Below are 115,343 nucleotides of genomic sequence, written 5' to 3'. Positions count from 1 at the left end.
GGATTTTACTACTAAAAGGACTGTCGTTATTCCATGTTAACCGTCAGTGAACTCATCGGTTCAGATAAAATATGACTGACGGTTAAATGCATAAGTTTGTTAGTATAACTCGAATTTTTATCCTATAAAAAGTGACCCTTCATGATGCGCCGAATACTCGCCTCCATCTTTTTATGCTTGTTATTTACCCCTTTAGTGGCTGCTGAACGGCCTAAAATTGGGGTGGTACTCAGTGGTGGTGGAGCGAAAGGCGCGGCCCATGTCGGTGTGCTTAAAATATTAGAGGAACATAATATCCCAGTGGATTACATTGCGGGCACAAGCATAGGTGCTTATGTCGCAGGAATGTACTCCCTTGGGTACAGCGCCAGTGACGTTGAAAGTATTATGATGGGCGTTGATTGGGATAGTGGCTATTCGGATACGATCCCCCGTAATATTTTGAGTTTTAGGGATAAACAGTTACGCGATCGCTACAATATTCCCCTCAATATCGGTTACAACGAAGGTGAAGTTAGGGCGCCAAGCGGCGTGTTGCGCGGGCAGACAATGTCGCAGCTACTCAGGCAATCAACCGATTTAGTTCAACAATTTGGTAATTTTGATGATTTAGCGATTCCCTACCGCGCGGTAGCAACCGATTTGGAAACTAGCCAACCCGTTATCATCAGCCACGGTAGCCTAGTGAATGCGATGCAAGCGTCCGCGACTGTGCCTGGTGCACTTCAGCCCACACAATTTGAGGGCAAGTTGCTGGTTGACGGGGGGATAGCGAATAACATGCCCATCGATGTGGTTAAAGCCATGGGTGCCGACATTATTATTGCCGTCGATATTGGTTCACCTCTAGTCAAAAAAGATAAATTATACAGCACTATAGCCGTACTCGATCAGTTATCAAACTTCCTGACTAACGCTAGCACCGAGAAGCAAAAACAGCTACTGACAGATAAAGATGTGTTAATTCGCCCAGCTATCGATGCTTTAAGTACAACTGATTTTACTATCATGCCACTGGCATTAACCCTCGGAAAAGAAGCGGCGAATAATCAACTCGATAAGCTGAGCAGGATGAGTGTGAGCCCTGAGGAATATGCCATCTACGTTGACGCTAAAAGAGCTAAAGGCAAACTCTTGATGGCGGATGTGTCGCATCCCATTGGTGAAATTGTGTTTGATAACCAATCTAAGGTGAGCCTGAACCTCTTAAAGGAAACCTTAAATCTGCACAAGGGACAAGCCGTATCTAAAGATGAGCTAAATGAGGCATTAAAACGTATTTATTCCCTCAATAAATTTGAACGTGTTGATGCTGAGTTTGTTGAAGGAGAAGAGGGGCGGACACTGACTGTTATCACTAAGGCTAAGTCTTGGGGACCGAATTATTTTCAGCTCGGCTTTAACTGGGAGGATGACTTTAATGCCGACTCGGCCATCAGTTTTGATATGGCTTACACTATGACTGATTTAACTTTCAATGGTGGCGAGTGGCGTAATGAAGTCAAACTTGGGTTTGAAAAGTTATTTGCCACCGAATTCTATCAACCCCTCGATAGGGATCAGGAGTTCTTTAGTCGGGCCAGATATCAATACGATATCCGTAACTGGGATCTATTTGATAATAACAGCCGTGTCTTAGTTTTCGATAAGAAAACCCACACCGTTGAGTTTGGTATTGGTTACAACTATACCCTTCAGGGAAGTATTGAATTAGGTATCCTTGGTGAAAAAGGTGCGATAGAAAATGATGCGTGGTTAATTGAGAGTTTAGATTTCAAGTCCTACGGCGCCTATTTGAGATTTGGCTACGATAGTTTAGATAGCATTAGTTTCCCCACATCTGGCAATCGCATCACGCTTAATATCTATCTTCGTAACGAAGATTTTGACGATGTTATCGATAACAATGAAAACAATTACAGTGTACAGATAGAGGCGGATTGGAAAGGTGCCCTGAGTGTGGGCAACCATGCTTTTGTGGGTAAGACCTCAATCGCAACTAATGATAACGATGGCGTCAATACGCTGCATCTTTCTGATCTAGGCGGATTTTTAAATCTTTCTGGTTATCATAAAAACTCTCTTACCGGGGCGCACAAAGTGTTTGGTGCCTTTATTTATCAATACGATCTCGGACGTGATGCCCTTGGTATGAGGGATTATCCTCTTTATCTTGGCTGGAGTTTAGAGGCGGGGAATGTTTGGTATGAACGTACTGAAGTCACACTGACGGATCTGATTTATGCTTCGAGTCTTTATGTAGGTACAGATACCGCGTTAGGGCCAGCAGCATTAGGATTTGGGATCACAGACTTTGGCGATAGGTCTTTCTATTTGTTTGTAGGTAAAAATTTTTAGAAAAGCGATTTAGCGGTGCTATAGGTGCAAAATTGTCGAATTTTTGTAAAGTGTCATAACCTTTTACAAAATCTTGCTACTGCGATGCTTGGCAAGATGTTAAGGTTTTGCGGAAAAATAATAACACTTTCAACCTCAACTGGGGGAAATAATGAAGAAGATAAGCACATTGGCACTGGGTATCGCCTTGAGTTTAGGCTTAGCCGCTTGCAGCAGCGAGCCTAAAACTGAAGTCGCTGCGGTGTCTGGCATTGAATTGCAAAACTTTGATGCCTCAGTTCGCCATCAAGACGATTTCTACTACAGCGTTAACGGTAAATGGCTTGCCAATACGCCTATTCCGGCCGACAAATCTAACTATGGCGCCTTTTCTGTCCTGTACGATCAAAGCCAAGATGGGTTGAAAAAAATCATCGATGAAGTCGCCGCGAAAAAGAACGCAGCACCTGGCTCAAATGAGCAAAAAATTGGTGATTTTAACGCCAGTTTTATGAACACCGATTTGCTTGAAACCTTAGGTGTTACCCCACTTAATCCGTTGCTTGCCGATATCGCTGGCGCCAAAACCCACGCCGATCTACCCGCAGTAATGGGCAAGTTGTTAACGAGCGGTGCGGGGATGCCTTTTGGTTTTTATGTTAATAATGACGCTAAAAACTCGACTCAATATGCGGTGTATTTAAGTCAATCTGGCTTAACGCTGCCGGACCGCGATTATTACCTGAAAGACGATCCTAAGTTTGCCGCTAATCGCCAAGCGATGGCCAAGTATGTGACTGACATACTGACAGAAGCGGGTTACAAAGACGCCAAGCGGGCGGCTAAAAACGTGGCTGATATCGAGATGATGCTCGCACAAAGCCAGTGGAGCCGTGTCGAATCCCGCGATGCGAATAAGGTTTACAACAAGCTAGATCGTGCTGAATTGCAAAAGTTAACCGGTCAATTTGATTTCAATGCCTTCGCGGCCAGTGCGGGTTTAGGCGATAAAGTCACCGACATTATCGTGCGTCAGCCTTCTTACTTCGAAAAACTCGGTGCAAACTTCGATGCATTCCCTGTCTCGGCTTGGCAGGACTATTTAACTTTCCACTTAGTGGACAGTTATGCCGAGTTACTGAGCAAAAACTTTGTTGATTTGAACTTCGCCTTTAAGAGCAAAACCTTAATGGGTATTGAAGAGCAACAACCTCGCTGGAAAAAAGCCGTCGATGGTGCCGACCAAGTGATTGGTGAGTTAGTGGGCGAAGAGTACGTTAAGCAATACTTCAAGCCAGAAGCCAAAGCGCGCATGGAAACCATGATCAAAAATCTGATCAAAGGCTTTGAAGTCAGCATTAACGAACTTGAGTGGATGACGCCAGAAACGAAAGTCGCCGCTCAGGAAAAACTGGCTAAATTTACCTATAAAATCGGCTATCCAGACAAGTGGAAAGACTATTCAGGTTTAGAGATCAAAGCTGACGAGTTGGTAGGTAACTATCTGCGTTACGCTAGGTTTGAATATCAAGACATGATCAACAAGTTAGGTAAGCCAATCGATCGCACTGAATGGGGCATGACACCGCAAACCGTTAACGCTTACTACAGTCCAGTGAAAAACGAAATCGTATTCCCTGCCGCCATTTTGCAACCGCCATTCTTTAATATGGATGCCGATGATGCCGTGAACTACGGTGGTATTGGTGCGGTGATCGGCCATGAAATCAGCCATGGTTTCGATGACCAAGGCGCAAAATACGATGGTGACGGTAATCTGCGCGATTGGTGGTCGGATAAAGACCGCGAAGAGTTCCAAAAACGCGGCAAGCAACTGTCGGCGCAATACTCAGGTTATGAGGCTCTGCCTGGCAAGTTTGTTAATGGTGATTTGACCTTAGGGGAAAACATCGGCGACTTAGGTGGCTTAACTGTGGCCGCGCGCTCGTACATTATGAGCTTAAATGGTCAGCCTTCCCCTGTGATTGACGGTTTAACGGGTGAGCAACGCTTCTTTATTGGCTGGTCTCAAGTATGGCGTCGTAATTACCGTGATGAAGAGCTGGGTCGTCGCTTACTGACGGATCCCCATTCACCGAGCCATTACCGTGCCATGGGTACGCCACGTAATATCGAAGCCTTCTACAAAGCCTTCGAGATGAAAGAAGGCGATAAGATGTATTTGGAACCCAATGAAAGGGTGAAAATCTGGTAACAGATTGAATCGGTAAAATAAAAGCCAGACATTGTCTGGCTTTTTTACTATTCGGATATAGGAAAAGGTTATCTCAAAAGATTAACGTCCGAGTATGCTAGGTAAGGCCAATAAATTCTCTGCTCGATGGTGGGCGATAACCCATTTTGCTTCTCCGCGGTGCTCTACTGCTGGAATAGCCACCGTTTGCATATTTGCTGCGCGCGCCGCAATTAAACCATTGAAGGAATCTTCAATGGCGAGACAATAACGGGGATCGACACCTAAGGCTTTGGCACAATTTAAATAAACTTCTGGATGAGGTTTGCCATAGCGCAGGTTTTCGGCCGATTCTATCGCCATAAACTGCTCTCTTAAGCCCAACTTGGTAAGCACGGCATTAATGATTGTTGTTGGGGATGAAGTGGCTAAGCCGATTTTTAGCCCCTGTGCTTGGCAGTGTGCAATGGCTTCACTGACGCCTAGCATGGCTTCGCCGCTAATCAGGATCGCATCTGCGACTTTATCAATTATCGCTTGGCTGACTTTTGCATTGTCGTATTCTGCCCAAGGTGCCTTTTGATACCAATAATCGACACATTGGTCGATACGCAGCCCTGTGGTTTGCTGAATGGTTTCTATGGTGACAGGGACTCCGAGTGCGGATAATACTTCGTATTCAATGCGTTGCCATAGGGGTTCTGAGTCGATTAAAACACCATCCATATCAAAAATAACGGCTTGAATACTAAGGGATGTCATGGGTACTCCGATGGACTGGGATGATCATTGTCAGATGCAACAAATTGAACCTGAGTGTAAGGTTTGGTGCTACATCTTAAAAGCCAAAAAACAAAAAGATAAGAAAAATTTATATCGATTTACAGGTTAATCACGGAAAAGAGTTGTTCGATTTTAAATTTATAAACGTATGTTAACTATTTGTAGCTTATGGTTTTTTGTCAGTTTTCAAACTATTGTCTAATTTCGTTTGTTTTATTATTCCCGTAAGTTTGTTTATACCGTCGGATTTAGCCCTTATTTCGCCTTTCGCCGAGTGTGACCTGATTCATACTTTTGCAAAGCTGTAGTATACTGCTGGCCGGAAATACGGGTCGATCATGTCGGACTGTCTACTTCAATTGAGAAGACGTGCAGTTTCGTTGTTAGAGCGCCAAACAAAGAGGAATGTTGCCGTGCTAGAAGCATATCGTAAACACGTCGCAGAACGTGCTGCAGAGGGCGTAGTCCCTAAGCCATTAGATGCACATCAAGTGGCTGAACTGGTTAAATTGGTTCAAACCCCACCCGCAGGTGAAGAGGCTTTCGTTCTCGACCTGCTTGAAAATCGAATTCCCCCAGGTGTTGATGAAGCCGCTTATGTTAAAGCCGCTTTCTTAGATGCAGTGGCTAAAGGCACTGTAACTTCACCTATTCTGTCTGCTGAGCGTGCTACTGAGTTGTTAGGCACTATGCAAGGCGGCTACAACATCGAACCTCTGATCGCGCAGCTGGACAACCCAGCCCTCGCACCATTGGCCGTTAAAGCCCTAGCCCATACCCTACTGATGTTTGACTCTTTCCACGATGTGGTTGAGAAGATGCAAGCGGGTAATAAGTTTGCTAAACAAGTAGTTGAAGCTTGGGCAAATGCAGATTGGTATTTAAGCCGTCCAAAACTGGCCGACAAAGTCACTCTGACAGTATTTAAAGTCTCTGGTGAAACCAACACCGATGATTTGTCTCCAGCACCTGATGCTTGGTCACGTCCTGATATCCCATTGCACGCGTTAGCTATGCTGAAAAACGCCCGTGATGGTATCGAGCCTGATGTTGCTGGTGCCGTCGGCCCAGTGAAAAAAATCGAAGTACTAAAAACGCAAGGTCATCCATTAGTGTATGTGGGCGACGTTGTGGGTACAGGTTCATCACGTAAATCAGCGACTAACTCAGTGCTGTGGTTTATGGGTGATGATATTCCCTTTGTACCAAACAAGCGCGCTGGTGGTTTCTGCCTCGGCGGCAAAATTGCACCGATTTTCTTCAATACCATGGAAGATGCGGGCGCACTGCCAATCGAGCTTGATGTCGGCAAGATGGAAATGGGCGATGTCATTGACATCTATCCCTATGCCGGCGTTGTTAAACGTCACGGTAGCGATGAAGTCATTTCTGAATTCAGCTTAAAAACTGAAGTGTTATTAGATGAAGTCCGTGCTGGTGGTCGTATTCCACTGATTATTGGTCGTGGTTTAACTGACAAGGCCCGTGAAGTGTTAGGCTTACCTGTGTCCGACGTGTTTGTGCGTTCGCAAGATATCGCTGATACCGGTAAAGGTTACACTCTGGCGCAGAAGATGGTCGGTAAAGCTTGCGGCGTTGTCGGGGTGCGTCCTGGTCAATACTGCGAACCTAAGATGACCTCTGTCGGTTCACAAGACACGACAGGTCCTATGACCCGTGACGAGCTAAAAGACTTAGCTTGTTTAGGTTTTAGCGCCGATTTAACTATGCAGTCATTCTGTCACACTGCGGCTTATCCAAAGCCAGTTGATGTGAACACGCATCACACGCTGCCTGACTTCATTATGAACCGCGGTGGTGTATCGCTGCGTCCAGGCGACGGTGTTATCCACTCATGGTTAAACCGTATGTTGCTGCCAGATACTGTTGGTACAGGTGGTGACTCACATACGCGTTTCCCAATCGGTATTTCATTCCCAGCGGGTTCTGGCCTAGTAGCGTTTGCTGCGGCCACGGGCGTTATGCCGCTCGATATGCCTGAATCGGTATTAGTGCGCTTCAAGGGCCAAATGCAACCGGGTATCACGCTACGTGATCTGGTGCATGCTATCCCGCTTAAAGCCATTGAGCTCGGTATGTTGACCGTTGAGAAGAAAGGTAAAGTGAACATCTTCTCTGGTCGTGTACTGGAAATCGAAGGTCTTGAGTCACTCAAAGTTGAGCAAGCATTCGAATTGTCTGATGCCTCGGCCGAGCGCTCTGCCGCGGGTTGTACTATCAAGTTAGACAAAGAACCTATTATCGAATACCTGAACTCGAACATCACTATGCTTAAGTGGATGATTGCCGAAGGTTACGGTGACCGTCGCACTATCGAACGTCGTATCAAAGGCATGGAAGAGTGGTTAGCCAATCCTGAGTTGATGAGCGCCGATAAAGATGCTGAGTACGCTGCGATTATCGAAATCGACTTAAACGACATCAAAGAGCCAATCCTGTGTGCGCCTAACGATCCCGATGATGCCGTTCTGCTGTCATCTGTTGCGCAAACTAAGATTGATGAAGTGTTCGTCGGTTCTTGTATGACTAACATTGGTCACTTCCGTGCCACTGGTAAGATGTTAGACAAGTTTGCTAAAACCCTGCCAACGCGTCTGTGGATCGCACCACCGACTAAGATGGACAGAGATCAGCTGACCGAAGAAGGCTACTATGCGATTTTCGGTCGTGTAGGTGCGCGTATCGAGATCCCAGGTTGTTCACTGTGTATGGGTAACCAAGCACGTGTGGCTGAAGGCTCGACAGTGGTATCGACTTCGACTCGTAACTTCCCTAACCGTTTAGGTACAGGCGCTAACGTTTACTTAGCCTCTGCTGAACTGGCTGCGGTGGCTGCATTGTTAGGTCGTTTACCAACGGTAGCAGAGTACCAAGAATACGCTAAAGAGTTAGATGCGACCGCAGCTGACACTTATCGTTACTTGAACTTCGATCAAATCGATTCCTACACTAAGAAAGCATCGCAAGTGATCTTTCAATCTGCGGTGTAATTGATTGGCGTTAAACTGAAATTAAAGAGCCAGCGCAAGCTGGCTTTTTATTGTCTAAAGCAAAGAGCGTACTTTGTGGGATGAATTACGCCTGTTGGGCTTGCTCTGAATGCTTGTTATGCAGTACTTCGAGGAGTTCATCCTCAAGTTCAAAACGGGTTTCCATTGTATTGGCAAGGTCGGATAAGTCCTTATCTAGCTGATACAAAACTTGATCATCCTGTGCTTCTGCATATTTATCATTGAAATCCAATGCCGCACTTGTGGTGGGAGTGATCTTTGGTAGAACTTGTTGAGCTAAGGTTTTACTCGATGCACCAAATTTTTCACAGGCGTTGACGACTTGATCGTACACTTCGAAGTGGCCTTCGGAAACATAATCCACTAATAGATCGCAGAAGGATTTAACATGCTCTAAGGAGGGTAAGGATTTTTCCGATTTACCGTAGGGGGGGAGGCCCGCAATCTGACAATAATGCACTAGTAGTTTGCGACGATTTTCCAGCCATTGATCTATAAGCTTATTTGAACCGCCCCACTTTCGTTCTGCCTTTTCAAGTTTTCTCAGCATGATGCATTCCATTTAGCCGCCAGCACATGATCCTAATGTAGGGACAAGTCAGGATTCGATCAACCCTTTTTGTTCGCTTTTGCGACAAAGAGTCAAATGGACAAACCAGCTGTTTTGTATGAAAAAACAGAAATAAAAAGCCCAACGATAGAAAGCTATCGTTGGGCGAGTAAAGTATATAGCAGGCTCGATGCGACGAGCTTCTTGATTGTTCTTGCTAGCGCAGACTTTTTATACCAAAGGCAGGGAACCGGCGCAACTTTTTTCTGTCTGACTGTGACTTCTAGTTTGATTATTAAACAGTATGTTATCTGGCTAACATTTTGGATTGAACTGGCTAAATGGACGCTAATGATGGGGATTAGCTCACATAAATTAGCTCATATTGGTTACATTATTCACGTAAATGCTAAACTACCGCCCCAGCGGATCTCAATAAGTCTAGGAATCAAGCCAAATGGCAGAATTAAAGAATGATCGTTATTTACGCGCCCTACTAAAACAGCCTGTCGATATGACCCCCGTTTGGATGATGCGTCAAGCTGGCCGTTATCTCCCTGAATATAAAGCGACTCGCGCACAAGCGGGTGACTTTATGTCTCTATGTAAAAACCATGAATTAGCCTGTGAAGTAACTTTACAGCCGTTGCGTCGTTATGAGCTTGATGCTGCTATTCTATTTTCCGATATTCTGACAGTGCCTGATGCTATGGGCTTAGGTCTGTATTTTGAGGCGGGCGAAGGCCCACGTTTCGAGCGTCCTACAGACACTATCGATGCAATTAAAAAGCTTTCAATCCCTGATCCGGAGGATGAACTCGGTTATGTGATGAAGGCTGTTAGCACTATTCGCCGTGAGTTAAATGGTGCTGTGCCATTAATTGGTTTCTCTGGCTCACCTTGGACCTTAGCGACTTACATGGTAGAAGGTGGTTCGAGCAAAACCTTCGAAAAAATTAAGAAGATGGCTTATGCCGAGCCTGCTGCACTGCACATGCTGCTCGATAAATTAGCCGATTCTGTCACTTTATATTTGAATGCCCAAGTGGCCAACGGTGCCCAGTCATTAATGATTTTTGACTCATGGGGCGGCGCGTTATCGCATACGGCTTATCGTGAATTCTCACTGCGCTATATGCAGAAGATTATTGATGGGCTGACACGTTTTGCCGACGGTCGCCAAGTGCCAGTAACGCTATTCACTAAAGGCGGTGGTTTATGGTTAGAAGCCATGGCAGAAACTGGTTGTGATGCTTTAGGTTTAGATTGGACGGTAGACATTGCCGATGCCCGTCGCCGTGTCGGTCATAAAGTGGCACTGCAAGGTAACATGGACCCTTCAATGTTATATGCGCCAATTCCACGCATCGAAGAAGAAGTCGGCCAAATCCTTGCGGGTTATGGTGAAGGAACTGGTCATGTGTTCAACTTAGGGCATGGTATCCATCAGCATGTTGATCCTGACCATGCTGGCGCCTTTATTAAAGCTGTACACGCACAATCAAAACAGTACCATAAGTAATAAATTGCGATGTGAAACAGGCCCATAAATGGGCCTGTTTTGTTTTCCGTTTTAATTCCTCCTATTTTCCATTGTTGATTTGTTGGGTTTAATGGAGTAGATATTGAGTTAAAGAATTGTAAATCATAGTGTTGCACCAACCTTATGATGGATGATTTTGAGAAAAATAAAGTTTTTATGCTGTTTATTTAATGAATTAATGCGTTAAATCAAAAGGGTAAAATAGAATTAATTGCATGCTATTGCTTACTTTAGCAACGGATAAAGCTAAGTGATGTTTAATCCTATTCGTAAATGGGATATGTTGCATGGCGCAGTGAAGGATAATGCGAAGCCCTTAGTCTTAATAAGCCGTGGTAAAAGATGCACATAGGCAAGAAAATACTGATATTTATTGTGGGCTTTTGTCTTCCAGCGGTGGTTTTAGTCTCCTATTGTTTAGGTTCTTGGTATGACCATCGTGTTGAGTTATTACGCCAGGACGGTGTTAACCGCGAACTTGCCAATATTCAGCAGCAATTCCAAATCGATGTTGATCGCTTAGGATTTCTCACCAATATTTATGCCTTGCCTTTATCATTGCTACAGGATACCCAGCTTAAAAATCTCGAATCCTCGTGGCACGATAGTTCAGTATCCGCCCATCTGAGTTGGTATATCCTACGACAGGGTGAGTTGCAGACTTTCTTTCCTAATGAGCAAGCGTTTCCAAATGATAACCTACGGGAAATTGCCAATGCGGTTACTGAAGCCGATGAACAACGGGTCGAAGGCGCGTATTTGGTTGATAATCAAGCTTATGTTGTTACGGCTGTAAGATCTGCCCCAAATCAATATGTGCTGCTTGTACGTCAATTGGTGGATAGTGATCTGCTTGAATACGCTCAGGCATTGTTAGTGGCGAAAGTGTCTATGAGCCACTCTGCCTCGGTGACTCCTTCGATAGAAGGGATCCATAGTGAGGTTATTGAAGTTCCCAGTTTATTAAAAAACACTCCCGTTTATCTGCAAGTTCAATTTTCCGATGGGCCCTTCCAAGAGGTTAGATTTAAACTCGATTGGGTTTCCATGGGCTTTATTCTGCTTGGCGCCTTTATTGTTGGTTTAGGTTATATTTGGCTGCGAAGAGGTCTACTCAAACCCTTTAAAAAGCTTATGCAACAATTGGCTTTAGTTGACCCTATGGCAAGTGTTTATCAGCCTGTAACGGCTGAAGGTAATGAAGAGTTAGAAGTGCTCGCCAGCCGAGTAAATAGTTTACTAGCTAGGATTTATCAGCAAAAAGAGCGGGCTAAAATCACCCTAGAGTCCATTGCCGAAGCGGTCATTTTAACCGATGTGGATGCCAGAGTTATTTATATGAATCCTCGGGCAGAGTCACTTTTGGATATGGCGAGTTGTTATGCGATAAATCAGAGTCTTGCTAGCCTATTAAAGGCTGGGGATCAGTTAAATCAGGCTGTATTCACCTGCATCCACCTCGGGGGAAGCGCGCCACAAGTTGCGAAAATCAAGTTACTAACGGCAAACCCTAGGATCATGGAGCGTAGCATCAGTAATCTGCGTAATCACGATAAAGAAATCATCGGCACCGTAGTGGTATTGCGGGATATTACCCAAGAAGAACTACTGAAACGTCAACTACAAAAAAGAGCCGATTTTGACAGTATAACCTCACTGCTTAATCGTCAGGCCTTTGATGAGCGTCTGCCGCGTTTTGCCAATGACGCAAAAACTATTGCCGTATGTTATCTCGATTTAGAGCAATTTAAGCTTATCAATGATAGTTGTGGTCATGCGGCAGGGGATCGCATGTTGGCAATGGTGGCAAAAGTGATGCAAGCCTGTCTTGGGCCGCAGGAGTTATTGGCGCGTCTTGGTGGGGATGAGTTTGGTTTAGTGATGTGTAATCGCAGTGCTTTATCTGTGGTACAACTGTTAAAGCAGATAAGTGCTCAAGTCTCGTTACAAGTGCTGAACGATAAAAACTGCAACTACAAAGTGGGCTTAAGCATAGGTATCGCCTTTGGTCGTGCGCCCTATATCAATGCTCAAGAGTTGTTGAAAGACGCCGATATTGCCTGCCTTGCCGCCAAAGCGAAGGGCGCTAATCAAATTCATATTTACGATGATAAAGATAAAGAGCTTACCTACCAAAGGAACGCGCCTAAGTGGGCAGTAAGGATTGCTCAAGCGATTGAAGAAAATGAACTGATTTTGTATTACCAACCCATCCGGGGTTTAGGAAGTGGCCCACAGCGCCAGCGGATGGAGATTCTGCTGCGAATACAGGAACCTTGCGGTCGCATCTTAGCTCCGGCGCAGTTTATTGCAGCCGCTGAGCGATTTAAGCTGATGCCAGAAATAGATAAAGAAGTGATCCGCAAAGCTTTTTTATGGCTATCTTTGCATCCAGTCCTGTGGCCGGATCATTGTATTTCAATCAACCTTTCGGGCAATAGTCTCGGCGCTGAAGGTATGGTGGAATATATTGCCCAACAGCAACGAATATTTGATATTCCAAGTCAATGTATTTGTTTTGAAATTACTGAAACCACGGCGATTCAAAATCGAAATCGCGGTATGGAAATGCTCAAACAGCTACGTAAACTCGGTTTTTCATTCGCGTTGGATGACTTTGGAAGTGGCTTTGCCTCCTACGGCTACCTGCGTGAGCTCCCCGTGGATTATGTCAAAATCGATGGCTGTTTTGTCAAGAACTTAGCCGTAAACGCTAAAGACTACGCCATCGTTAAATCGATTCAGGATGTTTGCCGCGTAATGGGTATCGAAACCGTTGCCGAGTTCGTTGAGAATCAAGATATTATTGATAGATTGCAAACTATAGGGATTAATTATGCTCAGGGATATGCGATAGGACGACCGCAGCCCCTAAGCCTGTATCGTGAACAATATGAGATGGGTTTAGCACAACGTGCATGAAGGATTGCGCTTTTAGTATGAATATGGCAGTTTATTAGATTGCTAAGTTAACATATTCGCAACAATGGGAAGTGCTATGGATGGACTCACTGGCAAGGTCGTGATTATCACAGGGGCCTCCGAAGGTATTGGTCGAGCACTCGCTGTTGCATTGGCTCGTATTGGTTGTCATCTTGTACTCAGTGCGCGCAACGAAATACGTCTTGCCTCGCTTGCCTTAGAAATTGCCAATTATGGTCCTCCTCCCTTTGTCTTTGCTGCCGATGTAGCTAATCAAGAGCAATGCAAAGCCTTAATCAATGCCGCCATTGCCCATTATGGGTACCTTGATATCTTGATCAACAATGCGGGTATGACCATGTGGTCGCGCTTCGATGAGTTAACACAGCTCTCTGTCCTCGAAGATATTATGCGAGTGAACTACCTTGGCCCTGCTTACTTAACTCACGCCGCATTACCCTATTTAAAATCACGTCATGGTCAAGTCGTTGTGGTAGCGTCTCTGGCCGGATTAACGGGCGTTCCAACTCGCAGTGGTTATGCAGCCTCTAAACATGCTGTGATTGGTTTTTTTGATTCTTTACGGATTGAATTAGCGGATGATAATGTCGCTGTGACGGTGATTTGTCCTGATTTTGTCGTGTCAGAAATTCACAAACGTGCGCTCGATGGTAAAGGCCAGCCATTGGGTAAATCACCAATGCAGGAATCGAAAATTTTATCGGCGCAGCAATGTGCCGAAATGATGTTACCTGTGATTGCGACGCGAGGCCGTCAGTTGATCACTTCATTACGTGGCCGTGTTGGTCGCTGGCTTAAGCTGATAGCCCCAGGATTAATCGATAAAATTGCCCGCAGGGCGATTGCCTCCGGGCACTAGTACCTATTTATCACTTTTATTAAGGTGCTGGATTATGGCCTTTTCAGCTTCATGTTGCGTTGCCTTTTCCCCATCGATATCGATAGTTGCAGTCGCCTTATGTCCCGTTATATCTTCTGCAATATGTAACCAATCCGGATGCCAGTAGTAACTCATCCCTTCGAGGGTTTGCCAGTTATGCACACCTGATTTTTCACCTTGATAAATAAGATCTTTTATCGAATGGCCCATATATAACCCCATCTTTTTGATTCTAAGAGAAACAAGAGTTTAGATACTGCGCGCCATCAGTTTCTGTGAGTGTGCGTTTGATCACGTTATCGGTGAAAATTAAACTGCGAACAGTCATCATTTAGGCATAAAAAAGCCGACATTTAGTCGGCTCTAACGTGGGTTAACTTTTAGCTTTGTCGTTCACGGGCGATCGCGCGGTAACCGATATCGGTACGGAAATACACTTCATCCCAGTGGATTTCATCGACCAATTTATAGGCGGCCTTTTGCGCTTCGGTCACTGTGTTACCCAATGCCGTCGCACACAATACGCGACCGCCGTTGGTGACCACATGGCCGTCTTTCATTTCAGTGCCCGCATGGAAGACTTTGCCGTCGTTATTACCAAGGCTTAGACCCTCGATCACATCAAACTTGCGATACTCATCTGGGTAACCGCCAGCGGCTAACACGACACCAACAGCTGCGCGATCGTCGTATTCTGCGGTCACTTTATCGAGTTCGCCACGGGTGGCGGCTAAACAGAGTTCCACTAAGTCTGACTTTAAACGCATCATAATCGGCTGAGTTTCTGGATCGCCGAAGCGGCAGTTGTACTCGAGTACTTTAGCGCTGCCATCTGGCGATATCATCAAACCCGCATACAGGAAGCCTGTATAGACATTGCCTTCTGCCGCCATACCATCAACCGTTGGGCGAATAACGTTCGCCACAGTCCAGTCGTGTACCGCTTGGGTCACTACAGGCGCTGGCGAGTAAGCACCCATGCCGCCGGTATTTGGACCGTAATCACCGTTATCACGGGCTTTATGATCTTGGCTGGTAGCCATAGGCAGAATATTCTTGCCATCGACCATGACGATAAAGCTGGCTTCTTCGCCCTTGAGAAACTCTTCGATCACTACGCGCGAACCCGCTTCGCCAAACTTATTACCGGCGAGCATGTCATCAATGGCGGCATCGGCTTCGGTTTGGTCTTGGGCGATGATCACGCCTTTGCCCGCGGCTAAGCCGTCGGCTTTGATGACCACTGGATAGCCTGTGGTCGCCGTTAGTTCACGCACGAAAGCTTTGGCATCGCTGATTTCAGTGCAGTTTTTGTAACCCGCCGTTGGAATATTGTGGCGGGCTAAAAAGTCCTTAGTGAAGGCTTTTGAACCTTCGAGTTGGGCTGCGGCCTTAGTTGGGCCAAAAATCGCTAAACCTGCGGCGTTGAAAGCATCGACGACACCGATCACTAGCGGCGCTTCAGGGCCGACTATGGTCAGTTCAATCTTATGGGTTTTGGCAAAATCCAGCAGGGCAGGAATGTCGGTGGCGCTGATCGCCAGATTCTCAACATTAGGTTCTAGGGCTGTACCCGCATTGCCCGGTGCTACATAAACGGTATCAACTTGAGCCGATTGAGCGGCTTTCCAAGCAAGGGCATGTTCGCGGCCGCCGCCACCAATGATTAACACTTTCATGGTTAAAACTCCCACACATCGCAAAGGAAAAGGCCCTAATCCCTAGGGCCAAGTTTGATTTAAGTTGTTATCAATGACGGAAGTGGCGCATGCCTGTCATCACCATGGCCATGCCGTGCTCGTCTGCAGCAGCGATGATTTCAGCATCGCGCATTGAGCCGCCCGGTTGGATGATGCAGCTAATGCCCGCAGCCGCTGCGGCATCGATACCGTCACGGAAGGGGAAGAAAGCATCGGACGCCATCACAGAGTTCACCACTTCTAAACCTTCATCGGCGGCCTTGATGCCAGCGATTTTAGCGCTGTAGACGCGGCTCATTTGGCCTGCGCCGACACCGATAGTCATGCCGTCTTTGGCATAAACAATGGCATTAGATTTAACGAACTTAGCCACTTTCCAGCAGAACATTAAGTCTTTCAGTTCACTTGCAGTAGGTTGACGTTTAGAGACCACTTTAATGTCGTCTAAACCGACCATACCTTGGTCGCGATCTTGAACCAGTAAGCCGCCGTTAACGCGTTTGTAGTCTAAGGTTTGGGTCTTAGTGTTCCACTGACCACATTCCAATAAGCGCACGTTGGTCTTTTTCGCAACCACATCGCGCGCCGCTTGGCTGACGCTTGGGGCGATAATCACTTCAACGAATTGACGCTCAACGATAGCACTCGCCGTCGCGGCATCTAACTCGCCGTTGAAGGCGATAATTCCACCGAAGGCTGAGGTTGGGTCAGTTTGATAGGCGCGGTTATAGGCATCGAGCAAGTCTTTACCTAACGCCACACCACAGGGGTTAGCGTGCTTAACGATAACGCAGGCTGGCTCGTTGAATTCTTTTACGCACTCAAGGGCGGCATCGGTATCGGCAATGTTGTTGTAAGACAAGGCTTTGCCTTGCAACTGAATCGCGGTAGCCACAGAAGCTTCATCAATTTTAGTGTCGACATAGAAAGCCGCGGCTTGATGGCTGTTTTCGCCATAGCGCAGGTCTTGTTTCTTCACTAATTGAGTGTTGAAGGTGCGTGGGAATTTTGAACCCTCAGCGGATAAAGAGCCCTCAGCGCATTCGTCCGTGCTGTGGGCTGGAACCCTATGCATTGGAACCATAGTGCCGAAGTAGTTGGCGATCATGCCATCGTAACCCGCAGTGTGCTCAAAGGCGGCAATTGCTAAGTCGAAACGCGTTGCATGGGTCGTGCTGCCATTGTTGGCCGTCATTTCTGCCAGTACGCGTGAGTAATCGGCCGCATTCACCACTATAGTAACGTCTTTGTGGTTTTTTGCCGCCGCGCGCACCATAGTTGGGCCGCCAATATCGATATTTTCGATAGCGTCTTCTAAGGTACAACCGGCTTTAGCCACAGTTTCTGCGAAGGGATAAAGGTTAACCGCAACCAGATCGATAGCATTGATATTGTTGTCGGCCATCACGCTTTCATCAAGACCGCGGCGCGCCAAAATGCCGCCATGCACTTTAGGGTGCAGCGTCTTAACGCGACCGTCCATGATTTCAGGGTGTCCTGTGTAATCAGATACTTCGATAACAGGCACGCCGTTATCCGCTAACAGGCGAGCGGTGCCGCCAGTCGATAACAGTTCCACACCTTGGGCGTGAAGTGCTTTGGCGAACTCGAGAATTCCGGTTTTATCTGAAACGCTTAACAGCGCGCGACGAATGGGTCTGGCATTATTTGCAGCAGTCATTTGGGTACAGGGTCCAGTTATTTTAGTTTCAAGGATCTTTCGGAAAACAGAACAGCCTTAGTGCTGCACCGCTTTCCAAAAGTCCCTTGGTCCTATTTTTACTTTAATTAGCTAACTTTTATCCCTTCATCACGGCGCGCGTATTCTACCGTAAAACTGCATTTACGGGTGTTTTTTCTGCGTGATTTCACAATATTCATATCAGAACAAAGTGGCTTTAAATCGATGCGGTATGTAAATTTAAAATTATCGCTTGACCTTGGAGTGGGCTCCAAGGTTTATACTCCGCCTATTGAGTTGAGATTGTTAACTTAAGGTCAACTTTGCAAAGGATAAAGCTATGTATCGAATTGGTGAGCTGGCCGATTTATGTGAGGTTAAGGCCGATACGCTGAGGTTTTACGAAAAACACGGTTTGCTTACACCTTCGAGCCGAACTGACTCAGGTTATCGGGTATATACCGAAACCGATGCCGCGCGTTTACGCTTTATTCTGCGGGCCAAGGCTGTCGGTTTTACCTTAAACGAAATTAGCGAATTGCTTTCTATCGATCTTGATAAGTCAAACTGGGTGTGTGCCGATGTTAAAGGCATGGTGGATGTGAAATTGGCTCAAGTACAAGCCAAAATCGCCGAACTGAACCATTTTCAGGCCAGTTTACAAAGTCTATCCGATGCCTGTTGTGGCGGGCCGCGTAGCGCCGAACATTGTTCTATTTTAGAGGCATTGGAATCGAGTACAGATAGTGTGCGGACAGAGCATGACCACGAGTTGCATCTGCACCCATTTCAAGAGCCGACAGATCACTTTAATGATCTTGGTAAAGCTGCCCATGAAAAATCAGGGAATTAATTATGTTATTGAAGAATTTTATCGATTTATTTTTAGATTCTGCACCTTGGTTGTTACTGGGCCTGATTTTGGCTGGGCTGCTAAAAGTATTTGTGCCAATGGCGTGGATGCAAAAACAGCTCGGCGGTCATGGGTTTAAAACCGTAGTGAAGGCGGCACTGCTGGGCGCGCCTCTGCCTTTATGTTCCTGCGGCGTTATTCCCGCCGCCGTAGGTCTGCGTCGCTCAGGAGCCTCTAAAGCGGCAACAACCTCCTTTTTGGTTTCAACTCCTGAAACGGGCGTCGATTCAATAGCGGTTTCTTATGTGTTACTCGGCCCGTTTATGGCGATCGTCAGACCGATTGCAGCCATTACCAGCGCGATAGTGGCGGGCTTACTCGTTGGTCGCGATGATGACGATGGTAAACCTGCTGCGGCAAAATTAGATAATGAAGCGTCTGTTGGTTCTTGCTGCGCCCCGAAACCTGTAAATGAGCCAACGGCGGTTAAAGCCGAAGCCGTAAAGAGCTGTTGTTCTGGCGCTAAAAAACAAATCGTCGAGCCCGTTAAAGCGGTTTCATCCTGTTGCTCTGGCGAGCTAAAGCAGCAAAATGAGTCAAAAAGTACGATAAAAATGACGCCTATGACCACGGCTCCTAACTTGATGGTTGCTCATACACAGACTATGGGCACAGTGCAGAGTATGGGGACTATGGGTTCCATGGTGGGTGTTGCCGCAGTAAAAGTGGAGAAAACCACTTCATGCTGCTCAAGTAATGCATCCATTCCCGTATCAGATGCGCCAGCGAAAATCGTGGTCGTTAAAAAGGGGGCATGTTGCGGTAGCGCTAATATGGATTCAGACCATGCTACCACTCAAGCCGAAGGGGAAAGTTGTTGTGCATCAACCCAAGATATGGTGACCGAGTTAAAGTCGCAATCCGTATTAAGCCGTGTCGGTATTGGTCTTAAATATGCGGCAACGGATTTAGTGCGTGATACTACATTGTGGCTGTTAGTGGGCTTGTTTTTTGCGGCTCTGGTACAAACCTATGTGCCCGCCGACTTTTTAGCGAAATGGGGCGATGGCATTCTGGCTATGCTGGTGATGGTGCTCGTTTCTGTGCCTATGTATATTTGCGCTACAGCTTCAACACCGATTGCCGCTGGATTATTACTTGCTGGTGTGTCACCGGGTGCAGTGTTGGTGTTTATGATGGCAGGCCCAGCGACCAATATTGCCACCTTAGGGGTCGTGACTAAAGAACTCGGTAAACGTGCATTGTTTGGTTACCTTGGCGGCGTACTTGGCGTGGCATTAGTGGCGGGAATTCTAGTGAACTATTTGGTGGATACCTTTGGCTTTGTGGTAATGCCACAAATTGGTGAAGAACATCAGATGCTACCTGGGTGGTTGGTCGCCATCTCTGGGATTGTCCTTGCTCTATTAATGGCTAAAGTCGTGTTCGATAAAATCCCCCGCAGTTGGCTACGTCGCAGCGATTGCTGTTCTTAATCTGAATCATATTATCCTTTAACATCAGCGCTTAATTTCCGCTGATAATAAAAAAATCCCCAGTGTTATTGCTAACATTGGGGATTTTTTATGGGTTTGATTTGCAAATTTACAGGTATTAGTTGGCTTTCTTGGCGTCGATAAACGGCAGTGTACCGGTCGGCAGCATAGTGGTTGGCAGCTTACCGTCCCACTTTTCCGCCTTGGTCAGTTCAACTAAGTTTTGATTCTGTGCCAGTGCTTCGGCGCGGCTCTTAATGGCTGAGGCTTCGGCATCACCTTTAATGCGGATACTTTCCGCTTCGGCCTTAGCGCGGGCTAATTGGGAATCGGCTTCTGCCTGTGCTTGAGTCACAGCAATTTGCGCACTCACGCGCTCTTTTTCAAGGTTTTGTAGCTGAGTTTGTACTTCTACTTCAGCGCGCATCCTGTCTTCAACGGATTTTTCATAGGCATTTGAAAAGTCGATATTCTCAATCTGCACTGAGTTGATTTCCACCGGACCTTTGATCGAATTGGTGATGGCGTTAGTGACATCAATACCAAACTTTATCCGTTCTTGCACCACTGAAATCGCCGTGTATTTACCAAAAATGTTTTCCACTTGGGTGGGCACTTGGCGATCAAGCAAGCGCGTGACCATGGCATCGATACTTTTGAAGTTAGCATACACTTCCTCTACTTTGTCTGGCGGTACGCTAAAGGTTACTGAGGCGTTGAGTGTCGCGGGTTGCTGATCGCGGCTATAGGCCTGCAGTGAGGTATAGCTCGTGGTGTGGGTTTGAGTCGATATTTTGACCACAGTATCAATAAGTGGAATTTTAAATCCAAGTCCAGGTTCTGCTGTGCCGATAATTTTACCGTTGCGAAGTACTACGCCACGTTCACCCTGATCGACTGTGTACCAACTACCGAATAAAGAGATAAATAGGGTTAACAGAATAAGGATAGGAATTATTTTTGTGAGGCTTATCGTCCGGGGTAAGTTGAGTTCATTTTTAATCATTTAGCTTCCTTTGCTTGTAAGTGATGTATTTGGCGAAATATTTCAACTAGAAAGTTCCAACGGGTATTAATTGGTACAAAATCAGGTTTTTTTGATTTGTTCGAGTGATTATTCTTTGCGCCAAAATGTAACTTAAAGATGCATTTGTAGCAACAATTCCATAATGGAGCGATTTAATGTGATGGCGGTTCCAGTGTAGCGTTTTAGAATGTAAATGGTATTGCGAATTATTATCAACAAAGCTAATATCGCGCGAATTCAACTAGATTTAGCCATGCCTTTCATCATGTTAGTACTTACTTATCTAAGCCGTTGGTTGTCCATCTAGAGGCAAGCCATCACCTTGGTTTATTTGAGGGTGGTCTAATGTGGATTTTTGTCAGTAGCAAGTTTTTTAAAGGAATTAATCGCGTGTTGCAGCTTATTTTAGTGTTGGGTAGCGTGCTTGCCTGTTTACTGTTTTATCTTAGTAATAAGCAACAAGCTGTTTTAAATCAAGCCCTCCCGAAGCGCCCATGGCGTTTCTTTGCCTATGGTTTATCGCTTAGCTGTCTTATTGGATGGTTGAGCTTGTTTACCTTAAGTTCAGCTATTTTCACTTGGTTGGCCCTGTTTATGTTACTGATTGGTTTAGTGCCATTTTTATCATTGATTTTGAGTAGGAAATAGAAAATGGCTCGCTTAAGTGATTCGGAAAAATTACAACCCGATTGGTGGACGAAAACTCTGGCGGGGTTGATCTTAGGATTTACCTTAGCGTTAGGCTTAGTCGGTCTGTTTGCATGGTTTGGCCCTGGTGGCATCGATGCTGCTGTTAAAGTGCAATTCAATATGTGGCTGATCTGTCCCATATGGTTACTTATTGTTAGTTTTAGTTTTTTATTTAGAACCGGTTGGCGGGCTGTTGGGTATTTAAGCCTATTTAACATTCTGGTTTATGTAACTTTGTATAGTTTTAGGTGATCAGGATGAAAGTACGTAGTGATGTGTTACGGATTTATCAATCAATCCATACTTGGACAGGGATTATCGCGGGAATAGTGCTGTTTATCGGTTTTTACGCTGGTGCACTCACTATGTTTAAGGGCGCGATTGAGGCTTGGTCTATGCCTCCATCATTGACTTTACCTCAGGTTCCCGCTGAAAAACTGGATGATTTAGTCACTCAGGTGCTAGCCCAAGATGATAAGGCTAAGACAGGGTTTAGCCTGAGTTTACATGATGAACATCAATCGCCTATGACTTGGTATCAGCAAGGCTCCGAACGTGAGCTAAGTATGAGTAACCAGATTTGGCATGCTAGTTTAGATGAACAAGGGCAGTTATTGACCCAATTGAGTACCCCAAGCGAGTTGGCTGAGCTTGTTGACCAATTACATCGTACCGCGGGAATTGCGGGCGAAGTGGGTCATGATCAAGCGGGTGTGTATGTGCTGGGTATTGCAGCGTTTTTGTATTTCTTGGCTTTAGTCTCTGGGGTGATCTTCCTATTGCCTAGCCTGACTAAAACATTCTTTGCGCTGCGTAAGAATAAGGGAGAAAACCGCTTTTGGCTCGATGCGCATAATCTGATAGGTATTACTAGCTTACCTTTTCATCTGGTGATCAGCTTAACTGTTATTGTGTTTGCTTTTCACGATCAGCTTTATGATGGTTTAAAACACCTTGTCTATGGGGATAAACCGTTATTTGCGATACCTGCGCCTGATCGTACACTCTATTCTTTGACCGAGTTACCGCGTGTTGAAACTGTGTTAGCTAAGGTCAAAGAACTTGCTCCCGATTACCAAGTTAATGAAATGACCTATATGAACTTGGATAATCCCCGTGCCACCTTGCGCTTAGGTTTATACAACCCCGATGGTTTTATGCGCGGACCTGTGACCGATTATCTATACATGCATCCTTATACCCTGACGGTTTCGAATAGTACTTTTGATCCGAGCGAAGGGGGAATTTGGTCGCGGACTGTGGCAGTATTTTTTGGATTACATTTTGGTAGCTTTGGTGGCGATCTTGGCCGTTGGGTGTATTTCTTTTTAGGCTTAAGTGGGGCATTTCTGTTTTATAGCGGCAATTTACTCTGGCTTGAAAAGCGCCGCAAAAAGCAAGCCGCTGAGCAGTCCCGTGCGAGTCGGTTGATGGCAAGTGCAACCGTTGGGGTCTGTCTGGGTTCAGTCGCTGCGCTCGCGGTCAGCATGTTGCTGGGTAAATGGGTTTATTCCTATTTCAGCAATATCAATTATGTTTATTTATCCGCCTATTATTCGATATTTGTGCTTTTAGTGGCCTACGCTTTTTGGCGGGGAGCCGCTCGGGCTGCGCTACTTATTTTACCGCTTTGTGCTGTGGCAACATTGGCTATGCCATTAACCTCGTTGTTGGCATTGGTGTTTCCACAACTTGGCCTGTGGGCTCCTTATTCAACGGCAACCCTAGGGGTTGATTTAATCGCTTTAGCCTTTAGTGCCGTGTTCTTTTATGGTTATCGATTAACTCGTCAACGTGCGTTGTATGGCCCTCACGATAGTGTGTGGGCATTGCCCATTCGGTCACAGACATCGAATGTTAATGCTGCAGTGCCAGCTGCGGATCCAAAAGTACCGGTTTAAGCAAAAGGCTCAGGCAAACTTCAACCTAAAGTTAACCGATAAAACTGTCGATTTCGGCGCGGCTTAAGTCGCGCCATTTCCCAACACTCACATCTAATGTGACCGCACCAATCTGTGCCCGGTGCAGGGCAATCACTCTATTGCCCACGGCGGCAAACATCCTTTTAACTTGATGGAATTTTCCTTCTATGAGTGTGAGTAACACTTCTTTTTCATTCACTTGCAGCAGCTTTGCCGGCAGGGTGAGGGCGGTCTCTCCCTGCAATTGGATGCCAGCGGCAAACTTTGCGGCTATGGCTTTAGTCGCTTCGCTGCTGAGCGGATCTCGCAGTTGTACGCGGTAGACTTTTTCGCACTGATATTGGGGTGAGATGATATTAAACGACCAGCGGCCATCGTCAGTGAGCAGCACTAAGCCTGTGGTATCCGCATCTAAGCGGCCAACGATATGCAGATCACATGCGCGCTCAATATCGAACAGATGAAATAACGAAGGGTAGGCACCATCCACATTTGAGCACAAGGTATCGGTGGGTTTGTGTAACATAATATAGCGAGATGGGCGAGGACATAGACGCTGACCATTAAGGCAGATGGCATTATTTTCATGAACTTGCATCGCGCTGTCTGTCGCGGTGGCACCATTGACTGTGACTGAGTGGCTAAGGATGGCGGCATTGGCGGCTTCACGATCCAGATCTGTGCTTTTACAGAGGAATTTATCGAGGCGCATAGTGAAAGATCTCGGGCGAGCTGTGAGCACAGGCGTTTAAGTAAGCTGCATTATCGCGACTTAGGGAGGATAAGCAACTGCTCAGAATAGTGATTAACGCCGAGAATCTGGGTTTAATGACGCTGTGTGCCTTTGGCTGCTTTGGTATTTATGGTTTGACATAGGCAGAACCGCTGGCACATAGGGTCCACATCAACCTTAGGATTGCCACAACTTGGTGTATCACTTTGCTAAATAACGAAGTTGGATCGAGATCACAGTTTTAAACATTAATTCAATTACAGACTAGGTAAGGTTTTGTGCGATCTTTATTCGTTTGAAAATTAAAAACAGGTTTGCCGATCAAGACTTGGTGATTTTTATCGCTAATCGGCTGTTTTTGTGGGCTGCATCGACAATATTTGTTGTGGATAGGTAGTAAAAGTACAAAATAAAGCGCTTTGCCATGTGTGATCTATGCCCTAAATTTGCTTCAAAATGTAATGGTATTAAGGTTGTAACCATGTCTTTAGAGCAATCAACAACAGTTCCACCCAATAACGCACCTGCAACAGCTGGGCTAGATAAACAGAAAATGCTGATTTTAGCGATTGATATTATCCTATTATTCGCACTGTACTATGGTTTACCCTTCGAGCAAGGAGTAAATACTGGGCTGGCCATTCTGGTATTTGCGGCCATTCTTTGGCTAACAGAAGCCATTCATATCAGTATTACAGCGATTTTAGTGCCTATTCTTGCCGTGTTTTTTGGAGTATTTGAAACTAATGAGGCGATGAGTAACTTTGCTAATCCCATCATTTACTTATTCTTTGGTGGCTTTGTTCTCGCCGCCGCGCTGCACCACCAAAAGATTGATACCCTGATAGCACAAAAGTTATTACTGGCCTCAAAGGGTAAACTCAGTATTGCTTGTTTAATGCTATTTGGCGTGACAGCGTTATTGTCTATGTGGATAAGTAATACTGCGACTGCGGCGATGATGTTGCCACTAGCCTTAGGCATTTTGCAGCAGTTAGATCGGGAAAAGTACCACAATACCTACGTATTCTTACTGCTTGGTATTGCCTACTCGGCCAACATCGGCGGGATTGGTACTCTGGTTGGCAGCCCACCTAATGCGATTGCAGCAGCTCAGGTTGGTTTGAGTTTTAGCGATTGGCTAAAATTTGGTATCCCAACGGTGATCCTGATGCTGCCTATGATGTTGATTGCTTTGTACTGGTACTTTAAGCCAGATCTATCGGTAAAATGCGATCTAAATGTTGAAGATCAAAAGCTCACTTTCCAAGGCAAATTCACTCTTCTTATCTTCCTTGCGACCGTATGTTGCTGGATTTTTAGTGTACCTTTAGCAAAGGCACTTGGAGGGATTACCCAGTTCGATACGATTGTTGCCCTAGGTGCTGTAGTGCTGCTCTCAGGTTTAGGCCTTGTGGGCTGGAAGAAGATTGAATCGACAACAGATTGGGGGGTGTTAATTCTCTTTGGTGGTGGTTTAACCTTGAGTGCGGTGCTTAAAACTACTGGAACGAGTATCTTTTTAGCCCACTGGATGACGGATATTTTTGGCAGTACCCATATGTCGCTATTTGTCTTTGCGGTAATCGCCTTTGTGGTGATGTTGACTGAGTTTGCCAGTAATACTGCCAGTGCCGCATTGTTAGTGCCTGTATTTGCTGCGATTGCCGAGGCATTAGGTGTATCGCCAGTGATGTTATCTGTGCTGATCGGTATTGCTGCCTCCTGTGCCTTTATGTTGCCGGTGGCGACGCCGCCTAATGCTATCGTTTATGGTTCTGGCTATATTAAGCAATCGGAAATGGTACGTGTTGGTATGATTATTAACTTTATTAGCATGATTGTATTAGGGATTATCGCTCATACCTTCTGGGACGTATAACTTCGTTCTTGAGTCTTCAGTGTAAATAAAATACCCAGCGTTTAGCTGGGTATTTTTATGGATGCGATATTCTATTGATATTAGCGATAGTTTGTTAACCATTGATCGAAAGCCGATTTTGGCAAAGCCCCTGCTTGTTGGGCGAGTATATGCCCCTGCTTGAAAATCATTAACGTTGGGATAGAGCGAATACTAAACTGGGCTGCGAGGGATTGTTGCTCTTCAGTATTAATTTTTCCGAAGCGAAATTGAGGTTCCCACGTTTTAGCGGCCTCAGAAAATATGGGGGCAAAACTTTTACAGGGTCCACACCAACTGGCCCAAAAATCGACCACAAGGGGTAACTCAGATTTATTGGCATGGTTGGCAAAGTTTGCGCTAGTGAGTTCAATTGGCGTTGCCGCAAAGACACTGAGCTTACATTTACCGCAAGTGGGATGCTGGCTTAAACGCTCATTGGGAACGCGGTTTAACGTATCGCAATGGGGGCAAGCAATGATCATGGCAAGGCTCCAAAATAAAACGTCTATATGTTTTATATATTGGGCTAATGGGCGGGTATTTAAAGGGGAGCGTTGATTTTATCGCCCATAGCGCACTTATGATGCAGGATGATATAGAAGTGAGTAGAGCAGCAGAAATGCTTCAATAGCGCCGACAAGCTCGGTCGTCGGTGATAAAATTCCGTACTGAGTTAACTATCGTGCAATCTGTTAAGTGCGAAAAGAAAAGAGAGCGAAAAATGACTGAATTAGAAGTAATCGATCTGCAAGTTGGCGAAGGTAAAGAGGCAGTAAAAGGTGCACTGATCACCACCCAATACCGTGGTTTCTTAGAAGATGGCACCCAATTCGACTCATCCTATGATCGCGGGCAAGCATTTCAATGTGTGATAGGCACTGGCCGCGTTATTAAAGGTTGGGATCAAGGCATTATGGGGATGAAGATTGGGGGAAAACGTAAGTTGTTAGTACCAGCCCACCTTGCCTATGGTGAGCGTCAAGTGGGGGCGCATATCAAGCCACACTCGAATCTCATTTTTGAAATTGAATTGCTAGAGGTTCTAACGCGCGACTAAAGATATCACATTCGCTAAGCGCGCAAATGTTACTGTGATTTGTTGAACTCGCTTTAGATGTGACTTCTACCAAGAGTGTTTTAAACTGAATAGAATTGCCCTAATTAAGGAAAATATTCTCGTGGCTTCGGATACTGCAACACAGTTAATCAGGCAGCTTGAGGCTGAAATTGCGCAGCTTAAAGAAGAAAATACTAAATTAACGGCATTGAATCGCCGTGCCGAAGAAAAGCTGTTTGCAGCGCTTGATGGTAATGGCTTGTGTCTATGGGAACAGCATATTCCAAGCGGAAATTTAACCATATTTAACATGCGCTGGGGCGAAATGCTCGGGTTTAGTCCTGAAGAGTTGGCAGCCCATGTTGATATCTGGAAAAGTAAATTACACCCAGAAGACAAAGAATGGGTGATAAAAGCCTTTGAAGATCATGTGAGTGGTAAAGCCGATTACTATCAAGCGGTACACAGAATGCTACACAAAGATGGCAGCATAACTTGGGTGTCCGATCGTGGGCGTATTGTTGAGCGCTTGGCTGATGGAACACCGCTGCGGATGATGGGGAGTCATATCGATATCACCCAAGAGAAACGTTATCAAATTGGTTTGGCGCAACTGGCCCATCGCGATCCATTAACCAACTTATGGAATCGCCAAGCTATTACTAAAGCCTTTGATGAATTGTTACTGTCTGGTGCCCGTGGTGCATTAATGTTTATCGATCTTGATGGGTTTAAAGCATTGAATGATCGGCATGGGCATAAGTTTGGCGACTGCTTACTGATACACGTAGCCAATACCCTGGTATCGCATGCTGGCGAGAGCGCACAGATAGCAAGATTTGGCGGTGACGAATTTGTGATATTGCATCCTTCATCAGAGATGGCTTCTTTGCGTCTACTTGCTCAATCATTGCTTGATGTGTATCGACAAAATTTCCTGTTAGATGGGCTCGAAGTGGAGATAGGTCTTAGCATTGGTATTGATATTTTCGACGATGGCGATAGTTTTACTGACAGTTATGAGCGTGCCGATGCGGTAATGTATCAAGTGAAGCGTCAAGGGAAAAACGGTTATTGCTTTTATCAGCCGTCAGAATCATGAAACTGGCTTGTTTACTTTTTTATTACTTAATTTAAATTTGAGTACAGTGTTTTATTCGAACAAAAAACCACCATTAAAGGTGGTTTTCTGATTTTAGTTTTTTAAGCGTGGTGTGAGCAGCTTATGGAGTCACAAAATTAAATGGTTGATGACAACTGACACAATAGTTTTCAGATTTTTTGTGTATATGGTGGCATTTACTGCAGTCAGTTTCAGTGTCGAAGTGTTTATTTTTATGGGGATTAGTTGGTTTTACATCCGCCGTTTTTTCCGCCAACTTTTTAGTATTGTGGCATTGCACACATTTTAGCATTGGCACCGCTTGTCGCTCTTCGGCACCATGGCAACTGGCACATTTCACTCCTTTCGCCATATGAGTTTGATCGAGTAAAGCACTCTCTTTAGCTATTGCGCTGCCAGCGAAAATACCCAAAATAATAGCCAATATAATCGTTAAGTTTTTCATTGTCTGATCCCATTATTCATTTCACAGGATGCCAAAATGTGAGGCATCCATTATTGATGACTATGTGTTCTATAGTTTTGCTACATATTTGCCAGCTAAATAGCCGAAGGTGTAGCAGCGACCTAAAGACAAGCCAAATACGGTTAATGGGTAGTCAACGCCACCATAGAAACCAGCTCCGAGGTTACCAACAATGAATAAACCTGGAATTTCCTTACCATCAGCATCAAGTACTTGGTGATTTTCGTTAACGAGAATTCCTGAACATAAAGTAGAAATACGCATACGACGGTGAATACCGTAAAACGGTGGTTTGAGCACTGGTACCATTTTGCTTCTAGGTTTACCGAAGTCCTCATCTTTGCCTTTTTTGCACAGCTCGTTATAACGGTTAACGCTGGCAACAAAGGTTTTTGGATCGCATTCCAGCTTTACTGCCAATTCTTCTAACGTGTTAGCGGAATGGGTGTTGATCAAAGATGGAAATACCCCTTTTTTCTCACCAGGAACTTCAGGCATGTAGACTTTAAGTTCTTCAGGAGAATAGAGGTGACCGGGCCAATCCTTCGCTTGCGTCATATAGTCTGAATCAAATACCTGAGAGTAATGACCCGCATTCTGCTCATCTTTCAAGTAGTTGTTCATCAGAGACATCTCAACCTTCTCATTCACAAAGCGCTCACCTTTGCGGTTAACCGCTAAGAATGGCATATCACACATGGAAGCAGGGCCTGCATCGAAGTCGTGCAACATTTTGGTGTGGCCAACGGGTTCGATAACACCGCCCGCCCAATAGGCCATGGCAAAACCATCACCGGTACGATCCATTTGTTTACGTTCAAAATTTCTCAGTTCAGGAATAAAAAAGTCACACATAGCTTTGTTGTTTTGATAGTCACCAGAGGACAGAATGACACCTTTCTTAGCCATGTATTTGTGATACTTACCATCACGAGTCTGAGCTATTACTCCAATGACTTTTCCTGATTCATCTTGGACTAATTGTTGTGCCGGAGTATTAAAGAAGAACTTAACGCCTGCTTTTTCTGCTGTTTTAGCTAATGCGCGGATAGCATCACCTGTGGTGTAGGGTTTAGGGCCGCAAAAAGAAGTGACAAAATTCAAACGGTCGCCTTCATCTGCAATACCACGAATACCGTGCTGCACTTTAGTGCCTTGGTCAATAATCTGGCCGCCACCTTGCTTCATTCGGTCGATAACCCAAGTGACTGCCTCACCTGAATTGTAAGCCCACTGTCTAAGAAGACCTGGATGGGAACGGTGAGCATTATCCGCCATCAGACGGCTCACCATAGCTTCAACTGCTGATTTATCACTGTTTTTTAGGTCAATCCCTGAACCGGTGTTTCCTTGAGAGACAGGAATGGCTTGCTTTTGCAAACAAGCAACGGTTGCACCACTTTCTCTGGCTGATAGAGCCGCAGGCACACCAGAAGCTCCAGCACCGACTACAACAACATCAAAGGTTTGGGTTGTTGCAATGTCTTTGTCTGCAATAGGCTTTGGTTTAGGTAGGAAGTTTAATGTTGCACCACCAATCTCACCATATTCAGTGCCAACTTGGAGTGGTGCAGCGCTAGCAGAACCAATACCAAGACTCGCAAAGGCTAAGCCACCACTTCCCACCGCAGCTCGAGTTAGGAAACTTCTTCGAGATATACCATTTTGAAGGACGCTAGCAGTGTACTGATCAATTTCTTTCGGTTTCTGTGAATGCTCTTTACTCATTTTGATACTCCTTGGGTCCTCATTGCTAAGGTAGATATGACACCGTTAGCAATGACACTGGATCTGGCCATAACCGCATATGATTTATTTGCTTTAAAAACTGGAAGTGCAGTTGTGTGAAAGTGATTAAATTTTCACCCGCTAACAACATACGTTTAAATGTATGACATATGACCATAAACCAAAAGTGTTATTCATTACATCTTTGCAGTGCTTCACAAAACGCTGGAGTTTTGAGCTGTGAATATAATTATTCTCTTTTAAAACAAACTAATATAGGATTTTCTTTATTAAATAATGACATGTGTTTTTTGATAGATACTATTTTTGTAAACCCTACTACCGAAATAAAATGGATGTCATTAAATGCTTTTTTGTTATCAAGTTTTTGCAAAAAATGGTTTGGATTTTAATAGGATAGGGAGGTGTAAAGGCTTATTGTGGCAATAATTTTATCCTTAACTTAGAGGGATATGTTTGGAGGAGATGACTTCTAATGTGATTGAAAATGCCACCTCAATACAACATTACCAGCAATCATTTGTGAGTCAGTACTACAGTGTTTTTGAAATTATATTGGAAGCTATTTCACTGCATATATTCAGTGTTCCTGTGTTCACAGGGACTAATTGTGGTTGTGGTGTTTCGGCATTATCGTTATTTCCACATCCGCTAAGTAGGAAACAGGAAATAGCAACGGCTGGAAAAAGTAATAAATTCTTTTTTCCCATTTTTATCTCAATCCTTAAGTCAAAGTATTCACCGCAACTTATCATTAGAGGTGGGCATTTTGCGGTGTAAAAATCGGGTGTATCTAACAAGGCTGATACACCCGCATTAAGTTTGGTGCAGGGGAGTTGAACTTGTGACTATTTACCTAAAACAAATTTATAAGTGATATATAAACGCAGATCATCATAGTCCTCGCCTTGATCGACATCGATCATGGCATAACGCGCCCTAAGACCCAGGCCTGATAATGCACCAGAAAACTTATAGGTTATTGAAAAGTTAGTCTCGTTAAAGTCTTTTTCTGTACCCGTTGGCACATCATATTGACCATAAAATGCGTAGGCTTCTAATCCTGTCATGCCAACTTTTTCAAAGTCATAGGCGACTTTTAAGGCATTAACTTCTTCATCGGCTCTTGCTGATTGGTTTACTTGCTGAATGACTACTTTCTCATCACCCCAAGGGGTGAGTACTGTGTCATCTCCGGTTTTAGCATAAATGTAGGTGATATCCGTTCCCGCAAATTTTGCCCCTAAATGGAAGCCATATTGATAAGTATCAAGTGAACCACCGGTTTTATCTCCTGTTGCTTCTTGTGTTAAATAGGAGGGTGTTAAATAAACGTTGGTTGCACCTAATTGAGTGGACAACTTCACTTTGGCATAGGTTTGATTGAAAACATCTTCCATGCGGTAGTGCCAGAGATCGACTTCAGTTTTAATGGTTTCAAAGGGAAGTTGATACTTGGCTCCTAGGGCATACACTGGATTATCTGCTACATCGGCGATAACACCAGCCCTTGCTAACTCGCTTTGTACCGCGTCTTTTACGGATACAAAACTATTGTCAGACCAACCCATGGAATCTGTAATATAAAGTGCTGATAAAGTTAGATTATCAACACTCTTGTTTTCTGCTGAAAAACCACGGAAAGTGCGTGGAATGGCGCGAATATCATGGGGATTCATCATAGGAGTGCGCAGTTCTTGGGCTCCTAGTTTAAGTTTTGTATTCCACCATTCACCTTGGACAAAATACTCCTGTAAACGGTTTACGCTGTCATGGTTGCCAGCGGCATCGCGTGTAACTAGGCCGTAGACATCATCAGAATCATTAGTCCAAATGGGATTTGCGGATGCGAAGCTAGTCCCAAAACTAATACCGTTTACTTTGGCAGTATTGTAATAAAACAGGCCACCAAATGACGTATCGTGTTTGGTATTAGTCGAATTATCAAAGTCACGGGTAAAATCGAATAAGCGCAATTCCCCTTTTAACGTACCTTGGCTAAACATCTGGTCAATGCTGATATCAGCGATAGCAGGAACGGCTAATGCTGATAGTACCAGCAAAGATAAATAAGATTTGTTCATCATCATTTCCTTATTATTAAGTTAGCCTCGATCAGAATTATCTGGGCTAGGTAAAAGATTATTTTTAATATCTTTATGTGAAATGTATGATGTATAACCATTAGCTACAACGAAGTAAGAATGAATATGAGAAACGAGTTACGAAATTCGCACAGATGTTACTTAGATCAATAAAAATGAATGTTTTTTAATCACTAATATAGGGAAAGCGAGAGTACTTTTTCTGCGTTAATACGATTTTATGCTAGGATGGCAACACTAAGCATATTCGGGATAATCAAGTGCATATCTTCAAACCAATTAAGCAGATAAAAGCATCGAGTGAAGTTGGGCGACAACTAAAAAATGCTATTTTAGGTGGTGAATATAGAGCGGGTGATAAACTGCCTTCCGAGCGTGAATTGATAGAGCTATTCCAAGTTAGTCGCACTGTGATTAGAGAAGCAATTAAGAGCTTGGAGGCAGGTGGATTAGTTGAAATTCGCCAAGGCGCTACGGGCGGGGCGTTCGTTAAGCACTTAACCTTTGAGCGTTTAAGTGATGCCTGCCATGATTTGTTTATGATGGGAAAACTCTCATTACCCGAGTTATGCCAAGCGCGTATGCTGATCGAGCCACAAGTGGCGAGGATGGCGGCTAAAAATTGTACACCAGAGCAAGCTAAAATCTTGCAAGAAGCCGACCGCCATGAAAATGATACCAGTGCTTACCCTGATACCGTCATATTACGTTCACAGGTGCATTATTTATTAGCCGAAATGTCGGGTAATCGCTTTTTAGAGGCAATTGTTAAATCTTTACTGATTTTATTACGTAATCAGACCATGAAATATGAGCCACCGACAGATGAGATCCACCCTTTAGGGTTACACAGTGTGATTGTTGAGGCGGTTGTAGCTAAAAATGAAGACAAAGCAGAGGCTGAAATGCTGGCTCATCTAGAGGATTTTAATATACGCCTTCGAGAAATTGAGCGTAAATATAAAGATAAGCAAGCCTAGCTTTATCTAACCGCCATTAAAACCACTCTAGATGAGAAAAATGATGAAATACCTGTCTGTATTGATGGGTATTTTATCTTGATGTCTAGGGCAAAGATCCACAACTCCATAGCTCAACAGCCGCTTGTTCCTTAGTCGGTGCGCCAATCCAGTGGCTCATGGCTTGGCATTGGCTCTCTTTTGTTTTTCCTGCTAAACAAATGTCGTAGTCGCCTGCTTCGGGGGTTCTCCCTAATCTTAATGTCGGCAAAATGGGTAATGTTGGATGATAATGCCAACTGCCATCCACAAGATAAGCATCATCGGGAATTTCCATCCCTGCACCTGTACCTTTTACTCTGGCTTCTACTAAGACTAATCCCTTAGGGGTGACGCGATAATCTTCCTCCCAACGGATTTTTTCTATGCTGTGGTTCCATGCCAAGGTGAAATGGTCTGTGGGCACTTGTGCCCACAGTGTGCCTGCTAGGCCCAAGCATAGGCCTAGCATCTATTTCTCCTCTTAGTATCCTTAGTTTTTGGTGATCCCACGGGCTTATCCTTGCTCCGCAAGCCGTTTCAGTTTTCGAGCGCGCCAGCTGTGTTGTAGGATAAACAACAGTGCGAGGCCAAAGCCAATTTCATCACTCAATGGGGTGGCAAGAATTAAGCTTGCACCAGCAAGGAAGCCGATAACACGTTCCCACCAATAGAGTTTTTGCAATAGGAAGCCTGTAAATATGACGCCCCAAATTCCAATCGCCACCGTTGCTTTAAGCACCACAAATCCTGTGGCTAACCAGCTATCGCTTTGTAACATTAAGGCGGGATCGTATACCGCCATAAAAGGGATCACAAAGCCTGCAATCGCGATACGAATTGCCCATAGGCTGATCTTAAGTCCTGATTCCTTGGCAATTGGTGCAGCGGCAAAGCAAGCTAAAGCTACCGGTGGCGTTAGATCTGCCATAATGCCGAAATAGAACACAAACATATGGGACACTACCAGCGGCACGCCTAAATCGAGTAACGCAGGCGCGGCAATTGAACTGGTAATAATGTAGTTGGGGATTGTGGGGATCCCCATGCCAAGTATTAGGCAGGTGAGCATAGTTAACACTAGCGATAGGAAGAGATTGTCTTGTCCCACCGCCAAGATATAGCTCGCAAAAGTGGAAGCTATCCCAGTGAGTGACACTATACCGATAATCACGCCCACTAGGGCACAGGCTATACCTACAGGCACCGCATGACGCGCACCCTCAACCAATGCATGCAGGCAGATAATGAGCGTATCTTTACCGCCTTTAATAAACCAACATACAACAACTAATAGGGCGATAACCGCAAATACAACGGCAATACCGAGTTGGAAGAAACCTGCGCAGAGCACTCCTAAGGCTATCCAAAATGCAAAACGCATTGGCGTTGAGGGCAACCTTAAAACGATTGCAGAGCCTAAAATCACTATCGAGGTGAGCGCTAAACCGACCATGCCGGAAAATAGAGGCGTTCTGCCTGAAAATAGCAAGTAAATCAAAATAAACAATGGGATAAGTAGATACCAACGTGCTTTTATTGCCGCCCAAGGATCGGGGCACTGATCTTTAGGTAGGCCCGAAAGATTGGTGCGTTTGGCTTCTAAGTGCACCATCCAGAATACGGAGCAGAAATACAGTAATGCAGGAACCAGTGCCGCTTTAGCAATTTCAATAAAGGGGACGTTAATTGTTTCGGCCATAATAAAGGCCACCGCGCCCATAATTGGTGGCATAATTTGACTACCCATACTCGAGGTCGCTTCAACCCCCCCTGCAAATGCGGGACGATAACCGAAGCGTTTCATCAGGGGAATGGTAAATTGTCCTGTAGTCACCACGTTAGCAACGCCTGAGCCAGTAATGGTGCCCATCATGGCTGATGACACCACCGCTACTTTTGCCGGGCCACCCAGTTTGTGGCCGAATAATCCCATGGCAAAATCGGTAAATAGCCGGATCATCCCCGCCTGCTCTAAGAAGGCACCAAACAGAATAAATAGAAAAATATAGGTCGCTGACACGTAGGTTGGCGTGCCATATAATCCTTCAGTTCCAAAGGATAACTGATTGATTATCTGGTCAACCCCATAGCCTCGGTGCATTAATTCACCCGGAAGATATTGACCAAATAAACCGTAGGCCAAAAAGAGGCAACAAATAATAGGGAGTGCCCAGCCCATTACCCGTCTAGCGGCTTCAAATACTAATACAATCAGAATAATCCCTATCACCATATCCGCATCAGTCAATTCGCCAGAGCGTTGGATCAAATCTGCTTCAAAAAACCATTGATAGGCGGCGGTTGCCATTCCTGCTATGCCGAGTAACCAAGCTAAGGGTTGCCATGGACGGGATTGACCAACGGCGGGATAACTTAAAAAAACCACCAGCAACAAAAAGCCCACATGGGTTGCGCGCAGCACTTGCGTCGATACAGGGTGGAATGCGGCGGTAATAATCTGAAAAATGGAGAAAATGAGGGCTGTATAAAACAGTGCCTTGGGCCAGTCGCCAGTGTTGGCGCCCAGACCTTGTTGTGGATCGCTCATATTATGCCTCACAGCATTAGACTACAGAGGGTAGTACACCACTTGAGATATTGATTTAGTTAATATCTCAAGTGTGTATTTTTAAATAGGTCGCACAATTCAAGATAAAAAGCTTAAAGTGCGCCCACTTCTTTGTAATAACGTTCAGCACCAGGATGTAGCGGAATAGGTAGGTTTTTCGTCGCGTTTTCTAGGCTGATAGTTTTGGCTGCTGAGTGTGCTATGCCGAGGCGCTCAAGATTAGTAAACATGATTTTGGTCATTTGATAGGCTAAATCATCCGACACACCATTATGAGTCACCAGTAAATTCTCGATAGCGACGGTAGAAACATCCGTAGTTTGACCTTCATAGGTTGAGGCTGGAATGACACCATGTTGATAGGCGGGATTATTAATTTTGAGTACCACATCCTCAGGAATTTCGACAAAGTTGATGGGCATAGTGGCAGCAAGATCGCGGATTGCCGCCATACCTAACCCGGAGGATTGTAGCGTCGCATCTAATTGACGGTTTTTGATCAGTTCAACGGATTCTGCATAGGGTAAAAACTCGACTTTACCCATATCTTTGTAACTTAACCCCGCCGCCTTAAAAATGGATCTGGCATTGAGTTCTGTGCCTGATTTAGGAGCTCCAACGGAGATACGTTTACCCTTTAAATCGGCTAAGGTTTTAATACCCGATTCTTTATTGGCAACGATCTGGATGTAATTAGGGTAAGCGGCAGCAATCACTCTAATTTTATCTAACGGCTTGTTAAAGCCCGCATCAACATCACCTTGGTAGGCCGCTGATACCGAGTCACCTAGTGCGAATGCTAATTCACCGCGACCCGCTTGCAGTAGATTAAGGTTCTCTACCGAGGCTTTAGTTGCTTGAACCGAGGTTTTAGACCCATCGATTCCGGCGCCGTAAAGTTGTGATAAAGCGACACCAATCGGATAGTAAACACCACTGGTTCCACCCGTGAGTATGTTGATAAATGCAGGGGCTGCGGCCATAGTGACAGCGCTGAGAGAGAGTGTGAGTGCCGCACCGACGGCGATAAAACGTTTGTTGATTTTCATGTGGAAATATCCTTATTTTTTATTGTGTTATCTAGATTTATCAAAATCGACGTTATGGTTATTTATTTTAGTACTATTACTTATATACCCAAATCTGCTCAAAATACAGGCGTTTTAAGCAGTTTATGCCTTGTAACCTTTTGCTTTTGTATACTTCTAACATTCTAATTCGGATAGCAAATTGTTGAAATTAAGTGGTTATGATTAATTGCGTTAAATTATGAATGATGAAATTAAATGAGTTCAATGCATACCCTGGCTAGGGTTGCTACGCCCATAGGAGGAACTGTGTTACACCTTAGCAAAGAGTCAAGGCAATGTAGATTTTGCTTTAGTCTAGGTGACTTTTACAAAAAAGAGTATTTTTTGGTGTTTATTTATTTAAAAACAAAGTGTTAATGTATTTTTGTTGCACTCAAAAAATGCGAAGAATAATACTAATAAAAAGGGCTAACCTAAGTTAACCCTTATGTAGATATTTAAGACACACCTTAAAAGGTGTAACACTATTTAGTGTTATCTAAGAAGCCTTTAGAAGCATTTTTAGCGTGTTTTGCTGCTCTTTTTTCTTTTGCAGACATTAACGGCTGCTTCTTGGACTCTTTGCGATTTTTTTGCTCTTTACTCATATCTAACTCCATGTACTTTTGTGGTTGTTCATCAGGCTAATCATGTAAGCCATACACATTGAACCTATTCCATGATGTCCTGATTAAAGCGAAACGTTAAATCTCGAATTACAACATTTTTAAATCACAATCATTTAAAATCATTGATAATTTAGTTGAATTTGTTTGCCTCTTTGAGCTGTACTCGCAAAATAATCTTATCACCGAAATCCACAGCTGGATCCACCCTATACTTAGAATAATTAGCGCTAATGGTAGTGTTAATTTGTCTATAAAATATGCGAACGGTGGCACTGTATTCTCATGGAACCAAATTAACGGTTGGATTTTCCTAATATCCCACCGAGTATTCCTCGCAAAATTTGTTTCCCCAATTGGTTGCCAACGGTACGCGCCGCCTGCTTAGAAAGGGTCTGTGCCAAACCTTGTCGGCGTTTATTGCCAAAAATAAGCTCGCTCAACCAACCTTGCTCGTCGGCCTGATGATTGGGTGTGGTTTCACTTGTCGACGCGGTATTGGAGGTTATGCTTGCTGTTCGTCTTTGGTGGAGCAATTCGTAGGCTGATTCACGGTTGATTAAGGTATCGTATTTACCGCCAATTGGACTCTGCGCGCGGATTTGTTTTAGTTCTTCAGTCGTTGCTGGCCCCATGCGACAACGGGGCGGTGCAATTAAGGCGCGCTCTACCATAGTGGGCACGCCCTTATCGGCCAGCATTGAAACTAAGGCTTCACCGACGGCGAGTTGGGATATGACCTCAGTGACGACGAGTTTAGGGTTAGGGACAAAAGTTTCAGCGGCGGTTTTGACTGCTTTTTGATCCCTTGGTGTATATGCCCGCAGCGCATGTTGAATACGGTTGCCTAATTGACCAAGGATTTCATTGGGAACATCATCAGGGAATTGTGAGCAGAAATAAACGCCTACTCCCTTTGAACGAATAAGGCGCATGATCTGCTCGATACGCTTTAATAGACTTGGAGGGCAGCCCTCGAAGAGCAAATGTGCTTCATCAATAAAAAATACCAGTTTAGGTTTATCGAGATCGCCAACTTCTGGTAGGTTTTCAAATAACTCCGAGAGTAGCCATAATAGAAAACTTGAATATAAACGGGGCGTTAAAATGAGTTTATTGGCAGCTAACAAATTGATGATGCCGCGGCCCTGTAAATTGGTACGCATGAGATCTTCGAGTTGCAGTGCGGGTTCGCCGAAAAAGTTTTTGCCGCCATCACGTTCCAACCCCAATACTGAACGTTGAATCGCCGCTAGGGATTGGGCACTGATCAGGCCATATTTAACCGAGATTTCTTTGCGCTCATCAGCAACCAGTGCCAGCATGGCACGCAGATCATCTAAATCGAGCAGCAGTAATCCTTGATCATCCGCCAGTTGGAAGACGATATCCAAAATGCCGCTTTGGGTGTCATTCAGTTCTAAAATCCGGCTGAGTAAGGTCGGTCCCATTTCGCTTACAGTGGTGCGTAGTGGATGCCCTTGTTCACCCGCTAAATCCCAAAATACGACGGGGTTGGCTTCAATTTGGTAATCCTCAATACCAATTTGAGCCGCCCTTTGTAACAATTTTTCGTTAGACGTTCCTGCTATGGCAAGGCCAGAAATATCACCTTTAACATCCGTGATAAATACTGGCACTCCTTGACGCGAAAAGCCTTCGGCGATGCTCATCAATGACACTGTCTTTCCCGTACCAGTGGCGCCAGCAATGAGCCCGTGACGATTAGCATACTTAAGATTTAAGTGAACCTGTTGTTCACCTTTACCAAGGAGTAGAGTATTCAAGGTCATTCCTTATCTTCGCTGAAATGGTGCCATTGGAGTGATGATGTAAAACTGATGTAACCCACTCTAGTATTGCCATTTATTGAGTATAAAAATCCACCGTTCAGTGTTGGCCCTAGCGCAATTTCTGTCAACACGTCCTAATACTGCATTTCTCATTGGTATTATGATGGTGTTTTTCGATGAAAAGAGTAAGTTGGGTTAGCTTTTAAGTCTTGGTTTGTGCGGCTTCTGATACTAAAGCCTTGCCACGACCACAATCGTTTTAGTTAGACCCATAAACAGTATGAGTGAAGGAATGCTATGCGTTGGCGTAATACCGAAAAAAGCTCCAATATCGAGGATCGACGCGGCCAGCAAATGGCATCTGCGAGTGTGCCGAGCGCTTTGCTGCTGCGATTATTGCCCTTTTTACTGAAAACCAAAATTGGTCGAGTAGTGTTACTCATCGGGGGGATTTATTTGGCCTTCCAGTATTTTAGTGGTGGGTTGTCATTTGACCCTAGTACTCAAGCTAACCTTAGCGAATCACAATTGGCGCTAACATCTGCAGCACAAGATGAGAATGCCCAGTTTGTGGCAGCCATTTTGGGAACGACTGAAACGGTTTGGAGTCAACAGCTTAAGGGGAAATATCAAGAACCAAAGCTAGTGCTTTATCGCAATATGACCTCCACTGGCTGCGGTATGGGGCAGGCTCAGTCTGGGCCTTTTTACTGTCCAGCCGATAGCAAAATCTATATCGATCTTAGTTTTCTAGATGAACTTAAAACCTTAGGCGCACCAGGTGACTTTGCTTTTGCCTATGTGATTGCCCATGAAGTCGGGCATCATGTGCAAAACCTACTGGGTACCAGTACTCAAGTGCGTCAAGCACAGCAGGCAAGCGGTAAGGTAGAGGCTAATCAATTGAGCGTTGCACTTGAGTTGCAGGCGGATTGCTATGCGGGTATTTGGGGCCATTACGTGAATGAACAACTGAATTTGCTCGAGGCGGGTGATTTAGAAGAAGGTATCGCCGCCGCGAGTGCTGTGGGTGACGATCGTCTACAAAAAATGGCGGGTCGCGCCGTGCAGCCAGATGCTTTTACCCACGGTAGTTCAGCGCAGCGGGTGAAATGGTTTAAGGCTGGATTTAACTCGGGCAATATTGCCCGCTGCAACACCTTTGCAGCTGACTGATATTAAAGGTAATGTGTAAAGTATAAGGATTTTTAGTGGCTTTTAACGATACCTTTAGGCTGAGTAGTCATGCTGTCATTACCAATGAGCAGGGGCAAGTGCTGTTGCTTAAGGCCAATTACGGTAACTTTGCTTGGGGTTTACCCGGCGGTGCGCTTGAGCCTAATGAAACGATACATGAGGCTTTAATTCGAGAGTGCCAAGAAGAGCTGGGTTTGCAGGTTGTCGTTAACTATTTGAGCGGCGTCTATTACCACGGCGCCTATCAATCCCAAGCTTTTATCTTTCGCTGTGAATTGCAACTGCCTAATATGATTGAGGCCGAGCCACTGCCGATCCAATTGAGTCACGAACACTCAGCGTTTGCCTTTCATGATATAGACACCCTCAGCGCAGTTCAGCAGCAAAGAATTAAAGATTGCCTCAATTTCAACGGAGTTGTCATGAGTGCAAAGTTTTAATGCTTTGCCAGTAAACCGCAGGCCGCTAATCGGCTTAGGTTTGCGCCAGTAAGGTTTCTAAGCAATGTTCCTTGATGCCGTAATAGGCTTTAATGTCAGCAATTTGCGCAAGGATTGCGGCGCTGTCTTTCTGATTATGTTGTGGCTTTTTAACGGCCAAAATCATCTTATTTTTATTGGTATGTTCTAGGCTGATAAATTCAAACACCTTAGTCGCATAACCGTTGGCTTCCAAAAATAGCGCACGTAATGAATCCGTCACCATTTCAGCCTGTTGGCCCATGTGCACCCCATATTGCAGCATAGGTTTAAACAATTCGGGGCTGTGCATCTGCGGGCGAATTTGTTTATGGCAGCAGGGCGAACACATGATGATGTCGGCATTGGCGCGAATACCATAATGAATCGCATAGTCAGTAGCGATATCGCAGGCGTGCAGGGCGATCATCACATCGGTTTGCTTAGGCGCATGGGTTCTCACATCGCCGCAGACAAACGACAAGCCTTGATGATCGAGCGTTGCCGCCGTTTCATTACATAAATCGGCCAAGGCTTGGCGTAATTCCACCCCAGTCACCTGCGCATCATTGTGAAGGCTATGGCGAAGGTAATCATGGATTGCAAAGGTGAGATAGCCTTTACCTGAACCAAAATCGACCACATTGATCGGTTGGTCATTCTTGTGGGGTGAGGCTTCGAGCGCTTGGCTAAAAACCTCAATAAATTTATTGATTTGCTTCCATTTACGCGACATCGCAGGGATAAGATTATGCTGGCTGTCAGTCACACCTAGCTTGGTAAGAAAGGGGCGTTCGATATCCACAAAACGCTTTTTCTCACGGTCATGTTCTAACGGCGCCGCGACGGTTTGTTTAACATTATGTGTACTGATTTGGACTTTGCCTTTTTTGCTGATCTCAAGCTGGACTTCTGCCTGCGCCGTGGCTAAGTGGGCACTCTTAAACTCGCTACCGAGTAACAGTTTTATGCTGGCTAAGCCTTCGTCATAACTCAGGTTTTTAGTGATGTGATTCGTCTGATGCTGATACACAAACGACAGCACAGGTTCATTTTGCAAACTGATCGGCCGAATCGTGATGCGCTGCAGGCTTTTATCTGCCCCTCGGTACTTACTCAATAATAGTTTGATCAGACTATTCTTCGCCAAGCTGTCAGCCAAAAGCTGGTAAAAATCATCAAAAGAATTAAGCGCTGAATGGGACATTATTGTTTCCGAAAAAGTAACCAAGAAAAACAGGGTGAGTATTCTAACCGCGATCAGGCGCTACCTAAAGTTATTCTCATCAAGAAGGGGATTTGGGGCAGAGCTCCGCTGCTGATCTATCTGTTGAAGGTCGCTGTGATTAAGCACTGCTACTCCTGTTACAGGCTCAATTCATTGTATGGCTTGATAGTTGATGATCGGCTCCACCTAGATTGATCCACAAGTTGAAATTCGTAATCTCGTGCAGGTTTGTGGCAAGCGGAATTTAGTCCCAACTCTTGTTTGAATTATTTAATCAAAGTCAACGTCGTGGGGCTTCACCCCCTGATGTTTTAATCAAAAGTCGACCAAGGAGGACTGTTCGTCCTATCCTCCTTCCTATTTATAAACAATCAGCCAAGACGCCCCTAACGGAGTTGAAAGCCCCTTGGGCAATTAGCGCACTTATGCTATCGCGTCAGACGCTCGTCCCTGATTCGACTGACGCTATCTCGGCATCTGATAGGCAGGATGCCTGAATGTCGTGAAGTGCATGGATGCACGAGAACGACCATGCCTCGATCACGCAAAGAACGCAAATGCCCTGCGGCAACTCCGAGGGGATAGCGTATTCCTTTGATTGTTGAGTTGTCTGTTGGTCAGTTAAAGCATTAAAGAGTTGTGGATGTCCTGTTTCACCATGTTGTGTGTTTTAGATCTATAGATTATGTTTTCTGAAAATGATTTGTTGTTTAGATTGTGGAATTACGAAGTTTACTCCTTGGGAGCGAATATTGTTATAGTTTGAGACTATTCTAGAAAATGATTCATGATATATGCTTGGGATTTCTGAATTTTATATAACCAGCCATTTATATATCTGCTCATAAAGCCAGCTATAAGATCAGCGATTTGTATGCCCACATGCGACTTGGAATCTAAAAAGTCTAAATTTGCCTTTTTTGTTAAATCATAATCAGAGTTAAATACTGGAGGGCCATTGTAAGGTGTTGTTTTTTGTTCAATGATATTTTTAGAGTATAAAATTATGCTTTCGAATTCATTTTGTAAATCATGATGGAGATTTACTTCGTTCATATTCTTGTTGTGAAGTTGATTTAGTCTAGCTAGAATATTAAAAACTGAATGTACATGGGGTAATATATTAATTTTCTGACCAGTTTTTGTTTTCTCGGGTATAGGTGAAAACTTCTCTATAGCAACGGTCTCGCCATATTCTTCTTTGGCTTCAAAATAGTCAGCAATAGTTAAATTTATCGATTTTACCGTTAATGCTGCAAAATCTAATTCAGGTACTTTTTGAGAAAAAAAGTCTCGTGTTATCTCCAAGGCAGCTATGATGCTAGTCTCGGATGGCTGGTTGCAAGCTGAAAAAAAAGCCAAGAAACACTCATCGGGTAAGTGATGTGTTATGTAGTCAGCGATACCATTTCTTATCAATTGTGCCATCCCATTCGATTCATCAGCCATGAGAGGGATGATGTAGTAATTAACAATATGTGCTGCAAGGCAATATTTTTTATCAACAAGCTCAACTAGTATTGGATACTGTTTGTCATTTAAGTAAGCAAAGATGTCAGAGAATAGTTCTGGGCACTGAAAATATAGTGTTGATGACTTTAATTCGACATCGGAAATAGAATGTTTAATTCTTATATCATTAATGTCACTTTTTGTTTTTTCTACATCAAGTAGGCCGACACAAGCTAAAGTGAAAATTGGCTGATTACCAAAATTGAGATCTAATTTTTTATTAATGAGATCACCAGAGTTTCCACTTTCATCAAGATAATAATGATAATTCATACCTATCCTTACACATAACGTCTTAGTATTTATGTGCTGCGCTGTTTGCAGGGCATAAATCGCTTGTTGGACTTGGTGCTGCCACATCCATGTCAATTGGTATAAATGATGCTATAGGAATCTGCTATTTTGCGGTAGCGGTTTTTTATACAGTTTGATGGGTAATCACTTGATATCGTTTTAGCTTTATCATCCTTTGCTGGCTGGCAGAGATACGCAAAGGTTAATAGGATTAAGCACTGTCATGGAAGTGACCGTTGACGGCATGGATGCCGTCGTCGAGCCCTCAGGGATGAGTTAATGGCGTGTCACTGTAATGACAGTGCTTAATCGTTGAAACAGAATGATGAACACCCTCTCTATGAGTAATTAATACAGCCTTGCATAGCTGTTACCTAAAAGCTGGATTCCCGCCCACAAGCATTGCGGGAATGACGGTTAAACCATTCATTTATAACAGACTCGATTCGACATTGCGGCAATCTTGCTGTGAAAGCGCAAAGTAAGATGCGGCATCATGTCATTCTTCTTGTGACTCTCGTCTAGTGGCTCTTGTCTTATGGATCAAGCGTGCAGGCGGGTTTTCTTCTGTTATAATGCCCCCTCGATTTTTTGGAGGCGAGAATGGACGTATCTTCTTTACTAGACGGCCTGAATGATAAGCAGCGCGAGGCTGTCGCGGCACCGCAATCTAGCATGTTAGTGTTGGCGGGCGCGGGCAGTGGTAAAACGCGGGTGTTGACCCACCGCATTGCGTGGTTATTGCAGGTTGAACAGCAGAGTCCTTACTCGATTCTTGCGGTGACTTTTACCAATAAAGCTGCGGCTGAGATGCGCGAGCGAGTTGAAAAAGTCGCTGGCACCAATATGGGCCGCATGTGGATTGGCACGTTCCACGGCTTGGCGCATCGCTTGTTACGCACTCACTTCCAAGATGCGGGTTTACCGCAAAGCTTCCAAATTCTCGATTCTGACGATCAAGTGCGCTTGATTAAACGTATTCTTAAAAGTCTGAATTTGGATGAAAAACAATATCCTCCACGCCAAGCTCAGGGTTATATCAATGGTAAAAAAGACCAAGGATTACGCCCTAAACATATTGATGCCAGCGGTTTTCCCATTGAGCAAAATCTATTAAAAATTTATCAGGTTTATCAAGAGTCCTGCGACCGCGCAGGTTTAGTCGATTTTGCCGAAATCCTATTACGCGCCCATGAGTTATGGCTTAATAAGCCGCACTTGTTGGCGCATTATCAAGAACGCTTTAAGCATATTTTGGTGGACGAGTTCCAAGATACCAACGCCATCCAATATGCGTGGATCCGTGTGCTTGCCGGTCAAACCGCCAATGTGATGATAGTCGGTGATGACGACCAATCGATTTACGGCTGGCGCGGCGCTCAGGTTGAAAACCTGCATCGCTTCCTTCAGGATTTTCCTACCGCGACCACCATTCGCCTCGAGCAAAACTATCGCTCTAAGGGGAATATTCTTAAAGCGTCCAACGCGCTAATCGCCAATAACCCCGAGCGTATGGGCAAAGAGTTATGGACGGATGAAGCCGATGGTGAGCCTATTTCGCTCTATTGCGCCTTTAACGAAATGGATGAGGCGCGTTTTATTGTCGGCCGGATCAATGATTGGCATGAAAAGGGCGGTAATCTCAGTGATTGCGCGATTTTATACCGTTCTAATGCCCAGTCGCGGGTGCTCGAAGAAGCTTTATTACATAAGAGTTTGGCCTACCGTATTTATGGCGGTTTACGCTTCTTTGAACGCCAAGAAATTAAAGATGCTATGGGCTATATGCGTTTGATCAGTAACAAGAATGACGACGCAGCATTTGAGCGTGTCGTTAACACGCCGCCCCGTGGTATAGGCGATCGAACCTTAGATATTTTACGCACTACGGCGCGCCAACAAGCATTAACCCTGTGGCAGGCAAGTTTGCGTTTGCTGGATGAAAAAGTACTCGCCGGCCGTGCGGCAAGTGCGGTACGTGGCTTTATGGATTTAATCGTCACCCTGCAGGAAGATACACAGGATATGGCGCTGTACCGTATGGCCGATACTGTGATCCAAGCCTCCGGCCTTAAAGCCATGTATGAGGCTGAAAAGGGCGAAAAGGCCCATGCTCGTATCGAAAACTTAGAAGAATTAGTGACTGCGGCGCGCACCTTTGAGTTACCAGAGGAGCTTGAGGATATGGGCGAGCTTAACGCCTTCCTATCCCACGCAGCGCTTGAAGCGGGTGAAGGTCAGGCCGATGCCTTTACCGATGCGGTGCAGTTGATGACACTGCATTCTGCCAAAGGGCTCGAGTTCACTATGGTGTTTATGGCGGGGGTAGAAGAAGGTATTTTCCCGAGTAAAATGGCACTGGAAGAGGGCGATAGGCTCGATGAAGAGCGTCGTCTTTGCTATGTTGGCATGACCCGCGCCATGGAAAAACTCTACATAACCTATGCGGAATCTCGGCGGATTTATGGCCGTGAAGATTATGCGCGGCCATCGCGTTTTATCAAAGAGATCCCGCCTGAATTCGTGGATGAAATCCGTCTTAAGGCACAGGTTTCTACTCCCATGGCAAATAATCGTTTTAACACCCAAAAGTCGGCAGCGGCGAACGATACTGGCTTTAATGTTGGCCAAAGGGTGAATCATCCTAAGTTTGGTGAGGGTAAAGTGACTAACTTTGAAGGCAGCGGTGCACAGGCAAGGGTTCAGGTCAGTTTTAATGACTTTGGTAGCAAATGGTTGGTGGTGGCCTATGCTCGCCTAGAAGCGCTTTGAGCTTGGCTGTGTCGGTGAGTGTCATTCTTTTGTGACAATGTTTTTCGGTGTGAATTCGCGTTTAGGGTTAGCTTAGGTATATGATGCTAACCCTAAGGATGAAGGCGGAAATGGTGGATTATTAGGCGTGGGAGTACCTAGTTAATGAATTTTAAGCAGAAGTGGGACGTGTATTCCCGTCTTACTCGACTCGATCGTCCTATCGGTACTTTATTACTGATGTGGCCATGTTTGATGGCACTGATGTTGGCTGCAGGTGGTATGCCCGATCTTAAGGTATTGATCATCTTTGTTGTTGGTGTGGTGATTATGCGTGCCTGTGGCTGCATTATTAACGATTATGCCGACCGCGATCTTGACTCCCATGTTGAACGCACTAAATCTCGTCCATTGGCAAGTGGCGAGATCAGCACTAAAGAAGCCCTGTTATTATTTGTTGTTTTGGGTTTAACTGCATTTGGTTTAGTCTTATTACTCAATGGATTAGTCGTTAAACTATCCGTTGTCGGTATTATCCTCACCATTATTTATCCCTTCACAAAACGTGTCACCAATATGCCACAGATGTTTTTAGGTGTGGTGTGGAGTTGGTCTATCCCTATGGCTTACGCCGCGCAGACGGGTGAAGTGCCGATGGAGGCTTGGTGGTTATTTGCAGCCAATTGGTTTTGGACTGTCGCCTACGACACTATGTACGCCATGGTTGATAGGGATGATGATTTAAAGGTGGGGATAAAATCCACTGCAATCTTGTTTGGAAAATATGACCGCCAAATCATCGGCTTATTTCAGCTTGCCGCGCTGGCCTGTTTTATCGCCGCCGGTTGGAGCGCTGATCGTGGCTTAATCTATGGCTTAGGTTTACTGACCTTTATCGGCTTTAGTACTTACCAACAAATGCTGATCTTCGATCGCGAACGAGCACCTTGTTTTAAAGCATTTCTTAATAATAACTGGGCGGGGCTGGCATTATTTGTTGGGCTGGGCGCCGATTATTTAATTTAAAGTCTCGGTACTTCGCTATTTAATTTGTTTATCCATATTAAAGCAAAAGGTGTTTAATCGTCATTTCAACGACGTTTTAGATTATGGTTAGGAAACAAGGTTAAATAGTTGGGTCTTATCAGGAGTGCTATCAAAGGAGGTGATTATGCCGTGCCAGTTAACCCGATTGTTTGGAATCGAATTCCCCATTATTCAAGCGCCTATGGCGGGTGTTCAAGGTAGTGCCTTAACGATTGCTGTGTCGCAAGCGGGCGCGTTGGGGTCTTTGCCCTGCGCCATGTTATCCCTTGAAACATTGGATGCAGAACTTAGCCAGATCCGTAGCCACACAACTAACCCCATCAATGTAAACTTCTTTTGTCATCACGAACCAGAACCGCAAGCAGCGAAACAAGCCGCGTGGCTCAAACAGCTCACGCCCTATTTTACTGAGTTAGGTATCAATCCCGCTACCCAAACTGCGGGTGCACAGCGTACCCCCTATGGCCGTGCTCAGGCAGAAGTATTAGCAAAATTTAAACCTGAGGTGGTGAGTTTTCACTTTGGTTTACCGGATGAAGACTTGTTGCTGGAGATAAAATCCTGGGGATCAAAAGTGATATCCACTGCGACAACAGTGGAAGAGGCACTTTGGTTAGAGATGCATGGGGTTGATGCTGTTATTGCCCAAGGATTAGAAGCGGGTGGTCACAGGGGGCACTTTTTATCGGATGATTTAACCAAGCAGCTCGGCACTTTTAGCCTATTGCCACAGGTTATTGCCGCTGTCGATGTCCCCGTTATTGCAGCGGGTGGCATAGTCGATGCCAAAACGGTGCGAGCGGCTATGGCAATGGGAGCATCTGCGGTACAAGTCGGGACGGCATATTTACTCTGTCCTGAGTGTTCCACTAGTACAATTCATCGCGCCGCACTGCAAAGTGATATCGCGCAATATACGGCGCTGACAAACTTATTTTCCGGCCGACCCGCCCGCGGAATTGTCAACCGTCTTATGGCTGAACTTGGCCCTATCAATAATGCCGTACCCGATTTTCCGCTTGCCTCAAGTGCCGTCGCGGGACTGCGAAGTGCAGCCGAGCAACATGGACTTGGTGATTTTAGCCCACTTTGGTGCGGCCAAAATGCGACAGGATGTCAGGCGATTCCCGCCGCGGAACTCACAAAACAATTGGCGTTGGGGCTTTGGTTGGGTGCAGAAGTGTCATAAAGTCTGCTTTCTAGAAATATAGTATTGAACAACCTATGATTTAATGCTTTGAAGCCAAGGAGCCAGTTTACTTATGACACCCATTTTCAGTAATGCCGCTATTGGTCGTACCCTGTTGATTTTGCTCTTGTGTGCCGGTGTATTCTTTTTTATCGACTTTTTAGTGCCTGCCTTAGCTGCGTTGATTGTGTGTTTTTCAAGTTGGCCCCTATATCAAAAATTATTAGCAAAATGCCGTGGTCGTTCGGCGTTGGCGGCGACAATTGCTTTGGTGCTCATTGTATTAGGGTTGGTTATCCCGCTTGCGTTCGTTTTTTCCTATGCTTTACATGAAATTAGGGGTTGGGTTGAGTGGCTAGTTAACACTAACCAACATGGTGCTGCTGTGCCTATTTGGATCAAAGATTTACCTGTGATGGGGCCGTGGCTGACCTTACAGTGGCAGCAATTTATCGGTGAGCCACATGAGTTGGGCAAGATAGTCAGTGCCATCAGTGGTCAAAATTTAAGTGGTATTTCCCGTTGGGTACTGCAATTGGGCTGGAACACCTTAGGGCTGTTACTGACCTTGCTCTTTATGCTGATCACTTTGTTTTTCCTGTATAAAGATGGTGAACATGTTGCTAAACAGCTCGATATTGTCGGTGAGCGAGTATTGCCTGCCCGTTGGCACAGTTTTTCACGGGTTGTACCTGCAACGGTAAGTTCTACTGTGATTGGTATGACGCTTATTGCCATTGGTGAGGGCATAGTGCTTGGCATTGCTTACTGGATTGCAGGAGTGCCTTCGGCCGTGGCTTTTGGGGTATTAACGGCATTTATGGCACTTATCCCCGGCGGGGCGCCCACTATGTTTACGCTAATCTCCCTCTATCTTGTCGGTACTGGCGATATGACCGCTGGAGTCGGTTTATTCCTTTGGGGCAGCATAGAGCTATTTATCGTCGATAAAACCCTAAGGCCTAACTTAGTCGGTGGACCGATTAAATTGCCTTTTTTACCCACTTTTTTTGGCCTGATTGGCGGGGTTAAAACCATGGGGTTTGTCGGCTTATTTGTTGGTCCAGTGCTGATGGCATTACTGGTAGCGATTTGGCGTGAGTGGTTAAGGGAAGAGCCTGAAACGATACCAATGGACAAACAGCCAGAAAACTAAGGCTCAATTTGCTGCTAAGGTATTTTTCCGCTCATCGGTGTAATTCCACCAAGGCTGAGGATTATCACCCGCCATAAACCGGGTAATGGAAATAAACACATCAAGCATACAGGGATCATGTGTTTTCCCCGTCAAACGATTGAGCATTTGATACATTTCGTAGGGATTTCTACCTAAGAGTTGCTCAGGCTTATCTATGCCAAGCAAGCGTAAATCCGCTGCGCAGGCTTTGCCGATATTCGGTAAATCAGTTAATTGCTTAACCTCGGCACGCACTACTTTCGCTGGATTCATACGGATTTCCTTGTTAAAAATACACGTTGAAAAGTCAGTGACGTTTATATAAAAAATAGAGCCTGTGAATAACAGGCTAATAAATAAAGTAATAAAATCTAGGTTTTAATTAACTTAGTTAAATCCGCTGGGCGATAGTAAACCGATTTTAACACTTTGCCTTGGCGAACCACTTTACCTGCCATTTCCACATCTTTAGCGCATTTTGCGATAATGAAATCGCCCTTCTGACTACCCACAATTTCTACACTTTGCTTGGCGTAAAAAGCGATAGTTTCGGCCAATTCCTGTTCGTTGCGACATACTTTACTCATATTGCTTGAATGGACTTCATCCCAACAGGCAATAAAGTCGATTTCACGGTTTTTGGCTACACAGAGTAGTAGGTCGATAAGATAGCTGATCTCTAATCTGTCGATTACATTCTCTGCGCCTAAATGCACTAAACGCCCCATTAACACGTATACAGAATCGACGATGGCATCGGCCTGTTCGATACGGCTATCGGCTTCGGCAAGCTCGGTTAACTCTTCAATAATCAGTGAAGTATGTAGGGTGTCGGCCTTGTCATCTAAGGAGTCAACATCATTAACGGGCAGGTCAAAGGTGCTGCGAAACTCACTGATATCACGGTATAAGTGGTTATAAAGAGGTTGGGTTAAGTGGGTGAGTTTCATCTAATTTGCCTTGAAATAAAGAGTTTGGCGGCAATTTTAAAGAAATGCATCGCAGAATACAAAGCTGGGGGTAAATATAAAAATACCCGCTGCCAAGTTGGTAGCTGCGGGTTTTGGCAAATTCTGGCGGATGACCTAATGGAGAAATATATTATGAGCCTGTGTTACTTGGTGATTATTGGCCGTATTTTGCAATCAGTTGATCAAGATAAGGGCCAACGTCTTTATCAGCCCAATCGAGATATCCCCGCACAAAACCCACAAGATTACCTTTAGCATCAAAAATATAACTGGCGGGTACTACATTGGCGGGAATGATTTGCTCTATGTTTTGCTCGGGGTCAAGCCAAGTGGCATAGCCGCTAAAGCCATGTTGGTTAAGAAAAGGGCGCACATCTTTAGGTTCTTCATCGATAGAGATAGGAATGATGGCGATATCCTTCCCTTGATATTGCTGCTTAAGCTTTTGGAGTTCTGGAATTTCCCGTAAACAGGGTGCACACCAAGTTGCCCAAAGATTGACTAAAACAAGTTTACCTTGGTGTTGTTTTAGGGTTTGGGTTTGTCCTGATTCATCAAGAAAGGGGACTTCTGGTACACCTCGCGCGTGCTGCATTTCTATAAAGCCCGTCATCACTAGGGGCTTAGGGAGGGGCTCTCCGGTGCTGTAGAGTTTATTGTCTAGTGAGTGGGCTTGGCTGCTATTAGAAAACAGGCCAAAACACGCCAGTAGAACAAAGGGGAAATAGTGTAATTTCATCTGGTTATCCTTTACTTTCAAATAGTCGTTTGTGTTTTTCTACGGGTTATCAATACGAGACACAGCCCAACACCAAGCACTAATAACAGCAGTGGCCCAAGCCAAAGTGCGAAGGTGGATGCCTTAAATTCAGGTTGATAACGGATTTTTTCGCCATAGCGTTGCACCATAAAATCGATAATCTCATCTTGGCTTTGCCCCTGTTCTAGCATTGAGAATATTTGTGCTTTGAGCTCGTGGGCGATAGGCGCCTGTGATTCAAATAGGCTTTGATTGGTCGCCATAGGGCAACGCAGCACTTTACTGATATCCATTGCCTGTTGCTGGTGGGAAAGGCTCGATATGGGCTGAGCTTGCGCTACGGATAAGCATGGGATTCCTATCCCACATAAGGTGATAGGGAGCAGTAAGACTAAAAAGCGCAATATTGGATTCATTAGGCAAGCGTCTCCTGTGGTTTGTGATGGGATAGGGTAACTAAGGTTGTTAAATCAGCTTGGTAGCTAAAGCGGCGAGTAGGCCAAGCGGCAATCGCCCCGCCCAGCATCATAAATAGCGCACCAAGCCAGATCCAACTCGCAAGGGGTTTATAGCTGATACGGATAAGGTATTCGCTATCACTTAATTGCAGCCCCATAGACACATAAATATCTCGCCATAAACCATGGTCGATACCCGCGTGGGACATTTCCATCCCATTGCTTTTAAAGGTTTGCCGTTGTGGTGTGATATAGCCTAAAACCCGTTCATCATTCGCTGCATCGCGGATACTGATATTGGCCTGAATGGCGGTAAAGCTGTTGGTTTCAACATTCTCTGTGCTTTCATAAACTAAGACATAACCCGCTAAAGGCTTACCTTGACCTGGACCCATTCGCAGCAGGGCTTCCTGCTCAAAAAAGGAGACGGATGTTGCTCCAATAATAGTGATAACCACCCCAAAGTGGCCTAATAGCATGGCTATAAACCCTTGTTTTGATGACTTAACGGGAGGATTTAAGCCGTGCTCACTGCGGGTTTGGCTTAATTGACGGGCATATACTCGTCTACCCAATCCCGAGGCTGCCAATATCGTGAGCAATAAACACACCAGCAACCAAAGTGCCGCGGCAGTGCCAAGGAGTAAAAATAAGCTACTGCCAGAGGCGGCCTGTAAGCTTACCCAGCCTGCGACGGCTAATATCACTAGGCTAGGAATGATCAGGGAAGCAACACGAGCCTTTGAGGCATTTTGCCATTGCACTATTTGCCATTGCACTAAGGGCGCAATGCCCATTAACAGGACAAGCAAGAAAGTGAGGGGGACAAATATGGCATTGAAATAAGGGGCACCCACTGAAAGTGTACCTAAATCAAGTAGCTCATAGATCAAAGGGTAAAATGTGCCGAGTAATACGGAAAACGCTGCTACGACTAAGATAACGATCCCGAGCAGTAACAGTGTTTCCTTGCTGAAAAGTGCGAAAGTCACATCCTGTTTTAAATGATGGGCTTTGAGTGCAAAAATGAGTAACGCCGCCCCAACAAAAATCACTAATAAGCAGAGTATTGACATGCCACGGGTAGGATCGGCGGCAAAGGCATGTACCGATTGCACTATGCCGGAACGCACCAAAAAGCTGCCGAGTAAACTGAGTGAAAATGCCAATAAGCACAGCAGCAAAGTCGTCAGTTTAAAGCCATGAGTGCGTTGAGTGAGAATGAGGGAATGCACTAATGCTGTTGCCACAAGCCAAGGAATAAAGGAGGCATTTTCTACCGGATCCCAAAACCACCAGCCACCCCAACCCAGTTCGTTATAGGCCCACCAAGATCCAAAGGCATTGCCGCCCGTTAGAAACATCCAGGCTAATAATACCCAAGGTCGTAAATAGTTAATTTGACGAGTATTAAAACCACCACCGAGCAGTGATGCTAACGCTGCGGCAAAGCAAACAGTGAGGCCAACATAACCAAGAAAGAGCATGGGCGGATGCAGTATGAGTCCTATGTCTTGCAAAATGGGGTTAAGATCTCGCCCTTCAATCGGAATGTTAGGTAATAAACGGGCAAAGGGATTAGAGGTAAAGAGTAAAAATAGGTTAAAACCCAGGATCACTAACGCCAAAATGGCCAACAGCCTCGCAAAATACAGGGCGTCTTGGTATTTATCGCTGGCCTTATCCTGAGTGCAATCCGCCATCTTTATGCGATAACTGATGATCGCGCCCCAAAGGGCAATCGCAAATATCCAAAACAGCATTGACCCTTCGTGGCTGCCCCAAACGGCGGCCACTTTATAACCCAATGCTAATTGGCTATTCGAGTGGTTTGCGACATAAGCAACAGAAAAATCATCAGTGACAAAGCCATAAATTAAGCAAAGAAGTGAAACAAATACCGAGGTAAATATGGCTCTAAAGAGTATCGGGCTTAATCCTACCAGATAGGCATTATTCTGCTTAATACCGATTAAAGGCAGTGCTGCAGAAAATAATGCCAATACGCTACTGATGATCAGTAATATATGTCCAATTTCTGGAAGCATAGTTGTCATTTATTATTCCTTAGAATAATGTGATTGCGGTAAAAGTGATACTGATAATTAGCTGTTTTACATATGTACTATTTACAGCTTAATGTTATTTTTATTGAGTTAGCTTTTTAATTTTAATAGGCTCTACATGATTGTTTAAAAATCTATGTTAAAACGTATGTAACAAATCAGTTTAATTACTCGGTTTGATCACTGTTGAGTTTGAGGTTAGTCGAGTCCGGTATTTGATAATGTGATCTTATTCGTTATTAAATCATTCCATTTTTTCCTTGATAACTTTTGAAAGATAAAACTTATTTTTTAGGTTTTTTCATAACTAAAAAGAGCATTTTTAGTTATAAAAAACAAACATGGAAACCTGGTTAAGTTTTTGTATTTTATTGTTTTTTTATTGGTTTTATTCATCTTGATTTATCAGTGGGCATTTAATGTGCTCTAGCTCTGATTTTTCATGGTTTTTTGTCTCCATCATGCTGTAACTGGTCAATTGTTTATGTCGTTCAGTGAGCAGTTAGGTTCAGTGGAAAATATAAAACTAATGATAATTAGGAGTTAATGATGAAACGATGGAAATCCAAAATAGCATTAAGTGTGCTGTTTTGTTTAGGCACTATCGTCAGTGTGGCTGGAATAGCATCCGATGCTAAACCGGGGGAAGTTAAACCTGGCTATGGTAATAAACAACAGAGTGCTGAAGCTCAGGGGATTATGGCTAATCCAGATCTGACCTTCGAATCACGCGGTGTGCGAACTCTACAGGATTATATTGTTCAGGAAAAAGAGTTGTTTGATTTTCTTTTTGAAAATCATCCTGTATTCAAATATGCCGAGCAAGGTCGTTTAAAAGGAACCTATAAGGTTAGTGACCGTGGTGAAGAATATTTACACGGCGGTGATAGCCAAAAATACAGCAAACATCAAGAGGGCAATCGCCCTATGGCATTGCAGTATCGCCTAGGGGCTAAGTCGATTTTGGATTTCCCAAATAAGTTTGTTGGCCCTGAAAAATGTGGTGAATGCCATGGTCCACAATATGAAAAGTGGAAACGTTCACGCCATGCAAAAACCTTACGTTTTCCAGGCAATCATCCAGAAGTCGATAACGATTTAAACAAGACCATGTATGGCACTAAGGATACATCTATCCTGCCTGACGGCATTACGCCGGATGCTATTTATGCCACTGTAGGTACGCCAAGAACAAAATATGGCTTTATCGACAGTTACTTAGTACGCGGTACTTTCCATGTGAAAGACGGTTTACTCAAAGATGGTACTGGTACTATGGTCGCCGGTGGTAACCAATTCTCCCGTGGTTGGGCTGAATGGTTAACGCCTGAAATGGCAAAGAAAATCCAGAAAGTTATTCCTGAGTTTCCAACTAAAATGGAGGATTTTGGTGCCAGTGGTTCACACCAATGGGGTATGAGCTCCTATGGTGCTAAATACGAGAAGGAATTCTTATTCCAACCTGCCAGTTCCTACTGCGAAATGTGCCACACCTTTAAGTTTGATTTTAAAACTAAAGATGAGTTTTTTGCAGCCTTAGGTAATCCTAAAGAGCTACAAAAACATACAGTGTCACTCGGCATTACCTGTGAAGAGTGCCATGGCGCAGGAGGTCACTTAGATGGCGGTATCGGTGGTGGTATGCCTTCTAACTGTGAGCGTTGTCACCAGCGTTTTAACTTCGTAGAAGAACTCGCGCAAACCCCACAGGGTAAAGAAAAACTGGAATATGCCTTTAACGTGAAGATGAAATCTTCGTGCCCATCTTGTGGTACAGAAGGTTCGCAAATGTTTGCCTCATCCCACTACGATAAGGGTATGCGTTGCTCTACCTGTCATGATCCACACGAAGTGACTGATGGTGATTGGAAGTCTGGTATTAGCAAACCAAAACTCATCAAAGAATGTACCGATTGCCATACAGCACAGGCTGAAATTGCGAGCAATACCAAGACCCACGGTAAACAAACTTGCCAAAGCTGTCATATGCCAAACATGGGTAGTTGTGAAAACTTCACCGCGATCCAGTTCCCCGATATGGCCGGTTTCGACAACGTTCGTAAGTCGCACATGTGGAAAATCGATGTCGATCCATTGCGTAAGACGCTTAACCCACCTGAAGGTAAGTCTCGCGACTCATCCACTAAGGGCTGGACTGTGGCGAAGGACGAAAATGGCCATAACTACCTCGATCTAATGTGGACCTGTGCTCGTACTTCCGCTTCTGATCACGATGTAGTGGATAACAAAGGTTGTCATAGCCAATTCCAATCTAAGTTGGGTGAAGGTCTGCACTTTAAAGATCAACAGCAAATCTACGGCAAAGTTCAGAAGTGGCAAAAACCAGTGAAAGAAACCTATGCCAAAGTAGAAAAAGCCCTTATTAGCATCGATAAGTCGCCCAATATGGCGAAGTTATCGGTAGAAGATAAGACGCAAGTGCTGTTGTTGACCGATAAAGCTCAAGATGTCCTCAAGCTGATTAAAGCCGATGGTTCATGGGGTGTTCATGGTGCGCGTTACTCACAAAAACGCTTAGATGCCGCCTTGACCTATGTGACCCAAGCCCAAGCCATTATTGATGGTAATGCGCTGAGTGCGAAGAAAATATAGTTTAACTTGAGTCCTAGTTATCCCCGACACCTTAGGGTGTCGGGGAATATGAGAGCCTAATTATGCATAACATGCTTCGTCAAAGTGTAAGCCGAACATTGATGGTGTTGGCCTTAGGCGTGACTGCGATGCCAGTCATAGCCGGTGGTGGCTCAGAAATGTCTGAAGTGCCCTATAACGAAATCCAATTAAATCCCATTTCGATGATGGAAGCGGAAACCTTAGTCGGCAAGCAAGGCGTTTATTTTTTTGACGTAAATACACTGGAGATATGGGCAGAAGGTTTTATCCCCGGAGCGGTTTTTTTCAATGTTCAGAATTGGAGAGAGTTACTTCCAAAGAATAAAGATGCAGTCATGGTGTTTTACTGCGCTAACCGCCTTTGCACCAGCAGCAATATGGCGGCGAGAGAAACCATGAAGCTAGGTTACACCGGTGTGCGCCATATGGCCGATGGTATTTATGGCTGGCGTATGTCAGGGCGAGTAACAGAAAAACCTTAGTAACACACAGGACCGATGTTTTATCGGTTTGGTTTGCAGGGCCAAAAGGCGAAACCCACAGGGTTAACATTGTAGAGAACATAAAATGAAAACACGTATGCCAACTTCTTTTATCCCCAAAAGCATCACAGTGGCGACCTGCGCCGCATTATTTGTTTCGGTCGCCAGTTTTGCCGGCACAAGTCTGAAAACCGATGCAGATAAAACCTCCTACAGCATTGGCGCTTCTATTGGTAATTACATTTCTGGTCAGGTCTACAACCAAGTTGAATTGGGCTCAGAGGTGAATGTCGACTTAGTCGTGCAAGGTTTTGTGGATGCGCTTAAAGATAAACAGCAGCTAACCGACGAAGAAGTGCTGACTTACCTGAACCAAAGAGCAGAACAACTCAATGCCGCAAGAGCTGTCGTTGCTGAAAAACAAATGGCAGAAACTAAAAAGGCAAGTGCAGCATATCTTGCTGAAAATCAAAAAAAGTCTGGCGTTAAAGTTACTGCTTCTGGTCTTCAATACGAAGTCTTAACCCAAGGTAAAGGTAATAAACCCAATCCAGAAGATGTGGTCACAGTGGAATATGTCGGCACTCTTATCGATGGGACTGAGTTTGAAAATACGGTTGGACGTAAAGAGCCCACCCGCTTTGCATTAATGTCGGTGATCCCCGGTTGGGAAGAGGGATTAAAGTTGATGCCTCTGGGGTCTAAATACCGTTTTGTGGTACCAGCAAGCCTTGCCTATGGCACTGAAGCCGTAGGTATTATCCCACCTGAGTCAGCACTTATCTTTGAAATTGAACTGAAAAATATTGAGAAACCCAGCGAAATGAAAGAGATGAAAAATAAAAATATGATGCCTGCACACGGTTAATCTGGCTCCTAAAACGAGTTGTTTGGAGAGTGAAATGGAGACTGGAATGGTGAGCTTAGGATTAGGCATTGGCATCAGTTTGCTACTGTTTGTTGCTTATATTTACTGGCAGCACATGCGTCTAAACCTTGTAATGGGGATAGCGCAGTTGCCAAACATGTCGAGCAAAGTGCCCTTTGCGATGGGAATCGTCCTAGTGCTGCTTACCCTTACTATCTACAGTCAAACAGGCCGTTTTAGGGATTGGGATCAAGGTCGGCTTGATGAAAATATTGACTATTTAGTGGCGGCCGAGATCACCAAAGCCAGTCGTTGGGCTCAGAGTGATCCACAAAACACCTTGGCACTTATGTCATTAGCTCAGGCTTACACTGCGGGAGGTTTGTACTCAGATGCGGTGCTGACCTTGGATAAATTACTCGAGCTCGGCGGGAATGATGCCGAAGTGTTAGGGGCTAAAGCTAACGCGCTTTATTACCGCGAGCTTCGGCAAATGACACCTGAAACCCAAGAGGTGATTGCCAAAGTATTAGCACTCTCTCCCTTTGAGCCTCAAACCCATATGTTACTCGCGGCAGATGCATACTTGCACGCTCGCAATCAAGAGGCCATTGACCATTGGCAGCTTTTGCTTAAACACAATGGGGACAGTATTAACCGTGAAGCAATCAATAATGCGATTGCAAAAGCACAAAGCAAAATGAATGAAAGATGAAACCCATTTCTATCAACCCTCGCCGTAAAGATCTGTCCCTGCAAGGAATCTGGCGAGGCGTTGATATTTTTATAAAAGGATAAATAGGATGAAGAAATACTACGCATTGCTGCTGTTAGTGCCCTTGCTATTTGGCTGTAATAAAAGCGAGGCCACTGACCATGCTCATAAGGCCGAGATGATCCACGAGCATGACCGTTGCCATCTCTGCGGCATGGTGATCACTAAATATCCCGGACCTAAAGGGCAAGTGCACTTAAAGGCTGAAGAAACAGTACCTAAGTTTTGTTCCACACGCGATATGTTCAACTTTGCATTGCAGAGCGAGAACAAACGTCAAATTGACTACATGATGGTGCATGATGCGGCAACCACCGATTGGGAGCATCCAGACGATGGGGCATTTATCGAGGCATCAAGCGCTTTTTATGTGTATGGCACGAGTAAAAAAGCCGTAATGGGACCTGCCGTTGCGCCTTTTAGCACTCGGGCTGCCGCCGAAGCCTTTGCCAAGGAATACGGTGGTCGAGTGCTGAGTTTTGATGACATCACCCTAGAGCTGCTCGCGGGTGATAAATAAGGTTGTGATGATGAAGCTGCGTCTACTCCTTATTGGGCTGCTGTGTTTTGCCTCTTTCGGTACTTGGGCTGCACTCATTCGGGTAACAGATACAGATTCACTCACCCTTGCCCTTAACAAAGCTCAAGAAGGTGACACCCTAGTGCTGGCCACTGGGGTGTATGAAGGTTCTTTTAAGGTGACGCAATCCATTTCGCTAAAGGGGGAAATGGGCGCGACATTAGATGCATTGCGCCAAGGGAGTGCACTGATCATTGAGGCGCCTCAGGTGAGTATAGAGGGGCTAAATATCCGCCATTGGGGACGCGATCTGTATTACCGTGATGCCGCCATTTTACTAAAACAAGGGGCGGATAATGTGCAGATTAAGGGAAATCGCTTGGTGGGTGATGGTTTTGGTATTTATGGCGAACAGCTAAACTCGCCCACCATCACGGACAATAGCATTAGTGGCAACGGTGCCATTTATGTGCTTGATCGGGGAGATGGTATTTATCTCAAGCATGTTAATGCGCCACAAATTGACCGAAACCAGCTGATTTTTGTCCGCGATGGCGTGTATTTAGAGTCCGTTACCCACAGCCGTATTTATGAGAATCAATTTACTAAGCTGCAATACGGTATTCATTACATGTATACCCAAGCCGACGAAGCGTGGCAAAACCAAGCGATTGCCGTCGATGGCGGTTATGCCCTAATGAATTCAACGGATATTTACCTGCACCATAACCGCGTTACCCAGGCGCGGGACTTTGGCATTTTGCTCAATATTACCGAGTCCTCCCATATTCAAGCCAACGTTGTCAGCCAAATTCATAACCCCAAAGGAACTGTGGAGCTTGGCAATGAGGGCAAAGGTATTTTTATTTATGCCGCTCAAAATAACCGTATTCAAGATAACGAATTTAGCCATAGCGATACCGGGATTAGTATGGCCATGGGCGGTGAACAAAATCGCCTTTGGCACAATCGTATTATTGCCAATCAAACCCAAGTTAAATATGTCGGTGAAAGCCAACTTGAATGGAGTTATCAAGGGCAGGGGAATTTCTGGTCCCAATATCAAGGTTGGGATCTGAATGGTGATGGATTAGGGGATATTGCCCATAGGCCGAATGACAGTTTAGACAAACTGTTTTGGCTTTATCCTGAAGCCAAACTGTTGATGGAAAGCCCAGTTGTGTTGTTACTGCGCTGGGTGGAGCGGCAATTTCAGCCACAGACAGTTAGCGGAATTAGCGACAGTTTTCCGTTAATGCGGTCGGTTACACCCTCACTTATTGATGGAGGTTCGCGATGAATCATCAGGCGCTCACACCTAGGGTGACAGATCCGTTATCGAATGTAGAGGTTGCCGTAAGGGCCAAAGATATCAGTAAAGATTATGGAAAATTTAAGGCATTAACGGATATCAATTTCGACGTGCTAAGGGGTCAGACGTTAGCGCTACTGGGTCACAATGGTGCGGGTAAATCTACGCTACTTAAATTGATTCTAGGTTTAATTACCCCGTCAAAGGGGCAGATCCAAGTGCAAGGGCAAGATGTCAGAGCTATGAATGTTAGCCAGAGTTTATCTATCGGCTATTTACCTGAAAATGTCAGCTTTTATGACAATATGACAGCCCTTGAGCTATTGGATTATTTTGCCAAGCTTAAAGGTGTTACTAAGGGGAAAGTGCATACATTGCTTAGTGAGTTCGGGCTGGAGGCTGCAAAAGATAAGCGGCTTGGTACTTTTTCCAAGGGGATGCGGCAACGTCTTGGGTTAGCGCAGGCGATATTGGCTGAGCCTAAGGTATTGCTTTTAGATGAACCAACAGTGGGGCTCGATCCTCTGGCATCGGCGTTTCTGTATCAAAAAATGGCGCAACTAAAGGCGCAGGGCTGCGCGATTATTATCAGTACCCATGAGCTGGGCTTAGTACAGGAAAATATGGATCGCGCCTTGATCTTAGGTCGAGGACATATGATCGCCTCGGGTAATTTAACCTCCCTACGCGAGGCTACTGCGCTACCCGCATATATTACCTTGCATGCCATCTCCAATGCACAAAGGCAGCAAGTTTTAGTCGATCCAATTCTGGCCTCCTATATTGGGTCTTCTACACCACAAGGGATAAGGCTGAGTGTCCCTGTGACACAAAAGTCTGTTGTATTAACTCTTTTATTACAAAAGCTTAAGTTAGAAGCGTTTTCAGTTGAGTCACCAAGTTTGCAGGATATTTTTCATTACTATATGGACAAGGTCGATGCTCCATCATCCCACACTTTATCGACAGATATTTCGCAAGGGACTGATATCATCAAAGAGTTAGCGCAGCAGGCTAAACGGGAGTGGGTGGCATGAGCCGAGAGCGTGTTTTACAGAGGAATGCCCATTTAAGCGCCTTGGGCATCATTACCACTATTGCCGCAAAAGAGTTTAAGGATAATCTGCGTAACCGTTGGTTATGGATGATGACGGGAATACTGCTACTTCTTTCCTTGAGTGTCGGTTTTATGGGGAGTTCGATATCCGGTAGTTTAGTGATCTTCGAGCCTGCCCAGATCCTGTCGGGGCTCGTGACCCTGTCGGTATTTATTCTTCCCTTGGGCGCTATTCTATTGAGTTACGACAGCTTTGTAGGGGAAAAGGAATCCGGTACTTTGCTTTTATTGATCACCTATCCGTTGGCACGTTGGCATATTGTGTGTGGCAAATTTTTAGGCCATACCTGTGTCATGGCCGTTGCCTGTATTTTGGGTTTTGGGATCACAGGGTTTATGTTGGGGATGCTTAGCGAGGTACAAATTAGATTATCGATACTTATTGGATTTATCCATTTGATTAGTAGTGGGATTTTGTTATCACTGGTGTTTGTTTTACTCGGTTATTGGATAAGCTTAATAGTAAGGGAAAAAGCCAAAGCGCTTGGTATATTGCTGGTGTTATGGTTTGTGCTAGTGCTGGTATACGATTTAGTGTTGCTGACAGCATTAGTGGGATTGGCAGATACACTCAATCGTAATCTATTTAATGTATTAATCCTGTTAAATCCCAGCGATTTATTCCGTGCTTTAAATTTACTCGCAGGTCCATCAGATACCTTAGCCGTTAAAAGTAGTCTCGCTTTAATCGCCCAAACCGGGATAGGTTTACCTTTAATGTACGGTTTATTGATCTGTTGGATTGCCCTATTACTGCTTTGGTGTTCCTGGGTATTTAAAGGTCAAGAAATTTAGTTAAGTGATACCTGTATTAGTTGAAGTTTGTGCCTGTTAAACAATAACTAAACTGAGCATAGAGTCACACTCTTCTATGTTGTTAAAAGGTAAAGTAAACCATCTTGATTTGGTGATTGCGTATCATCGTTTTCTTGGAAAGAAACTATGTCACATAATGATTGCCTGCGCTGCAGTTAGTGCGATCATACCTTATCAGTTTTAGCTGATTTTTCAGGCGTTTAACATGCATAAAATCACTTCTTATTTAATGTTAGATGAACAGGCTAAGGAATTAGTCGATCATGTGAATGGCGCAACCATCAGCCTGACTTTTTCCGAAACGGCCGTGTTAGTTCTGCTGTTATCATCCACGAATGCCATTTTTACTAAGGAAGAATTGCTACAGGTAGGTTGGCCTGAAAGGGTGGTTGCTCCTACCTCTTTAACGCAATGTATTAGTACCTTACGTAAAAAATTAGAGCCCTATACCGAAGTGCAGCTCAAAACCGTGGCACGCCGCGGGTATCAATTGCATGTTTCTGAACAATCCCATGTAAAAATGCTGGCAATTAACGATGCCGATGCCATTCGCGATGCCATAGTCGGAGTATCCATTTGGACAAAATTTGCAGGAATTTTGCTATGTTGTGCCATTTTAGGGGTGATCTGGTACGTGAGTGATCACCACGCTGTCGTTAAACATGTGGCTAAGTGGCATGCCGATAAATACATCAGTTTAAATATTGGTGGCACATTGGGTACTGCCCAAATGCTCTATATTAGCGGTGAGGAACATTTACATCCTTCGTGGTGGTAAAAGCATTTGGCGCCAGAGGGAAATCACATCAGTAACCTTAATTATTTCAGTGCATTCACCTCAACCGATGGCAAAAACTATTCAATGGCGATTTGTCCAGAGCTTGATGCCAAAGCCTGTAATGGAAATGGCATCATCAATATTACGGCCATAGACGCAAAACCCGCAGGATTGAGTATGGCGGAGTTTATTCCGCTAAGTAAAAAGATGGAGCAACGCATTCGTTATAACCGTATTGTGCTTCCCGTGGATGATAAGAGTACAGGTGATCTACTTGAGCATAATTACCATGCCGATATCTATTTCCCCGTCGCGGGTGAGTTGCTGGTTCGTACCGATCTCAGCATGTCGCTAGTCTATGAAGGTGAGAAAAAAGGCAAGTTTTATTCGACCTCCTGCATTACGGATCAAGACTGTTTAACCACGCCAATTAAATACACTATTCGGGGTGAGTTTGAGCAATATCAAACCACCATAGATGAGTTAAAGGTCGATGTATTTCATGTGAAAGTACTGCAAAAGGAACTGACTAAACCGGATGAAGTCAGTCATTCTGCCATGCATTTTTACCGTGAGATCCGCAAACATGATATCCGCGATGAGGATTTGTTTTACTACCGCGTTTATCAAAATGAGCATACTGCAGTATGGATAGTCCCTCAAATGGGGCAAGTTTTGGCTTGGACTCAGTACACCCAAGTTAAGCTCTGAGCCTTGAAGGCTCATGATACAAAACCTGCCTTCAATTATGACCATGGGGAGTTGGCGTTCCGGTATGGATATATGCTGGAGTTAACACTCGCTTAGCTTGATCGACTATTCGAAATAGTTAACTCAAATATTATGCTTAAACCTTGCAACGTGCTTATTCATATCCCTTATGGTGATCTACCGAAACAACCTCAAGATGCAGAAACTCTTATCTTGAGGTAACTTGGGTATTATCAATATCAAAAGTGAATAGGATTAAGGGAATGACAAACACTGACGATCGTTATTTTTATGAACCTCAAAACGGTCATGGACTACCCCATGATCCTTTAAATGCCATTATTGCTCCCCGTCCAATCGGTTGGATCTCTTCACGCAGTGCAACAGGGCAACGCAATCTCGCGCCCTATAGTTTCTTTAATTGTTTCAACTACAAACCGCCAATCATAGGTTTTGCCAGCACAGGTTGGAAGGACAGTGTCGCTAATATTATCGAGACAGGGGAGTTTGTGTGGAACCTCACCACCCGTGGTTTAGCTGAGCAGATGAACCAAACTTCGGCCATGCTGCCACACGGCCAAGACGAATTTGCCTTTGCCGGACTCACTGCCAAAGCGGGCACTATTGTTAAGGCCGATTTAGTGGCTGAAAGCCCTGTGAATTTCGAATGTAAGTTGTCCCAATGCATTCAGCTCACCGCCGCCAATGGCGACAAAATCGATACTTGGTTAGTGCTAGGTGAAGTGGTTGCCGTGCATATCGCCAAGCATTTACTCGATAGCGAAGGGATTTATCAAACTGCACTCGCCGAGCCCGTTTTACGTGCTGGCGGCCCATCGGCCTATTACGGGATCTCCGAAGCGTTACGTTTCGATTTGCATCGACCAGAAGTGTAGCGGCTGCTCAGGTGCCGCAGGGCTGGGTGTTTAACCCTGAGTTGGTTTATGGTTGTGGTGTTAAAGGTTTATACATTAGTAATTAAAAGCTAAATCAAAGTCGTGGGGCTTCACCCCACACCCGACCAAGAGGGGATCAACAGCAATTCCCTCTTGGATCTCCCTTGCCGCCCCTAGCGAAGTTACATGCATTGGTTAGTGGTCTCATACTCCAATAAAAATTGCCTAACGGCTCAGATGGGACATCCATGTCCCCCCGAGCCTGCGCCATCATCCATGATGTCGCCACGGCATTTTTATCTGCGTCTTTCGACAACTTCGCAGGGGAAGGTGAACTCCTGAGATTGCGGTGTTCGCTGTTAATCTCAAAAGAGTTCTGCCTGTCCCATCTTTTCTATCTCAGAAGATCTGCGTTTCGATCTACATAGACCACAAGTGGAAGGGGCTGCTCAGGCGCCGCAGGGCTGTGGGTTTTCAAACTTCATTTAAGATTGACTCATGAGGTTAACTTTTTAAATCAAAATATAAGTCAAAGTCGTGGGGCTTCACCCCACACCCGACCAAAAGGGAAAAAACGCCTATTCCCCTTTTGCCTTATCCATAAAACGTGGCCCCGGCATCCCTAGCGAAGTTACATGCATTGGTTAGTGGCTTCGTGCTTATTCGAAAATAGCTAACGCTTCCGATGGCTATGCTTTACATCCCTGTAAAGCCCTCCAGTTCGGCAGTCCCTGCCTCTCGCTCATAAGTGCGAAAATCACCGATTTTTATTCGCCCCTTCCCCGAAAGCTACGCAGACGTCCTGTCTGCGTCACGCTCTATACTTTTAATAGAAAGTCTTCAACGCCCTTCAGCAACTTCGCAGGGGATAGTGTATCTCTGTGGTTTTAGTGCTGTCTGTTTACCATTTAAAGCAAAAAAGAGTTGTGGGTATCCTGTCTTTGCTATGGTTTGTTTCGCTTCTCTGCAATCATTGATTAAATCGACGACATTCTGTTAAAATCATGTTTTAAAAGATATTTAGGCAAACCTTCCCAATCACCGTTGTTAAATTAGTTCAAGGAGTTACTTGTGGGAGAAATACAATGAGCAGCTCTTTAGATAAAGTAACAATTAAGGGCTTTAAGTCTATTCAGACTTTAGAAGATTTTAAGCTTAATGCGCTCAACATTATTGTTGGTGCCAATGGGGCGGGTAAAAGTAATTTTATTGCTTTTTTTAAATTGTTAAGTGCGTTAATTGACGGAAATTTAAACCGTTTTATACGAGATAGTGGTGGCGCTAACGATTTACTTTTTGGTGGCCCAAAAGTCACTAAAAAAATTGAGTTTTCTACTCGCTTTGGCATGCGAGGATTTCGTTTTAATTTAGTTGCGACACCAAGCAATGCTGCAGCGATTGAGGATGAGGCTCGTTATTACAGCGGCGGTTCAAGCCGCTGGTGGAATTTAGGTGATAGCTCTGAGGGCGTGTCAAACATGGTTTCTGAGGTGAAACGCAACACGCCTGACGCTAAGTACTCAAGACCTGTATACGAAGCTATTGCTTCTTGGAAGATCTATCACTTTCATGATACTAGTTCAACCGCCCCTATGCGCGGCGAAGAAATCATTCAAGATAATAAAGTATTGCGCTGGGATGCATCAAACATTGGTGCTTTTTTATTGAAATTAAAAAATGATTATCAAAGTGAATATAAAGACATCGTCAACGCTATTAAATTAGTTACTCCTTTTTTTGATGAGTTTCTACTTGAGTCTTTTAAACGCGGTGAAAAAGAAGTCGTTAACTTAACTTGGTTACAAAAGGGATCCGATTACCCAATGCAACCTTACCATCTCTCAGATGGTTCCATTCGTTTTATCTGTCTGGCAACTGCTTTATTACAGCCGAATCCGCCAGCTACAATTATCATCGATGAACCTGAGTTAGGGTTACATCCCGCTGCGATAGCTATATTAGCTGAATTGATCAAAGCTACATCTGAGCGAACTCAGGTGGTTGTCGCAACTCAGTCTCCTGAATTAATAAATTATTTTTCAATTGAAGATATTATTGTCGCGAATAGAAAAGATGGTGCATCGACTTTTAATCGGTTGAAAGAAGAAGATTATCAGGAGTGGCTTGAGGATTATTCAGTAGGAGAACTTTGGAATAAAAATATAATTGCTGGAGGTCCAGTAAATGAGTGATTATATGGAGGTTGTAGCTATAGTCGAGGGTAGAACAGAGCAAATATTTGTAGAGCGCGTTTTGTCGCCCTACCTAGGAAATAAAAACATTTTTATTACTGCGGCGCAGATATCTAAACCTGGTCAAAAAGGCGGTGATGTAAAGTTTAGCAGGGCTGAAAGGGATATTGGTCGTTTTCTTAAGCAAAGGCCTGATATATACGTAACTCATTTTTTTGATTATTATGGTTTAAAGGAATGGCCTGCTTTAGACACTATTCTTAATCAAAGTCATACTGAAATTGCTCAATTATTAAATAATGCTGCTTTTGCATACATAATTCAAAATTATGGCGATTACCAAGCTCAAAACAGGTTTATTCCTTACATGGCTATGCATGAGTTTGAAGCATTATTGTTCAGTGATGAAATAATTTTGGCTGACGCGCTTGGCGTAGATGTTGGACAAATTAAAGCCATTATTACTGCATGCGAAGAACCTGAAAAAATTAATAACAGCCGAGAAACTGCGCCGTCAAAGCGGTTGAATCAATTGAAATTATCTGGAACATTCAAGAAAACAACGGAGGGTATCAGTATTGCTGAGCAAATTGGTGTAGAGAAGATGCGCCAGCGTTGTCCACTATTCAATGAATGGCTAAATCAACTGGAATCGAAGCTTGGATGAAACTTTATTTCGTCAATACTTTAGCTGTCCTCCTTGGTCGACTCTTTATTAAAAAAGCAGGGGGGTGAAGCCCCACGACTTTGATCCAAACGAAGTTTGGGTAAATTCAATCGACTGCCATCAGCAAGATAGAAAACAAAACCCCAGTAAAAACTGGAAGAATTTAATGAGCCGCCCATTGTTAAACTTTCAGGAAGCATGGCAGTAAAAAGAAGACTTTCAGGTTTCTGAGGAGGTTAGGGAGATTAAGCACAGGCATGTAAGTGATCGTTGACGGCATGGATGCCGTCGTCGAGCCCTCATGGACCACTCTTTTTAAATCAAAGTTGGCGTGTCACTGGAATGACAGTGCTTAATGGCTTAATTTGATGCTAAATCAGTTGGTTAGGTTAATCATTTATTTACTGTTAAATGATTAAGCAATAGCCAGTTAGTTCAAAGCTGGATTCCCGCTTAAAAGCATTGCGGGAATGACGCTGATGAGTGGCTGGCTTTAGAGACTACAAATCCATGCGTTATTTGATAAATGCGAACGCATCACCGTAGAGATGCGCTTCTTCTACGCCCATCTCGCGGAAGATTTCCCGTGCAGCACCGACCATATCGAAACGGCCGGCGATATAGATGTCATAGCCATTTAAGCTGACAAAATCTAGTTTGATTTGCGCTAACAGATTGGCGGTTTTACCCTGCCAATTAGCGGGCGCTTCTTCGATGACGGGGATAAAGTGCAGCCAAGGGTGAGCGTCGTGCCACCGCCGGGCAATGGTTTCAAAATACATGGCATCTTGGGTGCGACAACCCCAATACAGTGTCGTTTCAACCTGTTGGCCGAGGGCGATTTGTTGCTCGACGATACTCTTTATGTAAGAAAACCCAGTGCCGCCGGCGATTAACAGGCGGGGGCGATGACTCTCATGGCGCAGGTGGGCTTCGCCGCCGGGGGCTTCGATATCGATATGGCTACTGGTTTTTAAACGCTCAACCACTTGCATTGGATAGCTTTCGCTGACGGCTGCGCCAATATGTAACTCAATAAACTCGGCATTGGGCGCTGACGCGATAGAGAAGGGGCGTTTGTCTGTTTCACCCATGACAACACATAAGTATTGCCCCGCCTGGAAATCGAAGGCGGTTTCGGGCTTTAACAATACTTGATAAACAGCGTCGTTAAATGGGCTCACTTTCTCTATCTTACAACGTATGGTTTTCATCAAACTTCCTTTGCACCTTTCTCAATATGTTGTGTTGAAGGTGTCGCATTAGGGCCGTTAGCGGCCTATTTTCTTGGCTTAAGTAGGTACTTGAGACTCTGCTTAAGCTGCATTATAGGGTTGGGCTGTCGTCTATGCCTAACTCATCCCAGATTGAGTCGATCTTTTGCTTCACTTTTGGATCCATTACGATCGGCGTGCCCCATTCGCGGTGGGTTTCGCCTTCCCATTTATTGGTGGCATCGAGGCCCATTTTTGAGCCTAAGCCCGCAACGGGTGAGGCGAAATCGAGGTAGTCGATTGGGGTGTTTTCGATCATCACGGTATCGCGTTTAGGGTCCATGCGGGTGGTGATCGCCCAGATCACATCCTGCCAATCGCGGCAGTTTACGTCTTCATCCACGACTACAATAAACTTGGTATACATAAATTGGCGCAGGAAAGACCAAGCACCCATCATCACCCGTTTGGCGTGTCCCGGATATTGTTTGCGAATGGAGATCACCGCCATACGGTACGAACAACCCTCTGGCGGCAGATAAAAATCAACAATCTCAGGATATTGCTTACGCAAAATCGGCACAAACACTTCGTTTAATGCGACCCCAAGCATAGCGGGCTCATCCGGTGGACGGCCAGTGTAAGTGCTGTGGTAGATCGCATCTTTACGCTGAGTGATGTGAGTAACGGTAAATACCGGAAACTTATCGGTCTCGTTGTAGTAACCCGTGTGATCGCCGTAGGGGCCTTCTTCCGCCAGTTCCTCTGGATCGATATAACCTTCGAGAATAATTTCACTGGTGGCAGGCACTTCTAAGTCGCAGCTTAATGCCTTGCAGACTTCGGTGCGTTCACCGCGCAGTAAACCGGCAAAAGCGTATTCGCTCATGGAATCGGGGACTGGGGTCACTGCACCTAAAATGGTCACAGGATCGGCACCAAGTGCGACCACAACCGGATAGCGTTCACCGGGGAATTGCTCTTTAAAATCAGCAAAGTCTAACGCGCCACCACGGTGGGATAACCAGCGCATGATCAGCTTGTTTTTACCCAGTAATTGTTGGCGATAAATGCCTAAATTTTGGCGACTTTTGCGCGGCCCCTTAGTGATGGTTAAGCCCCAAGTCACTAATGGCGCAACATCACCTGGCCAGCAATGCTGAATGGGCAATTGGGTTAAATCGACCTCATCGCCGGTTTTAATGATTTGTTGGCAAGGCGGGTTACGCACTGTCTTTGGCGGCATATTCAAGGCTTGCTTGAACATAGGGATCTTAGCGATCGCGTCTTTAAAACCCCGTGGCGGCTCGGGCTCTTTTAAAAAGGCCAGCAGTTCACCCACTTCACGCAGGGCTAATGGGTCGTCTTTACCGAGCGCCATGGCAACTCGTTTTGGCGTACCGAACAGGTTTACCAACACGGGCATGTGATGATTTTTGGGATTCTCAAATAATAGCGCAGGGCCTTTGGCGCGCAGAACGCGATCGGCGATCTCTGTCATTTCTAAATGAGGATCAACTGGGTAGCTAATGCGTTTGAGTTCGCCATTGGCTTCTAGGTGATCAATAAAGCTGCGTAAATCCTTAAAACTCATGTGGAAATAGCCTCTGCAGTGAAAATCCATATGGCGCGCACTATAGCATTTTTCTGTTTTAGGGTTAACCTATTCAGTGATCTTCAAGCTTTAGAAGCGTAAAATAAGCTTCCGTAGGTCGCGGCCTAGCTCGCTTACGCTTTCTCTCTCGAGGTGCTTATGAATATTCCTTTAGTGTTTACTCAAAAAAAGTATTTTCAAAGTCAACCACATGGCGCCCATCAATGGCAGCTAAAGTGTGTTGCTTTATCGCTTGTTGTTGGAATATCACTTTTGAGTGGGTTCAGTGTATCGGCGGACGCTGTTGCCGGAAATCAGGACTATTCGGATCGAGCTGAGCGTTATGCTGGCTCCCGTGATAGCTATAGTCGACACATCAATCATGCAGATCAACGCTATGACAAGCGTTACCGCCATAAACATAAGTATCGCTACTACAATCCATGGGGGTTGGGCCTAGGTTTGGGACTTGCAACGGGGTGGAGCTCGGGTTGGAACCTTGGTTATGGTTGGAATACCCATTGGAATAATGATTGGGGGTGGAATACTCGTTCCCCTTACTATCGGCAATCTTATCTAAGCGATAGTTATGCACGAGATTATCGCAATTCGCCCTATTCGAGTATTGGGCTATCGATTCCAATGGCCTATGACGAACAGTCCGTTGCGGTATCGGCCCCTGTGCGGGTGACGACCAGTATGCAGTATTCCCCTGGTGAAGGCCGCATGGTATCGAGCATGCCTACAAGTGCTAGCAGCCAAACGGTTAGCAATAATAACGCAGTGGCACCTCAAATCCGCCAAGCGCGCAGTGTGTCTAGTTTGCCAACCAATGCCAGAATAGTGCAGCAGGATGGTCGTACACTTTATGATTGGCAAGGCACGCTTTATGCCTTTGACTGGAACAGTCAAACCTATCAAGAACAATTAGTTAAATAGATTTTTATATTTAAAAAAATGGGAGCACAGTGTGCTCCCATTTTTTGCTCCATTTTTAACCATTAGCCACGCTGTATGGTGATATCGGCGATATAGCCATGCTCTGTGGCAATTAAGGTTTGCTTGAGCATGCTTGCGGCCTCATCTGCCGACATAAAGCTTGAGGTATCCAAAGTTTTACCACTACTGGGCCAAAAGCCCGTGTCCATACCGCCGGGATACACGGCAATCAACTTCATTGGGCTGTGCTTTAATTCTAAACGTACCGACTCGACAAACCCTCGCACAGCCCATTTTGCGGCGCAATAAGTAGACTCTCCTGCCTTGGCGGCAAGCGCAGCGGTAGACATGACGATGACGACAGTCATGGCTTGATCTTTATAGCGTTTGACCAACTCACGCACTAATAGAATTGTCGAAGTAATATTGTTATTCAAAAGAGCTTGGATATCCCTCACGCCTTGGGTTTCAATTGGCCCAAAGTAGCCACTACCTGCACAATGGATAACGGTTTTGGGGATTGCAGTGAGGCTGTCGAACAGTGAGTTAAGGCTCTGTTCATCCGCTAAATTGGCAGTTATCGCTGCAATGGGTTGATTTGAGAATGGCGTAAGTGCATTGGCGACAGTTTGCAGCCGCTCAGCATTACGCCCTGTGAGTGTCAGTGGTTCATTCTCTTTGGCATAGAGTGTTGCTAGGGCTGCACCTAAACCACTGCTTGCGCCAGTAATTAATATCATTTTGACCTCGTTAATTCAGGCAATTAGTCACTCAAAATAGCATTCTGCTTGGCATTAGGCCTTAAGTTGTTTAATCGCCGCCGCTAGCGCAAACTCATAACCCTGTGCGCCAAAACCACATATCACCCCAATCGCCTTATCGGAAAAATAGGAATGGTGGCGAAAGGGCTCGCGGGCATGCACATTGGATAAATGCACTTCAAAGAAAGGAATCGCTACCCCAAGCAGGGCATCACGCAGGGCAACGCTAGTATGGGTAAACGCGGCGGGGTTGATAATGATGATCTGGGCATCGGTCGCATGAATCGCATTGATCAGCTCAAACTCGGCATTGGACTGAATATGCTCGAGCTCGACTCCCGCCTGTTGTGCCTGCTGGCTTAGCTCTGCCACTATGTCGGCTAAGGTTTGATGACCGTAAACGCTGGGCTCGCGGCGACCTAAGAGATTGAGATTGGGGCCATTGACGAGCAAAATTTTATGACTCATTGCGCTTTCCTTTACCACGTGCATTGGGTTCAAGCTGGGATAAATGTATTTCAGTTTTGTATATAGGCCACTAACTTAACCTGTTCAAAGTGTTTTTGCATTAACCGTTAGTCGATTATGCCGTTGAAATCCTGCACCATTGTTAATCGGTTTCAATTGGCGTTATTGATCTCAGTTAGCAGTTGCCTAAGTTAACTGCTAACGAAGTTAATAGTCACTCTTCTGCTGACGCATGGCCTTAGTGGCGCCTTTTTGTTTCTTAGTATCTAATCGCCTAGTTTGGCTGCCCTTAGTGGCGCGGGTGGGAATGCGTTTTTTCTGCACTTCGCCGACACTGGCGACTAATTCAATAAATTGCTCCAACGCGGTTTGGCGGTTGGCATCTTGGCTGCGACTCGCTTGGCATTTAATGATGATCTTACCGCTCTTAGTGATGCGATGATCGGCCTTATTGAGTAAGCGTTCTTGGTAAAACTCGGGTAAGGATGAACTTTTAATATCGAAGATGAGCTGCGCGGCGGTGGACACTTTATTTAAGTGCTGTCCACCTGCGCCACTGGAGCGGATAAATTGCCACTCGATTTCATTTTCCTGAAGCTCCACACGGTTTGAAATTTTTATCATGGCAGACTTAGGCATTTTTCAGCAGAGATTGAGAGCGAGTAACGATTTGCTACTTATAGCTTCTCAATAGATTTGTTATCATCGGGCGCATTCTTTGCCACGGCATAGGCCAGTGTTGGCAAAAGTCTAGTGTTTCCGATTCGGAGTGCCTCTATGTTATGCCAAATCCCCGATATTGCTAAGGGTGTTATTAGTCTTTTTGCCAGTGGTCGACTATCCTCCACCGATTATCGAGCCCGTTTACAACCGGCGATTAAGAGTTATCGTAAGGATTGGGGCCAAGTTTGCCTGTATATTGAGGCCGACGTGTTACTCGAAGGCTGGGAATTTGAGTCGCTTACCGGCAGTGGGGAAGTCCAGTTACCGAATTTTGAAGCCCTAGTATTTGTGGGTGGCCCAGATTGGGTGGGTAATTCGGTGCGTTTACTCGGACCTTTTATGCAGGGTGAAGTGGCTTGGTTTCCTCTAGAGCAAAAGGCCAAGGCGATCGCTTGGATTGCTAAGCGCTCAGTTCGTTAATTGCCCAAGATGGGTTTTATTTTATAAGGAATTAAATATGTCATTGTTGAAATCTCTGGCGGTCAAGCCTTTATGCACTAAGCTGGGGGCCATTGCGTTAGTCGTCGCCTTTACGACAGGACTGAGTGCCTGCGCGCCAGAAGTGGGCAGCGATGCTTGGTGTAAGCAAATGAAAAATAAGCCTTCCGGCGACTGGACTGCTAACGAAGCGGCCGATTACGCTAAGCACTGTGTCTTCAAATAGACAGTGTCTTCAAATAAGCTGTTTTTTCAAATAAATAGCAACTAGCATCGAGTCATAGCTTCGCGGGTATTAGCTTGCGGGCTGTGAACTTATGTTTATCATACGGGTCAGATGTTTCGTGATCCGTTATTTGCAATAGGTGATTTTTGAATTCTACCGCTAAGCCCTTCTTTCGCAGAATGGTGAACCTACTGATAGCCATTATCGTGCTGCAATTTGCTGGTGCGAACTTGGGTGCGCATCAGTTACATGCGGGCAATGGTGAGGAAGAGGCCGAGAATCATCCCCATTTGCAGTTCAGTGCCCAAGTCACGACGTTAACCCAATGTGTCGATTGTGCGTGTCCGAAAGAGCAGTCGCTAGGATTTGCCGAGGCCGTGATAGCCAATAGTGCGGGTGAAAACCAAAGCAGCGGATTTCATTCCCACTTAGTTAAAACCACTGAAATACAAGATTTTGACCTATGCCTCGACTGCCAATGCCATGGCGGTCATGTGGCACTGTTATCTCAGGCAGTGAGTCAGCCTGTACAGGCGTTAGAAAGTGTCTATCTGCCTACCGATGTATCCTATTTCCCGCCTGAAAATTTACCTAAATACCGCCCTCCTATCGCTTAATTCTCCAATATTCGGCTTATTTCTCGGCCTAGGACGATTGATTCATCTGATTGGATCTCATTCTATTTTGCCGCGTGATAAGCCCGTTATGTTCATTCCCCAAAAGATATGCTTGAACTGATGCTCGCAGCGTTAACTGTTGGAGCCGTCATTGGCTTTTTAGCCGCGCACTGTATTGCTTGGCGGGATGATTCGATCGGCGCTTATTTGCCATGCCCAGAACGATATGATTGCTTTGCATTGAGCTATTTAAATGAAGCTCACATCTAGCCGTTTCGCTTTGGGCGCAAAAGTCAGCCGATCCACATTCGATATTGTTAGGATTTGCGATGAAAAAAACGATTCTCGCCCGTACTTTAGTTTGTCTGTTTAGATCGGGCTTGTTTAGCTGCGGATTAGTATTGGCCGCCGGATTGCTAGCCTTTGCCCTCGCGGCAGAAAATGACTCTCTTGAAGTCAATGTCCTTGAAGTCAAGGTCCTTGAAACCAAAGCCTCTGAAGCTAATGCCCCTGAAATCAAAGCCTCTGAAGTTGAGGCATTTAAGGCGCAATCACTGGGCTTACCCGCCAAAGAAACCGACACGGCACATGTCAACTTTGGCCAATGGTTGCCTGTGTTACTCACACAGTTCAATCAGTTACCTGAAGTTCAGGCGCAACTTGTAAGGCAGCAACAGGCTAAACTGGCCATTCAGGCGGCAAATCGCGCTGTGTATAACCCAGAACTTGGGCTTAATTATCAAAATGCTGATACAGATGCCTACAGCTTAGGGCTCAGTCAAACCCTCGATTGGGGTGACAAGCGCGGCGTGGCGACGCAGCGTGCCGAGCTTGAAGCGCAAATCCTGTTAGCAGACATAGGGTTAGAGCGTAGCCAAATGTTGGCCGAACGCTTACTGGCGTTGGCAGAGCAGGCGCAGAGTCGCAAGGCGCTGATCTTTGCCGAGCAGCAATTAAGGTTCACCAAGGCGCAGCTCAATATTGCTGAGCAGCGATTGGCGGCGGGGGATTTATCCAACGTCGAGCTGCAATTGATACAACTCGAAGTCGCCTCTAATACTGCCGACTACGCCTTAGCCGAGCAGGTGGCCTTAGTGGCCGATGGCAAAGTAATTGAATTACTTGGGGATAATAATTTCGCTTTTAGTGAATTTATCAAGGAGATCCATTTCTTTGTGACTCAGGCTAAGCAAGCGCCAGCGGCCGAGTTGGGCACCTCTACATCAGCCTTGCCAGCCCTGGCGAGTGCTTATCAGCAAGTGCTGCTCGCCAGAGTTAATGTCATGCAAGTCAAAGCGGAAGCTTCGGCTGACCCGACTATTAGCCTAGGCGCTGAAAAGGAAGGCACGGACAATAAGCTCGGTGTCGGCGTGTCGATTCCTCTACAAGTTCGCAATAACTACAGTGAGTTACAAGCCGTAGCCGATAAGGGCATCGCTATCGCGGAGCAAGGCTATCTTGCCCGTGAGCGAGTGCTTACCGCTAAGCAGAAACAATTCCTCTATGCGTTACCGCGTTTACTCGAACGTTACCAAGACTGGCGTGAGTTAGTGCAAGTGTCAGGTGCTAAAGCCGCTAAATCCTTAAGCCAACAATGGCAGGCGGGGGATGTGAGTACTAGCGAGTACTTACAGAGCCGTCGTCAGTTAGCCGCCAGTTATTTGGTGGGCTTAAACCTAGAAACGGCTATCTATCAAAGTTGGTTAACTTGGATGGGCGAAAGCGGCCAGCTTATGCCTTTTATCGAAAAGCTCATTATAGAAAAGCTAAATGCAGCTCCTTCGATAACATCTAATGCCGCCGCACGCACAGTAAACCCATGAGGTCACAATAATGAATTCAAATACTCACCACGAAAATATCCTTCAACTGGATGCTGTAACGACGTCTGAAAAGCGTCGGTTTAACCTATCAAAAATTGCGCTCGCATTATTCGTGCTGAGCACGCTGGCATTTCTCGCTCAGCCTGTATTGGCTGGCGGTGATCACGCCCCCGTCGCTAAGGAAAGTGGCGATTCGGTAACGCAAATGGCGTCGACGGATGAACACGGCGAACAGGCGCTGAAATTGACCGAAGCGCAGCAAGCCTTGGCGGGGATTAGCTTATTACCTTTGTCGAGCGATAGCTTGAACCTAGCCAATTTGAATCTCGATATTAGGGCGACGGCGACCTTAGTGGTGGATCGCGATCGAACCGCGACCCTTGCGCCGCAGCTCGATGTGCGTGTGTTGGCGCGCCATGTGGTGCCGGGGCAAGAAGTGAAAAAAGGTGAGCCTTTACTTACCTTGGGTGGCGCAGCCGTTGCGCAGGCACAGGCGGACTACATTAATGCCGCTGCCGAATGGAGTCGAGTCAAACGCATGAGTGAAGGTGCGGTTAGCGTCAGTCGGCGGATGCAGGCGCAGGTGGATGCCGAACTTAAACGGGCGATTTTAGAGGCAATTAAGATGACGCCCGCGCAAATTCGTGCACTGGAATCGACGCCCGAAGCCATAGGCAGTTATCAACTCTTAGCGCCAATTGACGGCCGAGTGCAGCAGGATATCGCCATGCTAGGTCAAGTTTTTAGCGCGGGCACGCCCTTAATGCAACTGACCGATGAATCCTATTTATGGGTTGAGGCGCAGTTAACCCCAACTCAAACTACGCATATCCAGGTTGGCAGTTCAGCTTTAGTGCAAGTAGGGGATAAGACGTTGGTAGGTAAGATTATCGGTCGCTCCCATGAACTCGACAGCGTAACGCGCACCGAGCAAGTGCTGGTGAGTATGCACAATCCTGATCATGTGTTGCATGCGGGGCAATTTGCTGAACTCTATTTTGCTGGCTCGACTACCGATCCAAACGGCAGTGGCATAGTGCTGCCCGATGCGGCGTTGACCCGTGGCGGCGATGGCGATTGGCAGATTTTTATTCAAGATGAGGATGGCTTCGAGTCCATTGAGGTAGAAGTGGTGCAGCGTCAACGCGGCTTGAGTCTAGTACGTGGACCTGAGCTTGAAAAAGCCCAACAGGCACAGCTCAAGGTTGTGGTGGCTGGCGCGTTCTTCTTGGCATCCGAGCAGGCGAAAGCGGGCTTTGATATTCACGCCCACTAATATGAGCGCCCTCATTTTGGAGATTTTCTATGTTGCAAAAATTAATCGAAGCCGCGATTAAAAACCGGCTGTTAGTGGTATTGGCTCTGCTCGCCGTGATTGTGGGCTGCGTGGCCATGCTGCCTAAGTTGAATCTCGATGCCTTTCCTGATGTGACTAACGTGCAAGTTACCATCAATACAGCGGCCGAAGGCTTAGCCGCTGAAGAGGTGGAAAAACTTATCAGTTATCCGGTGGAATCGGCCATGTACGCCTTGCCAGCGGTGACTGAGGTGCGCTCGTTATCGCGTACTGGCTTGTCGATTGTGACTGTGGTATTTGCCGAGGGGACGGATATTTACTTCGCTCGTCAGCAAGTGTTTGAACAGTTGCAGGCGGCGCGGGAGATGATCCCAAGTGGCGTCGGAGTGCCTGAAATCGGCCCCAATACCTCGGGATTAGGGCAGATTTATCAGTATATTCTGCGTGCAGAACCTAACTCTGGCATTAATGCCGCCGAGCTGCGTAGCTTAAATGATTATCTGGTGAAGTTGATATTGATGCCCGTGGGCGGCGTGACAGAAGTCTTGTCTTTTGGTGGCGATGTGCGCCAATACCAAGTGCAGGTCGACCCGAATAAACTGCGTGCCTATGGCTTGTCTATGGCGCAGGTGACTGAAGCGCTAGAGAGCAATAACCGCAACGCTGGCGGTTGGTTTATGGACCAAGGCCAAGAGCAACTTGTGGTGCGCGGTTACGGCATGTTGCCCGCAGGAGACGCGGGATTGGCGGCGATCGCGCAGATCCCTCTGACTGAAGCCAGCGGTACGCCAGTGCGTATTGGCGATATCGCTCAGGTGGATTTCGGTAGCGAGATCCGTGTCGGGGCTGTGACTATGACGCGCCGCGATGAATCTGGCCAAGTGCAAAATCTCGGTGAAGTGGTGGCTGGTGTCGTGCTCAAACGCATGGGGGCAAACACTAAGGCGACGATTGACGATATTGGTGCGCGGGTGAGCCTTATTGAGCAGGCCTTGCCCGATGGAGTGTCCTTTGAGGTGTTTTACGACCAAGCGGAACTGGTCGATAAGGCTGTGACCACAGTGCGCGATGCGCTGCTAATGGCCTTTGTGTTTATCGTGGTGATCTTAGCGTTGTTCCTCGTCAATATCCGCGCGACCTTGTTGGTGTTGCTGTCGATTCCAGTGTCTATCGGGCTCGCGCTTATGGTGATGTCCTATTATGGTCTGTCGGCAAACCTGATGTCGCTCGGCGGTTTAGCTGTGGCGATTGGTATGTTAGTCGATGGCTCTGTGGTGATGGTAGAGAATATTTTCAAACACTTAACTCAACCTGATCGCCGCCATTTACCCGAGGCGAGGGCGCGTGCCGATGGTGAGGATGATCCCTATGACAGTGAGGAGGATGGTGCTAAAGTCAGTGGTGATGTCAGCGAATCGAATATGGTTATTCGGATAATGCTCGCGGCAAAAGAGGTGTGTAGTCCAATCTTCTTCGCCACCGCCATTATTATCGTCGTATTTGCGCCGCTGTTTGCACTCGAAGGCGTTGAAGGCAAGCTGTTCCAGCCGATGGCGGTCAGTATCATTTTGGCTATGATGTCGGCGTTGCTGGTGGCGCTGATTGCCGTGCCAGCCCTTGCCGTGTATCTGTTTAAGCGCGGTGTGCTGCTTAAACAAAGTGTGATTTTAGCGCCACTGGATGCCGCTTATCGCAAGTTACTGACGGCAACGCTTGCTAGGCCAAAGGTGGTGATGCTCAGCGCCTTGGTGATGTTCGGCTTGAGTCTATTACTGCTACCAAGGCTGGGTACCGAATTTGTGCCTGAACTGGAGGAAGGCACGATTAACTTGAGGGTGACGCTGGCACCAACGGCGAGTTTAGGGACTTCGCTCCAAGTCGCACCTAAGCTTGAGGCTATTTTGCTAGCATTTCCCGAGGTGGAATATGCCCTGAGCCGCATTGGTGCGCCTGAACTGGGCGGCGATCCCGAGCCTGTGAGTAATATTGAAGTCTATATTGGCTTGAAACCGATAGCAGAGTGGCAGTCGGCAAGCTCACGCTTGGAACTGCAGCGCTTGATGGAGGAAAAGCTCAGCGTGTTCCCCGGACTCTTGTTGACCTTTTCGCAGCCGATTGCGACTCGGGTAGATGAATTACTTTCGGGGGTAAAAGCCCAGCTAGCGATTAAAATCTTCGGCCCAGATTTAGCAGTATTGTCACAGAAAGGCCAAGCACTTACCGATCTCGTTGCGAAAATCCCCGGTGCCGTGGATGTGTCGCTTGAGCAAGTGAGCGGCGAGGCGCAATTGGTCGTGCGGCCCAAACGCGAGCTATTGGCGCGTTACGGCATCAGTGTCGATCAAGTGATGAGCCTCGTCAGCCAAGGTATTGGCGGCGCCAGTGCTGGTCAAGTGATCGATGGCAATGCCAGATACGACATCAATGTGCGACTCGCGGCCGAGTTTCGCCAAAGCCCTGATGCGATTAAAGACTTATTACTCAGTGGTACAAATGGCGCCACAGTGCGCTTAGGGGAAGTCGCCAGCGTCGAAGTGGAAATGGCACCGCCGAATATTCGCCGTGACGATGTGCAGCGTCGTGTTGTGGTGCAGGCCAACGTGGCGGGACGCGATATGGGCTCGGTCGTGAAAGATATTTATGCCCTAGTGCCAAAGGCGGATTTGCCTGCGGGATATACAGTGATCATTGGCGGCCAATATGAGAACCAGCAGCGAGCGCAGCAAAAGTTGATGTTGGTGGTGCCGATTTCTATCGCCTTGATTGCCTTGTTGTTGTACTTCTCCTTTGGTTCATTCAAGCAAGTGTTGCTCATCATGGCGAACGTGCCCTTAGCTTTGATTGGCGGCATAGTGGCCCTGTATGTTAGTGGTACTTATTTGTCTGTGCCTAGCTCTATTGGCTTTATCACTCTATTTGGGGTGGCGGTGCTCAACGGTGTGGTGCTGGTGGATTCGATTAATCAGCGCAGGCAAAGCGGCGAAGCACTCTATGATTGTGTTTATGAGGGCACTGTTGGTCGTTTACGGCCGGTATTGATGACGGCACTGACCTCGGCCTTAGGTTTGATCCCGATTTTATTGTCATCGGGTGTCGGCAGTGAGATCCAAAAGCCTTTAGCAGTGGTGATTATCGGTGGCTTGTTTAGCTCGACGGCGCTGACCTTACTCGTCTTGCCGACCTTGTATCGCTGGTTATATCGCGGCGATAAGCGCATCGATGAGCTTGATTCGCTACAGATTAGCCACAAGTAAGCCGTCATCGTGGGCAATAACTTGTTATGTTTCGGGTTATTGCCTTCGTTATAGACAGGGTTATCACATTGACTAAAACTCTAAAAATCAGTGAGCTAAAGAGTGATAGATGGGCTAGTCTTAGAGTCGACATTAAGGACATTCATTTCTGGAGAACATTATGATTGCGGTAATTTTTGAAGTCATCCCGACAAAGGAAGGGAAGGAAGAGTATCTGCACGTGGCCGCTGAAATGCGCCAATATTGATACCCAAATAACCTCTAGATACGAGTTTCAGAGCGCCTAGGGTGCTTCAATTCAAGGCGCATCAATGACAGAATGTCGGCCACCTTTTGAATTGATGCAACACAGAAGTGGAGTGCCCTAGGCGCTCCGTCCCGGCGGGTTTTAACGCACTTTATGCTGTGTTGGTTATTTTTAACTTAGCCCACTAGGTCTGCAAATAGCCGCCTTGCCTAAAGTGCGTTAAATTCCCGCTGAATCCTGCATCTTTAGGTTGTTTGGGTATCTTGGCCGCAAGGGATTGATTTCGATCGAACGTTTTCAGAGCTTAACCGACGATGGCAAAGTACTGAGCCTGTCGTTCTGGGAGGACCAAGCTTCTATCACCCAATGGCGTAATCAGATGGCCCACAGCATTGCCGAGCAAACGGGTATAGTGCCCTGTTTGTTTCATTCCTATCGTATTCGTGTGGCCGAAGTGGTGCAAGATTACAGTGAAACTGTACACATTGAAGCCGAGTAATCACTTACCTCACTGAGGTTAAAACAAAACCCATCGAGCTCGATGGGTTTTTTATGCGTGACACTTAAGTTTGAGATTATTTTTCTTGCTGGGCTTTCAATAGATCGCGAATTTCAGACAGCAATTCTTGTTCTTTGGTCGGTGCGGGTGGTGCTTTGGGCGCTTCTTCTTCCTTGCGTTTTAGGGTGTTAATGGCTTTTAAACCCATAAAAATAGCAAAGGCGATAATCGTAAAGTCGATAACGGTTTGAATAAACTTGCCATAGGCAATAACGACCGATGGAGAATCACCCTGGGCGGCTAACAGCACTACGCTTAATTCGCTAAAATTCACCCCGCCTAAGATAACCCCAATTGGTGGCATTATAATGTCGGCCACAAATGACGACACTATTTTGCCGAATGCGGCACCAATGATAATACCTACAGCCATATCGATCACATTGCCACGGGACGCAAAAGCCTTGAACTCTTTGATTAAGCTCATTAGGTTTCCTCCAAAATTAAGATTAAATGTTAAATTTTACTTTGCTAACGGTATCAGGAAAACCTAAATATCTTGCTGCCTGTTACTTTATCAAGCTTATAGGGGCCTGTGGATTAAGGCAATTCTGGCATTGTGGAATTATCCTCTGAGCGGCAATCGGGAAGCAGACCTCTCCCTTACCTCTATCACATCGACCTTACGATTGCTGAGTTCGGTTTTTTATGATCTTTATGCTGTGGTAGACTCAAACTTCTGTTTCAATGACTTGCTGAGGTACTGGCTTGCAGTGGCAAAATCTTACGTTTAATCAATTAAATGCCAATACGCTATACGACATATTGAAACTCAGAGTCGATGTGTTTGTGGTGGAGCAGGTCTGTGCGTATCCAGAGCTCGATGATAAGGATAGGCACATAGAGACCCAGCATTTAATCGGCTTATCTTTGACGGGAGAACTGCTTGCCTACGCGCGGATTTTACCGCCGGGGCTGAGCTACCCTGAGGCGAGTATCGGCCGCGTGGTTGTGTCGCCTTCTGGACGAGGCAAAGGGTTAGCAATGCCTTTGATGCAGCAAGCTATTGAGTCTGCGCTGACAACATGGCCCGATGCTGGAATTCAAATCGGTGCCCAAGATTACCTCAAAGCCTTCTATCAAAAGCTCGGTTTTGTCGCCTGCTCAGAGATGTATTTAGAAGATGGTATTCCCCATTTAGATATGCGCTACCAAGGCGCGTAAGCATCAATATTCAACTCAAATAAGGAACAAAAATGTCAATTTCAACGGATTATAAAATTAATCAACAACAAATCGTCTGTGTGGCGAGCTTTCTGGCGAAGGAAGGTAAATCTGAGGCATTGATCGCTGCCCTTGCGAGTCTTATCCCTGAGACGCGCCGCGAAGCGGGTTGCATTCGTTACGAACTCAATGTGAGCCGCGATGAGCCACGTAGAGTCACCTTTGTCGAGAAGTTTGTCGATATTGCTTCCTTCGATGAACACTGCGCTAAGGATGCGATTCAGCATTATTTCCACCAAGTGATGCCTGAGTTGGTTGAGTCATATCATGTAGAAACCTATCACCAAATTATTGCCTAACTATGTGGTGTTCTAGCGGTATCAAGTCGTAGAACACCTAAGTCGATTTCAAACGCAGACATACATAGAACATCCGTGGAGACCCTTCGCGTGAAGGGTCTGTTTATTGAGGAACTTAAAGTGCTGTTTTTTAGTTTTAGGCAAATTTAAGTAAGCAAATAATGACTTTATAGCGCATCATGTTGCTGTATCTACCTAAAGTGCGATTAGGCTATTTAGGTGGAACTTTCAAGGTGAAAATCCTGCAATGCTGTATCTCCAAGGAAATAATATGAAACGGGTTAGCGTATTAGGTGATTGCGATAAGTGTAAAAAAACTGAAGAAATGTTCAAAGATATATCAGAGGAAATGGCCGTCGATCTGATCGTCAAAAAAGATACCGATCCACAGAGTTTAGTGAAATTTAAGGTAACAAAAACTCCCGCAGTCGTTATCGATGGGGAGCTAGTGCATAGCGGTTCAGTGCCGAGTAGAGCCGATATCGAAGAGTGGCTGCGGGACTAAAACCGCAAAAATGAATGCTGGGATCATATTCAATGCCAAAGCGTTGCAGAATCGAGGGGAACATAGGCCGGTGTTTGCACAATTTTATTCTGGGTGCATGGTTTTTAGTATTTCCCCTATCGGCGGCTGACCCAGCGCAGTCCATGGGCAAAGCACTAAAAGTCCAGACCCGTTGGCAAAGTCCAGACTATATCAGCCAAGCCTTTAGCCACATTGCGTTAAATAATGAATATGACACTAATAAACACAGTGTTCGTAAATGGCATATACCAATACGGGTTTTTATTGAGCATCAAGTTGCCGATAGTGCTCTGCACACGCAATTAGTACAGATGCATTTAAGCCATTTAACCGAGATTACTGGCCACGATATTCGCTTAGTCGATTCGCTTGAACAGGCTAATTTGCACTTAGTATTTACCCGTCAATCCCTGTGGACGAGCGAAGTTGTGCGCTTAATGGGGCAAAGTGCTGCGCAAAATATCCATGGCTCAGTCTGTATGGCAAAATTTGCCCTCAATTCTCTGCAACAAATTGAACGTGCTTGGGTCGTTATTCCCGTAGATCAAGCAAAAATGCACGGTAAGTTAGTGGCTTGTGTGGTAGAAGAAATCACCCAAGTATTGGGTTTGCCCAATGATTCAGAAAAAGTATTTCCCTCCATTTTTAACGATAAAACTCCGCAGGATTTGCTCACAGGGCTCGATTTTATTCTGCTAAAACTACTCTATAGTCCAAGTATTCGCGCTGGTATGACGGCCGCTGAGGTCAAACAACCTTTGCAGATCTTACTCGCACAATGGCAGCGTGATGGCACTATTACTCATGCAGATAAAACAGTGCGCCAAGGTAAGTTATACCCTTTACTCGGCTATTAACCGCTAAGTGTTACTCCTAAAGTTGACATTACTCGTACGCGATTAATTAATCCTTTTTGTTTTAGGAATAAGGGCATAGTCTATCTTTATAAGAGATAAACACCTTGGAGGGACACCATGCGAATGACACTGCAGTTTTTAGGGGCGACGAGAGAAGTGACGGGTTCGTGCCATTTACTCTCGGTCGATCATGAACATTTATTGCTCGATTGTGGGTTGATACAAGGTGGTAAAGAAGATGAACTGCGTAATCATGATCCCTTCACTTTCGATCCAGAGTCTATCTCCGCTGTTGTGCTTAGCCATGCTCATATAGACCATTCTGGGCGCTTACCTCTGCTGGTCAAATCGGGTTTTGATGGGCCTATCTATACCCATAAAGCGACGGCTGAACTGTGCGCCATTATGCTTAAAGATGCTGCTATGCTGCAAAGTCGTGATACGGACCGCGCTAATAAAAAACGGGCTAAGCATGACCTTGAACCCTTAGAGCCTTTATTTACCGTTGAAGATGCCGAACAAGTCATGAGGCAATTTATTCCCTTGGAATACGGTCAAGTGACTCGGGTGATCCCCCATGTGGATATTTGTCTGTCGGATGCGGGGCATATTTTAGGCTCGGCCTTAGTTGAGATCTGGTTAGGGGAGGACAAAGCGCAGAAAAAAATTGTCTTCAGTGGTGATCTTGGTCGTGCTGGCATGCCGATTTTACGTAATCCAACCTTAGTCGATACCGCCGATTTAGTGCTTATGGAAAGTACTTATGGCAACCGTTTTCACCGCAGTTGGACAGACACCTTAGCCGAATTGAAAGCCATTTTTACCAAAGCAGTGACTGAAAGTCATGGCAATATCTTATTACCAGCATTCTCGGTCGGGCGAGCACAAGAGTTGCTCTATCTTTTTCATTTATATGCTAAAGAATGGGATCTGTCCCATTGGAAAGTCTGCCTCGACAGCCCGATGGCGATTGAGGCCACTCGGGTATATGTTAATAACTACCAGCTGATGGATGAAGACTTTAAGCATTTTACTCGTCAGTCTCCTGGGCAACACCCACTGCTGTCGAACGTTGAATTTATTCAAACCACTGAAGAGTCTATTGCATTAAATGATGTGCATAAGGGACTGATTATTATCGCTGGGAGTGGAATGTGTAATGGCGGGCGTATTCGTAGCCATTTAGAACACAATTTATGGCGTCCTGAATGCGATATCATTATTTGTGGTTATCAAGCCAGAGGTACTCCAGGGCGTGCTTTAGTCGATGGCGCAGAAGAGCTCACAATCCACGGTAACAACATTAAAGTAGCCGCGAAGCTACATACGGTAGGAGGCCTATCCGCCCATGCGGATCAGGCAGAGTTATTACACTGGTATCACCACTTCGATAACCAGCCCCCCTTGATCCTCGTCCATGGCGAACCCGAAGCGCAGCAGGGATTAGTTGATGTTATTAACCAAGATCCCAAGACTAAACCTAAGGATATTGCGATAGCGGCGCATGGTGATAAGTTGGATTTAACTGCACTGCCGCGGTTGATGTGGATCACCTCTTAAGTTTATCCCCTTCTTTGAAACGCCCTATTCGGTAAGAGTAGGGCGTTTTATTTGTTTTTAAATCAACGCGCCCTAGATATATCATCGAACAAATTCATCCACTATTTAGGTTTCCAATTGTTAATCATTCGTTGTAATCTGAGTTGCGACTATTAGATTGGCTCATTAAATTGTCTCAATTAGCTCAAACCTAATTTTGCAGAGCTAATAAAACGATAACTATAACAATTAATCACGAGGTTTGAATGGAAGCGATTACGGAGTTTGTTGGCCTAGTTAATGGCTTTGTCTGGGGCACACCTATGTTGGTGATGATCCTAGGTGTTGGTTTGTTTCTCTCCCTTGGGTTGAGATTGATGCCCATTCTTAAGTTAGGTACAGGTTTCAAGTTACTCTGGTCTGGGCGAATCCCCGATAAAGATAAAAATGTGAAGGGAGATGTGAGCCCTTTTAATGCCTTGATGACATCACTTTCCGCCACTATTGGTACAGGTAATATCGCCGGTGTTGCTACAGCAATTTTTATCGGTGGCCCAGGCGCTTTATTTTGGATGTGGTGTACAGCGTTAGTGGGTATGGCAACTAAGTTTGCAGAGGCCGTTTTGGCGGTGAAGTACCGTGAAGTTGATGATCATGGTAACCATGTCGGTGGGCCTATGTATTACATCAAAAATGGCCTTGGTAAAAAGTGGGCTTGGCTAGGAACATTATTTGCAGTTTTTGGTTCTCTTGCCGGTTTTGGGATTGGCAATACAGTACAGGCAAACTCAGTTGCAGATGCATTAAGCAGTAACTTTGGTGTTCCTGCTTGGGTTTCCGGCGTGGTGATGATGCTGTTAGTTGGTGCGGTATTGATGGGGGGCATTAAACGTATCGCCGATGTGGCAGGTAAGTTAGTGCCCTTTATGACAATTTTTTATATTACAGCGGGTTTAGCTGTGTTAGTTATTCATATTGAAGATGTGCCTGCTGCATTTGCCTTGATTGTTCATAGTGCTTTTAATCCTGTTGCTGCCCAAGGCGGTTTTGCGGGTGCCGCAGTTTGGGCGGCCATTCGCTTTGGTGTCGCTCGTGGTGTGTTTTCCAATGAAGCCGGTTTAGGAAGTGCGCCAATAGCCCATGCCGCTGCACAAACTAATAATCCAGTGGCTCAGGGGCTTGTGGCCATGCTCGGCACTTTTATCGATACCATTATTGTTTGTTCTATTACGGGTTTAGCGATTGTGGTATCGGGTGCATGGACTTCGGGTGAAAATGGCGCCGCATTGACTTCCTACGCCTTCTCCCACGCCTTACCTATGGGAAATTATATTGTAGCCGTAGCACTGGCTATTTTTGCTTTTACGACCATCATTGGTTGGAGCTTTTATAGCGAGAAATGTGTGCAATATCTCTTTGGTATTAAAGCGGTAAAACCATTCAGATTACTGTGGACACTTGCGGTTCCCTTAGGGGCGGTGAGTTCTTTAGACTTTATCTGGCTACTGGCGGATACCTTAAACGCTATGATGGCTATTCCTAACTTAATTGCTTTAATTCTTTTAAGTCCTGTGGTTTTTGGTTTAACGCGGGAATACTTTATTAAAAAGCGTGTAGAGGAAGCGGCAAAAGCCCAATCTTAATTGGCTGTGAAAGTTTTAGCAGTGTTGGAATGGCAATAAAAAAGCTCACATATTTGTGAGCTTTTTTGAATTAAGTCAATTTGATTGGTGTATTAGGATTGCTGTATTAGTCCGAGTTGTTATCAAACTCTGTATCATCAAATAACTCGTAGGGAGGAGACACGTTGGGGACATCCTTAAACAAGCGAGTGAAGTGGCGTTGCACACCTTTCAAATCGATTCCTGCTAAGCCTGAGGCAAAACCAAACCATGCATAAAGACCGCTAAAGTTATCGAACATGGGTGGTAGGTATTTGGGGGGCGTCAGTATCCCTTCTTGACAGGCTTGATACAGCACTGGAATATCTTCAATAGCCAATTTACCTAAGAACAACATAGGGATGAGTTCGGGTAAGCCGGATGTAATTGCACTACGAATAAAGTTAATATTTTCTACATAACCGCGTACATAGGAAATATCCTTAGTGAAAAAACTTCCGCCTTCGACCATGCCACCACGGAAGACCCTTTGAGTCACTCGATAGCTGTCCTTTGCACTGAGATTTAACCCTCTAAAATAGTTAAACACTTCGATAAAGTTTGCGCCATTTTCCGCCATATCGACTGCGGCGACACGGTCACTAATACGTCGAGCTCGCCCCGGGTTTGAGCTTAGGGTTAACATTTCAAGCAATACTGCGAGCCCTTCTTGGGTTGCAGCTACGCGCGGGGAACCCACACTGAGCCAAGTCGCGTGGGGCTGAGCACGTCCATTAAGAGTTGTACCAACATGCACCCAACCCTCGTGAACCTCATATACATTGAGGTCCGACTCACTGAACATGGCTTTGCTGTTTAACTTAACGGTATCGCCGCCCACAGCGGCATCCGAGACTATGCCGTCACTGAGGCGTACACGCATATCATCGCTATGGAAGTACTTTTCTAAACGCTGGCTGAGGACGTGAACCGCTTCCGGTGCGCTAATAATTTTTGGGTGATGCTTATTCATATGTCTCGCCGCGGGCAGCGAGAAAATATAACTCAGTTTATCGCCCAACTGGCGCAGGGTATGGCGATCGCCATGCAATCTATGGTTCGCACTGCCGTATAATTCTTGGCTGAGTTTACCGAAGGTAGGGGTGCCCCTGTGGCCTAACATATCGACAACCAGACGATATTGATCGACGTTCGCAACTAGTATCTTACCGAGTTTGTCCCGTTTACCTAAACACCTGTGAATATCCTGTTTTAAGGCGATAAGTTCTGCCTGCGTTTTTATGGGATCAAAAGGTAACGCTATGTTCTGATAGAAGTCTTGCTTAATAGCCGGAAGTACAGAACCCTTACTTGATAGAAAGCGTTCTTCCATTTCCCTTGGCCATTTAATGGCATCAAGGATCTTTATGGGGGTTTGGATACGAATGAGTTCATCGGAAAAGCGGCGTAGATCTTGTTGGTACTGGGCTAACGACTCTGACATTTCCGTAATCCTGCGGGCTGCTTAAGCAATAGAAATTTACATAATCATAGCCTTAAACCCTATCTATTCATATGGTTCAGCTATGCTTGCTGAGAAAAATTCAGATTAAATGATCTACCTTTCATCGGTTTAATGAATCATTTTGGTGCATCACTGACTATTTTAGCGCGCTTATAAATTAATGACTCATCACAACTACATGTTAACTCTCGGGTTGTTGATATGGCATTAAAGCTGCTTTACCCAAAATATAGCATTGAGTGGATCTGTACTGGAGATGATGATGGCTGCGATGAGTTATTTGAGTGTGATTGAGCGATATCATGAGTACGAAACCACGGTACATGAGTTGCTCGAGTCTATTTTAACGGGTATGGCTGATGCAGATTTGTTCCACCAACCTAAGATCGACATCAAAGCGATGAAAGGAATTGCAAGTAGCTATCCCTTTGTTGAATTGATGTATTTACTCGATACTCAGGGGCAGCAAATCAGCCAGAATATTGCCGTAGTTAACCATCAGATCAAACTCATTCCTTTAGGACTAAATCGCGATCGTAGCCAAAGGCCTTATTTTATTAATCGTGATCAATCCGATGGTGTAAATATCACTCGCCCCTACTTATCTAATGCGAGTGGTCATCTTTGCTTATCGGCTTCTTTAGCTATTTATCAGCAAGAAAAAAAGCTTGGTTACTTAGTGGTCGATGTTGATCTTACTTGCTTGATTGAATTTATGATGGGGGATAGTGCTCGCCGGCGGGTAACGCCTGCATTTAAGGCTATTTATGGTGTCATAGTCGCCGGATTGTTTGTGCTCGTTGCGGTATTACTGTGGACTGCACTTAGGGATATTTATGGTTTATTTACCGTCGAGCATATAGGACAAGACCCTTTACAACCCTTTGGGATCATCATTTTTATCACACTTGCATTAGCCATTTTTGATTTAGGAAAAACCATTCTCGAAGAGGAAATCCTAATGCATAAAGATATATTTCGTCACAGTTCAACTCGAAGAACGATTACCCGCTTTGTGTCTACGATTTTGATCGCGATATCAATTGAGGCACTTTTAACCATGTTTAAGGCATCACTCGGTGAAAAGCAGTATATCGAACCCGCCATTTGGATGATGTTGGCGGTAGTGGGTTTACTGGTGGGATTGGGGGCTTATGTTTATTTAGGCGCAAAAGCCGAATGGTTATTAATTAAAACTCAAGCTTATAAAAACGGTAAAAATAAGGCTGGCGGTACTACAAATTAACGTTCACCCAGCCTATTAAGTGCCGGGTGAAGCCTTGTTTATAATAGAGCGGAATATCCATACCTGTCGGTTTATAGCTCCTGCATAATGGAACTCAAGGGCTTAAAATAACTCGTCATCTCCTAATGCACGTCGTAACTCTGCGCGTTCGAGGTAATCTTCTAAGCGTTTTTTGATTTCACGCTTATGTTGCATTGCTTCGGCCGCTTTGCTGTTTCTAGGGGTGGTCATTGCCTCAATTTCAGTATCGTTGGGCACGACTTCAATAATATGAGCCATAACGAATTCCTCATGTTGTTCCTAAAGACTTTCTATCTAAAAAGAGTGTGGCAGAAAAGCAAAAAATTTTGTGAGTCAGAGTAAAAATTTCTTCCCGTTAGCTGAGTCGCATGTTGTAACTATCGGTCACTATCATGACATTTTTATATAACAGCCTTCCTGCAATTTAGCTCTATTTTGTGACTGGGCACATAACACTTATTTTTGATTAAGAAAGTAATCCCTACTTAAATGCTCAGATAAACTTGAATTAATTGACAACTACAACAACACTTTGATGATTAATGATTCGCTAGGGATGGCATATATGCACAAGGATGACTTTCCTAAGTATTCTGATTCTCCTAAAAACTTTTTTTTTAGCGTGCTAGGGTCCAGCTGGATGATTATCACAGCTGCATTGTTTTTCATGGGAATTTCTTGGTATGTCTTGGCGGTATATCTTAGGGATCGTGGAGAAGAGCGTTTTGATAACAATGCGCAGGAGCTAATTGAAGCCGTAAACCGCAGAATGATAGCGTACGAGCAGGTATTGCGGGGTGGTGCTGGATTATTTCTCGCCTCTAAGGGGGTGACTCGAGAAGAATGGCAGACCTATGTCATAAATGCTCGATTGGCTGAATATTACCCAGGTATTCAAGGGTTTGGTTATGCCCCCCTACTGACTCCTGAAACCTTGGAGACACATGTCAATCAAGTACAAGCTGAAGGCTTTAGTGACTATAAGGTTTACCCTCAAGGAAAGCGTGAGCAATATTGTGTGATCCATTATTTAGAGCCCTTTGATTGGCGTAACCAAAGGGCTTTTGGTTATGACATGTGTTCTGAGACTAATCGACGTACCGCTATACTCAGTGCAATAGCTTCTGGGATGCCGACGATTTCGGGTAAGGTGATACTAGTTCAGGAAACCCAAGATAATATTCAATCCGGTTTTTTGATGTATTTGCCTGTATATCAAGGGGTTGTCACTAGAGATGATGAGCGCAAACAGCAGGCTATAGGGTTAATTTATGCTGCCTTTCGCATGGATGATTTGATGCAAGGGATTATGGGAGATACGTTTTCGGGTTTGAAGTTCGCTATTTATGATGGTGAAAATGCAAACACTGAAACTTTAATGTTTACCAGCAATAAGCAGTTACCTAATCCGCAGGATGTTTTTTATCAATCGCAAATGGCAACCATTAAGGGGCGGGTGTGGCGCTTAGATATTTCTTCACAGTCACGCTTTATTTCTAGCTCAGAGCAAACTCAGGGTTTTTGGCTGCAATTGGTTGGTTGTGGGTTTATTCTGGCATTATTTTATTCAGTGGTCGTGATGGCGCGTAATCGTTATCAAGAGTCTAGATTAACGTCTGAACTGATCGCCAATGAAAAACGTTTTAGATTAGTCATTGAAGCCTCACCAAGTGCACTGTTTATGGTTGATAAAACTGGGGTTATTACCTTAGTCAATACCCATGCCGAGCGCTTATTTGGTTATGCCAGAGAAGAATTACTTGGGCGTTCAATCAATATGCTATTGCCTAAGGCATTATGGGATAGGCATCAGCAACATATGAGTAATTACTTAGTCCAACCTATCGCTAAGAATATGTCTATGCGGGACGACTTATTCGGTTGTTGCAAGGACGGTAGTCGCTTAGCGATTGAGGTTGGGCTAACACCTATCCATTTTAGTAATGGGCTTTTTATACTCGCAACAATCAACAATGTATCTGAACGTAAACGTATTGAAATCCAAAGAGCTGAGCATACAAAAGAACTCGAACGTATCAATCAAGAACTCGATCGTTTTGCCTATATAGCATCCCATGATCTTAAATCACCCTTAAGAGGCATAGAGCAATTGACGAGTTGGTTAGCCGAAGATCTTGTTGATAATACCAATGAAAATGTCCAAAAATACTTAGGGTTAATTCAAAATCGTATTCATCGTATGGTGTTGTTACTCGATGGATTATTAATGTTTTCCAGAATTGGTCGGGTCGATGCTGAAATTGTGGAGGTGGATGCGCGGCAGTTGATTGAGGATATGTTTGAATTAGTGGCTCCCCCGCACGGGTTTGAGTTATTACTAGAGGGTGAATTCCCAAACTTTAAGACAGTAAAAACACTTTTAGAATTAGTTGTTAGAAATTTAATGAGTAATGCCATAAAACACCATGATAAAGATACGGGTGTGATCAGAGTTCAATGTGAACCTAAAGAGGATGTGTACTGGTTTAGTATTATCGATGATGGTCCTGGTATTTCAAATGCTTATCATGGAAAAGTATTTGAAATGTTTCAGACTCTTAAACCAAGGGATGAAGTTGAGGGGAGTGGTTTGGGCCTATCATTAGTGAAAAAAACCGTAGAAAGCTTAGGGGGAGAAATCAAACTAGAATCCGAAGAGCGAGGATGCTGTTTTCGATTTAGTTGGCCCGTACGCATAGTGAACAAGGAGGTTTTATGAGCAGCACTGATAGCTACAATGAAGTGACAATCTTACTCGTCGATGACGACGATGTTGATTATATGGCCGTTCAGCGGGCAATGAGGCAACTCAGACTATTGAATCCATTACTGCGTGCTCGAGATGGACTTGAGGCATTGCATATTCTGACAAATCCCGAAGCTATTAAAGGTCCCTATCTCATACTGTTGGATTTAAACATGCCGAGAATGAATGGTTTTGAGTTTCTCGAGCACATCCGGTCCGATCCTACATTGTCCTCATCAGTCGTTTTTATGTTGACCACTTCAAGTACAGATGAAGATCGGATGAGAGCTTATAGTCATCATGTTGCGGGTTATATGGTGAAAACGGATATAAAAGACGGTTTTAACAATATTTTTAATATGTTGGAAGGTTACTGGCGTATTGTTGAGCTTCCATCGGTATAGGATGGGTATATGGATTTACTGCTAATTGATGATGATGAAGTGGATAGAACCGCGGTCATCCGAGCATTGAGACAGTCAAAACTGGCGTTTAATGTCGTTGAGGCAAACTGTGCATTCGATGGATTAAATCTAGCGTTAGAGCGCCACTTTGACGGGATTTTATTGGATTATATGTTGCCCGATGCCAATGGTCTCGAAGTGCTTATGAAGCTCAATGCGATGACTCAAGATCAAACAGTGGTAGTGATGCTCAGTCGCTATGAGGATGAAAAGCTAGCCCAGCGTTGCATAGAGCTCGGTGCTCAGGATTTCTTACTCAAAGATGAAGTTAATTCACGTATTCTTACCCGTGCTATTCGTTACGCAAAACAGCGAGCCTCTATGGCGTTAGCACTGCGTAATAGCCATCAAAAACTTAAAGAGTTAGCCGAACATGATTCGCTGACTAAACTAGTAAACCGTTACGGTTTTGAACTTTGTTTAAATCGAGCGATAGCTAGAGCCAAAAGAAGTAACAATTTTTTAGCGGTAATATTACTCGATCTAGATGATTTTAAAGCTATTAACGATACATTAGGCCACCAGATTGGGGATATCTTGTTGGTGAAAGTGGCTTCCCGTTTAAGTGCGGTATTACGTGATGGTGATGTGATTGCGCGTTTGGGGGGAGATGAGTTTGTTGTGCTGGTTACTGATAATGACTACAAGTATTTTCCGATGATAGTAGCCAATCGCCTACTCAAGGCATTTGAGGAAGTGTTTTGTCTTGGGGACAATGATGTTCTGATTGGTGCCAGTATTGGGGTTGCTTTTCATAACGAGGCCGCATCCGATAGTTCCGAGTTGATGAAATGTGCCGATATTGCCATGTACCGCGCCAAGAAAATGGGCCGTAATCAGATCCAATTCTACTCAGAGGCTTTAGATAGAGAGGTGCGCTATCGTAATCATATCGAGTCAAGCCTTCGGATAGCGCTAAGACAGAATGAATTTAAGGTGTATTACCAAGCGCAGGTCGATTCCTTGACTCATCAAATGGTGGGTATGGAAGCGCTTATTCGTTGGCAGCATCCTAAAGACGGTGTGATCGCACCAGACCAGTTTCTTCCTATTGCCGAAGATATTGGTTTGATAGAGGAAATAGGAGATTGGGTACTCATTGAGGCTTGTAGACAGGCACAGTCTTGGCTAACGCAACTGAAGCCCATTGGACGGGAGTTCACCATTGCGGTAAATCTATCAGCATCGCAAATAGCCCACATTGATTTATTGGGTAAAATTGTTCAAGCACTGGAATTAACGGGTTTACCTCCCACTGCGCTAGAGTTAGAAATTACTGAGAATTGTTTGATCGAAGAACCCCATGAACACGCTAAAGTGTTGGATCAAATTGCTAAGCTTGGTGTACGTTTTGCCCTCGATGATTTCGGTACGGGGTTTTCATCCTTAGAACACATAAAATTATTCCCTATCAGTGTGTTGAAAATAGATAAGAGCTTTGTTGCATCCTATGATAAGGATGAGAAAGACACTCGATTATTGGCAGCATTACTAAACTTTGCCTATGGCTTTGATGTTATCTCTGTGGCTGAGGGCGTGGAAACATTGGAGCAAGCTGAGTTTTGTACGGCTCGTAATTGTAATGTTTTACAAGGATATTTATTCTCTCGGCCGTTAGAGGCAATGGACTTTGAGGCTAAATTTATTACGCCATTACTCACAGAATTGTGAACATTATCTTACGGTCATCTCTATGAATCGTTTTCATCTGGTGAGGATTATTTTCTTGCTTTACACTGAGTAATAGACAAATATCTGCCCCCTTTTTCTGATGCCGAATTTTGTCGTATCAGAACTCTTTATTCACTGTGCTTAAGTTGGTCATTCCGTAATGAAAATAGGTATCTTATCCCAGTTTCCTCAGTTGTATTCAACGCAACGTTTAGTGGCCGCTTGCGAGATCCGTGGCCATGAAGCGGTTGTGATCAATACCTTGAACTGTTACATGAATATCAACTCGATTAAACCCAGTATTCACTATGAAGGGGAGGAGTTGACTGGGTTCGATGCGATTATTCCTCGGATCCACGCAAGTGTGACTTTCTATGGTTGTGCTGTGGTTCGTCAGTTTGAAATGATGGGAGTATTTGCGGCCAATGACTCAATTTCGATTGCCCGCTCCCGTGATAAGTTAAGGGCGTTACAATTGCTCTCTCGCAAAGGGATTGGTATGCCAATTACGGGTTTTGCCAATAAACCTAATGATATTCCTGACTTGATTAATATGGTGGGTGGTGCTCCCTTAGTGATTAAGCTACTCGAGGGAACACAGGGTATTGGTGTTGTGTTAGCCGAGACGAAAACAGCGGCAGAGAGCGTGATTGAAGCTTTCTTAGGGTTGAAAGCTAATATCTTAGTGCAGGAATATATTAAAGAATCTAATGGGAGCGATATTCGCTGTTTTGTTGTGGGCGATAAAGTGGTGGCTTCGATGAAACGCCAAGGACCAGAAGGGGATTTCCGTTCTAATCTTCATTTAGGTGGTTGTGGTGAGACAGTAAAAATCACCGCTGTAGAGCGTAAGATGGCGATTGCCGCCGTGAAAGCTATGGGGCTCGTGGTGGCTGGTGTGGATATTTTACGCTCTAACCGTGGCCCTTTGATTCTTGAAGTGAATTCGGCTCCTGGGATTGAAGGTATTGAGCAAACAACGGGAATATCAGTTACTGAGCCTATCATTGAATATATTGAAAAAATGGTTGCAGTCCATAAATCACATCGCTCAATAATTGCTTAATTTATCTGGGATAAAAAACGCCACGTTAACGTGGCGTTTTATTAAGACTAAAGATCAAAGCTGTATGAATAGCCTAAAACAATTTTGGTGTCGTCATCGCTTAAGTCAGTATCTGCAACCATAAAGGATACGGTCCCCACACTAGTGTCTGCACTTAGCGTCACGTTATAGTCGGCATAGTTATCTTCACCAAACCAAGCTTCAACTACATCGCCCGTTGAATAACCGTAATGCACGGATAGGCTGACTTTTTCAGTAAGTGGTATAGACGCAGTAGCGGCAAGATAGCTCAAGTCTTTATTATCTAAGGGATCTGCAGCAATATCATCATCGGCATTAATCACATGGGCGTAGCTTAGTTCAAGCCATTTCCAAGTAATAGCACCATATAATTCACCGAAGTCGATGCTTCCTGGCGCATCGGGATAGGCATAGTAGATATAACCTATGTCATAGCTAATATCTTCAGTGATATTGCCACCGTAACCCGCGTAGAGATCTAGCTCATAGCTAGTATCATCGCCAAAATCCACATTCGATGTCCATGTGCCGGCATAAAATCCAGAGTCATGGCTATAGTCAATGCCACCTTGGATGGCAACCGCATCGTCAGTTTGAGTTACACCACGCCATAGGTAATTTGAGGTACCACCTATGTTTGCTGACACAGCTGCAAAGGCATTTGATGTCAGTAACATTCCTGTCGATAAGGCCAAAACGCTATACAATGATTTTCTCATGCTCATCCCCTCGATTGACTTATTTATCGATTCACTTATGCCCCATGTTGTTGGTGGCACTGGTGCATCTTGGTTTTTTCTGAAGAGTGAGTTGCTAATCATATGCCATTATTACAATCTTATTAAAAACAGTTTGTTACATAATTGTATGTTAATTATTTACTTGTTAATGCTTGAAAATAGAGCAGACATGCACTGTAGTTGTGCAATAAATAGACATTAAAGTATAAGTTTGAGCCCAAAAAAAACGCCTCACTTAATAGTGAGGCGTTTCATCAAAAATTCTGTTGTCTACGAATTAGTTTACGCTATCACGTAGAGTTTTACCGGCTTTAAACTTAGGTACAGTCGCTTCTGCAATTTGGATTTCTTTACCGGTTTGTGGGTTACGGCCTGTGCGAGCGGCACGGGTGGCTGTTTCGAAAGATCCAAAGCCCACGATAGAAATTTTGTCACCATTTTTCATTGATTCGGTGATAGCCGCTTCGAAAGATTTTAATGCGCGTGCAGCTTCAACTTTTGTTAGATCGGCATTTTCCGCAATCTTAGCGATAAGTTCTGTTTTATTCATCTTTGTTGTCTCTTCTTTCCGTAGATTATTTAAGTAAGCGTGCCTAACATGCCATAAGGTTTAACACTTTGAAAGCCTTTTACCGCCAGAGGGGATAATGAAACTCGGTAAATTGGAGAATATTTACTCGGTTCGTGACTTAGGTTTTATTCTTCTAACAGTTGATATAGGAGCTGCTTGACGAGTTTAGGTTCGAAGGGCTTGTCACATAGGGCATTGACTCCAGCCTGTGACACATTGCTTAAGTGGGTATCGTTGGCTTCTGACGATACCATCAAGATGGGAATATGGGATTGTTGGCTCTCGTTACGAATAAACTGAGTCAATGCTAATCCATCAATACTCGGCATGTTGTAGTCAGTGATGACCAGATCAAACATATTATCTCTCATCAACTCAATAGCTTGAGCACCATCTTCCGCTTCAGTGATGAGCTTTATCCCTAAATTACCAATAGTTCGCTTGATTACATTTCTGGCCATGCGGCTGTCATCGACCACTAAAACGCGCACATCATGCACATCAAAATTGCTAAGATCGAGTTCATCATGGCTTAGTAAGTCGATAGTAGCATTAAGTGCTTTACCTAAATGCTCAGCATGGAAAGGTTTAGGTAAGATAGCGACCACCCCAGATTGTCGAAAAATCTCTAATTGCTCACGACGACATTCGCTCGAGACCAACATAAACTGAATGTCTTTGTTGTGACTATTTCCACGTAAATAGTTGAGTAGATCGATTGCTGTGCCATCGTCGAAATGCATTGCACTAGCGATGAGATCGGGTTTATGACGCCCAATAACAGCTTTGGCCTCTGCGATATTCGCGGCAGTTTGGATACTGACAATCCCTTCTTGTTGTAAACGCTGAATAATTATTCGGCGTTGCGTATCCGAAGGTTCCACTAGGAGAATGGATAATTCGTTAGGTGATAGATGGCTCATAATCTTCGTCGTATTGGCTGGGGGGACTTTATGGGGTTGCTAAGCTACGCTATTAGTAACAGCTTAGCAACAAATCAGCTTTTCGCTGTTTTACCGCTTAAATACTGATAAGTCACTTTAGAAAACGCGATCCAATATTGCACCAACAGCATACCTATTATGCCCACAACAAGTGGCAGCATCGGGATTCGCTCGCCCGCAAAGAACACTTTTACGTCTTCTGGCGTAATGCGATAGGCAATAATGGCAGTGATACCAAGCGCCGAAAAACCTAGGGTTTGCATACCAAGATAGATTTTGAGTACTAGGCTTGACCAAGGTGCGCGCACTAGGATGCCTGCAAGTACTGGAAGCACGCCTAAGGTAAATAAATCAAATGATTGAGTTGTTACGGCACGCCATAGTGCGACTATGCTAAAGAGACAATAGAGCGCTGTGAGTAGAATGAGACGTTTAGGCATTGAATTACTAATGGATCTGGTGGTCTTAGGATGAGCAAGTGTAGGAAAAGCCCCGAACTGAGTCCAGCATAACCGCATTATCATGTAGAATATTGCCTTTGCTTGGGCATAGTTAATAGGTTTAGGTTATGACAGAAGTTGAATTTTGGGCACTGGTTACGCGCACTGACGCAGCACAACCACAGGAATCCTTAGCGCAGGCATTAAAACAAAAACTAACCGAACTCAGTAATGAAGAATTAAAAGCTTTCGATAAAATGTTTGGTCAACAGATGCGTCGTAGCTATTTGTGGTCGGTGTGGGGCGCTGCCTATATTATTACTGGGTGTGATTCTGAATATGCCTTTGCGGAGTTTAGATGTTTTCTTATTTCTTTAGGGCAAGAGCGCTACGATGCTGTCGTCGCGGATCCCGATAGTCTTGCACGTTTATCCGCATGGCCACAGAAAGATGGTTATGCCTATCCATTTGTAGATGAGTACGACTTAATTGCTGGGCAAATATATGAAGATAGGACAGGTCAAGAGCTACCTTTTATGCCATCGGGTAAAGCCACTCCTGCCGGTAAAAAATTTAGCACTAAATCTAAGGATCTTAAACAACAATACCCTGAGCTAAGTGCCTGTTTTCCATTTTAATACTCAATATTAAATCTATGCAGAATGTGGGTTAGTTTTCATTCTTCATTTCTTTGCATTGAAACCCTTGTTTGCGTGGGTCAAATTCACAATTTAAGCCACATTCCCAAGGGACATTATCATAGAGAGAGGATTGCACCCGGGCAAAATCTCGGCAGGCATCATAATGATCAAAATTATCTGTTTTTTTGTATTTCCCAGAGTCATACCCATGGGTGTAGATAAAGGATGACCAAGTCTTGGTATGGCTATCTTTACTGTCTGGGGAGATAAACCAAATCGCACTGGCGAAACAGGTAAAAAGAATAAGAATGAACACAGGTACAACGGGGAATTTCATTTTCTAATCGTAACCATATAAACAATAGTCGAAGGATAACGCGTTTTGAATCAAGATGCGCGCAAAATGATCACAAATTTATAACGCTGCACTTACTTAGTGCAGTGTGGATACAAAAAGATACGTATTAATTTACGATAAATTTAGTTATTTACTAAGTTATACAAATGCTTACTTTGTAATGCTGTTCTTATATCAGTTTTGCGTTAAGCTTTAGTTCAGGTTAAATTTTGTACTGTGAATACAAAAATGATTAGGCCTAGGAGGCAAGCATGAAAATTCAATTCCTTTTACTCGCAGGTGTATTAAGTTGCAGTGCAGTGTGGGCCGCAGATGAAACATCAACCAATCCTGTCACGGAAGATGGCGTGGTGAAAATAGTTTGGCAAAATCCGAAGGATTTTCGCGATATCAAATCATCGGGTGAGATCCAATCCCGTTATGAGATGCGCTTATTTGAGACCTTAACCTCAAACATTAATAAAGAAGCCGCTAAAATTTTAAAACCAAATCAAAAGCTTGAAATGGTGGTCACCGATGTGGATTTAGCTGGTGATATGCGCCCAACGTTTGGTGCTACTGCAAATGACTTACGGGTAGTGAAGGACCTTTACCCACCGCGTATCACCTTTAGCTATCAGGTTTTAGAGAATGGTAAAGTAATAGTCGCGGGGGATGAAAAATTATCTGACTTGGGTTTTTTAACGGGCATTCAAGCGTTAAACGATAAACCTTTTATGTATGAGACCCAGATGCTAAACGACTGGTTAAAAAAAACCATCGCTCCTAAGCTTTAATATAAATATACCCAGTAGCCTAAGCGATTAACGCGTGTGAATTGGGTACATGATTTTCTAACAGGCAATATCCATTACTCGCGGATTTTGCCTGTTTTTTTGCCCTTGCACTCAGAGTGGACAAGCTATGTTCATTGCAGTTATAGGTGTGTTCTGGTGCGAGTAATCCAACGCATAGACTGACCAATTTGTGATAGCAGGCTTGCCCCTGTCTATCATCTGCCAGCATTTGCTGTGCTTGCCAATGTTCAGCACTATAGAACAGTTGTTTATGGCTTTCAAAGTCTGCCAATATGCGCTGACAGCGACTCACGATTTGCTCACATGTACTAATCATCACAAAGTCATCGCCTCCCACATGGCCAATAAAGCAGTTATCGCTCTTATATTTCATTAATAAATTGGCTACTTCACAGATCACTTCATCTCCGCGACAAAAACCATAAATATCGTTGTAGGGTTTGAAATGACACAGATCGAAATAAGCGAGGTAAAAAGGCTTTTGTTGAACTCTTAGACGCTTAAGCTCTTCTTGTATAGGCACATTTCCCGGTAAGTCCGTAAGCGGGTTGGCATGACGCGCCATCTTAATTCTGTGCTCGGTTATACGTTGTAGTAAATCTTTGGTGTGGCCAATGCCGAGCAATTTGCCACGGCGTAGAATAATAAATTGCTGTGCCACTGTATTTGCGCTTTCTGAAGTCAATAGCTGGCTAACCGTAGAAAGGGGTTCATTGGCTTCTATCTGCAGTACTTGAGGTTCCATCACCTCGCTTACGGCATGATTTTCATGTAGTGCTCGGCCATAGGGGGTACTAAAAAGCTCGAGTAATGTTGCGCGGCTAATAATACCTTGAGGCACCTGATCTTCAGCCACAACAACCGCTTGCAGTGCAGGTTGGGAGATAAAAGTATCACTTAGATGCTTGAGCTTTAGGCTTGGTAGAACAGTAATTGCATTGCAACAGAGACTTTCTGCCGACTCACTATATCGAGGTTGCACTTGGGCATTATTGGGGACTAAGGTGGCTTTCATTGCTCGACAGGGGAACGCCTCGGGGCGGCCGAGTAAATAACCTTGGCAATACACAATGCCAAGTTGTTTAAGTACTGCTAATTCCTCTTGAGTTTCAATCCCTTCGGCTATCACTTTACAGGTTAAACTCTGACAGAGTTCGACAATGGATCGCACAAATTCTTGTTTTACAGGGGTAGAATCGATCTGATGGATAAAGTGACGATCAATCTTCACATAATCCGGTGACAGTTCTGACCAGAGTCTTAAGCCAGAATATCCCGCACCTAAATCGTCAATTGCCGTCATAAATCCTTGACTACGATAGTGATTTAAGCAGGATTTAAGCAGGTCTATATCATCCGCAGGATACTGCTCAGAGAGTTCAATCACTACCTGTGAAGGTGAAATCCCAAGCTGTTGCAATAGTTGCAGTGTCAAGCCTTTGGGGTAGCTGGGATCCAACAGTGCCTTGGGCGAGATATTGATAAATAGCCGCCCCTGAAACTGACGGAATTTGAATTGCTCGAGTGAAATCCGTCGGCAAAGGGTTTCGAGTTCGCTGAGTCTACCCTGATGTTCGGCTGTCTGAAACAGAGGAACGGGGGAATATAATGGGCTGTGTTCTGGACCACGACTCAAGGCCTCAAAGCCATGGATTTTATGTTCTAATATATTGAAAATAGGCTGAAATAGTGGGCTGATTGCCCCCTTAGAAATTATCTTATCAAGCTCTTTAGCGAGATCTAAATTTGTCATTATTTCAGCCCCTTCGTCTATGTTTGCGGAGTCTATGACTTAGAAATGACAAAATGATGACAATTTTTGTTGCTCGAAAAGGTGTTATCACGGGATAGAACTGGGGTAAAAAAATGGCTGGTTGTGGGGTAAGCGCTAAACTTGACGGAAACTTTTTAGCGCTTAGATAGATCAGTTAGCTCTGTTTTTTAAAGACCTGAAGTGTTTTCAATAGGATACCTAGTTGACGTACATAGGTTTCAAGTGCGACAGGATCGAGCGTCGGTTGGCTCTCTAATGTGGTTAAATCATCAACGAGCTCTTGCACGTAGGGCAAAAAACGATTACTCGAAATGATAAAACCTTGATCTAGCGTAAAGATGCTGGTGAATTTTCCATGGCCAGCTTTTTTCAATTCATCTAACTTAGCGTCGGCATCTATGGCTTGGCGATAGGCGGTTTGAAGATTTTCTTTCAGTTGCTCTATAACCTTAGTGTGTGGCATAACAGCGTCTCATTGTAAAATTTGCAAGAATTATAAGGGGCAAAGGATATGGCAACAAGCCACTGGCGACTAATCGCTGCAATCAGTTGTGTGACATTGTTTTTTCATGCCGCAATTTTTGCGGCCCCAAGCGATAAACCGCCGTTTTATCAAGTGCAGTGGCAGGGTAAGAGCGCCTATTTGCTGGGGTCAATCCATATTGGTAATAGCGATTTTTATCCCTTACCTGAGCAGATTGAAACGGCACTTAGCAAAGCCAAGGGGTTAGTAGTTGAAGTCGATATAAATAAAGTCGATAGCCGCGCGCTATTGCAAAAGTATGGGATGGCAGATGGCACTAAGGGCTTAGATTGGCAGAACCGCGATAAGCAAACTGTTGAGAGTATGACGCTTTACTGTGCGAGTAGGGTGAATGTATGCCAGTCAATTCAATCATTTGCACCTTGGTTACAGGCGACTCAACTCAATCTCTTACGTTACAATGGCTTAGGTTATAGCACTGATTATGGTGTCGATGCACAGTTGATGGCCCGTAATAAAACATTGCCAGTGTTTGAGCTGGAAACCGCAGAATCTCAATTTCAGTTGTTAGCCACGTTCGACAGCCAAGAGCAGTGGTCTATGGTGCGAGACGCGATTAGTGTGTCGGATGATGAGCTTTTATCGCTGATAACGGCATGGCGTTCGGGTGACGAGACCGAACTTGATACTATTATGCAAGAACAGATGGGCGGCGAGGGTGATACTCGGATTATAGATAAGATCCTCTGGCAGCGAAACCACACAATGGCCGAGGGTATTCTTAAGCTTATGGATGCCAGTGATGTCCCTGCACCGTTATTTGTGGTGATTGGGGCTGGTCATGTTGTGGGTGATAAGAGTGTTGTGCAGTTACTTAAACAGGCGGGTGCTAAGGTGACCGCCTGTTGGAGTGGTACTTGTCTTTAACATCACTTTGGATCTAGTCGAGGTGCTATGTTCCTCGACTAATACCTAAGAAATGGACATATCGACCAAGTGATATATACGGTTCGCGCTGTGAGTATTCGAGTTCCATTTGCAGAAGTTTTTGGTAATCAAAATCTGCGGCTTGGCTCTTTTTCAAGTAATCGTGGATAACCCTCACCCCAGATTGGCTTAATAAAGTCATTTCCCAATCCATAAACCATTGTTTAACATCTTGAATATAAAGCGGGTGGGTGGGTGTCAGCCTCACTTTTTTCTTTACTTTAAGATCTGCGGCCACGTAGTCAAAATTTCCCGATACTAAGGCATGGAAACGCATTGCTTCTTTGTTATAAAACATAAGTGAAAACAAACCATTGGGTTTGAGCATCGTCAGCAATCCTTCCATAGTACGCTGAGCATCGCTAAGCCATTCGACTACGGCATGGCACAGTATGAGATCGAAAACACCATTCTGTTCAACTGACAATGCTTGGATAGGGGCATGGATAAGCTCAATATTTAAAGGCTCGGTACTGGCATCAATGTGTGCTTGGGCTTGGATAAGCATCTCTTGTGAGATATCGCAAAGCACGACTTCATGGCCAAGGCGTGCCAGCTTTTGGCTAAAGAAACCAAAGCCACCGCCAGCATCTAAAATTCGGAGTTTTTTATCGCCAAATGGGGCTAACGCGGAGCTGAGATCTCGCCATAACACGGCAGCACGAATTTCCCCCTTGGGGGTGCCGTAAATATTTTTCGCGAACTTGTGCGCGAGCTTATCAAAATTCTTATCTTGCACGTGTGAATTAACTTAAAGAGTGTGGGGCGATAGTGTGGCACAGGCGAAATATTTTCGCACTCTGTAGGTATTATCTTTCAAGCTAGCTTACTTATGTCGGCACAAAATTAATTAACTCAATGATTTTATTGATAGTAAATATTCCTACTAAACTTAGGGATACACAGAACTCTATCCACTAGGTTATAATCACGCCGTTTTCAACAAACCTGACTCTTTCGCTGTCCATTCAAAGAGTCTGCATCACCCTTTTTAAGACGCAGCACTGCCCGTTTTACACTCGTTATCAGATTGATTTATCAGATGTCACCCGTCTGAGCGAGGTAATTTATGGCTATCTGTGCTAAGGGATAGTTAATTAAAAGGTACACAGACTTGAATAATGCATATTGTGTTGAGTTGAACGCGATGCCGTCGCTGCTTTCTCTTTATCGCAAGATATTTTTTGGCCGTAAGCCAGGTTGGGATCAACAGCCACTGCCTCACATTAGAGTAACGGCTCCCGATGCCACAGTATCTGAAGCAAAAGTGAGCCAATACGCCCAAGTTTGTGGTTTCCAGTTTGATGGCGAAGTGCTACCTCCAACCTACTTATATGTAATGGCGTTCCGTTTACACGCGGTTATTTTTACCCATGACGGTATTACTTTTCCGTTACTTGGCATGATCCACCTCAAAAACCGTATCCAAATATATCGCCCAACCACAGTCAACGAGATTTTTTCTTTTGAGTGTGCGTTAACCACGAGTCGTGAAACCGATTCTGGCCTTGAATTTGAATTTGTCTCTAAAGTATTTGTCGGCGACGAATTAGTTTGGAAATCACTCTCAACTTATTTATATCGTATTGAAACCGCAGGTCGCCGCGTTCGCCCACCTAAGTCTATTGAAATGGCATGGAATTTCCCACAAGCTTGGGAGTTGGGTGAAGATCTGGGCCGTCGGTATGCTAAGGCTTCCGGTGACTATAACTTGATCCATTTGCATCCATTGCTGTCAAAGCGATTTGGTTTTGATCGCGTACTCGCCCATGGCATGTGGTCTAAGGCTCGCTGTTTGGCCGAGTTAATGCCTGAGATTGGTACTCGCCCATTCACTGTGGATGTGACCTTTAAGTTGCCACTCTTAATGCCTGCACAGGTGGGATTTGGTTATGAGAAAAACGATGATAATTGGGTATTTGAGCTTCGAGATAGCAAAGGCCGCCGGCCACATTTAAGTGGCGATATATATTTTTAGTATTAAACAATAACGGCGCTGATGGCGCCGTTTACTTATAAGAAATCAGCAATAAACCTTTTTGGCGACTGTATCTCTTAGGGTTAATCACCTAATATCCGCCATATTCAACCCGTTTTGTTTATTGCAATCACTCATCTTTACCTAGAGTACCTTCAAGGGAGAAACCGACGCATGCTGACCGATATGGATATTTCAAGCCGTGCTAGTTTAAAACATGTGGCACAACTTGGCGCAGAATTAGGCTTATTACCTGAAGAAATGATCCTATTTGGTAGTACCAAAGCTAAGGTGGATTTAGGTGTTCAGCAGCGTTTAGCGGGTCAAAGTACGGGTAAGCTTATTATTGTCACCGCCGTCACGCCAACACCCCACGGTGAAGGTAAAACAGTGACAAGTATTGGTTTAACTCAATCCTTAAAGGCCATAGGTAAAAAAGCCTGTGCCTGCATTCGTCAACCGAGTATGGGGCCCGTATTTGGGGTGAAAGGTGGCGCAGCGGGCGGCGGTTACGCGCAAGTTGTACCTATGCAGGAACTTAACTTGCATTTAACTGGCGATATTCATGCTGTCAGCAGTGCCCATAACTTAGGTGCCGCGGCGATTGCGGCGAGACTTTTCCATGAATCACGTTTAGGTCAAGTGGAATTTGAGGCGCAATCTGGACAAGCCTTTTTGGATATCGATCCTGCGCAGATCCGCTGGCATAGAGTGCTTGACCATAATGATCGTTGCCTGCGACAGGTTCAGGTTGGACTGGGGGAAAACAACGGTCCTGTATATGAGTCTGGTTTTGATATTACTGCTGCATCCGAATTGATGGCAATTTTGTCCTTAAGTCATAACTTGGCGGATATGCGTGCGCGTATTGGTCGCTTAGTCTTGGCCCTTAATCGCCAAGGGCAGGTGATAAGCGCAGAGGATTTAGGGGTCGCAGGCGCTATGACGGCGATTATGGTGGATGCGATTAAACCCACATTGATGCAGACCCTAAATGGCGCTCCATGTCTTATTCACGCGGGGCCCTTTGCCAATATTGCCCATGGAAACTCTTCCATTATTGCCGATGATATCGCTTTAAAACTTGTGGATTATGTGATCACCGAAGGGGGCTTTGGTTCCGATATGGGGTTCGAAAAGTTCTGCAATATCAAGGTGCGTCAGTCCGGACAAGTCCCCAGCGCCGCGGTGTTAGTGACGACATTAAAAGCGCTTAAGGCAAATAGCGGTATTGAGTCAGACACAGATATCAACACTCCGGATGAGATTCGTCTAGAGGCTGGATTTGCGAATTTAAATTGGCATATCAACAATGTGGCACGCTATGGTATTCCAGTGGTTGTGGCAATCAATCGCTTTACCACAGATACCGAAGCCGAGTTGCAATGGCTAATCAACGCCGTTAACCAAACTGCGGCATTTGGTTGTGAGGTAAGTGATGCTTTTAGCCAAGGTGAAGCGGGGGCTATTGAACTTGCACATACCGTGGTTCGCGCCGCTGAAACTGAGAGTCAGTTTAGTTTGTTATACCCAGATGATGCTTCCTTAGAGGCGAAGTTATCCACTTTAGCCGAGGTTGGTTATGGTGCGGCGGGCATGAGTCTCTCGGATGAAGCTAAGCAACAAGTGAGGGAGTTTACCTCGCTCGGTTATGCTCATTTACCCGTGTGTATGGCAAAAACACCCCTATCGATTAGTCACGATCCTATGCAAAAGGGCGTCCCGAAAGATTTTATTGTGCCAATCCGCGCTTTAGTGCTGAATGCGGGTGCGGGTTTTGTTACAGCATTAGTGGGCAATGTGATGACTATGCCTGGGCTTGGCATAAAACCTGGTTATCTCAAGATTGATATTGATGGGGCTGGAGAGATAGTTGGCTTAGGTTAGTCGCAGGCTTTGTAATGGATGTCGCTCAAAATGAATAGTTCTATTGTGATCGGCATTTTTACCCCAGATAAATGAGGATCTGGTAAACTTGGGCATCGTTACTTAGGGATCCTGTTTTTATGTTGTGTTCACACTGTAGTCGACATATCAAAGTGAGAGACATCACCCAGCAACGGGGAAAAGGTTTTCATGCGCAAGTACAATGTCCCCATTGTGCGGCATGGCTTGGACACAGTCCTACGCTGGTAAAATTAAAGCTGCTGGGATTTTATATCAGTGTTTTTGTTGGGCTTTATAGCTATTTTGATGAGTCCGTGCGGTACTTTTTGATCCCCGTGATGATATTTTCTCTGATGCTATTGTTTGTGAGTCACTTTATGGATCAAGTGATAACGATTGAAGCTCCTGAAAAGGTTGATGATAGCGATCAGCGGCAAAAATACCGTTAAACCTTAAGATAAGGTAAAACTAGACTCTGAGCCCTAATCGGAGCTCAGAGTGAAAGTGCGTGAAGCGTTATTGTATGACTTGCTCTTGGCTCTTTAACGAATGCTCTACGTAATAAATTCCGCCCAAAATTAATACGCCGAAAATCACTATACCTAAGATAATCCCTAAGTTTTCACGGAAAAATGCTAGCATTTTTAGTTGCCTTTTGGTGGATGAAAAAGAGACTGATGTCGAGGATACGCTAGGTATTTTTCGTCGACATAAAACTAAATACACTATAGTTACACTCACTTAAGCTAATCTTAAATAGTGCTTTTTGCGAGAGTTTGTTCTGCTTAGCGGGTGTTTCTAGCAATTTTTAAGCTAAACATATCAAAGACAAATATCTTGTAACTTATTGGTGGTAGGTTGTCTTATTGCAACTTGCTATGTGCCTGACATAAACTTGTGTCACTTTTTAACTATGGGGACGACTGAGTGAGACTTCCAAGTCACATTAGACGCGTGATTTCAGTATGGCTTGCGGCCCTACTGATATTCCTGTCTTTTGCTGCCTCAGCCCATAGCGTGACTCACCTTGATGATGGCGCTAAGACTCACTGTACCCTCTGCTTTCATCAGCACCAATTTAATAAAATCTTATTGACTCAACCGTTGGTGCTTAATTTAGCCGTGCAGCGGTTTGATATTGTTGAGTTTGTTTTACCTATTTTCCTCTCAAAGCACATAAGTGTTTATCGTAGCCGCGCACCACCTGTTTCACTCTAAATCAACTTACATATTTTAACTTATTGTGTATTTCTTGATGGCTGTTAAGCGCCATCGAGAGTTCGTTGTATTTTGGAGATATTATGACTGTTTTTAACCCCCGAATTTCCTTGGTGGCTTTGGCGTGCGCCTTTGCTTCACCTTCCTTACTTGCAGCCGATTCTAGCCTGACGAATCCTAACATTAGTGCCGTATTAAACGGTTATTACCAAACGGGCGAGCGGCCTTTGTCTGAGGCCTCTGAGGGTTTTGGTTTAGGTGAAACCGAGTTAGCTATGAGTGCCGACATCGATGATATGTTCTATGGCAAGGTTACCGCAGTAGTCGAGACGCATGATGGTGATAGCGAACTGAATCTCGAAGAGGCTTTTATCCAAACTATGGCCATGCCAGCGGGATTTTCTATCCGTGGCGGTCGTTTTTTATCGGATATTGGATACCTTAACAATCAACATTTACATACTGATTCTTTTACCGATCGTCCGATCGCGTACCGAGCATTTTTAGGCGGTCATTACTTTGATGATGGTGTGCGCTTAAATTTTGTCGCACCAACGGATCTGTACTGGACTATGGGGATTGAAGCCTTTAAGGGTGAAAGTTTGCGTGCTGCCGATGAGCATGGTGAACGTGAGTTTAAGAAGGTAGGAGTTTACACTTTATATTCCAAAATCGGTGGTGACGTAGGCGATAATAGCTCATGGCAGGCGGGTTTGAGTTACTTACGTAACGAGAATGGTCAAATCACGGCCCATGAAGAAGGTGAAGAGCACGAAGAGGAATCTGCCGATGAGCATGAAGGTCACAGCCATGCTGCATCTTACACGGGCAAAAATACCTATGGTGCAGATTTTGTGTATAAATGGGCTCCCAATGGTAACTACAAATACCAAAATTTAACCTTGAGCGGAGAATATTACCGCTTGACCGATTTTACGCCAGTGGACTTGCCCGCTGAAGATGCACCGAGCAAAGATTATCACCAAGGTTGGTATTTGAGCAGTGTGTATCAATTCACACCAAGCTGGTCTGCGGGAGTACGTTATGGTGAAGTCGATACCCAAGAACTCCATGACGAGCATTTCCATGGGCAAAAATTAAAGGAATCTGAAGTTAGCCTTGCTTGGCACTCAAGCCATTTCTCAACGGTACGTCTCCAATATACCCATCAAAATGGAACTAACTTTGATGGCATAGAAGACGATAACATCTTCACTATTCAATACATTATGTCTCTGGGGGCTCACGGTGCGCATCAATTCTAATGTTGTAAAACTCGCCCTAGTGGCCTTATCTGCGTCTTATACGGGTTTAGCCCATGCTGAGCTCAATGTGTTTGCCTGTGAACCTGAATATGCCGCCTTGGCGAAGGAGTTAGCGCCTACGGCTAAAATCTATTCGGCGACAACGGCATTACAGGACCCTCATCAAGTGCAGGCGCGCCCGAGTTTGATTGCTAAAATGCGTCAAGCGGATCTTGTGGTGTGTGCGGGTGCTGACTTGGAGGTAGGTTGGTTGCCTATGCTGCAAATGAAATCGGCAAACGCTAAGGTGCGATCAACTGAACAAGGCCTATTCTTCGCCGCCGATCAAATTGAGACTTTAGATAAATTAGCTAATGTCGACCGCAGCATGGGGGATGTGCATGCACAGGGGAATCCACATCTGCATTTCGACCCGACGCGTTTACTTAACGTTGCGAGTGCCTTAAGTGCCAAGATGAGTCAAATTGACCCAGCAGGTGCTGCCAATTACCAACAATCGTTAGCGGATTTTACCACGCGCTGGCAAGCCGCTATCCCGCGTTGGGAAGAGCAAGCAAAAGGGCTTCAGGGTAAAAAAGTGATCGCCTACCATTCTAGCTTTCGATATCTATTTAACTGGATTGGCATCGAGCAAGTGGCTGACTTAGAACCTAAACCAGGTTTAGCGCCGACGAGTGGACATTTAGCAAGCCTGTTAACGCGCGCTGAGCAAAGGGATATTTTGGCCGTTGTTGTTGCATCTTATCAAGATGAGCGCGGTGCAAAATGGTTAGGCGAAAAAGCCAATTTGCCTGTGCTAATGCTGCCAATGTCAGTGGGTGGTAATGATAGCAGTAAAGATCTCTTTAGCCTTTACGACAGCGTGATTTCCCTCTTAAATGGAGTGAAATAACGCCTATGTTTGATCTGGAACTGATGTCGATTTTGCTGCCAGCGTTTGCGGCAGGGGTTTTAGTGTTGTCGACTCATGTTGTACTCGGAAGACAAGTCCTTAAGCGCGGCATTATCTTCATTGATTTGGCCATAGCGCAAGTTGCGGCTTTGGGAGCAATCGTTGCTCACATGGATCACAGAGTAGAAGACATCCCGTTTTCTCATGTGTGGATGCCAGCTCTGTTTGCCCTTGCGGGCGCGGGGTTTATCGCTTGGTTATCTAAGCGTATGGCAGATGAGCTAGAAGCGATGATTGGTTGTTTTTATGTGCTGTCAGCGGTCGCGGCTATGTTGTTGTTGGCAAATGACCCCCATGGTGCAGAGTTACTAAAACAATTGATGTCAGGGCAGATCCTATGGGTAAGTTGGTCACAGCTACTTTTACCTACTGTGGTTTATGCAGTTGTGCTTTTAACATTTATTCTGCGTCCTCAGATCCTTGATGGCGCAGGATTTTATCTATTATTTGCGCTGGTGATTACCCTGTCGGTTGAACTTGTTGGCGTATATCTGGTATTCAGTACCTTAATTTTGCCGGCGCTAGCATTGAATAAATACCGTGGAAAAGGCCCATTATTTTATGCCTACCTTGTGGGTTTAATTGGCTATTTACTCGGTTTAGTGCTCTCAGCAACATTCGATTTACCCAGCGGTGCGGCGATTGTTGCCACGCTTGCTGTGAGTGCTCTGGTATTTCGTTTGGCGCTAGCTAAATTATCGACGTCTCCAGTAGAAATGGCATCTAAACATCGACTTTAGATATTGAAATTAAAGCCCATCAACACACTGTATTTTCAGTGGGTTGATGGGCTTTTTTTGTTAGCAAACCGGCTTACAGATGTAACAATATATTGAGTCCGTAGACCATGGTGGCTATACTGTCGCCAATTTTATAGTCGGAGTATGTCGTGCTGTTAATCGTCAGATCTATGCTGTTGGCGGTGTCTTTGTTACTTGCCTTTATTTTTGGTGGGTTAGTGTGTTTATTGAGACCTCGTCACCGTGACAATGTACATATGTTCGCCAAGATCTTCTCATCTGTCGGACCGATCCTTGGGATGAAAGTGATCGTTCGTCGACATAAAGATGTGCAGGATGGCCCCTATATTTTCTTAGCAAATCATCAAAATAACTTCGATCTTTTCACTCATACTAAGGCTGTACCTAAGGGCACTGTTAGCTTAGGTAAGAAAAGTTTGGCGTGGATGCCGCTATTTGGTCAAATTTATTGGCTATCGGGCAATATTCTAATCGATCGGAAAAATCGTCATAGTGCCTTTGATACTATGGCGAAGACGGTTGATAAAATTAAGCAAGAAAGTTTATCCGTGTGGATTTTTCCTGAAGGCACCCGTTCTCGGGGGCGTGGGTTATTACCCTTCAAGGCAGGTGCTTTTCATACGGCGATTGCTGCGGGTGTCCCTATTGTGCCTGTGCTGGCTTCATGCCAGAGCCATATCAATTTGAATCGTTGGGATAACGGCGTTGTTATTATCGAAATGATGGCGCCAGTACCAACTGCAGGTATAGACAAGGCTGACGTCAAAGTTTTTTCGGCGCAAATTCATGACAGCATGTCGGCAAAACTTAATGAGATAAACCAAGAAGCGGCAACATTAATGGGTAAAACTCTCACGGGTGATGACGTATAATAGCCTCAATTTGAGCCAGATTTATCTTAACGGAGACAAGTCCATGTCTATTGAAAGTCAGTTAAAAGCGCAATTTGCCGAGAATCGTGACATAGTGCAAGCCCTACTCGACGATGGTTCTGAGCCTGATGCGGAATACGTTATTGAGCATCATTTTTCATCAACCAACTTTGACCGCCTCGAAAAAGCAGCGGTAGATGCCTTTAAACTGGGCTTTGAAGTAAATGATGCCGAAGAGATGGAGTTAGAAGACGGCTCAGTGATTTTCTGCTTCGATGCAGTGGCTCACCATAAGTTAGACGTGGCATTAATCGATAAAGCGACTGAGCAATTGCTGCAGTTAGCCACTAAACAAAAAGTGGACTACGATGGTTGGGGTACTTATTTTGTTGGCGATGATATGGACGAAGAAGATGAAGACGAAGACGAAGAAGATGACGGATTTCCGCATTAATTTTTTGCTTCATTCAGATGAGTGATTTATTGAAAGTCTTTCAATTTTATCAGCTGTAATTCATTGCCATCCTTAAAAACGAAAAGACCCGCATTGGCCTATCTCTTGATCACATCTCGTGCTCAAGAGATAGAGCCAATTCGTAGCCTTCAAGGATGGTTTGCAGTTTGAACCATCCTTCCCATAACCGCTCCCAACCTACTACACCCGTTCCTTTACTATCGTGCCAACCCGCTAATTTCCCTAAACTTAGGTAAGCCCAATGCACACTGGGTGCTTGCTTGGGTGGTTTGCATTGTTCAACTTTCAGCCACAGTAATTTCCACGCTTTGCAACCCAACAATGTCTCACAACTTTGTTGCTTTGCCTGTTCTTCTTGTAACCCAAGATGGCGCAACTGCTGAACTCGCACCGCTATAAACGCTAGGATCGTAATCATACGCTCCAAATTACCTTTGCTTTGTAAGCGCAAATCTTCAACCTGAGTCCCACCGCTTTTCCAGGATTTATGAAAGTCCTCTATCAGCCAGCGCTTTTCATACCAGCACAGGA

106 protein-coding genes and 1 pseudogene are annotated in these 115,343 nt (G+C 44.9%); 66 read left to right on the top strand and 41 right to left on the bottom strand.

From position 1 onward, the window contains the following. Window positions 1-141: 141 nt before the first annotated feature. Together L2744_RS06540 and L2744_RS06535 are read left to right on the top strand one after the other, a co-directional pair. Window positions 142-2,358: a patatin-like phospholipase family protein gene (locus L2744_RS06540; RefSeq protein WP_248991158.1), complete on the top strand. Its 2,217-nt coding sequence runs from the start codon at window positions 142-144 to the stop codon at window positions 2,356-2,358. 151 nt (window positions 2,359-2,509) lie between these two features. Next, window positions 2,510-4,552, top strand: coding sequence for a M13 family metallopeptidase (locus tag L2744_RS06535; protein ID WP_248991157.1), 2,043 nt, complete (start codon window positions 2,510-2,512; stop codon window positions 4,550-4,552). A gap of 81 nt (window positions 4,553-4,633) precedes the next feature. On the opposite strand, the gene hxpB is transcribed toward L2744_RS06535, so the two are convergent. After that, entirely contained in the window at window positions 4,634-5,293 is a 660-nt protein-coding gene (gene hxpB, locus L2744_RS06530) for a hexitol phosphatase HxpB (RefSeq protein WP_248991156.1), read from the bottom strand. A gap of 434 nt (window positions 5,294-5,727) precedes the next feature. On the opposite strand from hxpB, the gene acnB reads away from it, so the two are divergent. Continuing rightward, on the top strand, window positions 5,728-8,325 hold the full coding sequence (acnB, locus tag L2744_RS06525) for a bifunctional aconitate hydratase 2/2-methylisocitrate dehydratase (protein WP_248991155.1): 2,598 nt from the start codon (window positions 5,728-5,730) through the stop codon (window positions 8,323-8,325). An 85-nt stretch (window positions 8,326-8,410) separates the two neighbouring features. On the opposite strand, the gene rsd is transcribed toward acnB, so the two are convergent. Then, window positions 8,411-8,896 carry a sigma D regulator gene (rsd, locus tag L2744_RS06520; protein ID WP_248991154.1) on the bottom strand — a complete coding sequence of 162 codons (486 nt, stop codon included), beginning with the start codon at window positions 8,894-8,896 and terminating at the stop codon, window positions 8,411-8,413. A gap of 96 nt (window positions 8,897-8,992) precedes the next feature. Between rsd and L2744_RS06515 the strand changes: the two genes are divergently transcribed. From L2744_RS06515 to L2744_RS06500, 4 genes are all read left to right on the top strand, one after another. Beyond that, on the top strand, window positions 8,993-9,373 hold the full coding sequence (locus L2744_RS06515; protein WP_248991153.1) for a hypothetical protein: 381 nt from the start codon (window positions 8,993-8,995) through the stop codon (window positions 9,371-9,373). After that, window positions 9,354-10,418, top strand: a complete 1,065-nt coding sequence (hemE, locus tag L2744_RS06510) for a uroporphyrinogen decarboxylase (RefSeq protein WP_248991152.1) — start codon at window positions 9,354-9,356, stop codon at window positions 10,416-10,418. Before L2744_RS06515 ends, hemE begins: the two co-directional genes overlap by 20 nt. A gap of 363 nt (window positions 10,419-10,781) precedes the next feature. Beyond that, window positions 10,782-13,361 carry a putative bifunctional diguanylate cyclase/phosphodiesterase gene (locus L2744_RS06505; protein ID WP_248991151.1) on the top strand — a complete coding sequence of 860 codons (2,580 nt, stop codon included), beginning with the start codon at window positions 10,782-10,784 and terminating at the stop codon, window positions 13,359-13,361. 76 nt (window positions 13,362-13,437) lie between these two features. Then, on the top strand, window positions 13,438-14,241 hold the full coding sequence (locus L2744_RS06500; protein WP_248991150.1) for an SDR family oxidoreductase: 804 nt from the start codon (window positions 13,438-13,440) through the stop codon (window positions 14,239-14,241). Window positions 14,242-14,244: 3 nt separating this feature from the next. Here L2744_RS06500 and L2744_RS06495 read toward each other — a convergent pair whose 3' ends face one another. The 3 genes from L2744_RS06495 to purH form a co-directional block, all read right to left on the bottom strand. Next, entirely contained in the window at window positions 14,245-14,472 is a 228-nt protein-coding gene (locus tag L2744_RS06495) for a hypothetical protein (protein ID WP_248991149.1), read from the bottom strand. A 170-nt stretch (window positions 14,473-14,642) separates the two neighbouring features. After that, a complete protein-coding gene (gene purD / locus L2744_RS06490; protein ID WP_248991148.1) occupies window positions 14,643-15,941 on the bottom strand; it encodes a phosphoribosylamine--glycine ligase in 1,299 nt (432 codons plus the stop codon). A 70-nt stretch (window positions 15,942-16,011) separates the two neighbouring features. Then, window positions 16,012-17,643: a bifunctional phosphoribosylaminoimidazolecarboxamide formyltransferase/IMP cyclohydrolase gene (purH, locus tag L2744_RS06485; protein ID WP_248991147.1), complete on the bottom strand. Its 1,632-nt coding sequence runs from the start codon at window positions 17,641-17,643 to the stop codon at window positions 16,012-16,014. A 340-nt stretch (window positions 17,644-17,983) separates the two neighbouring features. Here purH and zntR point away from each other — a divergent pair, with 340 nt between their 5' ends. Together zntR and L2744_RS06475 are read left to right on the top strand one after the other, a co-directional pair. Beyond that, entirely contained in the window at window positions 17,984-18,496 is a 513-nt protein-coding gene (zntR, locus tag L2744_RS06480) for a Zn(2+)-responsive transcriptional regulator (RefSeq protein WP_248991146.1), read from the top strand. A gap of 2 nt (window positions 18,497-18,498) precedes the next feature. Continuing rightward, window positions 18,499-19,992 carry a permease gene (locus L2744_RS06475; protein ID WP_248991145.1) on the top strand — a complete coding sequence of 498 codons (1,494 nt, stop codon included), beginning with the start codon at window positions 18,499-18,501 and terminating at the stop codon, window positions 19,990-19,992. 118 nt (window positions 19,993-20,110) lie between these two features. On the opposite strand, the gene L2744_RS06470 is transcribed toward L2744_RS06475, so the two are convergent. Beyond that, a complete protein-coding gene (locus L2744_RS06470; protein WP_248991144.1) occupies window positions 20,111-20,998 on the bottom strand; it encodes a prohibitin family protein in 888 nt (295 codons plus the stop codon). Window positions 20,999-21,364: 366 nt separating this feature from the next. Here L2744_RS06470 and L2744_RS06465 point away from each other — a divergent pair, with 366 nt between their 5' ends. Genes L2744_RS06465 through L2744_RS06455 form a run of 3 tightly spaced genes read left to right on the top strand, consistent with a single transcriptional unit; the run spans window position 21,365 to window position 23,610 of the window. Further along, window positions 21,365-21,667 carry a hypothetical protein gene (locus L2744_RS06465; protein ID WP_248991143.1) on the top strand — a complete coding sequence of 101 codons (303 nt, stop codon included), beginning with the start codon at window positions 21,365-21,367 and terminating at the stop codon, window positions 21,665-21,667. Between the two features lie 3 nt (window positions 21,668-21,670). Beyond that, window positions 21,671-21,961, top strand: a complete 291-nt coding sequence (locus L2744_RS06460) for a hypothetical protein (RefSeq protein WP_248991142.1) — start codon at window positions 21,671-21,673, stop codon at window positions 21,959-21,961. 5 nt (window positions 21,962-21,966) lie between these two features. After that, a complete protein-coding gene (locus tag L2744_RS06455) occupies window positions 21,967-23,610 on the top strand; it encodes a PepSY-associated TM helix domain-containing protein (protein WP_248991141.1) in 1,644 nt (547 codons plus the stop codon). Window positions 23,611-23,641: 31 nt separating this feature from the next. On the opposite strand, the gene L2744_RS06450 is transcribed toward L2744_RS06455, so the two are convergent. Beyond that, window positions 23,642-24,343, bottom strand: a complete 702-nt coding sequence (locus tag L2744_RS06450) for a pseudouridine synthase (protein ID WP_248991140.1) — start codon at window positions 24,341-24,343, stop codon at window positions 23,642-23,644. Window positions 24,344-24,845: 502 nt separating this feature from the next. Here L2744_RS06450 and L2744_RS06445 point away from each other — a divergent pair. Beyond that, on the top strand, window positions 24,846-26,246 hold the full coding sequence (locus L2744_RS06445; RefSeq protein ID WP_248991139.1) for a DASS family sodium-coupled anion symporter: 1,401 nt from the start codon (window positions 24,846-24,848) through the stop codon (window positions 26,244-26,246). Between the two features lie 80 nt (window positions 26,247-26,326). Here L2744_RS06445 and trxC read toward each other — a convergent pair whose 3' ends face one another. Then, entirely contained in the window at window positions 26,327-26,749 is a 423-nt protein-coding gene (trxC, locus tag L2744_RS06440; protein WP_248991138.1) for a thioredoxin TrxC, read from the bottom strand. Window positions 26,750-26,988: 239 nt separating this feature from the next. On the opposite strand from trxC, the gene L2744_RS06435 reads away from it, so the two are divergent. Both L2744_RS06435 and L2744_RS06430 read left to right on the top strand, forming a co-directional pair. Next, window positions 26,989-27,324, top strand: a complete 336-nt coding sequence (locus L2744_RS06435; protein ID WP_248991137.1) for an FKBP-type peptidyl-prolyl cis-trans isomerase — start codon at window positions 26,989-26,991, stop codon at window positions 27,322-27,324. Between the two features lie 121 nt (window positions 27,325-27,445). Further along, the gene (locus L2744_RS06430) at window positions 27,446-28,426 is read left to right on the top strand and encodes a diguanylate cyclase domain-containing protein (RefSeq protein ID WP_248991136.1); all 981 of its coding nucleotides are present in this window, start codon (window positions 27,446-27,448) and stop codon (window positions 28,424-28,426) included. 121 nt (window positions 28,427-28,547) lie between these two features. Here the strand turns inward: L2744_RS06430 and L2744_RS06425 are convergent, their stop codons facing one another. Both L2744_RS06425 and L2744_RS06420 read right to left on the bottom strand, forming a co-directional pair. Then, window positions 28,548-28,892 (bottom strand): cytochrome c3 family protein, encoded by a 345-nt coding sequence (locus L2744_RS06425; RefSeq protein WP_248991135.1) that lies wholly within the window; start codon window positions 28,890-28,892, stop codon window positions 28,548-28,550. A gap of 69 nt (window positions 28,893-28,961) precedes the next feature. Then, window positions 28,962-30,641 (bottom strand): FAD-binding protein, encoded by a 1,680-nt coding sequence (locus tag L2744_RS06420; RefSeq protein ID WP_248991134.1) that lies wholly within the window; start codon window positions 30,639-30,641, stop codon window positions 28,962-28,964. A 486-nt stretch (window positions 30,642-31,127) separates the two neighbouring features. Between L2744_RS06420 and L2744_RS06415 the strand changes: the two genes are divergently transcribed. Next, on the top strand, window positions 31,128-31,442 hold the full coding sequence (locus L2744_RS06415; RefSeq protein WP_248991133.1) for a hypothetical protein: 315 nt from the start codon (window positions 31,128-31,130) through the stop codon (window positions 31,440-31,442). Window positions 31,443-31,510: 68 nt separating this feature from the next. Here L2744_RS06415 and L2744_RS06410 read toward each other — a convergent pair whose 3' ends face one another. Next, the gene (locus tag L2744_RS06410; RefSeq protein WP_312018321.1) at window positions 31,511-32,749 is read right to left on the bottom strand and encodes an OprD family outer membrane porin; all 1,239 of its coding nucleotides are present in this window, start codon (window positions 32,747-32,749) and stop codon (window positions 31,511-31,513) included. A 278-nt stretch (window positions 32,750-33,027) separates the two neighbouring features. Here L2744_RS06410 and L2744_RS06405 point away from each other — a divergent pair, with 278 nt between their 5' ends. After that, window positions 33,028-33,747, top strand: a complete 720-nt coding sequence (locus tag L2744_RS06405) for a FadR/GntR family transcriptional regulator (RefSeq protein WP_248991131.1) — start codon at window positions 33,028-33,030, stop codon at window positions 33,745-33,747. Between the two features lie 85 nt (window positions 33,748-33,832). Here L2744_RS06405 and L2744_RS06400 read toward each other — a convergent pair whose 3' ends face one another. The 5 genes from L2744_RS06400 to L2744_RS06385 all read right to left on the bottom strand — a co-directional run bounded on the left by L2744_RS06400 (window position 33,833) and on the right by L2744_RS06385 (window position 39,820). Next, entirely contained in the window at window positions 33,833-34,237 is a 405-nt protein-coding gene (locus L2744_RS06400; RefSeq protein ID WP_248991130.1) for a DUF1850 domain-containing protein, read from the bottom strand. Window positions 34,238-34,282: 45 nt separating this feature from the next. Then, window positions 34,283-36,316, bottom strand: a complete 2,034-nt coding sequence (locus L2744_RS06395; RefSeq protein WP_248991129.1) for a TRAP transporter permease — start codon at window positions 36,314-36,316, stop codon at window positions 34,283-34,285. Window positions 36,317-36,429: 113 nt separating this feature from the next. After that, entirely contained in the window at window positions 36,430-37,386 is a 957-nt protein-coding gene (locus L2744_RS06390) for a TAXI family TRAP transporter solute-binding subunit (RefSeq protein ID WP_248991128.1), read from the bottom strand. A 506-nt stretch (window positions 37,387-37,892) separates the two neighbouring features. After that, window positions 37,893-38,015 (bottom strand): hypothetical protein, encoded by a 123-nt coding sequence (locus L2744_RS21545; RefSeq protein WP_011787946.1) that lies wholly within the window; start codon window positions 38,013-38,015, stop codon window positions 37,893-37,895. 314 nt (window positions 38,016-38,329) lie between these two features. Then, window positions 38,330-39,820 carry a helicase HerA-like domain-containing protein gene (locus L2744_RS06385; RefSeq protein WP_248991127.1) on the bottom strand — a complete coding sequence of 497 codons (1,491 nt, stop codon included), beginning with the start codon at window positions 39,818-39,820 and terminating at the stop codon, window positions 38,330-38,332. A 303-nt stretch (window positions 39,821-40,123) separates the two neighbouring features. On the opposite strand from L2744_RS06385, the gene ypfJ reads away from it, so the two are divergent. After that, window positions 40,124-41,002, top strand: coding sequence for a KPN_02809 family neutral zinc metallopeptidase (gene ypfJ, locus L2744_RS06380; RefSeq protein ID WP_248991126.1), 879 nt, complete (start codon window positions 40,124-40,126; stop codon window positions 41,000-41,002). Between the two features lie 35 nt (window positions 41,003-41,037). Next, the gene (locus L2744_RS06375; RefSeq protein WP_248991125.1) at window positions 41,038-41,463 is read left to right on the top strand and encodes an NUDIX hydrolase; all 426 of its coding nucleotides are present in this window, start codon (window positions 41,038-41,040) and stop codon (window positions 41,461-41,463) included. A 34-nt stretch (window positions 41,464-41,497) separates the two neighbouring features. Here the strand turns inward: L2744_RS06375 and L2744_RS06370 are convergent, their stop codons facing one another. Both L2744_RS06370 and L2744_RS06365 read right to left on the bottom strand, forming a co-directional pair. Beyond that, window positions 41,498-42,688 (bottom strand): class I SAM-dependent methyltransferase, encoded by a 1,191-nt coding sequence (locus tag L2744_RS06370; RefSeq protein ID WP_248991124.1) that lies wholly within the window; start codon window positions 42,686-42,688, stop codon window positions 41,498-41,500. A gap of 789 nt (window positions 42,689-43,477) precedes the next feature. After that, window positions 43,478-44,494 carry a DUF3800 domain-containing protein gene (locus L2744_RS06365; protein ID WP_248991123.1) on the bottom strand — a complete coding sequence of 339 codons (1,017 nt, stop codon included), beginning with the start codon at window positions 44,492-44,494 and terminating at the stop codon, window positions 43,478-43,480. Window positions 44,495-45,118: 624 nt separating this feature from the next. Between L2744_RS06365 and uvrD the strand changes: the two genes are divergently transcribed. From uvrD to L2744_RS06345, 4 genes are all read left to right on the top strand, one after another. After that, on the top strand, window positions 45,119-47,287 hold the full coding sequence (uvrD, locus tag L2744_RS06360) for a DNA helicase II (RefSeq protein WP_248991122.1): 2,169 nt from the start codon (window positions 45,119-45,121) through the stop codon (window positions 47,285-47,287). A gap of 144 nt (window positions 47,288-47,431) precedes the next feature. Beyond that, window positions 47,432-48,292, top strand: a complete 861-nt coding sequence (ubiA, locus tag L2744_RS06355) for a 4-hydroxybenzoate octaprenyltransferase (RefSeq protein ID WP_248991121.1) — start codon at window positions 47,432-47,434, stop codon at window positions 48,290-48,292. A 145-nt stretch (window positions 48,293-48,437) separates the two neighbouring features. Next, complete coding sequence (locus L2744_RS06350) at window positions 48,438-49,502, top strand: NAD(P)H-dependent flavin oxidoreductase (RefSeq protein ID WP_248991120.1); 1,065 nt, start codon at window positions 48,438-48,440, stop codon at window positions 49,500-49,502. A gap of 73 nt (window positions 49,503-49,575) precedes the next feature. Then, window positions 49,576-50,658 (top strand): AI-2E family transporter, encoded by a 1,083-nt coding sequence (locus L2744_RS06345; RefSeq protein WP_248991119.1) that lies wholly within the window; start codon window positions 49,576-49,578, stop codon window positions 50,656-50,658. Window positions 50,659-50,661: 3 nt separating this feature from the next. On the opposite strand, the gene L2744_RS06340 is transcribed toward L2744_RS06345, so the two are convergent. The 5 genes from L2744_RS06340 to L2744_RS06320 all read right to left on the bottom strand — a co-directional run bounded on the left by L2744_RS06340 (window position 50,662) and on the right by L2744_RS06320 (window position 54,925). Continuing rightward, complete coding sequence (locus tag L2744_RS06340; protein WP_248991118.1) at window positions 50,662-50,952, bottom strand: helix-hairpin-helix domain-containing protein; 291 nt, start codon at window positions 50,950-50,952, stop codon at window positions 50,662-50,664. A gap of 98 nt (window positions 50,953-51,050) precedes the next feature. Continuing rightward, on the bottom strand, window positions 51,051-51,629 hold the full coding sequence (locus L2744_RS06335) for a nucleoside triphosphate pyrophosphohydrolase family protein (protein ID WP_248991117.1): 579 nt from the start codon (window positions 51,627-51,629) through the stop codon (window positions 51,051-51,053). A gap of 175 nt (window positions 51,630-51,804) precedes the next feature. Continuing rightward, window positions 51,805-52,389 carry a TlpA family protein disulfide reductase gene (locus L2744_RS06330; protein WP_248991116.1) on the bottom strand — a complete coding sequence of 195 codons (585 nt, stop codon included), beginning with the start codon at window positions 52,387-52,389 and terminating at the stop codon, window positions 51,805-51,807. A gap of 17 nt (window positions 52,390-52,406) precedes the next feature. Beyond that, a complete protein-coding gene (locus L2744_RS06325; RefSeq protein ID WP_248991115.1) occupies window positions 52,407-52,826 on the bottom strand; it encodes a cytochrome c-type biogenesis protein in 420 nt (139 codons plus the stop codon). After that, window positions 52,826-54,925, bottom strand: coding sequence for a heme lyase CcmF/NrfE family subunit (locus tag L2744_RS06320; RefSeq protein ID WP_248991114.1), 2,100 nt, complete (start codon window positions 54,923-54,925; stop codon window positions 52,826-52,828). Before L2744_RS06320 ends, L2744_RS06325 begins: the two co-directional genes overlap by 1 nt. 558 nt (window positions 54,926-55,483) lie before the next feature. On the opposite strand from L2744_RS06320, the gene sirA reads away from it, so the two are divergent. From sirA to L2744_RS06260, 12 genes and pseudogenes are all read left to right on the top strand, one after another. Beyond that, on the top strand, window positions 55,484-57,547 hold the full coding sequence (sirA, locus tag L2744_RS06315; protein WP_248991113.1) for a dissimilatory sulfite reductase SirA: 2,064 nt from the start codon (window positions 55,484-55,486) through the stop codon (window positions 57,545-57,547). A 62-nt stretch (window positions 57,548-57,609) separates the two neighbouring features. Then, complete coding sequence (locus L2744_RS06310) at window positions 57,610-58,050, top strand: rhodanese-like domain-containing protein (RefSeq protein WP_248991112.1); 441 nt, start codon at window positions 57,610-57,612, stop codon at window positions 58,048-58,050. Window positions 58,051-58,135: 85 nt separating this feature from the next. Then, on the top strand, window positions 58,136-58,918 hold the full coding sequence (locus L2744_RS06305; RefSeq protein WP_248991111.1) for an FKBP-type peptidyl-prolyl cis-trans isomerase: 783 nt from the start codon (window positions 58,136-58,138) through the stop codon (window positions 58,916-58,918). A 34-nt stretch (window positions 58,919-58,952) separates the two neighbouring features. Continuing rightward, window positions 58,953-59,633: a tetratricopeptide repeat protein gene (locus L2744_RS06300; protein WP_248991110.1), complete on the top strand. Its 681-nt coding sequence runs from the start codon at window positions 58,953-58,955 to the stop codon at window positions 59,631-59,633. Window positions 59,634-59,721: 88 nt separating this feature from the next. Further along, window positions 59,722-60,213 (top strand): nitrous oxide reductase accessory protein NosL, encoded by a 492-nt coding sequence (locus L2744_RS06295; RefSeq protein WP_248991109.1) that lies wholly within the window; start codon window positions 59,722-59,724, stop codon window positions 60,211-60,213. 10 nt (window positions 60,214-60,223) lie between these two features. Continuing rightward, window positions 60,224-61,513, top strand: coding sequence for a nitrous oxide reductase family maturation protein NosD (gene nosD, locus L2744_RS06290; protein ID WP_248991162.1), 1,290 nt, complete (start codon window positions 60,224-60,226; stop codon window positions 61,511-61,513). Continuing rightward, on the top strand, window positions 61,510-62,562 hold the full coding sequence (locus L2744_RS06285; protein ID WP_248991108.1) for an ABC transporter ATP-binding protein: 1,053 nt from the start codon (window positions 61,510-61,512) through the stop codon (window positions 62,560-62,562). Before nosD ends, L2744_RS06285 begins: the two co-directional genes overlap by 4 nt. Continuing rightward, window positions 62,559-63,437: an ABC transporter permease gene (locus L2744_RS06280; protein WP_248991107.1), complete on the top strand. Its 879-nt coding sequence runs from the start codon at window positions 62,559-62,561 to the stop codon at window positions 63,435-63,437. Before L2744_RS06285 ends, L2744_RS06280 begins: the two co-directional genes overlap by 4 nt. 226 nt (window positions 63,438-63,663) lie before the next feature. Then, a pseudogene (locus L2744_RS06275) lies at window positions 63,664-64,947 on the top strand (winged helix-turn-helix domain-containing protein). Window positions 64,948-65,210: 263 nt separating this feature from the next. Next, a complete protein-coding gene (locus tag L2744_RS06270) occupies window positions 65,211-65,843 on the top strand; it encodes a flavin reductase family protein (RefSeq protein ID WP_248991106.1) in 633 nt (210 codons plus the stop codon). A gap of 1,085 nt (window positions 65,844-66,928) precedes the next feature. After that, window positions 66,929-68,035, top strand: a complete 1,107-nt coding sequence (locus L2744_RS06265; protein ID WP_248991105.1) for an AAA family ATPase — start codon at window positions 66,929-66,931, stop codon at window positions 68,033-68,035. Further along, window positions 68,028-68,702 (top strand): DUF4276 family protein, encoded by a 675-nt coding sequence (locus tag L2744_RS06260; protein WP_248991104.1) that lies wholly within the window; start codon window positions 68,028-68,030, stop codon window positions 68,700-68,702. The genes L2744_RS06265 and L2744_RS06260 overlap by 8 nt, the downstream gene beginning before the upstream one ends. Before the next feature lie 515 nt (window positions 68,703-69,217). Here L2744_RS06260 and fre read toward each other — a convergent pair. Further along, entirely contained in the window at window positions 69,218-69,916 is a 699-nt protein-coding gene (fre, locus tag L2744_RS06255) for an NAD(P)H-flavin reductase (protein WP_248991103.1), read from the bottom strand. Between the two features lie 112 nt (window positions 69,917-70,028). Then, on the bottom strand, window positions 70,029-71,510 hold the full coding sequence (gene ubiD / locus L2744_RS06250) for a 4-hydroxy-3-polyprenylbenzoate decarboxylase (RefSeq protein ID WP_248991102.1): 1,482 nt from the start codon (window positions 71,508-71,510) through the stop codon (window positions 70,029-70,031). Between the two features lie 159 nt (window positions 71,511-71,669). Between ubiD and L2744_RS06245 the strand changes: the two genes are divergently transcribed. After that, the gene (locus L2744_RS06245; RefSeq protein ID WP_248991101.1) at window positions 71,670-72,449 is read left to right on the top strand and encodes a hypothetical protein; all 780 of its coding nucleotides are present in this window, start codon (window positions 71,670-71,672) and stop codon (window positions 72,447-72,449) included. A 62-nt stretch (window positions 72,450-72,511) separates the two neighbouring features. Here L2744_RS06245 and L2744_RS06240 read toward each other — a convergent pair whose 3' ends face one another. The 3 genes from L2744_RS06240 to arfB form a co-directional block, all read right to left on the bottom strand. Then, the gene (locus L2744_RS06240) at window positions 72,512-73,189 is read right to left on the bottom strand and encodes an SDR family NAD(P)-dependent oxidoreductase (RefSeq protein ID WP_248991100.1); all 678 of its coding nucleotides are present in this window, start codon (window positions 73,187-73,189) and stop codon (window positions 72,512-72,514) included. A gap of 54 nt (window positions 73,190-73,243) precedes the next feature. Beyond that, on the bottom strand, window positions 73,244-73,678 hold the full coding sequence (gene aroQ, locus L2744_RS06235) for a type II 3-dehydroquinate dehydratase (RefSeq protein WP_248991099.1): 435 nt from the start codon (window positions 73,676-73,678) through the stop codon (window positions 73,244-73,246). A gap of 207 nt (window positions 73,679-73,885) precedes the next feature. After that, window positions 73,886-74,317, bottom strand: coding sequence for an alternative ribosome rescue aminoacyl-tRNA hydrolase ArfB (gene arfB / locus L2744_RS06230; protein ID WP_248991098.1), 432 nt, complete (start codon window positions 74,315-74,317; stop codon window positions 73,886-73,888). Window positions 74,318-74,455: 138 nt separating this feature from the next. Here arfB and L2744_RS06225 point away from each other — a divergent pair, with 138 nt between their 5' ends. From L2744_RS06225 to L2744_RS06195, 7 genes are all read left to right on the top strand, one after another. Further along, window positions 74,456-74,821, top strand: a complete 366-nt coding sequence (locus L2744_RS06225; protein WP_248991097.1) for a SpoIIAA family protein — start codon at window positions 74,456-74,458, stop codon at window positions 74,819-74,821. Between the two features lie 37 nt (window positions 74,822-74,858). Then, a complete protein-coding gene (locus tag L2744_RS06220) occupies window positions 74,859-75,065 on the top strand; it encodes a DUF3012 domain-containing protein (protein WP_248991096.1) in 207 nt (68 codons plus the stop codon). A 179-nt stretch (window positions 75,066-75,244) separates the two neighbouring features. Then, window positions 75,245-75,682 (top strand): hypothetical protein, encoded by a 438-nt coding sequence (locus L2744_RS06215; protein WP_248991161.1) that lies wholly within the window; start codon window positions 75,245-75,247, stop codon window positions 75,680-75,682. Between the two features lie 329 nt (window positions 75,683-76,011). After that, a complete protein-coding gene (locus L2744_RS06210) occupies window positions 76,012-77,505 on the top strand; it encodes a TolC family protein (protein WP_248991095.1) in 1,494 nt (497 codons plus the stop codon). 10 nt (window positions 77,506-77,515) lie between these two features. Continuing rightward, window positions 77,516-78,781, top strand: a complete 1,266-nt coding sequence (locus L2744_RS06205) for an efflux RND transporter periplasmic adaptor subunit (protein WP_248991094.1) — start codon at window positions 77,516-77,518, stop codon at window positions 78,779-78,781. 29 nt (window positions 78,782-78,810) lie between these two features. Further along, complete coding sequence (locus tag L2744_RS06200; protein WP_248991093.1) at window positions 78,811-82,056, top strand: efflux RND transporter permease subunit; 3,246 nt, start codon at window positions 78,811-78,813, stop codon at window positions 82,054-82,056. A 470-nt stretch (window positions 82,057-82,526) separates the two neighbouring features. Then, on the top strand, window positions 82,527-82,802 hold the full coding sequence (locus L2744_RS06195) for an antibiotic biosynthesis monooxygenase family protein (RefSeq protein ID WP_312018322.1): 276 nt from the start codon (window positions 82,527-82,529) through the stop codon (window positions 82,800-82,802). Between the two features lie 76 nt (window positions 82,803-82,878). On the opposite strand, the gene mscL is transcribed toward L2744_RS06195, so the two are convergent. Next, window positions 82,879-83,289 (bottom strand): large-conductance mechanosensitive channel protein MscL, encoded by a 411-nt coding sequence (gene mscL / locus L2744_RS06190; protein WP_248991091.1) that lies wholly within the window; start codon window positions 83,287-83,289, stop codon window positions 82,879-82,881. A gap of 281 nt (window positions 83,290-83,570) precedes the next feature. Here mscL and L2744_RS06185 point away from each other — a divergent pair, with 281 nt between their 5' ends. The 6 genes from L2744_RS06185 to L2744_RS06160 all read left to right on the top strand — a co-directional run bounded on the left by L2744_RS06185 (window position 83,571) and on the right by L2744_RS06160 (window position 88,950). Beyond that, window positions 83,571-84,026 (top strand): GNAT family N-acetyltransferase, encoded by a 456-nt coding sequence (locus L2744_RS06185; RefSeq protein WP_248991090.1) that lies wholly within the window; start codon window positions 83,571-83,573, stop codon window positions 84,024-84,026. 32 nt (window positions 84,027-84,058) lie between these two features. Beyond that, window positions 84,059-84,385, top strand: coding sequence for a putative quinol monooxygenase (locus L2744_RS06180; protein WP_248991089.1), 327 nt, complete (start codon window positions 84,059-84,061; stop codon window positions 84,383-84,385). A 271-nt stretch (window positions 84,386-84,656) separates the two neighbouring features. Beyond that, window positions 84,657-84,890, top strand: coding sequence for a thioredoxin family protein (locus L2744_RS06175; RefSeq protein WP_014611382.1), 234 nt, complete (start codon window positions 84,657-84,659; stop codon window positions 84,888-84,890). A 32-nt stretch (window positions 84,891-84,922) separates the two neighbouring features. Continuing rightward, entirely contained in the window at window positions 84,923-85,768 is an 846-nt protein-coding gene (locus tag L2744_RS06170) for a DUF2927 domain-containing protein (protein ID WP_248991088.1), read from the top strand. Between the two features lie 117 nt (window positions 85,769-85,885). Next, complete coding sequence (locus L2744_RS06165) at window positions 85,886-87,328, top strand: MBL fold metallo-hydrolase RNA specificity domain-containing protein (RefSeq protein WP_248991087.1); 1,443 nt, start codon at window positions 85,886-85,888, stop codon at window positions 87,326-87,328. A 245-nt stretch (window positions 87,329-87,573) separates the two neighbouring features. After that, the gene (locus L2744_RS06160) at window positions 87,574-88,950 is read left to right on the top strand and encodes an alanine/glycine:cation symporter family protein (RefSeq protein ID WP_248991086.1); all 1,377 of its coding nucleotides are present in this window, start codon (window positions 87,574-87,576) and stop codon (window positions 88,948-88,950) included. A 106-nt stretch (window positions 88,951-89,056) separates the two neighbouring features. Here the strand turns inward: L2744_RS06160 and L2744_RS06155 are convergent, their stop codons facing one another. Further along, window positions 89,057-90,412: a flavohemoglobin expression-modulating QEGLA motif protein gene (locus L2744_RS06155; RefSeq protein ID WP_248991085.1), complete on the bottom strand. Its 1,356-nt coding sequence runs from the start codon at window positions 90,410-90,412 to the stop codon at window positions 89,057-89,059. Between the two features lie 283 nt (window positions 90,413-90,695). On the opposite strand from L2744_RS06155, the gene L2744_RS06150 reads away from it, so the two are divergent. Next, window positions 90,696-91,679 (top strand): PDC sensor domain-containing protein, encoded by a 984-nt coding sequence (locus L2744_RS06150; protein ID WP_248991084.1) that lies wholly within the window; start codon window positions 90,696-90,698, stop codon window positions 91,677-91,679. Window positions 91,680-91,781: 102 nt separating this feature from the next. Here L2744_RS06150 and L2744_RS06145 read toward each other — a convergent pair whose 3' ends face one another. Further along, on the bottom strand, window positions 91,782-91,958 hold the full coding sequence (locus L2744_RS06145; RefSeq protein WP_248991083.1) for a PA3496 family putative envelope integrity protein: 177 nt from the start codon (window positions 91,956-91,958) through the stop codon (window positions 91,782-91,784). Window positions 91,959-92,265: 307 nt separating this feature from the next. On the opposite strand from L2744_RS06145, the gene L2744_RS06140 reads away from it, so the two are divergent. The 4 genes from L2744_RS06140 (at window position 92,266) to rimK (ending at window position 97,647) form a co-directional block, all read left to right on the top strand. Then, window positions 92,266-94,419 (top strand): CHASE domain-containing sensor histidine kinase, encoded by a 2,154-nt coding sequence (locus L2744_RS06140; RefSeq protein ID WP_248991082.1) that lies wholly within the window; start codon window positions 92,266-92,268, stop codon window positions 94,417-94,419. Continuing rightward, window positions 94,416-94,850 (top strand): response regulator, encoded by a 435-nt coding sequence (locus L2744_RS06135; RefSeq protein WP_248991081.1) that lies wholly within the window; start codon window positions 94,416-94,418, stop codon window positions 94,848-94,850. The genes L2744_RS06140 and L2744_RS06135 overlap by 4 nt, the downstream gene beginning before the upstream one ends. 9 nt (window positions 94,851-94,859) lie before the next feature. Beyond that, window positions 94,860-96,581: a putative bifunctional diguanylate cyclase/phosphodiesterase gene (locus L2744_RS06130; RefSeq protein ID WP_248991080.1), complete on the top strand. Its 1,722-nt coding sequence runs from the start codon at window positions 94,860-94,862 to the stop codon at window positions 96,579-96,581. Window positions 96,582-96,741: 160 nt separating this feature from the next. Beyond that, window positions 96,742-97,647 (top strand): 30S ribosomal protein S6--L-glutamate ligase, encoded by a 906-nt coding sequence (rimK, locus tag L2744_RS06125; protein ID WP_248991079.1) that lies wholly within the window; start codon window positions 96,742-96,744, stop codon window positions 97,645-97,647. Window positions 97,648-97,694: 47 nt separating this feature from the next. On the opposite strand, the gene L2744_RS06120 is transcribed toward rimK, so the two are convergent. The 4 genes from L2744_RS06120 to L2744_RS06105 all read right to left on the bottom strand — a co-directional run bounded on the left by L2744_RS06120 (window position 97,695) and on the right by L2744_RS06105 (window position 100,363). Then, on the bottom strand, window positions 97,695-98,387 hold the full coding sequence (locus L2744_RS06120; protein WP_248991078.1) for a TorF family putative porin: 693 nt from the start codon (window positions 98,385-98,387) through the stop codon (window positions 97,695-97,697). A 298-nt stretch (window positions 98,388-98,685) separates the two neighbouring features. After that, window positions 98,686-98,958 carry an HU family DNA-binding protein gene (locus L2744_RS06115; protein WP_006079990.1) on the bottom strand — a complete coding sequence of 91 codons (273 nt, stop codon included), beginning with the start codon at window positions 98,956-98,958 and terminating at the stop codon, window positions 98,686-98,688. 146 nt (window positions 98,959-99,104) lie between these two features. Further along, complete coding sequence (locus L2744_RS06110; protein ID WP_248991077.1) at window positions 99,105-99,902, bottom strand: response regulator transcription factor; 798 nt, start codon at window positions 99,900-99,902, stop codon at window positions 99,105-99,107. Window positions 99,903-99,976: 74 nt separating this feature from the next. Then, window positions 99,977-100,363 (bottom strand): hypothetical protein, encoded by a 387-nt coding sequence (locus L2744_RS06105; protein ID WP_248991076.1) that lies wholly within the window; start codon window positions 100,361-100,363, stop codon window positions 99,977-99,979. A gap of 128 nt (window positions 100,364-100,491) precedes the next feature. Between L2744_RS06105 and L2744_RS06100 the strand changes: the two genes are divergently transcribed. Then, the gene (locus tag L2744_RS06100; RefSeq protein ID WP_248991075.1) at window positions 100,492-101,001 is read left to right on the top strand and encodes a DUF4240 domain-containing protein; all 510 of its coding nucleotides are present in this window, start codon (window positions 100,492-100,494) and stop codon (window positions 100,999-101,001) included. A gap of 31 nt (window positions 101,002-101,032) precedes the next feature. On the opposite strand, the gene L2744_RS06095 is transcribed toward L2744_RS06100, so the two are convergent. Then, the gene (locus L2744_RS06095; RefSeq protein ID WP_248991074.1) at window positions 101,033-101,341 is read right to left on the bottom strand and encodes a hypothetical protein; all 309 of its coding nucleotides are present in this window, start codon (window positions 101,339-101,341) and stop codon (window positions 101,033-101,035) included. A gap of 272 nt (window positions 101,342-101,613) precedes the next feature. Here L2744_RS06095 and L2744_RS06090 point away from each other — a divergent pair, with 272 nt between their 5' ends. Beyond that, window positions 101,614-102,138 carry a DUF3016 domain-containing protein gene (locus tag L2744_RS06090; protein WP_248991073.1) on the top strand — a complete coding sequence of 175 codons (525 nt, stop codon included), beginning with the start codon at window positions 101,614-101,616 and terminating at the stop codon, window positions 102,136-102,138. A gap of 19 nt (window positions 102,139-102,157) precedes the next feature. Here L2744_RS06090 and L2744_RS06085 read toward each other — a convergent pair whose 3' ends face one another. Together L2744_RS06085 and L2744_RS06080 are read right to left on the bottom strand one after the other, a co-directional pair. Further along, window positions 102,158-103,912, bottom strand: a complete 1,755-nt coding sequence (locus L2744_RS06085) for a GGDEF domain-containing protein (protein ID WP_248991072.1) — start codon at window positions 103,910-103,912, stop codon at window positions 102,158-102,160. A 175-nt stretch (window positions 103,913-104,087) separates the two neighbouring features. Further along, a complete protein-coding gene (locus L2744_RS06080) occupies window positions 104,088-104,396 on the bottom strand; it encodes a prephenate dehydrogenase (protein WP_248991071.1) in 309 nt (102 codons plus the stop codon). 48 nt (window positions 104,397-104,444) lie between these two features. Between L2744_RS06080 and L2744_RS06075 the strand changes: the two genes are divergently transcribed. Then, window positions 104,445-105,344 (top strand): TraB/GumN family protein, encoded by a 900-nt coding sequence (locus L2744_RS06075; protein WP_248991070.1) that lies wholly within the window; start codon window positions 104,445-104,447, stop codon window positions 105,342-105,344. Between the two features lie 25 nt (window positions 105,345-105,369). Here the strand turns inward: L2744_RS06075 and L2744_RS06070 are convergent, their stop codons facing one another. After that, the gene (locus L2744_RS06070) at window positions 105,370-106,143 is read right to left on the bottom strand and encodes a methyltransferase domain-containing protein (RefSeq protein WP_248991069.1); all 774 of its coding nucleotides are present in this window, start codon (window positions 106,141-106,143) and stop codon (window positions 105,370-105,372) included. A gap of 408 nt (window positions 106,144-106,551) precedes the next feature. Here L2744_RS06070 and L2744_RS06065 point away from each other — a divergent pair, with 408 nt between their 5' ends. The 3 genes from L2744_RS06065 (at window position 106,552) to L2744_RS06055 (ending at window position 109,718) form a co-directional block, all read left to right on the top strand. Further along, the gene (locus L2744_RS06065) at window positions 106,552-107,382 is read left to right on the top strand and encodes a MaoC/PaaZ C-terminal domain-containing protein (protein WP_248991160.1); all 831 of its coding nucleotides are present in this window, start codon (window positions 106,552-106,554) and stop codon (window positions 107,380-107,382) included. Between the two features lie 174 nt (window positions 107,383-107,556). Further along, window positions 107,557-109,269: a formate--tetrahydrofolate ligase gene (locus L2744_RS06060; RefSeq protein WP_248991068.1), complete on the top strand. Its 1,713-nt coding sequence runs from the start codon at window positions 107,557-107,559 to the stop codon at window positions 109,267-109,269. A gap of 119 nt (window positions 109,270-109,388) precedes the next feature. After that, entirely contained in the window at window positions 109,389-109,718 is a 330-nt protein-coding gene (locus tag L2744_RS06055; RefSeq protein ID WP_248991067.1) for a phage terminase large subunit family protein, read from the top strand. Between the two features lie 67 nt (window positions 109,719-109,785). Here L2744_RS06055 and L2744_RS21540 read toward each other — a convergent pair whose 3' ends face one another. Next, window positions 109,786-109,911, bottom strand: a complete 126-nt coding sequence (locus L2744_RS21540; RefSeq protein WP_283103901.1) for a hypothetical protein — start codon at window positions 109,909-109,911, stop codon at window positions 109,786-109,788. Window positions 109,912-110,196: 285 nt separating this feature from the next. Here L2744_RS21540 and L2744_RS06050 point away from each other — a divergent pair, with 285 nt between their 5' ends. The 6 genes from L2744_RS06050 to rraB all read left to right on the top strand — a co-directional run bounded on the left by L2744_RS06050 (window position 110,197) and on the right by rraB (window position 114,791). Further along, window positions 110,197-110,487 (top strand): ABC-type zinc uptake system zinc chaperone, encoded by a 291-nt coding sequence (locus L2744_RS06050; RefSeq protein WP_248991066.1) that lies wholly within the window; start codon window positions 110,197-110,199, stop codon window positions 110,485-110,487. Between the two features lie 83 nt (window positions 110,488-110,570). Continuing rightward, window positions 110,571-111,752: a hypothetical protein gene (locus L2744_RS06045; protein ID WP_248991065.1), complete on the top strand. Its 1,182-nt coding sequence runs from the start codon at window positions 110,571-110,573 to the stop codon at window positions 111,750-111,752. Further along, a complete protein-coding gene (locus L2744_RS06040) occupies window positions 111,736-112,644 on the top strand; it encodes a metal ABC transporter solute-binding protein, Zn/Mn family (RefSeq protein WP_248991064.1) in 909 nt (302 codons plus the stop codon). The genes L2744_RS06045 and L2744_RS06040 overlap by 17 nt, the downstream gene beginning before the upstream one ends. A 5-nt stretch (window positions 112,645-112,649) precedes the next feature. Continuing rightward, a complete protein-coding gene (locus tag L2744_RS06035; RefSeq protein WP_248991063.1) occupies window positions 112,650-113,444 on the top strand; it encodes a metal ABC transporter permease in 795 nt (264 codons plus the stop codon). 149 nt (window positions 113,445-113,593) lie between these two features. Beyond that, window positions 113,594-114,337: a 1-acylglycerol-3-phosphate O-acyltransferase gene (locus L2744_RS06030; protein WP_248991062.1), complete on the top strand. Its 744-nt coding sequence runs from the start codon at window positions 113,594-113,596 to the stop codon at window positions 114,335-114,337. Window positions 114,338-114,380: 43 nt separating this feature from the next. Then, window positions 114,381-114,791, top strand: coding sequence for a ribonuclease E inhibitor RraB (gene rraB, locus L2744_RS06025; RefSeq protein WP_248991061.1), 411 nt, complete (start codon window positions 114,381-114,383; stop codon window positions 114,789-114,791). Between the two features lie 109 nt (window positions 114,792-114,900). Here rraB and L2744_RS06020 read toward each other — a convergent pair. Then, window positions 114,901-115,343 (bottom strand): IS4 family transposase (locus L2744_RS06020; RefSeq protein WP_248991060.1); only part of this gene is annotated, 443 nt, incomplete at its 5' end.

The organism is Shewanella profunda, from assembly GCF_023283765.1.
In the GTDB taxonomy this organism is placed as follows: Bacteria; Pseudomonadota; Gammaproteobacteria; order Enterobacterales; family Shewanellaceae; genus Shewanella; species Shewanella profunda.
This window is presented reverse-complemented; position numbering and strand designations above follow the sequence as displayed.

Coding starts and splice junctions, on each gene's coding strand:
- sirA (WP_248991113.1), top strand. CDS start 55,484: ATGAAACGATGGAAATCCAAAATAGCATTAAGTGTGCTGTTTTGTTTA.
- L2744_RS06465 (WP_248991143.1), top strand. CDS start 21,365: ATGTGGATTTTTGTCAGTAGCAAGTTTTTTAAAGGAATTAATCGCGTG.
- L2744_RS21545 (WP_011787946.1), bottom strand. CDS start 38,015: ATGAGTAAAGAGCAAAAAAATCGCAAAGAGTCCAAGAAGCAGCCGTTA.
- L2744_RS06260 (WP_248991104.1), top strand. CDS start 68,028: ATGAGTGATTATATGGAGGTTGTAGCTATAGTCGAGGGTAGAACAGAG.
- L2744_RS06105 (WP_248991076.1), bottom strand. CDS start 100,363: ATGCCTAAACGTCTCATTCTACTCACAGCGCTCTATTGTCTCTTTAGC.
- L2744_RS06220 (WP_248991096.1), top strand. CDS start 74,859: ATGTCATTGTTGAAATCTCTGGCGGTCAAGCCTTTATGCACTAAGCTG.
- L2744_RS06270 (WP_248991106.1), top strand. CDS start 65,211: ATGACAAACACTGACGATCGTTATTTTTATGAACCTCAAAACGGTCAT.
- L2744_RS06415 (WP_248991133.1), top strand. CDS start 31,128: ATGACTTCTAATGTGATTGAAAATGCCACCTCAATACAACATTACCAG.
- L2744_RS06540 (WP_248991158.1), top strand. CDS start 142: ATGATGCGCCGAATACTCGCCTCCATCTTTTTATGCTTGTTATTTACC.
- hxpB (WP_248991156.1), bottom strand. CDS start 5,293: ATGACATCCCTTAGTATTCAAGCCGTTATTTTTGATATGGATGGTGTT.
- ypfJ (WP_248991126.1), top strand. CDS start 40,124: ATGCGTTGGCGTAATACCGAAAAAAGCTCCAATATCGAGGATCGACGC.
- L2744_RS06365 (WP_248991123.1), bottom strand. CDS start 44,494: ATGAATTATCATTATTATCTTGATGAAAGTGGAAACTCTGGTGATCTC.
- L2744_RS06140 (WP_248991082.1), top strand. CDS start 92,266: ATGCACAAGGATGACTTTCCTAAGTATTCTGATTCTCCTAAAAACTTT.
- L2744_RS06420 (WP_248991134.1), bottom strand. CDS start 30,641: ATGAGTAAAGAGCATTCACAGAAACCGAAAGAAATTGATCAGTACACT.
- L2744_RS06135 (WP_248991081.1), top strand. CDS start 94,416: ATGAGCAGCACTGATAGCTACAATGAAGTGACAATCTTACTCGTCGAT.
- rraB (WP_248991061.1), top strand. CDS start 114,381: ATGTCTATTGAAAGTCAGTTAAAAGCGCAATTTGCCGAGAATCGTGAC.
- L2744_RS06350 (WP_248991120.1), top strand. CDS start 48,438: ATGCCGTGCCAGTTAACCCGATTGTTTGGAATCGAATTCCCCATTATT.
- L2744_RS06215 (WP_248991161.1), top strand. CDS start 75,245: ATGGTGAACCTACTGATAGCCATTATCGTGCTGCAATTTGCTGGTGCG.
- L2744_RS06310 (WP_248991112.1), top strand. CDS start 57,610: ATGCATAACATGCTTCGTCAAAGTGTAAGCCGAACATTGATGGTGTTG.
- L2744_RS06145 (WP_248991083.1), bottom strand. CDS start 91,958: ATGGCTCATATTATTGAAGTCGTGCCCAACGATACTGAAATTGAGGCA.
- L2744_RS06390 (WP_248991128.1), bottom strand. CDS start 37,386: ATGAAAATCAACAAACGTTTTATCGCCGTCGGTGCGGCACTCACACTC.
- L2744_RS06535 (WP_248991157.1), top strand. CDS start 2,510: ATGAAGAAGATAAGCACATTGGCACTGGGTATCGCCTTGAGTTTAGGC.
- L2744_RS06130 (WP_248991080.1), top strand. CDS start 94,860: ATGGATTTACTGCTAATTGATGATGATGAAGTGGATAGAACCGCGGTC.
- L2744_RS06210 (WP_248991095.1), top strand. CDS start 76,012: ATGAAAAAAACGATTCTCGCCCGTACTTTAGTTTGTCTGTTTAGATCG.
- arfB (WP_248991098.1), bottom strand. CDS start 74,317: ATGCCTAAGTCTGCCATGATAAAAATTTCAAACCGTGTGGAGCTTCAG.
- L2744_RS06080 (WP_248991071.1), bottom strand. CDS start 104,396: ATGCCACACACTAAGGTTATAGAGCAACTGAAAGAAAATCTTCAAACC.
- aroQ (WP_248991099.1), bottom strand. CDS start 73,678: ATGAGTCATAAAATTTTGCTCGTCAATGGCCCCAATCTCAATCTCTTA.
- L2744_RS06285 (WP_248991108.1), top strand. CDS start 61,510: ATGAATCATCAGGCGCTCACACCTAGGGTGACAGATCCGTTATCGAAT.
- L2744_RS06300 (WP_248991110.1), top strand. CDS start 58,953: ATGGAGACTGGAATGGTGAGCTTAGGATTAGGCATTGGCATCAGTTTG.
- L2744_RS06225 (WP_248991097.1), top strand. CDS start 74,456: ATGTTATGCCAAATCCCCGATATTGCTAAGGGTGTTATTAGTCTTTTT.
- L2744_RS06240 (WP_248991100.1), bottom strand. CDS start 73,189: ATGATATTAATTACTGGCGCAAGCAGTGGTTTAGGTGCAGCCCTAGCA.
- L2744_RS06035 (WP_248991063.1), top strand. CDS start 112,650: ATGTTTGATCTGGAACTGATGTCGATTTTGCTGCCAGCGTTTGCGGCA.
- L2744_RS06200 (WP_248991093.1), top strand. CDS start 78,811: ATGTTGCAAAAATTAATCGAAGCCGCGATTAAAAACCGGCTGTTAGTG.
- mscL (WP_248991091.1), bottom strand. CDS start 83,289: ATGAGCTTAATCAAAGAGTTCAAGGCTTTTGCGTCCCGTGGCAATGTG.
- L2744_RS06470 (WP_248991144.1), bottom strand. CDS start 20,998: ATGATTAAAAATGAACTCAACTTACCCCGGACGATAAGCCTCACAAAA.
- L2744_RS06110 (WP_248991077.1), bottom strand. CDS start 99,902: ATGAGCCATCTATCACCTAACGAATTATCCATTCTCCTAGTGGAACCT.
- L2744_RS06295 (WP_248991109.1), top strand. CDS start 59,722: ATGAAGAAATACTACGCATTGCTGCTGTTAGTGCCCTTGCTATTTGGC.
- ubiD (WP_248991102.1), bottom strand. CDS start 71,510: ATGAGTTTTAAGGATTTACGCAGCTTTATTGATCACCTAGAAGCCAAT.
- L2744_RS06205 (WP_248991094.1), top strand. CDS start 77,516: ATGAATTCAAATACTCACCACGAAAATATCCTTCAACTGGATGCTGTA.
- uvrD (WP_248991122.1), top strand. CDS start 45,119: ATGGACGTATCTTCTTTACTAGACGGCCTGAATGATAAGCAGCGCGAG.
- L2744_RS06265 (WP_248991105.1), top strand. CDS start 66,929: ATGAGCAGCTCTTTAGATAAAGTAACAATTAAGGGCTTTAAGTCTATT.
- rsd (WP_248991154.1), bottom strand. CDS start 8,896: ATGCTGAGAAAACTTGAAAAGGCAGAACGAAAGTGGGGCGGTTCAAAT.
- L2744_RS06320 (WP_248991114.1), bottom strand. CDS start 54,925: ATGACAACTATGCTTCCAGAAATTGGACATATATTACTGATCATCAGT.
- L2744_RS06370 (WP_248991124.1), bottom strand. CDS start 42,688: ATGTCCCATTCAGCGCTTAATTCTTTTGATGATTTTTACCAGCTTTTG.
- L2744_RS06475 (WP_248991145.1), top strand. CDS start 18,499: ATGTTATTGAAGAATTTTATCGATTTATTTTTAGATTCTGCACCTTGG.
- L2744_RS06345 (WP_248991119.1), top strand. CDS start 49,576: ATGACACCCATTTTCAGTAATGCCGCTATTGGTCGTACCCTGTTGATT.
- L2744_RS06150 (WP_248991084.1), top strand. CDS start 90,696: ATGGCTGCGATGAGTTATTTGAGTGTGATTGAGCGATATCATGAGTAC.
- purH (WP_248991147.1), bottom strand. CDS start 17,643: ATGACTGCTGCAAATAATGCCAGACCCATTCGTCGCGCGCTGTTAAGC.
- fre (WP_248991103.1), bottom strand. CDS start 69,916: ATGAAAACCATACGTTGTAAGATAGAGAAAGTGAGCCCATTTAACGAC.
- purD (WP_248991148.1), bottom strand. CDS start 15,941: ATGAAAGTGTTAATCATTGGTGGCGGCGGCCGCGAACATGCCCTTGCT.
- L2744_RS06055 (WP_248991067.1), top strand. CDS start 109,389: ATGTTGTGTTCACACTGTAGTCGACATATCAAAGTGAGAGACATCACC.
- L2744_RS06515 (WP_248991153.1), top strand. CDS start 8,993: ATGGACAAACCAGCTGTTTTGTATGAAAAAACAGAAATAAAAAGCCCA.
- L2744_RS06085 (WP_248991072.1), bottom strand. CDS start 103,912: ATGACAAATTTAGATCTCGCTAAAGAGCTTGATAAGATAATTTCTAAG.
- L2744_RS06095 (WP_248991074.1), bottom strand. CDS start 101,341: ATGAAATTCCCCGTTGTACCTGTGTTCATTCTTATTCTTTTTACCTGT.
- rimK (WP_248991079.1), top strand. CDS start 96,742: ATGAAAATAGGTATCTTATCCCAGTTTCCTCAGTTGTATTCAACGCAA.
- L2744_RS06325 (WP_248991115.1), bottom strand. CDS start 52,826: ATGAATCCAATATTGCGCTTTTTAGTCTTACTGCTCCCTATCACCTTA.
- L2744_RS06090 (WP_248991073.1), top strand. CDS start 101,614: ATGAAAATTCAATTCCTTTTACTCGCAGGTGTATTAAGTTGCAGTGCA.
- L2744_RS06165 (WP_248991087.1), top strand. CDS start 85,886: ATGCGAATGACACTGCAGTTTTTAGGGGCGACGAGAGAAGTGACGGGT.
- L2744_RS06445 (WP_248991139.1), top strand. CDS start 24,846: ATGTCTTTAGAGCAATCAACAACAGTTCCACCCAATAACGCACCTGCA.
- L2744_RS06425 (WP_248991135.1), bottom strand. CDS start 28,892: ATGAAAAACTTAACGATTATATTGGCTATTATTTTGGGTATTTTCGCT.
- L2744_RS06435 (WP_248991137.1), top strand. CDS start 26,989: ATGACTGAATTAGAAGTAATCGATCTGCAAGTTGGCGAAGGTAAAGAG.
- L2744_RS06075 (WP_248991070.1), top strand. CDS start 104,445: ATGGCAACAAGCCACTGGCGACTAATCGCTGCAATCAGTTGTGTGACA.
- nosD (WP_248991162.1), top strand. CDS start 60,224: ATGAAGCTGCGTCTACTCCTTATTGGGCTGCTGTGTTTTGCCTCTTTC.
- L2744_RS06305 (WP_248991111.1), top strand. CDS start 58,136: ATGAAAACACGTATGCCAACTTCTTTTATCCCCAAAAGCATCACAGTG.
- L2744_RS06460 (WP_248991142.1), top strand. CDS start 21,671: ATGGCTCGCTTAAGTGATTCGGAAAAATTACAACCCGATTGGTGGACG.
- L2744_RS06330 (WP_248991116.1), bottom strand. CDS start 52,389: ATGAAATTACACTATTTCCCCTTTGTTCTACTGGCGTGTTTTGGCCTG.
- L2744_RS06495 (WP_248991149.1), bottom strand. CDS start 14,472: ATGGGCCATTCGATAAAAGATCTTATTTATCAAGGTGAAAAATCAGGT.
- L2744_RS06280 (WP_248991107.1), top strand. CDS start 62,559: ATGAGCCGAGAGCGTGTTTTACAGAGGAATGCCCATTTAAGCGCCTTG.
- L2744_RS21540 (WP_283103901.1), bottom strand. CDS start 109,911: ATGCTAGCATTTTTCCGTGAAAACTTAGGGATTATCTTAGGTATAGTG.
- L2744_RS06175 (WP_014611382.1), top strand. CDS start 84,657: ATGAAACGGGTTAGCGTATTAGGTGATTGCGATAAGTGTAAAAAAACT.
- L2744_RS06500 (WP_248991150.1), top strand. CDS start 13,438: ATGGATGGACTCACTGGCAAGGTCGTGATTATCACAGGGGCCTCCGAA.
- L2744_RS06400 (WP_248991130.1), bottom strand. CDS start 34,237: ATGCTAGGCCTATGCTTGGGCCTAGCAGGCACACTGTGGGCACAAGTG.
- L2744_RS06455 (WP_248991141.1), top strand. CDS start 21,967: ATGAAAGTACGTAGTGATGTGTTACGGATTTATCAATCAATCCATACT.
- L2744_RS06395 (WP_248991129.1), bottom strand. CDS start 36,316: ATGAGCGATCCACAACAAGGTCTGGGCGCCAACACTGGCGACTGGCCC.
- ubiA (WP_248991121.1), top strand. CDS start 47,432: ATGAATTTTAAGCAGAAGTGGGACGTGTATTCCCGTCTTACTCGACTC.
- trxC (WP_248991138.1), bottom strand. CDS start 26,749: ATGATCATTGCTTGCCCCCATTGCGATACGTTAAACCGCGTTCCCAAT.
- L2744_RS06155 (WP_248991085.1), bottom strand. CDS start 90,412: ATGTCAGAGTCGTTAGCCCAGTACCAACAAGATCTACGCCGCTTTTCC.
- L2744_RS06335 (WP_248991117.1), bottom strand. CDS start 51,629: ATGAAACTCACCCACTTAACCCAACCTCTTTATAACCACTTATACCGT.
- L2744_RS06065 (WP_248991160.1), top strand. CDS start 106,552: ATGCCGTCGCTGCTTTCTCTTTATCGCAAGATATTTTTTGGCCGTAAG.
- L2744_RS06045 (WP_248991065.1), top strand. CDS start 110,571: ATGACTGTTTTTAACCCCCGAATTTCCTTGGTGGCTTTGGCGTGCGCC.
- hemE (WP_248991152.1), top strand. CDS start 9,354: ATGGCAGAATTAAAGAATGATCGTTATTTACGCGCCCTACTAAAACAG.
- L2744_RS06340 (WP_248991118.1), bottom strand. CDS start 50,952: ATGAATCCAGCGAAAGTAGTGCGTGCCGAGGTTAAGCAATTAACTGAT.
- L2744_RS06450 (WP_248991140.1), bottom strand. CDS start 24,343: ATGCGCCTCGATAAATTCCTCTGTAAAAGCACAGATCTGGATCGTGAA.
- L2744_RS06120 (WP_248991078.1), bottom strand. CDS start 98,387: ATGAGAAAATCATTGTATAGCGTTTTGGCCTTATCGACAGGAATGTTA.
- L2744_RS06505 (WP_248991151.1), top strand. CDS start 10,782: ATGCACATAGGCAAGAAAATACTGATATTTATTGTGGGCTTTTGTCTT.
- zntR (WP_248991146.1), top strand. CDS start 17,984: ATGTATCGAATTGGTGAGCTGGCCGATTTATGTGAGGTTAAGGCCGAT.
- L2744_RS06245 (WP_248991101.1), top strand. CDS start 71,670: ATGAATATTCCTTTAGTGTTTACTCAAAAAAAGTATTTTCAAAGTCAA.
- L2744_RS06160 (WP_248991086.1), top strand. CDS start 87,574: ATGGAAGCGATTACGGAGTTTGTTGGCCTAGTTAATGGCTTTGTCTGG.
- L2744_RS06410 (WP_312018321.1), bottom strand. CDS start 32,749: ATGATGAACAAATCTTATTTATCTTTGCTGGTACTATCAGCATTAGCC.
- L2744_RS06060 (WP_248991068.1), top strand. CDS start 107,557: ATGCTGACCGATATGGATATTTCAAGCCGTGCTAGTTTAAAACATGTG.
- L2744_RS06170 (WP_248991088.1), top strand. CDS start 84,923: ATGCCAAAGCGTTGCAGAATCGAGGGGAACATAGGCCGGTGTTTGCAC.
- L2744_RS06180 (WP_248991089.1), top strand. CDS start 84,059: ATGTCAATTTCAACGGATTATAAAATTAATCAACAACAAATCGTCTGT.
- L2744_RS06115 (WP_006079990.1), bottom strand. CDS start 98,958: ATGAATAAAACAGAACTTATCGCTAAGATTGCGGAAAATGCCGATCTA.
- L2744_RS06100 (WP_248991075.1), top strand. CDS start 100,492: ATGACAGAAGTTGAATTTTGGGCACTGGTTACGCGCACTGACGCAGCA.